Origin of the sequence: Brumimicrobium sp., assembly GCF_048268645.1 — a bacterium.
Lineage (GTDB): Bacteria > Bacteroidota > Bacteroidia > Flavobacteriales_D > Crocinitomicaceae > Brumimicrobium > Brumimicrobium ulvae.
In genome coordinates, this window is the sequence record NZ_JBLWVE010000001.1 from 57,672 (window position 1) to 173,014 (window position 115,343).

The following is a 115,343-nucleotide window of genomic DNA, read 5'->3' on the forward strand; positions in this document are numbered from 1 at the left end:
CCGCAATACGCATTGGTTTAGTAATTTACTTAGGAAAGACAGAAAAGTTAATGTAATTGGTTTGTCAGCTTTGTATTTATTGAATAACTTTAAGGAAAAATAAACAATGGCACTTGTAACAATAATGACTTCCGACAACGGGATTGACGTACACATAATGAAAGGGAGGTTAGAGACTGATGGTATTGATTGTTTTGTTTTTGATGAAAATATTATGACTTTAAATCCACTTTTCAACATCGCCGTTGGGGGAGTCAAATTAAAAGTCAACGAAGAAGATGCTGATAAAGCTAGGGCAATCATAAAAGAATTAGAATTACAACCTCTAGTAGATCACAATGAAAATGTTATTCAATGTCCAAAATGTAACTCAACAAATCTTTATACCAACTTTAAGTCTATGAAAGGCTTTTTCGGGTTTATGTCAGCAATTATTTCGTTATTGCTCGCTGTTTTCCCCTTACATTTCAAATCCGTGTATAAGTGTAAGGAATGTGACTTTGAATTTAAAGTTGAAAAGAAATAATCTTTTAATATTGCAATTATGAATTGGATATCAACATTTTTTGATGCCATTACGGGAGGTCACGGCGCATCAATCTTATATGTTTTTGGAATAGGATTAACGGTTATTGGCGGTATTCTTATTAAGCATGTTGAAGAATGGCCTCAATTAATCGGCGCAGTATGTTTATGTCTATCTGGTGTTTTTATTCTTTATTTTAAAATTCGAAAAGACATCAAAGAGTTTAGAGAAATGAATTAGAAAACAACCATAAATGATGGTTCTTCTTCTCCACATTTTATATGGTTATTCAAGTCTATATTTCAGCGTTAACCTTTTCTAATCGCCATAATATGGAGCAATCATGATGTAAACGATAACTCCTGTCACAGCGACATATAACCAAATAGGAAATGAAAATCGTGTCCATTTTTTATGTTTTAAATAATCTCCTTGCCAAGCAAAGAAATAGGTAAATAAAACCAATGGCACTACACCCACGCTAAGAATTATATGCGAAATCAAAATGGTGTAATACAGGGTTGTGCTTTCCCCACCGTATGGGGTACTGTCTGAGGATATGTGATACAGAACATACAAGACCAAGAACAATAAAGAACAAAGCAAAGCCGTTTTCATTAGGTTTTGATGAAGGGTAATTTTCTTGTATTTGACCGCAATTAATGCACTTACCAACAACACCGCTGTTATTCCATTAATAGTTGCATAAATTGGTGGTAGAAAAGAAAAATCTAGACCTTCTACTTTAATTTCGAAAAGCAGTGCTACGGCAAGCGGGATAACAATAGATAAAGCTACAATTATTTTTTTAAATGACTTTATCTGAGCAGGAGTTTTGACTTTACTTTGCATTGAGTAACAATTTAGCATCTTTAATTAATTGTTTACGACTATCAGGATCAAGTCCATCGTAAATACCACGAATATGTTGATTTTCATCAATTAAGACGAAGTTAGAACTGTGTGCAAATCCACCGGGAGCTTGCTCATCTGCATTGGCAAACAATTGGAAGCCATCAATACCCAGGGCATGAGTTTCAGCTTCATCACCAGCCAAGAAATACCAATTATCAGCGGTAATTTCATGTCGTTCTCTGTATAATCGAAGACGTGATGGTGTATCTCTATCCGGGTCGATGGAAAATGAGAGGAATGCTAAGTCCTTTTGGTATGCGCTCAAAGAATCTGATACACCACGCATTGCTTTTGTCATAGGAGGACAAATTGTAGGACAGTAAGAAAAGAAGAAATCTGCAATCCAAATTTTATTCTCAATGCTTTTAGAATTCAGCAATACTGAATCATGTGTTAAATACTCCCATTGCGGAACAGTATGGTAAACAGTATCTCCTACTTCGTATTCCTCAGTAGCTTGATAGACAACATCATGGTGACCATAAAATGGTAAATCAACTTGTTTTTGCTTCTCTTTATCAGAAGTACAAGAAGATTGAAAAACAAATAAGGATAAAATGAGAAAGAAGAATAGAGATTTACTGTTCTTCTTTTGTTGCGTTTTCTGATCTTTTCTCTCTTGCATATTGCTTATCTAAAAGTGAAACATGTTGTTTAAAATCACGGATCAAACCTTCTTGGTTTCCTCTTCTAACAAGTCTCAATTGATTTTGTTTATCGACAATAAGCATCGTTTCCAGATAAGATTTACCTGCATAAGTATCTTCTGCAGTTGTGGAATAAAGGTTTACCCCATTATTCTCAATATCATAGATTTGCCTTGGATCGCCAGTGGCTAAATTCCAAATAGTAGAATCGTATCCCTCAATCATATCATTCATGGTGAAAAGGATTTCATCTAGGTTTTCAACAGGATTTCCATCTTTATCTGTAACAATAGAAATGATTTCAACGTGACCATAACGTTTTTGACTCTTTCTATAATCTTGATAGATTTGAAGATTAAATTTAAAAATATCAATAGCGCAATGCTGCGGGCAAGAAGTTTGAAGGGTTGTAAACAAAGTAATCTTTCCTTCTTGCGTTTTGTTATTGATTACTTTACCATCTGCTCCAACAAATTCGTAGGCTGGCATTTCAGCATAAACGGGAAGTTCTTGAAAGTTATGTTCACACTTTCCCATTGAAATCATAATCAAGAAGGCTGCTGGTCCAAAAACCACAAAAATCACCAGAAGGGGCTTCCAAAAGCCCCCTTTTTTCTTTTTCTTTTCCAAACCAGTTGAAGTTACTAGTGCATTCTTGGATATAACGCTGCACCTTCGGCCAGACCTATAAAAATAAGATAAGTCATAAAAATCAAGTATGGAAGAAGAACGATCCACTTCAATGCTTTTTTCTCATCTCCAAGGTGCATAAACGTCATCACGATGTATGCTGCTTTTACAATTGTTAGTAGAATGAACAATACCTTTACAGTAAGCCACATGCTACTTCCTTGCTTCACCATCGCACCGAAGAATACTTCTACTAAGGTTACAATAGAAAGAATCAATGTAACTTTCCAAATCTTTTTTCTAATCTTTTTCCCTTCCTCTTCTGAGTGATGGTTATCTAAAGAATATTCTATAATGTCGTCTCTTTGTTCCATGTTATATTAAATATACAAATGAATATCTAGTGCTAATTTCTTATTTATATCAAGTAGAAGAATGTAAATACAAACACCCATACTAAATCGACAAAGTGCCAGTATAAACCAACTTTCTCGACCATTTCGTAGTGACCTCTTTTTTCATATGTACCTTTCAATACGTTGATGAAAACAATGATCATTAAAATAATTCCGATAGATACGTGGAATCCGTGGAAACCAGTTACGAAGAAAAAGAAGTGTCCATAAGTTTGTGGGCCATATTCATTCTCATGAAGATTCGCACCATAAACAACGTTTCCTTTAGAAAGAGCTTCATAGTATAAGTCTACAGAACCATCTGCTTCGTGAATTCTTGTACTTTCATCAGCTGCAGAAGAAACAGCGTATTCTTTTCCAGGTACCTTTACAATCAATTGAAGGTTCTTATCTGCTTCTTTATTTACTTTAGCAACAGTTCCATCATGAAGCGTAATCATCATTGCTCCTGCAGTTCCTGACAGCTTTCTTTTTGCCGCTGCATGTTGAAATGCGTGCATTAAATCTCCGTCTTCAGCTGTAATGTTGTCGTTAGTAATTTTAGTCCCAACACCTTCATAATGTGAACCAGGACGAACGATTTCAAAATCGTGAATTTTTCCAAACTCCCCTTTTGCTGTCGCTACAGAACCATCGCTTAATTCTACACGTCCGAAATTCGTTCCATGAATAAAGTGTGACCATTCCCAAGCTTGAGAACCGACAAACACAAGTCCTCCTACAATTGTAGCCAACAACCATTTCGTAACTCCTTTTCTGTCCATTCTGTGCCCTGCTTCAACACCAAGAACAATAGTCACCGAACTAATAATCAAAATAAACGTCATCAATGCAACGTATGCAAGTGGATAGCTACCTGTTAAAAACGGTAAGGCATCAAATGTTTCCTCACCAATTGGCCAAGCTCCCCCATAGGAGTACCTTGTTAAACCAAAGGCTACCAAGAATCCACCGAATGTCAAAGCATCCGATACAAGGAAAAACCACATCATTAACTTACCGTAACTTACGCTAAAAGGTGAGGTTTTACCACCCCAATCCACTTTATTAGCTTTCATCTCTTTAGAAGCGTGTCCTGCCATTTTGAATTTGTTTTGTGCGAATTTAATGAATAAAAAGTAAAAATAGTAATAAATATAACCATAATACACCTAAAAAGTGCCAAAATATCGATCCAGCACCTAAAGATATCGCCATCTTGTAAGCGTTCTCCTCTGAGTATGAGCGAACTGACATATAAATCAACATAATCAATCCTACCACAACATGAAGAAGGTGAAGTATTGTAATGACATAAAAATAAGCTGTACTCATGTCGGTATTTCCTCTCAAAAGCTTGTTTTGAAGATTTGCACTTAAGGGTTGACCTTTATACATTAGGGTACGTTCATGATAATCCAATTCATTTCCATTGTAAAACAACCTAAAATCTTTCCCCATTTCTCCTTGCATAAAGAAATCTGCGCGATCGTCTTCAATGTTTTGTACCAATTGTCGCAACCTTTGAAAGTCTAATTCTTCTATCCGTTCTCCATTGGGACGAATAAACTCCCCATCCATAAAGTTTAAAGGTTCACTTTTATACAATAAAGTAAATTCACCATAGCTGATGTTCTTACCTTTTAAATCCTCAAGAAGCGGAACATTAAATTGAGCTGCGAATGATTTGAACGCTTCCTTATCTTCCCCCTCTAGCTTCTCTCCTTTAAAGTAGTATTGATTATTTTCAACCGTTAGGTACTCCCCTCCTTTTTTAATTTCATAGTAATCACCATACCGACCATCATCAACGATAATATGAGTTACCCAATGCGCTCCACTTTTAACAAGTGCCTTATATCCTAAAAATTGAAAAGTACCAAAACCTATTCCTAAGAATAAAGTTGCAACAATTAGCATTCGTGCCTTTTTTAATTGATTTGATTTAGCTGCTTTATGGGCTAAAAACAAAACCAGACTACTCAGAACAATAATCGCTGTACTGATAAAAAACTCTTTAGGAATATCCACCTTTACCCAAAAACTGTCTCCCATAGAAACAATGTATGCCGAGGTGAATCCAGCAAACATCATTGTAATACTCAAAATCACAACCCAAACGAGGTTTCTCTTCACTTTCGTTTGAACCTCTACTGGATATGAATCGTCAAAATTTTTCTTCATGACTTATAATTTTAATAACTGTTCTCTCTATTATGTTGTAAAAAAGAAGTATTTATCAATGACATAGACAAACTGTATCAAAGGTAAATAAATGAAAGAAGCGAACATTAATTTTCTAGCATCTTTGTCGTCTAGGGTCAGGTAGAGTCGATACGCATATAAAAAGAATATCAATCCCAATACTGAAGCAAACATTACGCTAAAAGCACCTACAAAATTAAGCACCCAAGGAAATAAAGTAAAAGGAATCAACAACAAGGCAGACAATGCGATTCTAAATGCAGAGGTTTTTGATTTTCCGGAACCTGAAGGCAACAAATAAAACCCAGCTTTTTGGTAATCATCATGGGCAACCCATGCAATGGCCCAAAAGTGTGGGAGTTGCCAAACGAACTGTACAAAAAACAAAGCGCCCGGCATGGCCGAAAACTCATCAACTACTGCAATGGCTCCTAACATTGGAGGTATAGCGCCTGGGAATGCACCAACAATAACGGCCCAAGGTGTAACCTGCTTTAATGGGGTGTAAATAAATGCGTAAGAAACATAGGCAATCAAACCTAAGATCATTGCATTCAGGTTTAATTGATACAACATCCACGATCCAAGCCCCAAAGACAAAACAACGACACTATAGGCTTCCGCCAAGCTCATCGAACCACGAGGTAGCGGACGTTTTTCAGTACGCGACATCATTTTATCTAGTTTACGCTCCCATATTTGATTGCTTCCATTACTGGCGGCAGTCACAAGAAATCCACCTATCATTAGATAAAAAGCTTCAAGCCATGTTCCTCCACCTGCAAATAAAAAACCAGATAAGGCAGAAATAATCACAGAAAATGATAATCTAAACTTCGTAAATAAAGCGTAATCTTTAACTTTTGAATTTCCCCCCATGACCTATTGCTCAGGTTTTAATTTGTTTTTATTCGTGCGACAAAATTAGTGATTATTTTAGCTATTCTTAACAAGAAATGAAATCATTATTCATTCTTATTGCATTTTAAAGGAGTTTTAGGTCTTTTATACTGATACAAACAGCTGTGATTTACCACTATTTCAAGTCAATGCAACACAAAAACCTTGGTAATGGGTCTATTTTTATTTGAATTTCATTTCAGCGATTTAAGCTATAATTCATAAGAACTATCTTATTCTGTAGGGCAACACTTGCTTTTTACAATAAGACAAACCGATTGCTGATTCAATATATTTCCAAAACTGACAAATCTCAAGGACTTAAAATTAGAGAAACCTTACAGATTGATTATTTTTGCCCGAAATAAAACTGGGCTATGTATAAATATTGGGATAAAAAATCAGACGAAGAAATTAGAGACATCGTTTTTCAGGCTTTAGATCAAAACGTAAATTACGACGAACAAAACGTTTTAGGCCTTCCAGCTTCCTATTTGGATAGAAATGTTTTTAATCAAGATGCTAGCTTTTTAAAAGATGCTCCATTTTTATCTACGCTGATCAAAAACCCAAATCATATCGGATGTCATAGTTTAGGAAGTTCTGAATCTTACTTTAAAGGTACACAAGAGATAGAGCGTGATTTAATAAAAATTTGCGCCCACGATGTTTTGAATGGATCAACCAATGAAGCGTTTGACGGTTACGTTGCTTCTGGAGGTACTGAAGCCAACTTGCAAGCCATTTGGATTTACCGCAACTACTTTAAACAAGAAAAAGGGTTGAAAAATGAGGAGATTTGCATTTTGACTTCTTCAGATAACCACTACTCTATGGACAAAGCGGGAAATGTTTTCAGCATGCCGGTTCAAAAAGTTGAAGTCACAGAAAACGGTCGTTTTATCACTGAAGAAAGTGTGCAAGCTGCAGTTGACATTCAAAAATCGAAAGGCGTAAAAGCATTTGTTGTTGTTGCCAATATGATGACCACTATGTTTGGTTCGGTTGATGAACCTGAATATTATTCAACTGTCCTTGAGCGTGAAGAACTTGATTATTTCATACATGTAGACGGTGCATACGGTGGGTTTTATTTTCCTTTTTCACAAAAAGAACACCATTTGGACTTCAGGAATCCGAAAATTTCTTCTGTTACCTTAGATGCTCACAAAATGGCACAAGCACCTTATGGTACAGGAATATTTGTTGTAAGAAAAAACCTGATGCACTACACCAACACCAAAGAGGCAAGTTATGTTGAAGGTGAAGACTATACTTTGATAGGAAGTCGTTCTGGAGCCAATGCTATTGCCGTTTGGATGATTTTATCAAAATACGGCCCATTTGGATGGATGGAAAAAATATTCATTCTACAAAAACGAACTGCATGGATGTGTGAAAAGTTAGACGAACTCAAAATTAAATACTACCGTCACCCTTCATCCAATATTATCACCATTAAAAATGAGTTTATTTCTGATGAAATTTCTCAAAAGTATGGATTGGTTCCCGACAACCACAAAGATCCTAAATGGAATAAAATTGTAATCATGGATCATGTTACCATTGAAAGATTAAGTGAATTAATCGCAGATCTGAAGTAATAATGGGTGGTGAAAGATAAACCTTAATTATCTTCAGCATTCTTCATTAAAACTCTTCTCCAAAAAACATAGGCTGTTCCACTTATAAAATAACAGAGAATATCCCATGGGTCGTAAACGTATTGTGGACTTTGTTGAGGCAGGAAAAACTCAAAAAAGACTGAGAACATAATTACACTGAGGAAAACCATTGCGATCGGCAATTCTAACTTTGGTGAGTTCTTCATTTTCCGAATGATCCACAACGCGAAAGTATTGACCAGAAAAATACTGAGTAAGTCGGCCAAGTAACTGGTAATAAACACAGGTAAAACAACATCGGTTTGTTTTAACCCATAATACACCGCATAACATGTGGCCAAAACGAGAAAAAGCGGGTGCGAAATGGTCTTCATTATCCAGCTGCCATCGAAGCAATATACATTATAATCATCACGATTCCAGCGTACAACATCCAGATCCCCATCAACACGTAATAGATTAGCCTCAAAAAAGGATTTTTAGATGTCCTCAAGTATTCCAGGGCTCTTTTCAGCTTTGAAGGTGGCTTTGGTGGATGCAATCGATCATGCTCTTTTTGCTTGATTTCATCCTTAACTTCCTGACTAATAATATAACCGCAATGCTCACAAACTTTAATGTCGCTTGACCACTTTTTACATTGAAAACAAAGTGCTTTTTTCATAACTTCCTACATATTCGGATACGCTATTTACGCATTCGATGATCCACCCCTCCTTACAGAACAGTCAAGGCATTAGAATGTTTGGCATTATTTCTTTTTGAATGCGCTTATGGCATTGATCGTAAAGTCAGACAAAACCAATTGACCACTCATTGCAGCACGATCTTGTAATAAAGTATCCCAATTTTCAGTTCCTTCCCAGAAAATTCCTTTCAATAGACGCATCGCTTCAGGATTTGAGGAAGCCAATTTATTGGCTAAAGTTTCAACTGCAGCATCCATTTCCTCGATGTTCTCGAAAATCTCTGCATACAATCCTTTTTCCTTTGCCCATTCAGCGCTTTGCCATTCTGTTGCATTGATGGCCAACTGACTCATAGCAGAGGTACCTACTTTTCTTTCCACTGCAGGTCCAACAACAAAAGGTCCAATCCCAACAGCCAGTTCCGATAATTTTACCGCTGAGAACTTAGTTGCATAGCAATAATCTACTGCTGAAGCAAGTCCAACTCCACCTCCAACAGTCTTACCTTGAACACGTCCAATAATTAACTTTGGACATTTTCGGCAGGCATTGATCACATTAGCAAAGCCCATAAAAAACTGTTTTCCAACTTCAAGGTCTTTTATCGAAATCAATTCATCGAAACTTGCACCAGCACAGAACGCACGGTCACCTTCAGATTTCAACACCATTACTTTTGCCTCATCGTTTTGACCCAACTCAGTAATAGTATCTGCTAACTTTTTCAATACACGACCAGGTAAAGAATTACTCAATGGGTGATTAAAAATCACGGTTGCAATTCCTTTCTCATTGATTGAATACTTAACATCTCCTTGATTAATCGCGTCTGCTGTGCTCATTATTTTCTGTTTAAAATTGACTCCCAAAATTAAAGATTTGTCCTTACAATTGACAATTATTGAGCGTTAATTATTATTTCTTGCATAATTGTCTTAAATTGAGTGCAGCTTAATTCAATTGCCTACGCATATGATTCCAAAAATTGCTTCTACACTAAAACTGTATACCGATGGTATATACTCCTTGCTTTACCCTTGTTATTGCATCATTTGTAACAAAGAACTCAACGTTCAAAATGAACATTTTTGCTTCTCATGTGAACACGATCTACACTATACCTTTTTTGAAAAGTATGAAGATTACACCTTAGCTGATGAAATCTTTTGGGGACGACTAAACATTGAAAATGTATATTCTTTGCTTTACTTTGAAGACCAAAATTCGACCAAGGAGATTTTACATACCATTAAGTACAGAGAAGGGAAAGACCTCGGCCGACAAATGGGAAGGATGATGGGGCAGCGTTTGAAAGATCACCCGAAGTATAAGGACATCGACGCACTGGTTCCCATTCCGGTTCATTCAAAAAAAGAGTTTTCACGTGGATACAACCAAAGCTTATTGATTGCTGAAGGAATGAGCGAAATTTTAGAAATTCCAATTCTTGATGCACTCTACAGAACAACGCATGACGAATCACAAACAAGAAAAAGTAAAGAGGAACGCTATGAAAACGTGAAAGGAAAATTTGCCCTGAAAAAAGAAGGACTCAAAAGTCACCGACATGTGCTTATTGTAGATGATGTTTTGACCACAGGCTCTACCCTAGAGTTTGCAAGTCGGGCGGTAATGTCCCGTGGAGAAGTAAAGGTGAGTTTGGCTACAGTTGCAGTGGCGAGATAGGAATGATTATAAAGTTTTGGATATACGCTGGTCTTTTTAAATTTGAATGAACATGTAGATAATAAGGGTAAGACCCAATTTTTTTTAACTTTTATGAATATTAAACTCACACCATTTTTAACAACATTTATTTACCTTTTAGCTGCTTTTTCAACATCAAGCGTATTTGGACAAATAATTTACACACCTACTTTTATAAATCCATGTACAGGTGAGAATGCAAAAAATGTAAATTGGTACCTCTCCGATTCAACAAGGGTCTATGTTAGCGAAGACCTAGAATCTAATTATGTTGTATTGCCTAATTCAGGAACCTATAAACTTCACATAGATTTTGATGACCAAGACAGAAAAATTGAAATAAAGGATGAAAAACATAAGCAAGATACCATTGTCTTAAAAAGACTTACACTCATACACATTATAAGTAATCCACCAACAAGTAGATATTTAGATTGTAACAAACTTGCCAACGGCAGTGTTATAGATTATTATGATAATGGTAACAAAAGAATTCAAGGTCTTTTTAGTGAGGGAAAACCAGTAGACACAGTGTTTGAATTTTATAGAAATGAGCACATTTATAAATTGACAATATCAACAGGCCAACACTGGAAGGAGGTTAGTTATTTCAATGATGGACAAATAAAATCTATTTACGATACTAAAGCAAGACAACAAAAAACTTATGATCAGATGGGTGTCTTAAAAAAGCAAGTAAGATGGTCCAGAAGAAAGGGAGCCAAAACAAAGGAGTATTATAAAAATGGAGGTATACACATTGTAAGCACAAGTAAGAAACAGAAAAGATATAATTCAGGTGGTCAGTTAGTGGAGAAAATTAGACGAAAAAAGATCTCCATACTTGATATGTTCATGAATAGAAAAACCTCTATAGGACAGCAAAGAACGTATAAGTATATTTGGAAAACTTTTGGAAAACACAGAAAAATTAAAAGTAAGTTTACATTTTGCCAAGTTGGGTTTTTAACTCAAAACTTCCCTGATAGTTTGAAGTTAAAGTCAATTGAAAACCAATTAAAAGGATGTTGGAATACAAAGTATTATCAATTTAAGTATAATCCCACAAACAATCTAGGAGGCGAATACAAAAGTAGAATAAAATCATCCGCACCGATTTTCAACCTTGTATTACAAGAGCACGAAGTCTACCTCAAATGGTTAGAGCTCACAGGTGGTCATCATCTTCAAAGAATTATCTGGATTAAAGACAAAAAATTAAAGGTTGAAAATGCCAATGGGTCAAAAAGCATCTATCGTAGAAATGAAGAATGCAAGTAAGCAATTCAAGAAATAAAAAACCAATTAGAAAACATTGCAGATTACCTTTTAAAATAATTATCTTTATCTCACACTATAACAAACCTCACTTATGAAACTTAACGCGATTCTTTTGTTGTTTATTTTTATCCTTGGAATTCAAAAAAGCACGTACGCAGAAACTTGGAATGAACCTTGGCAAAAAGACATTCTTAAAAATGCAGATTTTTTTGTTTTGGCAAATGTGATTAGCAATGAGGAGGATGTCGGCACTACAATCGAAATTCTCAAACACTTTGGCAATCAATCGCTCAGTGGAGAAGTTTTAATCAATGGGTTTTCCCTACTCGACATTAGAAGTTCATCAGGTCATGGTGTTCATTTGAACTTCGAAAAAGGGCAAACACTCTATTTCCTTTTGACGAAAGGGGAAGATGGAAATTACACTCTACCAACGCCAAGCTCAGGTTTTGCAGGTGTTGATGAAGAAAAAAATGTTTATGCCACCTACAGACACAGCTATCATCAAGCTTTGGTCCCTCAAGAAGTCTATGAAAAAACATACTCGGAAATTTGGAACTATTATAAAACCTCTAATTACGATCAGGTGTTCGTTATGGATTTTATTCATGAAAATCTTGCCCAACCTCCTGCAGGATTTGAACCTGAAGATTTAAACACATTTTTCATGCAGCATGTTGCCCTCGAAATGGCTTTTTTACTAGACATCAGTATAGACCTTCAACAACTGAAAGCTTTTGTGGAATATGACAACTTTCACGCTAATATTTCTGCATTGCAACTGTTAGGGAATTCAAAGGATGAAGATGTTAAGGAATACCTTTTTAATTATATTAAAAACGAAAAGAATGAGAACTTCCAAAAAGTAATTGCCATTTGGTCTTTGCGAAAAATCGGTGATCAAAAGTACATCAATAAACTAAAGGCTATAAAGAACAAACTCTCGGAAGACCAAACAGGCTTTGGTGGAAACATCATGGATCCGCGTGTTGGAACCTACTTCCCTAGTCCCAAAAGAGCTGTTGAAAACCTGAAGTAAGACTTCTCTTTTTTATTAGCAAAGCATTAATTACAAAAAACAACGATGAAAGCAATAACTACACTCCTATTACTCCTCTTTTGTCTAACAACATTCGCACAAGAAAAAAAGTTTGATTTTGGATTCAGTGTTTTTCCTAATTTATTACAAGGAGCAAATAGCTGTAGTAGTTACATAAAGCTTTAGTAAAAAAGAAAAAACAAGCGCTTTAAAAAAGACGCTTGTTTTAAATGTTAAATTAGAAACTTCTATTTTAGTTATCCACCAATATTAATCAACCTTATAGATTAATGCTCTCTTAGTGTTTCCTAAAGAATTTTTAAATCCTTCAAAATCGATTCCAATGAATTTATCACCCACGGTGCAAATAACATCAATTTGATCTGTTTTACTACGCTTAACTCCCGTAATATATGACAAGTATATCTCTGCAAAAGACAAATCCTCTTCAAACGTAATCTCCTCACCTTCGGAAGAATTAAGAACGATATTTGACTTTGATTTTTTTGAGATAATAATAAACTTCCCACTTTCAGTTACATGAAAAGCGTGGCCTCTAGATTTACCATTCTCACTAGCAAAAGAAAATTCATTTGTGGGTGAAATAACATTATCTCCACTTAGGTCCATGTTAAATGTTAAAAACCCTTCTTTTTCGATATCTCTTTTTGTTCCTTCTTTAATATTTTTAAAGTAAGCATACATTTTTAAGCCCTCATCAGTATAAACAAAATTAGTAAATGCCCCTAATGTTGAATAAATGTAAGTGCCTTGTCCCTTGTGCACTATTCTATTATAAGATGTAAATACACGTTCGGATGCTTTGTAATCAATATCTACACTGCCTTTAGAGTTAATTGTATAGCCTGCGAAGCTAATGGTATTCTTAACTTCCTTTACATTGACAAAGTTTTCCAAGTCTAATGTTTTAACAGTAATATTTAATCCCATTTCATCATGTCTTAGTTGGATTAAAGAAAAATCTTTTTCTCCCAGTACAAACTTTACTTTTGAAATACCATCTTTCTCCCATAATTCATAACTATAGTCAGAATCAAAGTTAATTGCATTATAAGTCACGTTAAAGTCATGGTCAATTTTTAGCACATGATGTTTTTTATGATCAGTTGTACCAACAAAAATTATCCCTCCCTTATATGCTCCAAGATAACACTGTTCTAATTTTTTAACGTCCTTCGCTAAGCTTTTAAATTCACCTGTATATTTAATACTTTTCTCTTTAACATTTCCTGATTTATCAACCTGATGAATGTTGAGTAATTCAGTTTTTGAGGTTTTCTCTAATAATGCTGTTTTGGTAAAAGGCATATTTACTAAATAAGCATATTCAGATTCGTTATGTACAACACTTGAATTATTAAAGTTAAACCCAGTTATTTTGGTGTTCCATTTCATATCTCCATTTTCAGTGAAATACTGAAATTGACGAGATTTTAATACAACAGCATAGGCTTGAGTTTGAACTACTCCAAGGTAGCCATCTCCCCAAGGAACAAGATCTTCAAAAGAGCCTCCACTAGACCTCAATTCTACTTGAGCGTTGATGGTTATTGTAAACAGCAGTGCAAAGGCAGTTAGTAATGATTTAAATTTCATAAGTTTTTTTAAAAAATATTCGACAAATATACCAAAATAAGGGCGTAAATGATATTTAAACACAATTTATTGATAAAACGATGCGTAAATTGCTATTAGTCAAACCTCAACAATTTAAACAACAAGCAGTACCCCAAATCAATCATCTTTGCTGTTTTACTAATTTAGACTATATTAGTCTCTATAAAGATGTTTTATACAAATCCAAGATACACTCGACCATGAAAAAAACAACTACTTTCATCCTACTCCTCTTTTGTCTAACAACATTCGCACAAGAAAAAAAGTTTGATTTTGGATTCAGTGTTTTTCCTAATTTTTCACTCGGAGTAATTTCGAATAATGGAGGGTTTTCTCCAGGAGAAGAAGCATATAAAAAAATGGAAACTTGGAAACCTTCGATCAGCGGAAATATTTTTGTTTCCTACAACCTGAATGAGAAGTCAATTCTTGGAATAGGTCTAGGATATCAAAACAATGGCGAAAGGACTCATAAAATGGACCTGGTTTTTGGTAATTATCCTTATACAATCCCAGATCCATCACTGCCTACTCATGGAAAATTTGTATACAACCACCACAATATTGAAATCCCCATATTTTATCAGCGAATGATAGGAAATAGGTTTTATGCCATTGCTGGAACAAGCATCATTCTGAACATATCAAATACCGTGACCAGTCATAAATACTTCGCCAATGGTTCAGAATCTATTTCTACATCGGAAGATGAATCAACCAATTTTAGACGCTTCAATTTTACAGGAAATATTGGTTTTGGATTGAATTACCTCAATAAAGAAAAGGTCAAATTATTCGTTCACCCCTACCTTCAATTAGGCGTTTTAGGCATTTCAAAATCTGCAGTTTTCAATCGCAATATTTTGTCTTTTGGAATTTCGACTGGAATAAAGTTTTAACCATTAAAAGCACTCTATTCATAAGAAGGTCGCTTAAAACGCTTAAATAAATACACCACGATTAAAAATTGAGCATATCCATACACGGCATCTTCAATGGGAATGGTGAGCATTCGTAGATTAAAAAAATGATCGGGATTATAATTAACAATCGGAGAATCTATTCCTGTACCAGTAAGGACTCCGTTGACCATAAAGAATCCAGGAAGTAAAATAATAAATACAAAGGATGCTTTACCTATCCAGTCTACTTTTGCGATATAATAAAGGTAAATTACTGTCCCAGCTACAACTAACCCTGTAACAAATGGATAGATTTTATCATGGAAAATGATGGCTACCCCTACTCCAACAAGAACAGTAATCCATGTTAAATACTTACTGAATACATTGGTCCAGTCTAAATTAAAGAACTTATCCAGACAGTAATAAGTGAAGACACAAGCAAAAGGAATACAGAAAAAGAAGAGCATTTCCTCTAAAGGCAATCCGAGTAAAACGATTCCCGTTGTGTAGTTTGTATCAAACCACCACACCCCCATTTTAGTAAACCACACATCCCATGCGATAAAAGGAACAGCGGCGACAAAGGCAGCTTTTAGGTAGGCTCCAAAATGTTGATGAAACAAAACCCTACGATCAAAAGATGCGATAAAACAAATGATAATTGTAAAAAAATTGATGAGCAAATAAGTATAAGGCTGCATATTTATTTTTTATTAAAATACATTTTGAAATATTTCACTGGCACCCATAAAAAACCAAAACATTCTCCTTCATGCTTTCCCAAATGCTTATGGTGCTGCTTGTGCGCTCTTCGAATGGCCAACAAATATGGATTTTTGGTGTTTTTTAGAAAAGAAAAACGCTGATGAATAAAGATATCATGAACGAAAAAATAAGCCATTCCATATAAAGCAATACCCAATCCAATGTAGAAAATGTAATTAAAGCCTTGTGTACTTCCATAGTACATCACAGCGATAACTGGCAGCGCAAAAATCAAAAAGAAATAATCATTTTTCTCAAACGGACCTTCTGTACTGTGGTCATGATGATCTGCATGTAGACTCCATAAAAAGCCATGCATAACGTACTTATGAATGAGCCACGTAGCACCTTCCATTGCAAAAAACACTGTGATTACAATCAATATATTCATTTCATATTGTTTTTTGAATTAAACAAATCGTCGGTCACTTTATTGCGGAAAGCAAAAATATTCTCCAGCTTCTTCCTTACAAACATACTATGGGCTATTTTACCTAAAATACCAAAAGGCAATTCATAATCGATGGTGTCTTTCATCAAAACACCTTCTTCATTCGGGATAAATTCATGGTAGTGATTCCAATATTTGTATGGCCCTTTCTCTTGAAAATCTGTAAAGCTTTTTAAATCCTCAACTTGTGTAATCCGTGTTTTCCATTTCATCGGAATACGCAACACAGGAGAAACTGTATAATTAATCTCCATCCCTTCATACATTGGTACTCCTTTCACGTCTGACTTCACAATAAAGTTCATGTCTTTTGGCGTAATTCGAGCCAAATTTTCAGGTGCAGAGAAAAACGCCCATGCTGTGGATAAATCACACTTTAATTGTTGACTTCTTTGTAATTGATACCTCATCTTATTCGTTTAATAGTGCATTGACCATCTTCAACAATTCGGTTGAATGAATGGTGTTTTTGTATTTTTTAATAAATCTTTCATCTTCTTCTATTGCGGAAGAATAGCCCAAAAATGAAGGGGCATTTTTCTGAACAGACAATCTTACAAACCTTAATTCTAAAGAATTGGGATCGCTTTTGATGGCCTTTTCGATGTTTCGTTTTCCTTCATTAAAAGTGTTGAGCTTGGAAACAGGATTGAAAACATGATTGGCCCAGACCGTTTGGAATCCGCCAAGATAGCCCAACAAAACAGTGCTGTTCTTATTCTTTTTTAATTCAATAATCATGGCATCACAAACCAACTCATTAGCGGCTGCTGAACTATAATTTTTGCGAACAGTTTCAACTTCTATGCTTTTGTCCTCACTTAATAGTCCAAAAAATATTGACAAAATAATAAGTGTTGCTTTCATTATAAAAGTGTTGTTTTGTATTGAACATAACTGCTCAACATCATCGTCATTTTCTTTGCATTTGGAATCCGTACACGTTCAGTAACGATTTTCTCAGCTGAGGTTTTTTGAATTTTCTTAAACAATGACCAATAGTATTTATACGCCAAATAAACCCCAAATCTTGCCGATACAGGAAGTTTTCTAATGCCAATTAAAGCCTCTTTAAACTCTTGCTCAATATCCTTTTCAATTTCACACTTCACACGGTTACAGAACATTTCCATTTCTATCCCCGGAAAATAAGTTCGTCCTAAAATCTGATAATCATCCTTTAAGTCCCTTAAGAAATTGACTTTTTGGAATGCAGAGCCTAATTTTTTCGCATAGGGTTTTAATTCCTCAAACTCTTTTTTATCTCCATTGGTGAAAACCTGTAAACACATTAAGCCCACCACTTCAGCCGACCCATAAATATATTCGTTGTACAATTCTGAATTATAATCCACCTGCTGAAGGTCCATTTCCATGCTGTGCAGAAATTGATCTATCAAAACCTTGTCAATACTATATTTGTGTACCGTTTCTTGAAAAGATTGCAGCAAAGGATTCAACGCTATTTTTTCTTCTAAAGCTAACGCTGTTTCCTTTTTAAAGCGATTCAATAGTTTTGCTTTGTCGAAACCGTGAAAGCTATCTACTATTTCATCGGCCAATCTTACATAACCGTATATCGCATAAATTGCTGGTCGAATTGAGGGTTTAAGGGCCAATATTCCCAAAGAAAAGCTGGTGCTATACTTTTTAGTGGTGCGTTTACTCACCTCATAGGATAATTCATCAAATAGTCTTTTCATAGTGCTTTAGTTTAAGGTTATTTACTTCAAGCGCCACAATCTTTCCAGAGATAATAGAAGGAGGAACACCCGGACCAGGAACAGTTAATTGCCCTGAATAGAATAAGTTTTTGATTTTCTTATTGTTAATTTTCGGTTTTAATACTGCGGTTTGAGACAAGGTGTTTGCTAAACCGTAAGCATTACCACCATAAGCGTTATAGTCATTTTTAAAATCACTAACACAGTAACTTTTTTTGTAGACAATTTTATCGATTAAGTTTTTGCTTCCAGTGATTTTTTCAATCCTTGAAATCATTTCAAGCAGGTATTTTTCGCGCGTACTTTCATCGTCACTAATTCCTGTTGCCAATGGCATCAACAAGAACAAGTTTTCTCCATTTTCAGGAGCAACATTGGGGTCAGTTTGGGAAGGACAACAGACGTAGAACAAAGGCTTATCGGGCCACTTTTTCTCACCATAAATACTTTCAATATGGTCATCTAAATCATTCTCAAAAAAGAGCGTGTGGTGTTTTAAGTTCGGGATACGCTCATTCACTCCCAGATAGAAAATCAGACTTGAAGGAGCAAAAGTGCGGTCTTCCCAGTACTTTTCTGTATAATTCCTGTAGGCTTTTGGCAAAAGTGTTTCCGTGTGATGATAATCTGAAGAAGCAATGACAGCATCAAACTCATGTAATTTACCATCAATTAATAAGGAAGTTATTTTCCTCTTTTCAGCATTGATTTTTTCTACATTCTGATTAAAATGAAATGTTGCCCCTTGCTGTTCCGCTACTTTTTTCATGGCCAATACCAATTGATAAAAACCTCCCATAGGATACCATGTTCCTAGTCCATAACCACCATAATTCATTAAACTATAAAGCGCTGGAATGTCTTTCGGGGAGGCGCCTAAAAAGATGACTGGAAATTCCATCAAGGCCCTTAACTTAGGATGCGAAAAGTATTTTCCAACATAGCTCCTGAAATTAGTGAGCAGGTCCAACTTTAAAGCACTGCTTGCAATTTTAGGGGAAACAAATTCCCACCAACTATAGCAAGGTTTATTGACAAATTGCTGCATCCCCACTTCATATTTGAATTGGGCAGATTTCATAAAAGCATCTAGCCGCTTTCCTGCTCCTGGTTCTAATCCTTCAAATAATTCTTTAAGCTCTTCATAGGATTCTGGAACAGCAACTGACCCGTCTTCAAAGATCATATCAAACTGTGGATTCAAGGAGACCAAATCGAAGAAATCAGTGGCGTGACCACCAAAATCCTGAAAAAATTGATCGATAATGTCTGGCATCCAATACCAACTTGGACCCATATCAAAGGTATACCCATTATCAGTAGTGAATTGCCTAGCGCGACCTCCAGGCTGATTGTGTTTTTCATATACATGAACCTCATTTCCTTCTTTAGCAGCATATGCCGCGGCAGAAATCCCTGAAAAACCAGCGCCTATAATTGCAATTTTCTTTTTCATCCTTTAATTCATATTTATTCCTTTGACCTTCTCGAGTAACTCTGATGGATCGATGTTCTTATTGTAAATCGGCAAGTGAAAATCATTGAGTTTATTCAATAAACGTATTAGCTCCAGTTTTTCAAAGTGCGTTAAATCTCCTGTTACAATTTCCGTTGCCTTACGAATTTTATCCATTTGCTGGTCTAATGCAGTCAGCCCTTTCTTATTGATGTTGATGATTTTACTGCGCTTATCCTCTTTCGAATCTTTCTGGTCTACCCAACCTTGTTTTATCAATCGATTGATGATTTGCATTCCTGCAGGCTTCTCTTGAACATTCTTTTTAATTAAATCCATTTTAGTCATCGCTCCAAAGGCCTTTAAATTGATGAGATAGATGAAGTCTTCTTGGGTAGAAAACTCAGAGTCATAAATGGCCGACTTCGAATAAGTTCTAGCATATCGGTTCATGTGAACAATCAAAGTGTTGATCACACTTTCAGGACTACGTCCTTTATCTTTTCCTTCCCAATCTGGTTCTTCTTGGGCAAATCCTCCTTGAAATGATTTTACCATCCATTTTTTGAATCCTTCAACGTTGTCTTCAAAGTTTTTATTCCCTTTGTTTTCTTCTTCAAAGTCTTCAACTAAATCAAGTACATTTTTGATTAAATCGTAATTCATAATTTTAACACCTTTCTATTTAGTATACAAATGTACTACTTTAGATTAAAAAGGTATAATTTTCTATCATTTATTTTACTTTAGAAAGAAAATTAGTCTATTTTTGTACTGTATTTTTGAAATGAATTATGAAAACAGCATTTATTCTACTAATATCAGTTTTAACATCCGCTCTTCTTTTCGGTCAAAATAAAGGTGTGATTACTGGAACTGTAAAAGACAAGAATTTGCAAGATCTTCTAATAGGTGTTGTGATTACGCTTCAAAATGAAAAGGATACCCTAAAGACTCGGACCGATATTGATGGGAAATTTAAAATCGAAGCTCCGGTAGGAAAATACAATTTAGAAACTTACTATCTAGGATACGAAGTTTACAATAAATACAATATCAATCTGGGTTCGGGTAATGCCATTGTAGTAGAAATCGAATTAGAAGATCAATCAGAAGAGTTTGGTGAAGTCACAATTAACGCTTCAAAACTGGTAAAAGCAACCGACATGACCACTCCCTTATCTACCCAAAAGCTTACCGCAGAAGAAATTAAAGTAAATCCTGGAGGTAACTTTGATGTTTCTAAGGTGATTCAAGTATTACCTGGAGTTGCAGGAGGAACGTCACCCAATAGAAACGACATCATTGTAAGGGGTGGTGGACCCAGCGAAAACGTTTATTATTTAGATGGCATAGAAATTCCCGTTTTGAATCACTTTCAAACACAAGGTGCGAGTGGAGGTGCAACAGGAATTTTAAATGTATCTTTTATTCGAGATGTGCAATTGACCTCTTCGGCTTTTGATAGTCGATACGACAATGCTTTGGCTTCAACGATTGTAATTAAACAAAGGAATGGAAATCCTGACCAACTGAGTGGAAACTTTAGACTTTCAGGAAGTGAGGCAGCAGCAACTTTAGAAGGCCCATTGGGTAAAAAAACCACCTTTATGGCTTCTGCGAGAAGGTCCTATTTGCAGTTTTTGTTTAAATTGATTGATTTACCCATTCGGCCAGACTATTGGGACTTTCAATACAAGATTAACCACAAAATAGATTCAAAAACAGAACTCAACTTTATAGGAATTGGCGCTATTGACAATTTCAAACTGGCTGTGCCAAAGGACGCTGATGCAACTACGGAGTACATCAACCGTTCGAATCCTCTAATTAAACAATGGAATTATACAGTAGGTACATCATTAAAAAGACTGATAAAAAAGGGGTATTTCACAGTTGCTTTAAGCAGAAACATGTTCTTTAACGGAGCCGATCGTTATGCTAACAATGCCCTTATGGAAGGTCCAAAATTATTGAGTTTAAAAAGTCACGAAATAGAAAACAAGCTGCGTCTCAATGTCAACAAGTTTATGAATGGATGGAAAGTAAGTTATGGAATCAGTGCTCAATATGTAAAATATGATTTAGATTTATTCAATACCATTCAAGATGAATTAACAGATTCAACAGGAGCGACAATCTCTCCTGCGATTAACTTTTCTACTGCATCAAATATTGATTTCTTTAAATTTGGAGCTTATGGTCATGTGAGCAAATACTTTTTAAAAGATCAACTTTTACTTTCTGGTGGTTTACGTTCAGACATGAATACCTACACAAAAAATGGGCTCAACCCACTTGAAACCATCTCACCGCGTTTGTCTACCGCATATTCATTTAATGACAAATGGAATATCTCAGCATCTGTAGGTTCTTATCATAAGCTGCCTGTTTACACCGTACTAGGATATAAAGACATGACGGGAGAATTAGCGAATAAGAATTTAAAATACATCAATTCTATTCACTACACAGTGGGGAGTCAATTTATTCCTAAAAAAGACCTTCGATTTACCCTAGAAGCATTCTATAAAGATTACAGGAACTATCCTGTCTCCTTGACAGACAGTATTTCTCTGGCCAATGTAGGGACAGGATTTTCAACCGTTGGAAATGACACTTATGCATCAACGGGAAAAGGACGGGTTTATGGAGTAGAGGCATATGTACAACAAAAATTAATAAATCGTTTGTTCTACATCATAAGCGCCACAGTTTATAAGTCCGAATTTTCAGGAGCAGATGGAATTTTTAGACCTTCCACTTGGGACTATGGATTTGTTTTCTCGACTACCATGGGCTATAAATTCAAAAAGAACTGGGATTTAGGTGTAAAATATCGCATTTCTGGTGGTCAACCCTACACTCCTTTCGACCTATCTGCTTCAAGACAAAATTACTTAACAAGTGGAGTCGGTACGCTTGATTACACCCAATTAAATGAGGAGCGATTACCCGTTTATCAACAATTTGACATTCGTGTGGACAAAAAATTCAACTTCAAAAACGTAAGTCTTACCTTGTTTGTTGATATCCAGAACTTGTTTATGTTTAAAACACCAAGGGTACCCAATTATACCTTTGAGCGAAATGCAGACAACACTGGATTTAAAACCACAGATGGCAACCCGATAAAGTCTGATGGTAGCAATGGAATTCCCGTAATTCTAACTGACCCTTCAGCAACGGTAGTTCCATCGATTGGGTTTATTTTTGAGTTTTAGCGTCTTGTGAAGGATTAATATCAATTTCAAATCATAATTATTTTAACTATTCGATAATTACTAATCATAGAATATAGTTCATTCAGCATATTTGACTATTTTTATTCTATCATTACTCACTTATTGGAAAAGCATGAATGAAAATCAAGCCCAATTAAATCAGCTTATTCATAAGTTGGAAATACTTCAAAAGAGACAGGATGCTTTTTCGAAAGAAATAATCGACCTAAGCAATGAAATCAACAGATTAAAATCGAAAAGTCTTGAGGATCGTTCAGAAAAAGAACTCGCCAAGTCAGAGGTAACTCCAGAGCCGTTTGCTGAAAGTAAAAAAGAGCTGTCTTATAATGAGGATCAAAAGGTACAACAGTCAGCAACCAAATCTTCGCAGAAAACTGAAGCTCAAAAAGCTACACCAAGAATTAAAAAAGACATTGAAAAATTTATCGGAGAGAACCTCATCAATAAAATTGGTATTGCGATACTCATAATTGGAGTTGGTATAGGTGCTAAATACTCTATTGAACATGATTTAATCAGCCCATTAACAAGAATTATCTTAGGTTATTTTACTGGAATTGGCTTGTTGTTATTTGGAATAAAACTGAAGAAAAACCTTGAAAGTTTCAGTGCTGTCTTAGTGAGTGGAGCAATTGCAATTATGTATTTCATTACCTATGCAGCCTATGGTTTTTACGATTTGTTTCCACAGATGATGACCTTCGCCCTGATGGTGTTTTTTACAATATTCTCGGTCATTACCGCAATTCATTACAACCGACAAATTATTGCACATATTGGTCTTGTAGGCGCTTATGCCGTTCCATTCTTACTGAGTGAAGGCTCTGGAAAGATAGAGATGTTGTTCAGCTATATGCTCATCATTAACATTGGCATTCTGATTATTGCTTTTAAGAAATATTGGAAAGCGCTTTACTATTCTTCATTTGCTTTAACCTGGTTGATTTTAATCACATGGTATTTAACAGCCTATCAAAGCCATCAGCACTTCGGAATGACCATCGCTTTTCTACTGGCTTTCTTTGTGCTTTTTTACCTCATGTTTTTAGTTTACAAATTAAGAAAAAGTGAAAGATTTGCCTTTTCTGACATTTTCTTACTGGTTTTTAACTCCTTTATTTTTTATGGAGTTGGTTTTAATCTGTTAAGCAAACACCCAGGAGGAAGTGAATTATTGGGTGTGTTCACTTTATGCAATGCAGTGCTTCATTTTATCATCAGTGTTATTATTTACAAGAAAAAACAAGCCGATAAAAATTTCTTTTATCTCGTTTCGGGACTCGTTTTAATATTCTTGACCATCGCTGTTCCTATTCAATTGGACGGAAATTGGGTGACCATGCTTTGGGCAGGAGAAGCAGCGTTGCTCTTTTGGATCGGAAGAACTAAAAATGTTCAGGTATACGAAGTTCTGGCTTACCCACTCATGCTATTGGCATTTTTCAGTATCAACCATGATTGGTCCACAGTATATAGGGTTTATTCGGTCGAAAATTTCAAACCATCGATTACCCCTCTATTCAATATCAACTTCCTCACCTCTGTGTTAGTTATTCTGTCTTTTGGCTTTATGACTTACTTGAACCGTAACAAACGATTTCCTTCAGCACTAAATCAACACACTGGATTACTTAACATTGTTGCCATTCTGATACCCTCCCTTTTTGTTTTTACGCTTTATCAAGCCTTAAGAATGGAGATTGCTTGTTATTGGGACCAAAGATATGCAGCCTCAATGATTAACATTAAAGATGAGAACGCACAAATCATAGACTATTTTAGTAATTATGACTTAAAGCAGTTTAAAAGCATCTGGACTATTAATTACACCTTGCTCTTTACCTCATTACTTTCTTTTTTGAACCACAAGAAAATAAAGAGTAAACTTTTAGGAACAGCAAATACAATCTTCATTGTTTTAACAATAATCGTTTTTCTAAGTAGTGGGCTTTATGATTTGAGCAGATTAAGAAACACATTTACTTCACAGCATCTTGCAGAATATTATTCTATTAATGCATTCTATATCGGAATTAGATATGTTTCTTTTGCTTTTGTAGCTTTTGCACTCTTTGCCTGTTACACATACGTAAGACAAGAGCCGAAACAAAAATATCTACGAACTGCTTTTGAATTCTTACTGCATACAACTACTATATGGATTGCCAGCAGTGAATTGATCAATTGGATGGACCTTGCTCAAACAAACAATAAATTTGGGCTAAGTATTCTTTGGGGAACGTATTCATTATTCTTAATTGTTCTTGGGATTTGGAAGAAGAAAAAGCACCTGCGTATAGGCGCCATTATTCTCTTAGGTATCACCCTCGTTAAACTATTCCTGTATGACATTTCACATCTGAATACCATCGCAAAAACCACAGTTTTTGTCTCTTTGGGTGTGCTTTTACTTGTTATTTCCTATTTATACAATAAATACAAACACATAATTTCGGATGAAAATGATCAATAAAATATTTATACTTTTCTTATTATCAAGTTCATTCATCTATGGACAAATGGAAGAGTATACTTACAAACGTGAGTTGGTTTCCCCTTCTGACCAATGGCATGAGCTTAGTCTTCCACAAGAAGTATTTGGCAAGACAACTCCTAATTTAAAGGACATACGGATATATGGCATTACAGCGAGCAATGACACCATTGAAGCACCCTATTTATTAAGGGTCAGTAGCGATAAAGTAGTCCAACAAGAAGTTGAATTTAAAACGCTGAATACAGTTCAAAACAACAATGGCTATTACTTTACTTTTGAACTCCCAAGTGTAGCATCAATCAATCAAATAAAACTGGACTTCATACAACAAAATTTCGATTGGAAAGTCAAATTAGAAGGAAGTCAAGATCAAAATGAATGGTTTACGGTTCTCAAAGATTACCGAATTATGTCCATTCGAAATGCGTTTACCGATTTTCAATTTACACAACTCAGTTTTCCAAGTTCAAAATTTCGTTATTACCGATTACATATTCGCAGTAAAGTAAGGCCAGCATTGTCTAATGCAAGCATTGCACAACACGAAAAAATAGCGGGTGAATTAATACATCATACCATTAAAAAACTTGAAATCAAAGAGAACAAACAGAACAAACAAACAGAAATCGATGTTGAAATGACAACACCTGTTAGGGCCAGTCGAATTAAAATTGATGTCCAAGAGGCTATTGACTACCATCGTCCAGTGACTATCAAATATCTAATCGATAGTACAAAAACCGAAAAAGGTTGGATTTATAATTACGGTGTCTTAAGCTCTGGGACTTTGAACTCGTTAACTGAAAATGAACTTTCGTTTAAGAGCACTACCCTAAAGCAATTAAAAATCATCGTTCACAATCACGATAATCAAGCACTTAAAATTGATTCTATACAGGTCAGCGGCTATTCCCATAAATTAGTCGCTCGGTTTACCACTCCAGCACGATACTTTTTATGCTACGGAAATCAAAAAGCAAAAGCTCCAACCTATGATATTCAACAATTTGCTGATCAAATTCCTTCCGTTATTTCATCCCTAAAAATAGGCCAGGAAATCAATATTAAAAAAGATCAATCTTCGATTATTGAACCACTTTTCAAAAACAAAGCTTGGCTATGGATAACAATGGGAGTTATCATCTTATTATTGGGTGGATTCTCATTAAAAATGATTCAGAAAAAATAAAGCAAACCATAAATAGTCATTCAAAAATAAGTATTTTAAAATAAAAATGTAAATTCAGCACACAATATACCTCACTCAAAATGAATAGGTTGATACGGAAATCCCTACTTGTCGGATCATTATTTTTATTGTTCTCAAATTCACTTGGACAAGGTGATAGCTTACGCGGTTTACAAGCCGAAACGCTTTTACATCCTGCTGATGGTTTCACAGCTTATACTTTAAAAAAGAATGAATTCGTTTATAATCAATCTCCTTTTACATTGCCTTTTCCAAGTTGGGCATGGTGGGGGATCACAGATCGTATTACCGCTGAATATCTTCTTTTCTGCCTATTTTCCCTTATTTTTATTGGCAATGGACTTTTCAAAAGAAAAATAAAAAGTGATTAGCTAAACTTTTAGGAATGAGTAAAAAGTTAGAACTACTTCTCGACGAATACAGTGAAAGTCACCGCAATTCGACCAATAAGTTGATTCATTGGATATGTGTCCCCTTAATATTTTGGGCGATTGTAGCTTTGTTATACTCAATCCCAAATGAGGTTTTAATTGATCTATTTGGTGATTATTTCTTTTCAAACTGGGCGGTTCTAATCATGATTCCCGTTTTTTTCTATTACCTTTCTTTGTCTGTTCCAGTCTCAATTGGAATGTTGCTTTTCATTTCAACTTGTTTATACATCTCTGAATTACTACTTCATTGTTCTTGCTTCCCTTTGTGGGGAATTGCACTAATCGTATTCGTACTCGCCTGGATAGGTCAGTTTTATGGACATAAAATCGAAGGAAAAAAACCTTCATTTTTAAAAGATATTCAGTTTTTACTCATCGGTCCAGCTTGGTTGATGCACTTTATTTATAAAAGAATTGGAGTTAATTTTTAACAATTCTGTTTTTTTGAAGGTGTGGCTTTAAGTATTATAAAAAAACCGCATTTCAAGGGATAGTTTTATATACTGTAATTACTTAAAAAAAGAAAAGGAGTAAATCCAAAAATTTAATATTGTACTGATAAATTTATAAGTTTAGTAAATAGCGAAACTGGAGATTGGCACGCGGATAACACGGATCTACGAACACAGATTTTTACAGATTTTTTATGAACCACAAAGTCCGCCAAGATTTCGCAGAGGGTGCAGAGGGTGCAGAGAGCAAAATATCTATTCAAGGAAGCACATAATTCGTAATTAACTTCGTTGAGGGCTAAAGCCGTTCGTAATTACTATATTAATAGCTGTATTGGCACGCGGATGACGCAGATCTAAGAACGCGGATTTTTACGGATTTTATATGAACCGCAAAGTCCGCCAAGATTTCGCAGAGGGTGCAGAGGGTGCAGAGAGCAAAATATCTATTCAAGGAAGCACATAATTCGTAATTCTCTTATTCGTAATTCGTAATTCGTAATTACTATATTAATAGCTGTATTGGCACGCGGATAACACGGATCTATTAACGCGGATTTTTACGGATTTTTTTGAACCGCAGAGTCCGCCAAGATTTCGCAGAGGGTGCAGAGGGTGCAGAGAGCAAAATATCTATTCAAGGAAGCGCATAATTCGTAATTCTCTTATTCGTAATTCGTAATTACTATATTAATAGCTGTATTGGCACGCGGATAACACGGATCTATTAACGCGGATTTTTACGGATTTTTTTGAACCGCAGAGTCCGCCAAGATTTCGCAGAGGGTGCAGAGGGTGCAGAGAGCAAAATATCTATTCAAGGAAGCGCATAATTCGTAATTCTCTTATTCGTAATTCGTAATTCCTACCGCTTTCAGCATCATGTTATGCAAAAAAGTATTCTTGATCAACGGTGGTAACAATTCACTTCCTGGTCCAAAAGCAGCGCATTCTACAAAATCGGCGGAATGGTGCATATCGCCAAAACCGACGTTCGTGTATTTCTTCTGGATTTGAGCGTATTTCTCGAAGGGTTGTTTGTAGTAATCTTTTATTTGCTCTTCGTCCAATCCTTTAATATGGTCAATAATAGTTCCTGCTTCATCAGAAGTCATTGCGTAACCTTGAGCATTTTCAACCATATCAATTAATTGAGCAGAGGAAAGGTTTGGTGTTAATTGGTCCATCACCCATGTATTACTTTGCTTCATTGCTCTAAAACGAGCGAAATTCTCATCGGCCTTTCGTCCTGCAAATAAACCTGGATTGGCGTTCCCGTGGTCTGTGGTCACAATCACGAGAGTGTTTTTGTCCTCTATTGCAAAATCTAAAGCTACACGTAATGCTTGGTCAAAAGCAATTTGGTCATTGATTAATCCTGGAGCATCATTAGCATGTGCTGCCCAATCCACTTTTCCTCCTTCTACTTGAAGTACGAATCCTTCAGGGTGATTTTTCATTTTTTCAATGGCGGCGGCAGTCATTTCAACAATGTTTGGAATGGTATTCTGTAAACCTTCATCACTCATGTGGTCAATCGTATACGGCAAAGGATCATCATCAAAAACACCTAAAAGCGGTTTGTCTGAAGTCAGTATATTTTTCAATGCTGATTTAGTTTTCACGACATCATAACCGGCATTAACAAACTGACTATAAACATCTTTATTGTCCTCTCGTTTATCGACTGAGAAGTATTGATCTCCACCTCCCATCATCACATCAAACTTCAGTTCTGCATATTGTTCTGCTATTTCAGGTTGATTCCTTCGGCTTTCATTGTTCACACAAAAAGATGCTGGCGTAGCGTGTGTAATCGGAACAGTGGTTACACATCCCACTTTCTTTCCTTCTTTTTTGAACTTCTGCAAGATGGGTGTATACTGTTCTCCGTTTGCCCCAACGTTTAATGTTCCATTGGGCACGCGAACTCCTCCGCCCCACGCTGAACCTCCCGCTGCTGAATCTGTCACCAGTGAACTCGCAGAAGCTGTGTCCATCATCGCCCTTTTAAAACGCCCATTTTTGTAGTTTTCTACCCACGTTGTGTGTTTTCCCATCGCCGATTGCGTGTACATATCCGCAAGGGTCAAGGTACCGACACTCATTCCATCAGAAACCATAAAAATGATATTTTTGGCTTCGTTTTTTAACTCAGAAAGTGCTAATGTTGTGTTCTCGTCTGCTGAAAACAGCAAAGGTGAAATTGCGAATCCAGCAGCGGTTAAGGAGGTATTACGGAAAAAGTCGCGACGTTTCATAATTTGGGAGTTTGGAGGTAAAGTTAGGATTTTTGATGGGTTTTAGAAATGGGAATGTTTAAAATCATTAATCTAATTATTTCTTTTTCTGATAAAACAAAGCACGTATAAAACCAAAAACCCCAACTCGCCTATGCGTTTCTCTGTTCTCTGATTTATCTTCTGAATAAAGACATATCAAGCATGTTTTATAATCAACTTCTAAATCTATGCTTGCTACTGAATAGGTTACTGTTTCTATTTCTTTTGAGTTGTAAAATTTTTGAGATCCACATTGTGGACATCTCTCTTCTGTATTGGCTAAAATATCAACTCTGTAATGATCAAAATCTTCTTTTTGTATCCCTCTTTTAATTAATTCTGAATCAATTTTAACTTTTGACGATTTCATAAATTGTTCATAGCGGTAGTTGTAAAAGCTTACTAATTCAGCATCCGTCAATTCATCTAAGAAGGATTGGAGTTTACTCATGGAATTATTTGTTGTACTTTTCTTAATTACTGTTTTTCATTTTTAGTGTAATCTCCCCAATATTATAGGCATAGACTGAAGCGGGAAGATATGTAAGTTTCAATCCTTTTACTTCTTTAATCCCAATTTGATCAATCGAGGTCACAACAGCAGATTCAAGTCTGTTTGTTTCACAAAACTTAATTAAACTTTTCAATTCTTGAGGTTTATCAAAATATCGGTTACTCCATTTTACCTCTACTCCCCAAACTGGTTTATAGTTTTTGTCATCCACTAAAACCAAATCCACTTCCCCATCTTGTCTTCCGTCCTTCCATCTGGCATATGTTAAATCCAGTTGTTCCCTATGCATCCATTGCGAAAGAATTGCTGTTTCTACCATATTTCCCATTTCTTGGTCTGTTTCACTGATTGGGGAAAATAAGGCTGTACGAAGTGATGGATTGGTCAGATATACTTTGAAACTTGTTATTCTTTTTAACCTTTTAGCGTTGACCCCAACTTTATTTAAAACCTTAATTAAGAATGCTGCTTCTAAATATTCTAAATATCTTTTTAGCGTATCTTTTAGAATCCCACTTTCTCTTGACATTGTTTCATAGGAAAATTCATTTCCAGTATTATAAGCGATATAGGTAAAAAATCTATTTAACTCTTGAACATCTTTGATTCCATAGAGGCTAGGCAAATCCCTAAGTAGCACCTTGTCGACAATATCGTTTTTAACATATCTCCCCATATCATTTTGAATTCTTTCAGAGAATACAACCTCAGGATATCCCCCAAAATTTAAATAATGTAAGAATTCTTTATTTAATTCCTTAACATCATGAGCTAGACAATAGGGTAAGTTCTTGTCTCCATATTGAATATCACCTTGAAAAATTAAATGATCCAAATTTTTTAAATGAATATATTCTTGAAATGTTAGCGGAGGCAACAAGAAATCAGTAAATCGGCCAGCACCACTTTCCGTACTGTGCCATTTTAAGGCTGCAGCAGCAGAACCAGAAACAATAAACTTGGTTTCAGGATAAGAGTCTACCAATACTTTTAGATGTCTTTCCCAATCTTTTAAATACTGTACTTCATCAAAGAAAACATAACAGCCATTTAGATTTTCAAGGTTTAAGGACGCTTTACAAAGATTTAATATGTCTTCTAGACTTAAATTAACATAAATAGGATTATCAATTCCAATAAAGAATAGTTTGTGAGGGTTTGTTTCTCGTTTCAGTAAATTTTCAATGCAATGAAATAACATTACTGTTTTACCCACTCTTCTTGGCCCCATTAACACTACAGCTCTGTTAATATTCCTTTCAATCACAAACGGAAAAAAGAGATCAAAGTATAATCTCTTGGACATAGAGCTATAGGTGTTCGGAATCTCTTTGGTCACCCACCATGGATTTTCATACCGAAGACGCTCAATAATTTTTTCTATCGGAATAAGGTTTGTCATTGCTCTATTTTGTCCTAATATAACAATTATATACTAAATAAGCAGTTTTAAGATGATCTATTTAACAATAAATCGGGTTTTTAAGTTGCTGATCGATGATATAAACTGTTAAATGGACAAACACAGCTCCCATTTAATGAGGAACAATGAACTTGATGTTGAACGTTTGTTTCTTAGTTTAACCATGTGAGTTTTGCTATTAGTACCATTAATAATGAGCCAATCATAATTATCCAAATTCTCGAATAATCACTTTCGAGACTTATTGACTTCCTAATCAATACTATAGCTTCATCATCACTTGAATCCTCAATTGCTTGTACATCTACAAAATTGTTAATGAAAGCTCTTGCCTTTTTAGTGGCTCCAAAACTTAAAAACATATTTAAGAACAAATGTGAACCTGATTTAACAAGCTTAATTGAAAGCCCGTTTTCAAAAAAGCTCAAATTTCGACGAATATTTGGGTGTCTATTCTTGATTAGGGTATTCAGTTTTGACTTATTTCTAAATGCTATTATTCGATTTACAACAAGCCCTATCCAGCAAGTTAGAAATATCGAAATAAATAATAAAGCTCCTATCATTTTATTACTTTGGTTTACTCACTGAAACACAAAATTAGCTAAACACATAGCCAACCTCTACATTCAATCAAATATAGCATTTTTTCTTTACCTTCTTTATGACACATCTAAACTTCCCTTTCACTTCCACCGATCTAATTCCAAGGTAAATCGTACTTTCGCGTTAGGGATAAGAGCGGCATCCTCTGACGTTTTTTGTCAGAGATATAGCGGATAGCCCGACGCAGACATTCATTGTAGTTTACGGAAATGAATCGTCTGGGGAACGCCCAAAGAAAATCAATTCATCATTCCATTTATTGGTTTGAACTTCTTCCTCAACCATAAAGAAACTTTTACCAAAGCGATCAATACTGGCACTTCAACCAAAGGTCCAATTACTCCAGCGAAGGCTTGTCCGGAGTTCAATCCGAAAACAGCAATAGAAACTGCGATGGCCAATTCGAAATTATTCCCTGCCGCGGTAAACGCAACGGAAGCGGTTTTGTCGTAGGAAGTTCCCATGGCTTTGGTAAAGAAAAAGCTGATGAAGAACATTAGGGTAAAGTAAAGAATCAATGGGATGGCGATAATCACAACATCCATTGGGATTTCTACAATGAGTTCTCCTTTAAGTGAAAACATGATGACTATTGTGAACAATAAAGCAATCAATGTGAGTGGAGATATCGCAGGAATAAACTTTTCTGTGAACCACTTTTCGCCTTTTTTCTTGATGAGTAGTTGTCGACTCAAAATTCCCATCAAAAACGGAATTCCCAAATAAATAGCCACACTTTCGGCAATTGTAGCAATCGAAATATCAATGATTGCCCCTTCGAATCCGAAATAAGGAGGTAAAATTGTAATGAAAATCCACGCATAAAAACTATACGCGAAAACCTGGAAGATACTGTTCAGCGCCACCAGTCCAGCACCGTACTCGCTACTTCCTTCTGCTAAATCATTCCAAACCATGACCATTGCAATACATCGGGCCAACCCAATTAAAATCAATCCGACCATGTATTCTGGATAGTCATGTAAGAATATAATGGCCAAAGTGAACATTAAAATTGGTCCAATCACCCAATTCAACAAAAGGGAAATGGATAGAATTTTTGTGTTGCGAAAAACTTTGGGTAAGAGTTTATAATTCACTTTGGCAAGCGGAGGATACATCATTAAAATTAATCCAATTGCGATAGGGATATTCGTTGAACCACTGCTTAAAGAATTTACAAAATCAGGAAAAGTTGGAACGAAATAACCAATTCCAACACCAATTGCCATGGCAACAAAAATCCAAAGGGTTAGATTTCTATTGAGAAAACTCATATTTTTCATAACTAATTTTTGATTTTTATTTGTGCGAAAACGTAACTCATTTCTGTTGCTATTTTTATACTTGTTTGGTTGTATTCTTCCAATTTTTGAGGAGAATGATCAAAAGCTTTTGGATCTAAATAGTGAATTGGAACTCGCTTTTCTGCTCCTAAAACTACAGGGCAATCGCCATCTGCTTCGGAACACGTCATGATTGCACAAAAATCTTTTTTTGGATTTGATGCATCATCCCATCTTTTGGAATACGCAACAATTGAAGCCTGATTTTCCGCATATTTTATGGCGTAGTTTGGGTTATTCAAGTCTGCTAAATAGTCAATCTCAAACCCAGATGCTTTCAAAACATCAACTACCGCAGGATAAACGGCTGTGGCCTCTGTTCCACCAGAATAGCAAAACACTTTTGGAACATCATAATAATGCGCCATGGTTTGCGCCCAAATTTGCGCCAAATGACTTCGTCTGGAATTGTGCGTGCAGATAAAGTTGAGGTTTATTACTTCGTTTTTATCTTGCTTCGTTTGAATGAAGTCAATAAGTGGTTGAAGAATTTGTTTTCTTTCATCGTTTACGGTGGTAACATCTAATTGTGTTACGAAATTTGATATTTTTTCTAATAGTTTCATTTTAATTGCCATAAAACTTTAATTCATTTGATTTCAAATTATGATGTTATCCTCCCTCTGTATCTCTCCGTCAGCTGACGGAAGAAGTGCTCCGAACAATAATTTGCCAAAAACTTCAACACTATACTGCTTTAATTTGCTTAATTTTTTGAGATAATGGATCGCCAATTGATCTTGCCTGTATGCTCCCAACTCTTGATTAATACTGACCTAGCAACATCCTCCACCTGGCGTACATCCATTGGCATCACCTAAATCTGCCATCTTAACCTTTGGTTTCTCTTCTGGAATTCCACATTTATCTGGTGCTAAACAATCTGTCTGTTTTGTTGCTAACAAGAAGTTTTTTCCGTCAAATTCTAATGCGAATTTCTCAATGGTTTGACCTTGGTATTCCACTTCGATTTCTTGGTCCTTTAATTCCAACACCTTTTCTGACAATTCGATAATGCTTAATAATTTCTCTGGGTGCAATCTGTGATCGTAATCATTGGCGTTCCACAATTGGAAATTAATGACTTCTTCGTTTCTTACGGTTCCACCGCAATCAATAAAATTTTTGGTGATTTTCCCTACTTCGGTAACGTGAAAGTGATTAGGAACTAATTCTCCATTGGGTAATTGAAACGCAATCGTGTCCAAGTTTGTTAACGCTGTTTTTACTTCTGATAATTTCATGTTTTATATTTTTTTAAATGTTTTGTTTACTATGCTGCTGCCGGATGTCGTTAGTTTTTTAGCAAGACCACGAGCTACAAGCTCTCGGTAGCTTGCGCTCTCGAAATGTCTTTCAATTTTAACAACAATCTGTTTTAATTAAGTCTTGATCAAAAAACTCCACCAACAAATCCTTCATTTTTGTCCAGTTCTCGTTATTAATACAATAACAAACGCTAGTTCCTTCCACAGTACCTTGGATTAATCCTGTTTTCTTTAATTCTTTTAAATGCTGAGAAATAGTAGATTGTGCCAATCCAATTTCATCTACGATATCACCACAAACACAAGATTTTGTTTCAAATAAATACTGTAAGATTTTCACTCTTGCTGGATGTCCGAGCGCTTTTGTGAATAAAGCAATCTGATTTTGCTCTTCGGTAAATCTATTTTCTGGGGTTGTTTTTAACTTTGCTTTCATATCAATCGTAAAATTACGATTAATGATTTAATTGGCAAGTTTTTTTATAAAAAATTGATTACTCGGCTTATGTTGCTAGTGAAAGTCCTCCCCCTTCACCCTCTGTCAGCAAACGGAGAAGTGCTAAATACCAACACCTTACTTTTTAATGAGGATTTTTTTGGCTTTAAATCTGGTTAAAAAAATAATTAAAACAAAAAAGGTGGATTCATCCGAAGACAAACCCACCTTTTCTAAAATTATATCTGTTAAACTATTGCTTCACAAACTGAACGTTAGCAATCAATTTCACTTTATCACTTACAACGATACTTCCTGCTTCGGTAACAGCGCTCCAAGTTAGATTGAAGTCTTTTCTGTTGATTGTTGTTTCCATATCGAAACCTGCTTTGGTTTGACCGTATGGATCTACAGCTACTCCGTTGAAGTCAACATCCAAAGTTACTTCTTTAGTTACATCTCTAATCGTTAAATTTCCAGTCATTTTATCTCCATCAAAAGAAGTTGATTCGAAAGTTAATTTTGGAAATTGCTCTGCGTTAAAAAAGTCATCTGACTTTAGGTGCGCATCTCTGTCCTTGTTGTTTGTGTTGATTGAGTCAATCTCTGCCTCAAATTTGAATGATGCATCTTTGAAAGTATCGTCAGCTGCCTCTACGCTGGCATCAAATTTCCCAAAACCACCTGTTACAGTAGAAATCATCATGTGTTTTACTTTAAAATTAATTTCTGAGTGCGTTGAATCAATGTTCCATTTTGCTTTTTCTGTTGTTCCCATTTTTTTATGTTTTTATGAATTATGTTTTTATTTTGATACAAAGGTAGGGACAACATAAAGTCTGTGCATTGATGTATGTTAAGAAAGGGGAATTGTTGAACAGAAAACTTAGTTTGTTTCTGAATTTCAAAATCTTAGGATAAAACCTAAAGGGAATTTACACGTGTTTATCTGACGATTTTCTTTTCAAAGTGTTGTGTCATAGACTGCCTTATTTGCATGATAAATTTCATATTGCTCTGTTGGGTATGGGCGCCATCCTTTCGGATATAGTCGCCAATTATATCCATAATAAGGTGATAGCCCCATTGATTTGCAATTCATAAATAACAGAAAAGGATCATTTAAATTTTTACCAAAATAACTATTGTATGGACTAACAATCTCATTGCAACCTGTCTCATTAACAAAATAACGGTCAATTGCCCTGGTCAAAGTAATCGGTTCAATATTCCCTTTTTCCAATTCATCCATTAAGAAGTAGTAATTCTCAATAATCCAATCACGACCTAAATGCAAAACTATTCTGGAAACGGATTGATCCCAAGACCCATTCACACCAGCTGGAAAACCATGCTTTTTAGCATATTCAATTAGTGCAATTCCATTTTTAACATCTTGCGCTCTCATAAGCTTATAGTGATATTCAACCATAGTATCATTCTCAAGTGAGGAATAAAATGGTTCAATGGAGTCAGAAATCATTTTTCTAAATCTTTGATCATGATAAGTTAAAGAATCTATGAAATCAGTATGTTTCCATTTTGAAACAGCTTCTTTTGAGTTCTTTTCCATGATTTCTACAATTCCATTTCGAGTTTCTAAAGTCATATCTTCGAAATAGGTAGTATCGGTCGAAAAATAATCTGGATAAAATGAATTTTTTAGTTCTTTTATTGATTTTTTAGTCTCACCTATCTCCCATAATGCCCTACAATAATTGTATTGGTGATCAGGTTTTCGAATGTCAACAATTTTAAATGCTTCTTCAAACAAATCAACCGATTTAGGATAATTCATTTCGTAAAAATTGTATTCAGCCTCATTTACGAAATTGTAATAATCAATATAATTACCCTTTTCTGTCTGCGAGAAAACTTGTGTTTGTGCAAAAACAATTAAAATAAATAAGAGGTGAAGAGGTTTAATCATTTTCATATGCTTTTGATTTTGTTTCCTATTTCTACTCAAATTTAACAAAATTATCAAATCACAACTAAGCCCCAAAACCCAAATAATTAACCCCAATCCATTCTCAAAAAGTCACTAATATGTACATGCTTTACGCCCTGAACAGACTCTTCCCAGAAATCATCCATAGATGCAAGGTACTTAGGATATTGGTCTTAAAATCATGAAGTCAATTGTTTATATCTATAAAAAGTATAAAAATCTGACTAAAAAATACACAACCATAGAAAGCATTAAATATTTCAAGTTTTTTGATCACAACCCTAAAAGCCTTATGAAACATCTTATATTTATTCCTATAAACCATAATCTATTAGTCATTTTAAAAAAGGAATCAACTTTAATTTTCAATTATTCATGCTTTCATCTAACTACTTCGATATCATATTTTTTCATTCTTCTCCTTCTCCCTCAAATCTCTCCTTAAATTATAACTCGACCTCGAAATCATGAATACTCCAGCGAAAATCATCAGCATAAAGAGAATCTTTTCTAGACTTATCGCTCCAATGAAGTTTTCTGTCCAACCAATATAAGCAAACAAGAAAGTAAAGAACATTACCAAAACAGGTTGTGTATAAATGTAGCTCCCACTCACATTTGGTGTGACGTGTTTTAATGCGAAAGTGTTCAATAAATAGGTGAAAAACGTAGCTCCAATGATGATATACGCAGTTTTAAGCCAAATTTCTGCTGGAAAAGCGCTAAAATCTGCCACCGCAACATCTGTCCAAACTGGTGGATACATCATGATGAATATAAAACCGAAAATGAAATTATAGGTAATCACCGTCAATGGTTTGTACTTACTCATCAGCGGTTTCACTAACACCAAATACAACCCAAAGGACAGCGCATTGATGAAGATATATAAATCTCCAACTGGCGAATCAAACTCAGGTTCTTGACCAACTGTCGTTAATGCGATTGCCCCTACAGCACCGATTAAAACTCCAAATGCCTTAAGTTTAGTAATCTTTTCTTTGAGAATAAAATAAGACAGAATAACAACTAAAATCGGTGTTGAAGTCATGATAATTCCAACATTCATAGGAGAAGTCAACGCCAATCCATTAAAGAAAAACAATTGATTCAGGCACACTCCAAAAAGACCAGTAATGGCCAGGCGAGGTAAGTCTTTCTGGTCTACTTTTTCACGAATAAAACCGAAAAATATAATGAGAAAAAGTACAGTTGTGACACCACCACGCAGTAAGATAAATCCGTTTGGACCTAAATAGTCTGGGGTTACTCCTTTAGCTAATAAGTGATTTGCACCGTATATTGCATTAAGCGTAAACAGTGCGAGATGCGCTAGAATTACTTTATTCATTTGAAATTAACTCCCGTGATACGCTTTTTTGGCTGCTTCCAAAGTTTTCTTGGCATTTCCTACGAAAACCTCATCTTCTAAAATGATAAACGGTCTTTTCAAGAAAGTATATTCTTCTAACATATATCTTTTATAATCTTCTTCTGAAAGTTTCATTTCATTGAGTCCCATCGAACGATATTTCATTGCTCTTTTCGAAAACATAGCTTCGTATGAACCCACTTTTTCCTTGATGAAATCCAATGTTTTTTCATCGATATTCTCCTTCTTGATGTCTTGTAATTCAACGTCATCGCCGATTTCTAACTCCTTAAGAATACGTTGATTGGTGTTGCACGAAGAAAGATGATATATTTTTTTCATAATGAATTTACTTTTAAAAATGCAAATATAGTGAAAAGTGATAGAGATTTGTAACTGTAAAAAATCCTCTCCCTCGGACACTTCAGTCAGCTGACTGAGGATACAAACAAATAATCTTTTAGTGAATGAACTTATCCAGCTTTATTCCATTTTTCCAGCAAAAAAAGCTGAATTCGTAGCACTTCCCCCTTTGGAGGGGGATAAAGGGGGAGGATTGATTTAAATAACTAAGAAACAGCTACTTTGTTTTTCAAATAACTCATCGATTTTTCCACCATCTGCTTCGATCCCGCATAATACCCACATCTTTGGTGTAATTCTGTAGGAACGATATCTAATATTCTATGGTGTCCATCTGTTGACAAACCTCCAGCTTGTTCAGCGATAAATGCCAACGGATTACATTCATACAACAACCTTAAACGACCTTCTGGCCAATTGTTTGTCGTTGGGTAAACATAAATTCCTCCTTTTAATAAATTACGGTGGAAATCGGCAACTAAAGAACCAATATATCTTCCAGAATAAGGTCTACCTGTTGATGGGTCTTCTTCACGACAGTACTGAACGTAATCTTTTAATCCTGGATCACAACGGTCAAGGTTTCCTTCATTGATAGAATAGATTCTACCTGTTTCCGGAGACTTGATATTTGGATGTGATAAACAGAATTCTCCGATGGAAGGGTCTAATGTAAATCCATTGACTCCGTTTCCTGTGGTATAAACTAACATTGTTGAAGAACCAAACAACACATATCCTGCAGCGACTTGGTCAGCCCCTTTTTGTAGGAAATCTTCTAAAACTGCTGGAGTTCCAGGCTCTGAAACTCTTCTGTAAATAGAGAATATTGTTCCAATTGAAACGTTTACGTCGATATTTGAAGAACCATCTAGAGGATCAAACAACACTACATACTTTCCATTTTTTGAGGTTTCATCTTCAAAAGCTACGAAGTCATCGTTTTCTTCTGAGGCAATTCCACACACTTCACCACCTGTTCTGAACGCTCTTATAAAAGCTTCATCGGCAATGACGTCAAGTTTTTGTTGTTCTTCTCCTTGCACATTCGTTTCTCCCTTAGCTCCTAAGATGTCAACTAATCCTGCTCTATTCACATCACGATTCACAATTTTAGACGCAACTGCAATATCATTTAACAAGTTGGTCAACTCACCTGTTGCATAAGCAAAATCCTTTTGGCGGTCTAAAATGAAATCGTTAAGTGTGGTAATTTTCGACATAATACTCTATTTATTTTGCAAATATCGTGATTTGTAATGACATCTCCTCAATGAAACGTAAAAAGGGTCACGAAATGATGCCTAAAATGTATAAATTTCGGTTATTTTTGAGACATGGAAATTCTTGATAAATTCAAACATACTTTCGAACCACAGCTTTTAGAAGAATTTAAAAGTATTGCGAAAGAGGTCTCTGTTAAAGAGGGAGACGTCATTCTGGACTACGGTCAAATTGTAAGGAGCATGCCTATTATCGCTTCTGGAACTGTAAAAGTTTCACGCATGGACGACCAAGGAAGAGAAATTTTACTCTATTATGTGAATGCTAAGGAGAGTTGCGCCATGACCTTTACCTGTTGTATGGAGCAATTCCCGAGTGAAATCAAGGCCGTCGCTGAAGATGATGTAGTCATGCTCACTGTTCCTATCACAGTTATGGATGAATGGTTGATGAAATACTCAACATGGAAAAGTTTTGTAATGGGGACAATTCGTGATCGTTTTAATGAGATGTTGAACACGATAGATCAAATTGCTTTTCAGAAACTGGATGAACGCCTCAAATATTACTTGCAACAAAAAGCAAAACATACGGGTTCTAAACTTTTGAACCTTTCCCATGAAGAGATTGCTAGAGATTTAGCGACTTCTCGTGTAGTTATTTCAAGACTTTTAAAGAAACTGGAAAATGATGAGCTCTTGTTGTTGTATAGAAATCAAATTAAGTTGCTGAATGCTTTTGAAGTAGAAGTTAAATAATTGTCAACCCTATTTAGGGAAGTACATAATTCATAATTATTTTATGATCACAGTAGAAAACGTATCAAAGTATTTTAATCGGCAAACTATACTGCACGACGTCTCTTTCGCCCTAAATGAAGGTGAAATATTGGGTTTGCTTGGGCCAAATGGCGCAGGAAAAACGACTTTAATGCGCATCATCAATCAAATCATATCGGCAGACAAAGGCCATGTTACATTTGATGGAAACTTGATTCAGGAAAAGCATCTATTGGAAATAGGTTATCTGCCTGAGGAACGTGGTCTTTATCAATCCATGACAGTTGAAAAGCAGATTGCTTATTTGGGTAGGCTTCGCGGAATGTCTTCCGTTGATGTAAAACACCAATTAAATTATTGGTTAGACAAATTTGATATTCAGGCATGGAGAAAATTGAGAATTGAAGAACTGTCGAAAGGAATGGCTCAAAAAATACAATTTATTTGCACTGTTCTTCATGCGCCTAAAGTCTTAATTCTCGATGAACCCTTTAGTGGTTTTGACCCCCTTAATATCGAATTGATTCGCCAAGAATTACTCGAATTCAAGAAAAAAGGCCATTCGATTATTATCTCTACCCACAATATGAATAGTGTTGAGGAAATATGTGATCGTGCTGTCTTAATTAATAATGGTCAAAAACTACTTGAAGGTAGCATTCAAGAAATACGCGAGCAAAATAAAGAAGGCTTATATAAAATTTCATTTACTGGAAATATGATTGCTTTTGCGAATGCACTTTGGGCTGGATATGAAATTATAGATAAGGAAGTGCACAGTGATGATACATTTACCGTATATTTAAAGATGCGTAAAGGAAATGAAATCAACGATTTACTCAATGCGGTAATTGACCAAGTTAAAATCACCGGCATAGAAACCGTGTTACCGAGTATGGAAAAGGTATTCGTTAAAACCATTAACGCTCAAAAAGAAATCAGTAGTGAATAAAGTATTTTTAATAGCGAAAAGAGAAATTATGGAACGATTTGGGAATCGTTCTTTTAAATGGTTGATGATTTTAGGTCCTCTTCTCATTTTAGGTTTGGTCTATTTGTTTTTATCCTCCACTACTTCTACCAAAAAAAATTGGAAAGTTTTAATCATGGATAAAAATGAAATCTTTGATGGGAAACTTACCGCTAGCCGTCCACAAAATCTTTCTTTTGATTTCATCAATGCCTTTGTTGAATATGATGATTTTGCCAAGGACGAAAAGTATAAAGACTATGACCTAGCTGTTCAAATCAATGAAAAAATTGTCAGCAACAAACATGTTATTATTTCCTACAAAGAATACCCCCCAGAAAACATTCAACGTCATTTAGTCTACTACGTAGAAAGGCGTTTGGAGGAGATCATGGTAGAACAGTTTACAGATTTATCGGTAAGTAAATTTCGTGACATCAAACAATCATTACAATTCAACTTAAAAGATGCCAACGACCCTAGAAACGAAAAGTCAACTACTGCGAGCTGGGTAGGATTTGGGTTTGGAATCTTAATCATCTTGTTTGTCTTCATGTTTGGAATGACGATTTTAAGAAGTGTAGCCAGAGAAAAATCCAATAGAATTGTAGAGGTTTTACTTTCTAGTGTTAAAGCCCGACAATTGTTAACTGGAAAAGTACTCGGAATTGGATTCTCTGCCTTAATTCAGTTTACAGCTTGGGTGGTGATTATAGGTTTTGGTTTGTATGTGTTTAGATTAACACTCTTCCCCGATATGTTTAGCGCGGGATTTGTAGCTGATGAAATGGCGAAAGAAGGTGCTCAAAACCCATTGTCTAACCAAAGTCCTTTCGTAGAATTAATATACAGTCAAATTCACTACACCAACATGTTAATATTCTTTACTCTTTTCTTTCTGGGCGGGTATTTATTTTACGGTTCATTCTTCGCTATGATTGGTGCTTCGATGGGTTCTGAGTCAGACGGACAACAATTTGTCATTCCGATTACCCTTTTACTTTTCCTTGCTGTTCTTTCTGGGTATTACACTGTTTATTATCCTGGAACAACACTCAGTGAATGGATAGGCTTTATCCCTTTTACCTCCCCTATGGTAATGATGGTAGAACTTTCGAATGGTTTTGAAGATGGAAGCGCTTGGAAATTGTTTTTGTCTTTGGCCATCTTGTTTATTTCTGCTTTTTTCATGATGAGAATTGCAGGAAGAATATATAAAAATGGAATTTTGCGATTTAACCACCGCTTGAAACTAAATATGTTGTTGAAGTGGACTAAAAAATAAAATGATGAAAGGCGCTGTAATCGATCTTGGCACAAACACCTTTGGACTGATAGTCTTTAGAGAAACAGCGTCCAAAAAAATAGAGGTTTTAATCAGAGATAAAGCATTTGTTAACCTAGGTGAAGGCGGAATAAACTCCAACATCATTACCGAAAAGGCAATGAAAAGGGCTTATTTTGCCATGGAACATTTTTTAGACACTTGTCGTTCCTTTGGTGTTTATCCTGAGCAGATTCGGGCTTTCGGAACTTCTGCACTTCGTGATGCGAGCAATGCAAAAGAGTTTATTGATAAAATTTGTACCCTTCATGATTTGGAGGTTATTCTAATTGATGGGAAAGGAGAAGCAGAACTTATTTATCAAGGAGTTCGCAGCATTCATCATTTTGGTGCAGATCGGTCTTGTATCATGGACATTGGTGGTGGGAGTACAGAGTTTATAGTTACAAAATCAAACACTGTCCTTGAAGAATCCAGTTTCAACATTGGGATTTCGCGTATTACACAGCTCTTTGATTTGTCTGATCCATTAAACTCGGAGGACATCAACCGCATTAAATTGTTTCTTGAATACCAAACCAAAGATTATTTTAAAACCTTATCTGCAGAACACCTTATTGGGGCTGCAGGTTCCTTCGAAACTTATTATTTATTGCTGAACAAAAGTTCTAGCTACGACATTCAAAAAACACACCTGCTGCCGTTAGAGGAATTACACAAAGTTTTAGATTTTTTAATCTACTCAAGCCATGAGGAGCGCATGAATAATTATTGGATTGTTGACTACAGAAAAGATATGATTAATGTAGCTGCTTATAAAACCAAATGGGTGCTTAATCAAATTGGGGCCAAAGCATGTTATTTCTCTCCTGCTGGAATAAAAGAAGGGGTGATTTCTACATGTTTCTAGAAATAATTTATTGTTATTACGAGCAATAGATTCTATCTCCTAATTCAGTAACAATGAGGCAACCGAATTAACAGAGACTCAAAGGTGTCTATTTCTTTTTTAATCCCAAGAAATTGGCTTTTCTATTAAGTGTTTACCTAATTTCTGCACCTACTTCCATTTCCTCACCCGGTGCAATAAAATTCAAGTTCCCTTTTGCATCTTCGGCCATCAGAATCATTCCATTTGAAGTTACACCACGTAATTTTCTTGGAGGTAAATTCATCAAGACAGAAACCTTCTTCCCTATAATTTCATCGACATCAAACTGTTCAGCAATTCCCGAAACGATTGTTCTTTGGTCTAATCCAGTATCCACTAACAATTCCAATAGTTTATCTGCCTTTTTGATTTTTTTCGCGGAAAGAATTTTTCCAACACGGATATCCATTTTTAAGAAGTCATCAAAAACAACGTCTTCTTTTTGTGGTGCAGCAACCACCTCTATTTCTTCTTCAACTTCAACTTTGTTTTCTGCTTTTGAAGCCATTAATATCGCTTTTTCTTTTTCAACAAACTCTTCATCTATCTTTTGGAAGAGAATAGTCGGTTTGTTGGTCATTGTTCCTGTTGGAAGCAACTCAATCGAACCTGTTTGAGACCAGTCAAACTCACTCATATTCAAGAAGCTTCTCATCTTCTTGGCAGTTGCTGGAATGAAAGGATCGAAGAGTATAGCTAAGTTAGCTGTAATCTGCAAGGCTATGTGTAAAATCGTTTCTACACGCTTTGGATCCGTTTTAACCACCTTCCAAGGTTCTGTTTCTGCCAAATAACGGTTACCGATTCGGGCCAAGCCCATCACCTCACTTTGTGCTTCTCTAATCTTATAATTGTAAAGCAACTCCTCCACTTTTGATGGAATTTCTTTTAGTGCATTGATGACCTTTTGATCTTCTGCGGCTAACTCTCCTAATGCAGGAACTACTCCTTCATAATACTTATTGTTTAACACCAAAGCACGGTTCACAAAGTTTCCGAGCACATCTGCCAATTCATTGTTCACACGAGATTGGAAGTCTAACCAAGTAAATTCACTGTCTTTACTTTCTGGAGCAATGGAAGTCAAAGTATATTTTAATTCATCTACTTTGTCGGGATGTCTTTCTAAATATTCATGTAACCAAACCGCCCAGTTCCTAGAAGTTGAGAACTTATCTCCTTCTAAATTCAAGAATTCTGATGCAGGAACGTTATCTGGTAAAATAAATTCACCATGTTCCTTTAATAGGATAGGGAAAATCACCGCATGAAAAACAATATTGTCTTTTCCAATAAAATGAATCAATTTGCGATCACCTGTCCAGTAGTCTTTCCAATCTTTACCCGCAGATTTGGCCCAATCTTTAGTTGCAGAAATATATCCAATCGGTGCATCCAACCAAACATAAAGCACTTTCCCATCAGCCCCTTCAACAGGAACAGGAATTCCCCAATCTAAGTCACGGGTCATTGCACGGGGGTGTAGACCACCATCAATCCAAGACAAACATTGACCAATCACTTGATTTCTCCACTTTTTAGGGTCGTGTTGTTTTACACCATTTAATTCTCCGTTTTTAATCCACGCTCTTAACCAATCCTCATGGCGTTCCATAGGTAAAAACCAATGAGAAGTCTCTTTTAAAACAGGAGCATTCCCACTTAAAGTAGACTTTGGGTTAATTAAATCTGTTGGGCTTAATGCACTACCACATTTTTCACATTGATCTCCGTAAGCTTCAGCATAACCACATTTTGGACACTCTCCAGTAATGTAGCGATCAGCCAAGAACTGATTGTTCTCTTCATCGTAGTATTGCTCTGTTTTTTGCTGTGTAAAAGCACCGTTCTTATCCAGTTGCTTAAAGAAATCTTGAGCTGTCGTTTTGTGGGTTTCAGCGGTAGTTCGATGAAAAATATCAAATTGAATATCGAAATCTTTAAAAGCATTGGCTAAAATTCCGTGATACTTATCTACAATTTCCTGTGGAGATATTCCTTCTTTCTTCGCCCGTAAAGTAATTGCAGCACCGTGTTCATCACTTCCACAAATGAAGGCTACATCATGCTTTTTATGTCTTAAAAAACGAACAAAAATATCTGCAGGTAAGTAAACTCCTGCTACATGTCCAAGATGTAAAGGTCCATTTGCGTATGGTAATGCTGCGGTAACTGTATATTGCTTTTTTTCCATCGAATTCATTTTTCTAACTCACAAAGATAAAAATCAATTATGAATTATGAATGTTTAATTTTGAATTGAAAAAAGCAAGACATTATACAAAAAGGGTTCCCCATCATTATGCCGAGAACCCCATATTATTCATTCAAAATTCATCATTCATAATTACCCAACCCATAATTCTTCCCTTTGTCAATTGCAGGAACTCCTTTAATTAACCATTCTGGAGCTGGCTTTCCTTGAAGATAGTGGTCAAAGAACTGACGCATTCGAATACTTAAATCTACACGGTTGGCATTAATCATTAAGTTATGCTCATCTCCGTTATAGTTAAGCATCCAAACCGGTTTGTTTAAGCGTTTCATTGCAGTAAACATTTCTATTCCTTGATACCATGGAACTGCACCATCATTATCATTATGCATAATAAGTAAAGGTGTATTAATATTAGGCACACCAAACAGAGGAGAGTTCTCCACATAGAGTTCTGGTGCTTCCCAAATGGTTTTACCAATACGACTTTGCGTGCGTTCATATTGGAAAGCTCTGTTCAAACCACTTCCCCATCGTATTCCTCCATAGGCAGAGAACATATTACTAACCGGGGCGCCTGCCATAGCAGCTGCATAGCGGTCTGTCATTGTAATTAACTGCGCCGTTTGGTATCCACCCCAAGATTGACCTTGTAATCCCATTCGTGTACTGTCAATATTTGGATACAATTCAAGGATTTTATCTGTTCCACTCATGATGCTGTTATAGGCTCCTCTTGCTGGATACCCGGGTTCGTATCGAATATCTGGAAAGAAAACAAGATAACCTGCTGAAGCATATTCTGTGGCAAAAATGATAGATGCTGTTGGTTTAGGAATGTAATGATAGTTTTTTCGATCACTATAAAGTTCATAGAAATAAACCATCAAAGGATAAGATTTGGTTGAGTCATAATTGTCTGGCTTATACAATAAACCTTTTAATTCTTTTCCATCGTATGAGGTCCACTCTACTTGTTCAACAGTTGGCCAGACATATTCTGCTTGTTGTGGATTTGTTTCTGAAATCTTTTTTGGGGATTCAAATTTCATATTTGTCACATGCAACTCTGGATAATCCTTCACATTCATTTGTCGAAAGATAAGTACGTCTCCACTTCTAGCCTTTTTAAATCCATATAGTTTATGGTCTGTGTTGTACCACTGAATTAAATGTGGATTTAAGCGCACATCATTAAAGGTATAAACTGATTCGTCCTGAGTATCTTGATCCACACCAATGATTAATGTATTTGCTAAATCTATATAAACACTATCATGCTCTAATATATTTAATCTAAACACCTTATTTTCCTCCTTACCCCTGCCTAATGAAATAGACCTCAACTGCTTTGAAACAAAATTATACTGCCAAATATCATATTCTGAATACAAGATTATTTCATCTTCACTTGTATAGCCCGCTATACCTTCTGGATTAGCTTCGAAAGGCATACCATTTACGTCACTTCTCCAGTTGATGGAGTCTTTTACAAGACAAGTCATGCACTCTTCAAAATCCGTTTCAACATCATACCTATAGTACTGGTTTTCTTTACTATTAAAATAAACAAAATATTTTCCATTAGGCGTTAGCCTCATGCCATAGTTCACCTTTTCTTTAATTAATTTCTTCGATCCACTCTTCAAGTCAACACGATAATAATCGTTTGGCCATGGATAACTCCAATTATTGGCATGTGCATAGCGTTCATTTGAAGTTGCTAAGGCGTAATCAGAATTACCTTTATTTATTGTTCTTACCTTTAAAGTATCCTCCCCCAACTGTACCAACTTGTTTTCTTCAAGAAGAATCACAGTTAGTTGACTTGCTTTCTGATCACGTTTCAACTCCTTTAATTGTTGCGGTTGAAGACGTTTGTTTTTATAATGCCAAATGTCGAGTTTTGCTTTCTCACTATCTAATAAGGTATCTTTTTCGGCTTTAACTGGGATGTCATGCAGTCCTAAAAACAGTTTTTTATCATCCAATGAGAACCACAATCTTGAATGTTTACTTGGCGTAAGATTTTCTGGTAAGTCAGCACGATCTTCTCCAACAAGAACTTTTGGATACGACTCATTGACACTCCATAAGTACAAATCATACAGCCGTGTTTCTTTGGCCGTATCTAAGGAGGCCATAAAGGCAAAACTCTGACCTTTTTCACTAAAAGTAGTTGGTCCTATTTCAAAAAAGACAGAGTCATAGGTGATTTTATTTCCATTAGAAATATCATATAAATGTATTTGATATTCATCTTGCTTGTCTTTTTTTTGATGTGTACTAAAAAAGAGCTGTGTACCTTGGGTATTAAAACCATATTTCACCACATTTTCGAAAGATTGAATTTCATTCTTCAATGTATTGAGCACAAATAAAGTATTTCCATCGGAACTTAGCTTAACTTCTTTTTTCTTTTTGAAAAGCCTCCATCTTTTCTTTTTCTTTTCTTCCACAAGAGAGTCTTTCAACACCCGATAAGCCACATGGTTCCCATCTTTACCGATTTTATAATCTATTGCGTTTGGTACTTTTACCAGACTATCAGTTTCTAACCAAAGAATCCCAAGCGTATCTTTTACCCATTTATCTTTTTTTACTTTTTCCAACTCCAAAGTTCTAAGCGTATCATAACCGGGATGAATTTTGAATACAATTAAGTCTTCATTATGACAAAAGCTTGCTTTATTTCCTCTTGGAATTACACGCTCTTTTTCGGTCTTTGAATTATAAATATACAAAGCTCCATCTCCACGATGCGGGGCAATTTGATAGCTGATGTATTTTCCATTACTAGAAACACTGGTGTGACTAAGCGATGACCAAGAATTATAAACCGTATGGTCAACAATCTTTTCCTGTCCCAAGAGTTGGAAACTAAAAATGAAGAAAGCAATACAAGTTTTAAGTGTGTAATAACGATACATTATATTTTGTTTATGTTAAAAATCATTAAGATTAAAGTAATTCCAGCGAAATCTATGTATATTAGGCTGCAATTAACATAATCGGACAATGTTAATAATACATTTTTTTATTATATTTGTTCAAAATTAAAAGATAAAATTATGAAAAAGATTTACGTAATGGCAGCTTTTCTAGGGGCAGGTTCGCTTGCTTTTGGTCAACTGCAACAGGCGCCTCAACAAATCAGTAAAAACACTGAGAAGGCGACCACTAACAATTACACTACTAAGGCTCCAGGAGCTGTGTTGTGGTCAGACGACTTTGCTGATCCGAGTAACTGGGTAATTGCTGGTGATGGTAATCAAGGAACATGGGTAATTGGTGTTGAGGCTGACTTGCCAAACCCACAATATTACTCTACAATTACATCAGCATCAGCAGCTAACGGCTTTGCATTTTTCGAAGGAGTACAATACTTGTTAACTCCTCCTGTAGAAATGCAAAATGCTTGGATTGAGATGGCAACTGCTGTTGATTTATCTGCAGAGAACGTTGTTACTTTTAAATTCGATCAATCATACCGTGCATTTAACTCTGACTTCACTTATGTTGAAGTAAGTTTAGATGGTGGTACTACATGGGAACAAACAACAGATATTAATCCAAACACTGCTACAAACAGTTCAACAACTGAAACAGTAGTTTACAGAAACTTTAATGTAAACAACTCAAACAATGTTAAATTTAGATTCCGTTGGAATACAACTGATGATAGTGATGACTATGGTGCAGGTTATGCATGGCAAGTAGATGACGTAGCTATTTCTTCATTATCTGATTTTGATCTTTCGACTGATACTCACGTATATGGTTCTGAAAATGCAGGAACTGTAATTCCTTACTTCCAAATTCCTTTGGCACAAACTGCACCGATTAAAGCAATCACAACAGTAACGAACCAAGGATCTGCTGATCAAACTAACGTTGTGTTTACAGCTAACGAAACTGTTAATAACACTTACACAGGTACTTCTTCACCAAAATCAATTGTTGCAGGTGCTAGTGATTCATTAGTTGCTACAACTGACTTCACTCCAAATGCAGTTGGAAATTACTCTATCAGTTATACTTTGAGTGCTGATGATGCTGATGATGTTCCAGCAAACAACATATACTCGACTTACGCTTTCACTGTAACAGACAACTTATACGCTAGGGATACTTCTACAGTAGCAGAAGCTGGAACGTACTACGGTTGGTTAACAGGAGCTAATGCTTCACCAGAAGAGCCAATTGAGCCAGGGAACATTTACGATATCTTTAACACAACTGATGTTACAGGTATTGACTTCCAAATTGGAGATTTAGCACCAGAAGGAGCAGAAGTGTTTGGACAAATTTATGACGCTAACCTTGATCCAGTAGCTGGTGGAGAGACTCAGTCTTACATCATTCAGTCTGGTGACGAAGGTAAATATGTTACTTTAGTGTACGAAACACCTTTAACATTAGCTCCAGGTGAGTACGTTGTTACTGTACAGTGTTTTGATACTCAGTTCTCAGTTGCTTCAGCTGGTTCTAGTGCACCTCAAACTTCATTTGTATACTACCCTAATGAGACAACTTGGTACTATACTACATCTACACCAGTAGTAAGAATGAACTTTGACCCAACATTAAGTGTTGAAAACAATGAATTAGCAAACCTTAATGTTTCTCAAAACTTCCCTAACCCATTCGCAAACGAAACTACAGTATTGTTCAACTTGAAAGAAACTGCTAATGTTTCTTACACAGTTGTTGACTTAACTGGTAAAGTAGTTGCTAATGTAAACGAAGGAACAACTATGGCTGGTGAGCATGAAATCACTATCGATGGTTCTTCTTTTGCAAACGGAGTTTATTACTTAAACATTGTTGCTGGAGATTCAAAAGTTACACGTAAAATGATCGTGAACAAATAATCATCAACAGAATATTATAGAGAAAGAGGGACCCCAATTGGGTCCCTCTTTTTTTTAACTTATTTTAAAGATTTTGACAAAACAATTAGATGAACCATGCGTTATTATAATGTTAGGTTTCATAAGTAGTAGTGTTAGTGTAAGAGAGAGGACGCCCGTTCTCTCTCTTACTGTTTTAAAGAACTTTGGTTGAATATAAATTTGTAGGGGTTAAAGGGAGTTTCGTTTGAACGACATTCAATTTGGAGTGTATTTCTATTCCTCCATAGTAATTAGACTCTGATTCTACAAATTTCAAATAATAGTGGATCACCTAAAAAAGATGTTTAGAGAAAGCCTAAATACAATTAATGCCAAGAAGACAAAGAATCAAAACAAAATTGATGTTTTATAAATACCTAAAGAAGTAACTGTTTTTAATCTCCTCCACATAAAATCATATAGCGACACCACAATTAAATAGAACTCATAATGTTTTAACATTTATTTAGTGAAACTACACAACAATAAAAGATTAAGTTGGTTAGTATTACTAGTTAGGTTTCATAAGTAGTAGTGTTAATGTAAGAGAGAAAGCGCCCGTTTTCTCTCTTACTGTTTTAAATGAACCTATATATCAGGCTCAACTTATTTTAACATTTATTTGCTTAAACCACACAACAAAAATAGAATTGAGTAGTTAATAACAAAGTAGTAGTTAGGTTTCATAAGTAGTAGTGTTAATGCAAGAGAGAAAGCGCCCGTTTTCTCTCTTGCTGTTTTTAAAAAGACAGCATTTTAACTTAAAATACTTTTAACAATCTTTTAACGAAGTATACGCAACAAAAATTATATTCAGGGGTTATATTAGCAGTAGTAGTTAGGTTTCATAAGTAGTAGTGTTAGTTGATTAGAGGAGGAAACGCCCGTTTTCTCCTCTAATTGTTTTAAAACCAAACTTTAAATCATCAGCAAAGATGACTCAACTCACTGTGAATAAAATGTTATTGGAAAATAAACTTATGATAAGATCAGTCTTCTTTTTTGGATCCCGGAAGCATAATCCAAACCGCTACAAGTAAAGCACCAACGAGCAATAAATATTTTGCGTTAGGAACCCCAAGAACGTTTAAGGAAAAACCATAGATTATTGACAAAATACTTGTCAGCAATAACAAAGAAGAACTGTTTATGGTTTTTGAGTTAACAGCGTTGAGCAAATGCAGAACAACACCCGTTCCACCAAGGAATAACGACAATACAGGGAATATTGGATTTTCGCTAATTTCAAAAGCGTCAAACATCATAAAAAAGAAAGGTAAGAGCATTCCCAGTAAAGCCCCAACGATAAAATATGTACCCCATTTTGCCATAGAGCAAAAATACTACTTAATTTGAAAAATTAGATAAATACATTGAGACAGAATAAACCATTATGGACTGAAAGTGCCATAGGTTTAGATTAGAATAAAATTCTCTAAGTAAAAGAAATAGACGTTAGATATTAGACTTTTTGTCTAACATCTAACGTCTAATATCTGATAAGGTATTTGGAAGCTAAAGCGAAATGCACTAATCCCGAGGCCTATCGGGAGCATAGTTTTAAACCTTTCTAAAAAAATTGAAACCTCTTATCTTAATAAAAATAACCACAAAGTGATTTATTTATTTAAAATTAAGTAACTTAGCTATAGCATTAACACATACTACATGAAACTCTTTTATCAAATCGTAGGTTTTACCTTAAGTCTTTTCATTTCTAACCTCCTTTATTCGCAATGTGATACCAACAGATACGTATCTCCAATATTTAATTCAATTACACAACATACGAATGTTAAATATGGAGTTGCTGAAAGGTGGAACATTCCTTATAATGATGAAGATCTTTATATGAATATATTCACTCCTGACGCTGATACATTAGTCAAACGTCCATTGATGATTTGGGTTCACCCAGGTGGATTCTTAAATGGCAACAAAGAGCTACAAGACATGATGGCATTATGTGATAGCTTTGCCCGTAGAGGGTATGTTACTGCGACCATTGATTATAGAAAAGGATTTAATCCTTTGTCTAACACAAGTGCTGAACGAGCAGTTTATCGCGGAACTCAAGATTTAAGGACCGCCATAAGATTCCTGAAGGAGAAGCACAACATTTACGGTATCGACACCAACTATACTTTTATAGGGGGTTCTAGTGCAGGAGCATTTGCGGTAATTCACACCATTTATATGGATCAAAATGAAGCGCCTAGCTCAATCCAAAGTGGTATGGGATATCCTGCATTAGGCTGTTTAGATTGTACAGGAAACAATTATTCCCACGCAATGAATATTACTGGTTTTGTTAACTTGTGGGGCGCTATTGGTGATTCAACATGGATAAATGCAGACGAAACGACTCCTGGCTTACTTGTTCACGGAAAAGCTGATGGAACCGTACCCTTTGGTGTTGGACATCCTTTTGCTGTTCCTACGACTCCGATTACACATGGCTCTCGAAGTATATCAAACCAATTAACGTCTTATAACATCCCTCATACCACCTACTTTGTTGATGGACAAGGCCATGAATTTCACGGTACAAGCAATGGAGATTGGGATTCTCCCCCTACTCCTTATTGGGACACCATCTACAATTTAATAGAAAATCATTATTCTTCTATTCTTAGAAAAAGTACTTATGCCATCCAAGGAAATGAAAATGTGTGTAAAAATGATACCCTGACCTATAGAATTACTGGACCAACCAATTACAAATTCTGTTGGGAGGTGAATAACGGCGACATCATTCATGCTGAAGGAGATTCAGTACAAATTGTTTTTACACAATCAGGACAAGCGACGATAAAAGCTAAACAGTTTAGCGAAATAGCAAGATACAATGGTGAATCTTCTTTTATTGTTGACGTTAACCCCAATCCCACAGTTAACTTTATGAGTACAGCTAATGGCATGGCGGTTACTTTTTCACCCTTACCAACTGGATTTGTAAATTACAACTGGCAATTTGGAGATGGAAATGCATCTAGCGCAATGAGTCCTACTCACATTTATAGCAACACAGGAAATTATACTGTTGCCCTTAGCGTAACAGATCAAAACGGATGTAAAGCACAGCAAGTTAAAACAATGGACTTTACTAGTTTAAGTGTACTCTCAAACGAAGTTAATGGTCTGAAGATTTATCCAAATCCAACCAGTGATGTATTGATTGTTACAGGAGAAGTAGAGTTAAAAAAACTATATATCTATTCTAACCTAGGACAATTGGTACAGAAACATGAACTTCAAGGGAAACAACAAAATTGCGATGTTAGCCAACTTACAGAAGGACATTATATTTTGAAAATTGTAGACATCAACGGAAATGTCAACGCTTCTAAAATTTCGATAAAACGATAAAAAGCGTCTTACTTTTAATATGAATACCATGAGGATTTTATTTCTTAACATACTCTTCTGTTTTACCTTAAGCGGACTATTTGGACAAATAATACCAAATGGAACAATTGACAGTATAGATGAGCTTGCTAAAAAGGATACTATTCTCGTACCTATGTCTGACGGGACACTACTTTCTACAACTATTTCCGTTCCCGTTTTTAGAGATTCTATCATCACTGAGGTTGAGTTTGATGGTACATTTTACCCCATTCAAATTGTTCCTAAGAATACGCAATATATCCTATACGACACTGTAAATATAACCTCAGAAAGTTTTCAATTGCCCATTATTTTTACACGTACTCCCTACGACAAAAACGGTGATGATTTAGGCGGTAAAATATTTCCTTTTCTTGGTTATTCTTTTGCTATACAAGACATGAGGGGAAGATATGATAGTGAAGGGGTTTACTTTCCAATGTATTCAGATGCTTGGCCTAAGGAACCTTATCACCCATCTATTTCAATTCCTATGGATATTACAGCTAACACTGCTGCGAATCATGCATTAAAACATCATGACGGTAGTCAAGCCGTAAACTATCTAGCGAATCATGCCTACAGAATTGCAGATGTAGATTTAGATGGCGTAATGGATACAATTCTTTACAGTAATGGTAAGATTGGAATGTTTGGAGCTTCTGCATTAGGGAATTCTCAATACCAAGCCCTTTCCGACATGCCTTTTACTGAAGCCAATCCGTTAAAATGCATCATGCCGATTGTAGCGACAAACGAACATTACAACACCACTTTATTTCATAACGGAGTGTACAGAAACTCATTAACCACTGGGTGGATAACGGGACAAATTACAGACAACGTCCACGATTCATTAAACGGTGTAGATGGAAGTATTTACAATAATATTCATAGTCCTTCAGATTATGGCTATACAAATAACTTGGACTTGGCCAACGACCTTATTGATTGGTTTGTTTCCAACGATTTAGGGACATCACCTTCCGGTGCGCATCCAACATCTATACTTCGTAAAGACTTAGATGCTTCTTCAGCACCTATCAATGATTTAGGGTATTCTGATGCGAATGGAAATAATTCCAGGTATAAAAACCTCAATCGACCAGCTTACCATTTAACCGGTTGGTGGGATATATTTATTAATGGTCAAATCGAAACCTTCAATAAAACGCGCAAGGAAAATCCAGGAATGATGCAAAAACTTGTCATCGGACCATGGACGCATCAAACAATTGGAACAAAAGAAGTTGGAGATATGATTTATCCCGATAATGTCTATGATGTTATGAATGTTGATCTGAATATTGATCCCAATACGGTTCTAACAGACCCAGATGTTGTGAATAATTTGTATAAATCAGAACTATTAAATTGGTATAGACTTCACCTGGGTGGAGAACCTTTCTTCATTATTCCAGAGTCTAATGAATGGCAAGCTTTAGGCACAAACCAGGTTAGGGTTCCAGCTAAAAATTATATCGTCCCCTATTACCAATTTTTGAATTATTTGGCTGGAGAATCTTCATTGGATGGTGTTCCTGTTGAACTAGACAATGGCAACACAATTATTCCATTTAATCTTGATCTTCCTGCGATGGACGTTCCACTCATTAATTTATCGGCTCCGCTAACAGCACCTGACATGAGTCATTTTGATCATATCAAAGACATCAGACTGTATGTTTCTGGACCTACAAATGACCCTGTAAACCTTAATGTTGGAAACTATTGGTTGGGAACAGATTCTTTGCCTTTCAAAAAAGGGATTACAGAGGACTACTATTACCTTCATCAAGATTTAAGTGCAGATGGCATTGCTCCAACTACACAAGAAGGAACCCTAAGTTATATCGCAGATCCTAACAATCCAGTGATTACCATTGGAGGAAACAATATGATTCCAAGGACTCCAGATGGACTAAAAAAATCACAAGGATCTATGGACTTAGCCAATCCCGATTATGAATCTGCTACCTTATACAGAAATGATGTTTTAATCTTCACTACTGCTCCATTGAATGATACAATGACCTATGTTGGCTTTCCAAAAGCCGGTATTTATGCAAAAGGACATACTACCAACCATGCGACTTCGAAAACAGATTTTGATATTATGGTTCGTATTCTAGATGTTTATCCTGACGGCAGAGAAATGTTAATCACAGAAGGAGTGGTAAATGCGAAGTCGAGGGAATATGCGAAAGCCATTGCCCAAAGCGACACAAATGAAACGATTTTACTCACCAACATCGACAATGATACCTACTATCATTTTGAATTTAATTTGCTTCCTTTAGGCCACACATTTGGTAAAGATCATCAAATCAAATTTTTATTGAGCAGTTCTAATTACCCAAAATACCAGAGCAATCCACATTTACCGAATGAAGATGGTGAATTTTTCAGATGGAGTCCTGGTGACACCAACACCTATAATTATCAAGGTCAAAATCTAACGCCTCAAAATGCAGAAATCACTTATAATTTCAATGCTGATTACCCAAGCTACATCATGTTGCCGAAACTAGACACTTCTTATTATGTAGGAACAAAAAAAGAAAATCAGCAAACATCAAAGATGAATTTATATCCTAATCCAGCTAAAGAAGAAGTAAATGTAGTTTGGAATACGCCTATAAAAGATAAAATTCAAATTTATGATTTAACAGGAACATTAATTCGTTCTATTCCTGTTGTGGAAGACCAATTAAAACAAAAGATAAATGTACAAGACTTACGAAAAGGTATTTATTTGGTAAACATACCCGCTTTAAACTTAACACAAAAACTAGTTCTTAATTAAATTTCAATATTATGAAAAAACTAATTGCATTCATCATCAGCTTGTTGCTTACGATGAGTATCTCTGCACAAAATCAAACAACAACCACCAAAACCACAAAGGGAACTAATCAAGAAAATATTTATCCTCCGAAATACAGGCTAATCCCCACAGATATTCGATGGAATTATATAAAGCTAAACACTAGAAATGGTTTAATGTGGCACGTAAAAATCGATATTGAAGAAGATACTCGTTTTGAAAATTACTTAAGCACCTTAACACTTATAGAAGAAAACAAGGAGGTGAATGGAAGGTTTAAGCTTTACACAACCGATAATATCTACACTTTTATTTTACTTGATCAAATCGATGGAAGAATGTGGCAAGTAAGCTGGTTTGAAGAAACTGGCAGTATAAATCTTGTTCTAATTAAGTAATCGAGTAATTAAGATTTGAATTGCTGAAATCAATAAAACCCCTTAGCAAAAAGTTAATTGTATAGAGGAGTTTTGTTATTGTGTGCCAAAAAACAATTTCCCCTTCTTCTTTTTTGTCTACAGATTAGTCCTTACATTTGTACAGTTCTTTTAATGAATGCAATAATACTTATAAAGAAAGGTGGAGGGACAGGCCCTACGAAACCTTGGCAACCTTTTAATTAATTCGTTAATTAATTCCGGTGCCAATTCCTTTTTCGCTTTTGGTGAAAATAGATAAGTAGAAAACAAGGCTAAGCCGTCATTTCTCCAAACTTCTTTTTTAGTAATTATCATGAATTCAACTCCTCAACTGCTTGTTGAAGGAAGTAATTTGCATTGATAAAGAAAAATTAAAAATACGAAGATGAAAAAACAAGATATCCGTGAAATCGTTAAAACAAGAACCTTAATCCTTGACGGAGCAATGGGAACCATGATTCAGCAATATCCTTTAGAAGAAATCGATTTCAGAAAAGGTTGGTTTGAAGATCATAAAAAACCACTAAAAGGAAACAATGATTTACTGTCATTAACTCGTCCAGAAATCATCAAAGAAATTCATGCAAAATACTTTGAAGCAGGAGCGGATATTTGTGAAACCAATACCTTTTCAGGTACAACAATTGCACAAGCAGATTATGATTTAGAAAGTGCCGTTTATGACATCAACTATCATTCTGCAAAAATCGCGAAAGAAGTTGCAGATGAATTTACTGCAAAAGAACCAGATAAACCAAGATACGTTGCAGGAGCAATTGGCCCCACCAATAGAACAGCATCAATATCACCAGACGTAAACGACCCCGCTTTTAGGGCCATTACCTTCGATGAATTGGTTGAAGCATACAGCCTTCAAGTAAAAGCCTTAATTGAAGGTGGGGTTGATATTTTATTGGTGGAAACCATTTTCGACACTTTAAATGCCAAAGCAGCACTGTACGCCATAGACATCGTTCAAGAAGAAATGAAAACAGAGTTACCAATTATGATTTCAGGAACTATTACTGATGCATCAGGGAGAACATTAACAGGACAAACCACAGAAGCTTTCTTGATTTCTATTTCGCATCTTCCGGTATTTAGCGTAGGACTGAATTGTGCCTTAGGGGCAAAAGAATTAAGGCAATATTTAAAAATAATGGACGATAAAGCTCCGTTTTATGTTTCCGCTCACCCTAATGCTGGATTGCCCAATTCATTTGGAGAATATGATGAAACCCCCGAAATTATGGGAGAACAAATCGAAACTTTCCTCAAAGAAGGCTTAGTGAATATTATAGGAGGATGTTGTGGAACAACTCCAGACCACATCAAAGTTATTGCAGATTTGGCGAAAAAATATGAGGTGAGAAAACTGAATGAAAAGGTTTAGGAATTAATAATCCTCCCCCTTTATCCCCCTCCAAAGGGGGAAATAAAAAACATCTTTAGAATAAAGATATAACATGAAAACAATGAATAAAAAAAATATACTTCCTCCATTAAAACTATCAGGCCTTGAACCATTAATCATCACACCAGAATCCAACTTTATCAATGTTGGTGAACGAACGAATGTCACAGGTTCTAAAAAATTCTTGCGTTTAATCAAAGAAGATAAGTATGAGGAAGCGTTAGAAGTTGCTTTAGACCAAGTTCAAGGTGGAGCACAAATCATTGATGTAAACATGGATGAAGGGATGATTGATGGGAAAGCAGCCATGATTAAGTTTTTAAATTTAATCGCTTCGGAACCTGACATTGCACGCGTGCCCATCATGGTAGACTCTTCGAAATGGGAAATCATTGAAGCAGGCTTAAAATGTGTTCAAGGAAAAGGCGTTGTGAATTCAATTTCATTAAAAGACGGGGAAGAATTATTTATCGAAAGAGCCAAAATAGTCAGAAGACTTGGTGCAGCAGTAATTGTTATGGCTTTTGATGAAGAAGGTCAAGCCGATAACTATGAACGCAGAATTGAAATTTGTAAACGCTCATATGACATTCTTGTTGATGTGGTAAAATTCCCTCCACAAGACATTATTTTTGACCCTAACATCTTCCCCGTTGCTACTGGAATGGAAGAGCATAGAAATAATGCCTTGGACTTTTTTAATGCCACGGAATGGATTCGGAAAAACTTACCTGGAGCAAGTGTTTCTGGTGGTGTTTCCAACGTTTCTTTCTCCTTTAGAGGAAACAATGCTGTTCGTGAAGCTATGCACTCGGCATTTTTATATCATGCCATTAAAAGGGGAATGAACATGGGAATTGTAAACCCTTCTTTATTGGGGGTTTATGATGACATCGACAAAGAACTACTTGAAAAAGTTGAAGATGTCCTTTTAAACAGACGAGATGATGCCACGGAAAGGCTGTTAGAGTTTGCTGAAAATTTCACCGGAGAAAAAAAAGAAAGAGTAGTTGATTTAGCTTGGAGAGATCAACCCGTAGAGGAAAGGTTAGCACACGCCCTAGTTAAAGGAATTACAGAGTATATAGATGAAGACACCGAAGAATGTAGGCACAATTACAAACGTCCAATTGAAGTCATTGAAGGTCCTTTAATGGATGGAATGAACATCGTTGGTGATTTATTTGGAAGTGGAAAAATGTTTTTACCGCAGGTAGTAAAGTCTGCTAGGGTGATGAAAAAAGCTGTTGCTTATCTTCTGCCTTTTATTGAAGCCGATAAACAAGAAGACGACAAACCGAACGGTAAAATTGTAATGGCCACCGTAAAAGGTGATGTTCATGATATTGGTAAAAATATCGTAGGGGTTGTTTTAGGATGTAACAACTATGAGGTAATTGACCTTGGAGTAATGGTTCCGGCCGAAAAAATTATTCAAACTGCAATCGAACACAACGCTGATGCTATTGGATTAAGTGGACTCATTACGCCCTCTTTAGATGAAATGGTGACGGTAGCCAAAGAAATGGAGCGTGCAGATATTGATATTCCTCTATTGATCGGTGGAGCAACAACCTCTCGTGTGCATACTGCAGTAAAAATTGAACAATTCTATACAAAGAATCAAACCGTACATATACTCGATGCTTCTCGTTCTGTTACTGCTGTCGAAAGTTTATTGGGGAATAAACGAGATGATTTTGTAGCCAACATTAAAGAAGAATATAAAAAATTACGTGAACATCATGAAAATACAAGTGCACGTAAAACATATATTCCATTGGCAGAAGCACGTGCCAACAAGTTTCCCATCGATTGGAATCAAAGTGATATTAAAGTTCCTAATCAACTAGGAGTTTACAGTTTTGAAGATTACAGTTTAGAAGAGATCTTGGAGTATACCGATTGGACGCCTTTCTTTCAGACATGGGAATTGGCGGGAAGGTATCCAGCGATTTTGGAAGATGAAATTGTTGGAGAATCGGCAACTAAACTATTCGAAGAGGCGCAAGTGTTATTGAAAAAAATCATCGATGAAAAATGGCTTACTGCCAAAGGAGTGTATGGATTATTCCCTGCAAATTCAATCAATGATGACGATATCGAAATCTACAAAGACGAATCGAGAACTGAAGTTCTCAATGTTCAACGCTCTATGCGTTCTCAATTGAAGAAATCTAAAAAAGCACATAACATCGCTTTGGCTGATTTTATAGCACCCAAGGAAAGTGGAATCAAAGACTATATTGGCGGATTTGTAGTCACAGCGGGAATTGGGATCGATGAGCACATCCAACGTTTTAGAGACGACCATGATGATTACAATGCTATAATGTTGCAAGCACTCGCCGACCGGTTAGCAGAATCATTTGCTGAATTATTGCACGCACGCGTAAGAAAAGAATTTTGGGGGTATTCACCAGATGAAGATTTAGACAATGAAGCACTAATCAGAGAGAAATACAAAGGAATTCGTCCGGCACCAGGTTATCCAGCTTGTCCTGACCATACAGAAAAACCAGGTTTGTTTAAGATTTTAGATGCAACAAAACACACCACGGTAGAACTTACAGAGCACATGGCAATGTATCCAACTGCGGCAGTTGCAGGTTGGTACTTTGGTCATCCTGAAGCGAAATATTTTGGTGTTGGAAAAGTAGCGAAAGATCAAATTGAAAGTTTGGCAGAACGCAAAGGAATGAGTGTTGAGGAAATGGAAAGATGGTTGGGCTCTAACCTGAGTTATTAGTTAAGTTGGATGATTACAGTAATTCGCCTATTTTCTTAAAGAAAGTAAAGCTTTGCACATTAGGATATGCAGTTTTGTTAGCCATTTCTGTACATTCTTTTGTGCATCAATACAATTCTGGGAAAAGCTGTGTATAGTTTTATACAGATGTTTTAAACATAATAGCAATCCCAGATTGTCATCACTAACTTTTTTCGTAACTTCCTTTTTACTATGTTCTCCGACAAAACCAGAAAATACCGATTAGCAGATTCGCGCGAAGCTTTTATGAAGGACTTCCCTGACAGTAATGAGATCACAAAAAACTTTCATTTTGGAGAGGTGCTCTTTGTCAAAAAAGAAGAGGAAATCTATGCTTTTATCAACGATTGTCCGCACCAAGGTCAGAAAATGCAAGGCTGTTCTATTGAAAATGGAAAAGTAATTTGCCCTATTCACAGGTATAAATTTGACATCAAAACAGGTCGAGGACATGGATTGTATCTTGATTTTTACCCATTGGAAGAAACAAAAGAAGGTTTTTTCCTTTTGCGTACTTATTTCAGCTGGTTTGGAGAATAAAACTTAACTAAACAGCTCTTTTAAAACCTCTTCAATACGTGTACAACCCACAATTTCAATTTTAAAGTTTTCCTGCTTGATTCCTTTGTTGTCTTTAGAGATAATGATTTTATCAAAGCCCAACTTCTCCGCTTCAGAAATACGTTGGTCTACTCTATTTACAGGACGAATTTCACCAGACAAGCCAACTTCCGCAGACAAACAGATGTTTTTCTCAATTGCCAAATCTGCATTCGAAGATAAAATCGAAGCTACAACTGCTAAATCAATAGCGGGGTCGTTTACTTTAATACCTCCAGCAATATTTAAAAAGACATCCTTGGCGCCTAGTTTAAACCCACATCGTTTTTCCATTACTGCCAGGAGCATGTTTAAACGACGTAAATCAAATCCTGTTGCACTTCGTTGTGGTGTGCCATAAGCAGCTGTACTCACCAGCGCTTGCACTTCTATCAACATAGGACGAAGACCTTCGAGCGTTGCTGCAATTGCACTTCCAGAAAGTTTATCTTGATTGTTAGAAATTAGAATTTCAGACGGATTTTCCACTTGACGAAGGCCAGTACCCAACATTTCGTAAATTCCTAATTCATTGGTTGAACCAAATCTATTTTTGATGCTTCTCAACAATCGGTAAACGTGATTTCTATCCCCTTCAAATTGCAACACTGTATCGACCATGTGTTCTAAAACCTTTGGACCCGCTAAAGAACCTTCTTTTGTAATATGTCCAATTAAGAAAACAGGAGTTTCTGTCTGTTTTGCGAATCGTAAGAGCTGTGCAGTACTTTCACGAATTTGAGAGATACTCCCTGGCGAACTGTCAATGTTTTCTGTGTGAATGGTTTGAATAGAGTCGATAACCAATAAAGTAGGTTGTAAATCCTCAGCATGTTTAAACACACTTTCCAGTTGGGTTTCAGTAAGTAAATAGCAGTTTTCATTCAGTTCTCCAATTCGACTTGCACGCATTTTAATTTGCTGTTCACTTTCTTCACCAGAAACATATAGAATTTTTTGATTTTTTTCTTGCATGGCCATTTGCAGCATCAAAGTCGATTTTCCAATTCCTGGTTCACCTCCAAATAGCGTCAACGATCCAGGAACTAATCCTCCCCCCAACACACGGTTCAGTTCCAAATCTACCATTTGAATGCGTTGCTGTGGAATGTCTTTAATTTGATGAATTGCTTGTGGTTTAGCCGTTCTTTTTGAACTTTTAGCGAATGCTGTTACTTCATTTTTTCCTTTGCTAATGACCTCCTCAACAAAGGTGTTCCATTCATTACACGAAGGACAACGCCCTAACCATTTTGCAGATTCGTGACCACAATTTTGACAAAAATGAGCTGTTTTTAACTTCGCCATATTCTAAATTCTTGTATAAATGAAACTTACTAATTAACGTTTAAGATAAACGATATTATCAATAAATAAAATTACACTTTTCTAATGAAATGGACGTCTAAAAGTGAAAAATCGTCTGCATTAAAACGCTTCTTGTGCTTTCTACTATTTCTTAAAGCCAAATTCATCAATATACGCCATATGCCTTATTTCTAAATAAAAAATTGATTATACTTTTGTAAAAGACAAACAGGTCAGCACTAGACATGAAGAGAATATTAAAAATAAACACTGGATTAACTCTAATATTTGTGTGTTCGCAGTTGATTTCATGGAGCCAAATATCATTTGGATATCGCAGTCACTTTGGAGGAATGAAATCTTATAAAGAAATAATGCAATACTACAATGAAAATAGACCTTGGCTAGATAAAGAAATTTCAAGTTCAGCTTATATGCATGGATATGAAATCGGGTTTGGTGGTTCTTTTAATAAGGCTGGCTATACCCTCGGTAGGTTTTATGGTCAATTTGGTAAATCTCGTGCTAAAGGGACTGATTTGAATGGAGACTTCACTCGAATTGTAAGAACAAGAATTTTTGGAATTGAACCTTTTGATATCTGGTGGACACCTTTATCTGTTAAGCATATAAATATAGGTTTTGGCGTCATGCCTTTGGGACTTCAGCTTTTTAAGATTGATACTTATTTAAAAGAAGATGGCTTTGAACGATTGCCAATACTTGATGTTCCACTGTATGCCTTCAAAGAGTCTTATATGTATGTTAACCTTCACCTCGACTTCACCTTTGTAAAAGAGGAACTGTACAATATACACCTTCAGTTTTTTTACACCATAGGTCCACCACAAAAACATAATCTTTATCGAACAAATCAAGAGTTAAATCCAGTCACACATGCAACTTTCCATAGAAGAACACTCATGAAGGTGAACAATTTTGGGATGAAGCTCATTTTTAGTTTTTAAATATGAAATCACTAGTATTAAGCATAACAATTGGAGCGGTTTTAATGTCATCCTACATTAATGCTCAGATGGATTTAATATTTACCCCAGGCTACGGTGTAGCATTTACAAAATCGAATATTCATGCCATTCAAGACAGTTATAGCAGTTATATATTACTAACTGAGAATGATGCTCCTGAAGGTATAACAGTGAATGCGGACCCAAACTTTGACAGGAAACACATCAGCGATTTCCTTTCTTTTCAATTGGCACTATCAGGTAATTGGGTTTACTTCGGTATATCTTATATGCCCAACAAATTTGTACAAGAAAGAAGTGTAATGTACTCAAATGGTTATGGTAGAACCTTCAGATGGGAAGACAAAAGAAATGAAGTCTTGTTTGATTTTGGTTTTGGGTCGAAATATATTGATGTGTTTGGAACTTTTGGCGTTAATTTTAATAAATACAGAATGACATCTTACCAAGTTTATCCAGATGGAAGCAAAAGCTTAAGTAATGATTTTTACTTTAACGGAGTGTTTAAAACTGAAGATACAGGATTAGCGTATGGCTTCGGTATTAAAATCAAGCCCATTAACTTTTTGGCCATCGATGTAAGATACCTTTATGCAAATCACAAAATGTTTGGAGAATACCGTACAAGTGACATTACGGAAGGAGGTATGGTATTAACTGACTTCTCCTTTGCTAGGTCTCCAGTTATGTCTGAATTTCCACAAGATTTCAACGCACCATATTCCCATAAAAATTCAATCGCACCAATGTTCAACAAGCATTATTTAACAATTTCACTCATCTTTCACTATAGAACAAATGACTAAAAACCTCTTATACATACTATCCATAGGCCTCTTTGCGCTAATTTCTTGTGAGAAAGATGACGCCTCACTGGGTGATTATGAATTATTTAAACGATTACAATCTGGAAGTGGGTCGTGGAAAGTAGAGCAAGTAGAAGTCTGGGAAAATACAGAAGAAAATCCTAATATTTTGACTTCTCATCCTACAAATGACTTCTTTCATTTTTTCATTCACACACAACTTATTGCAGATATAGAAGTCGATCTTGAGTTTGGATCTTTCTACACTAACGGCATGTTTTCATGGAAGTCTAAAGTGGAGTCAGAAACAGAAAGGGTTTCTTTTGTTACTGGCTTGGTGGGAGAAGGAGATGTATGGACGGTGGAGCTTAACAAAAAGAACAAACAAATATGGAGTCATGTTAATGGAAGCGTTTCTACGAGAATAACCCTCAAAAAGTGTAATTGTGAATTCCCTAAACCTTATGGAGAAATGACGGGTTAAAAAAAAGGGTCACCAAAAATTGATAACCCTTCTTTTTCTTGATTTAGGACCTAATCATTCTTGAAAGAATAACTAAGTATTTCGGGTTTAATTTTTACACCTTCTAATATTTCGAAAGTCAGAACTAGTTTTTCATCTGGACGAACAACCGACTTGCCTTTCTCTTTTGGGAGAATCATATCTTCCGAAAGCAAATAATGTGTTGGAGAATTTGGCGTAATGATTTCCCCGTTTTTTTCGATCACCTTATTCACTACCACCCCTGATATTGTGCTATCTGAAGTGTTGTGTATTTCATAAACTAAATAGGGCAATTTATCTTGCCCCTCATAAAAGGAGGTGTCCACTTCATATGCTCTAATGTTTAAAGTTTCAGTAAACTTTTTTGCTTTTTTCCTCTCCTCAGCTCTTTCTTTGAAATAGCTTAGTTCTTCGCTTCGCATTTCATAAACTGAAAGAGGGTCGCGAGCTCCAAACACCGAATCCTTAATTTTTAAATATACAGATTGTAAATCTTCCTTATGGTTTTTGTAATACTCGACAAGATCGATTCTGAGTTGTTCTTCTTCATTTGGTGTTAATTTTTTTGCACCTTTTTGAAATGAAGCGTTAATGTCTTGCTCCTTTGCAACAAAATGATTGTAGACTTCTGCGTTTTCACAATCAATAACTACATTTCCAATACTACAGTCATTATCTGGATACGATCCGCATGAGGCCAGAACTAAAGTTGCTAAACAAGTTCCTAGAAGTTTTAACGTTGTTTTCATAAATATCAGTTTTTTCATTAAATGTTAGCATCAAAGGTATATTTAATCATTTAAATATAGAATACGCAAAATGCCGTATGTTGCGTTCTTGAAAAAAATAAGCAACTAATAATGAATATGTTCAGGTCAAGATGAAGTCTATTCGTAATTTTTTTTACTTTTGATTCTCCAAACAATATAAAGGCCTGTGTTTAATCATCTTACTCTATTATTTCTCATACTACTTGGAGGGATAGCGCAAGCTCAGACCAACTTTTTCCATCAATTTAATCAAAGCTTACCTCAATTAAATGTAGAGCAGCAAATAGACACTATTATAGCTATTCCTTTTGAGGTTATGAATAGTCAAGGAGTTAAGACCATTGAAAAGTATGAATACGCACTTCAGTTGTCGAATGAGCTTAAAGATGATTATCGTATTGGCTGTATTTATGAAAAAATGGGATTAGCCTACTACTATTTAGGTGATTACGATGTTTCTGTTCTCTCTATGAACAAAGCAATCGAAGCCTTCGAAAAAGTTAATAACCAAGTGCGAATTGGCTCTACTTATGCTTCGATTGGCCATCAAATGAAGCGAAGAAACCTATCCAAAGCATTCGAATATATGCATAAAGGAATTGATATTCTGGAAACCACTGATGATAAAATAGCATTGTCAGCAGCGTATAATAATATAGGAGTACTATATCAGATGAAGGAAGATGTTGATAGTGCACTCTACTATTTTTATTTAGGATATGATATAGTTAAGGCTGAAAATGACAGTCTTGGAATACCTTATAGCTTAAATAATATTGGACAGGCATTGGTAGATCAAAATAAATACGACCAAGCTTTTAGTAAATATGAAGAGGCTTTTGAAATTCGGAAAATAAGAAATGACCAAAATGGACTCGCTGAAAACTATGGATATTTAGGAGATCTATATTTTAAGAAAAGAGAGTTTGATAAAGCAATTAAAAATTATTTACAATCATTAAAAATAAGTGAAGAGATTAATTACCCTTATTTATGTCAAACCAACAGTGATCAATTGGCAAAAACTTATGAAGAAATTGGAGATTATCAGCAAGCTTTGGTCTACAGAAAAAAGAACCAAAAATATAAAGATGAAATTCTAAACGAAACCAGTAATAAAACAATAGCACACTTAGAAGTTCAGTTTGATACGGAGCGAAAAGAAAAAGAACTAGCAATAAAAAGTGCAAATGTACTTCAGGAAAAGTCAAAAGTACGCCAACGTACATTTATTTTAATTGGACTTTCTATAAGCTTATTTCTACTTTTACTAATAGGTATATTAATCTATAGACAACTCAAACTTAAACAGAAACACCTTCAAAATGAAAACCAACTCAAAGACATTATTACAGAAGAGGAAACAAAGAATAAAATCTATTCGGAAAGAATGAGAATTTCAAGGGACTTGCATGACAATATTGGTTCTCAATTGACTTTCTTAATTTCATCAATGGACAATATGAAGTATGTGTCAGATGAAGAAAAATTGAAGTTTAAACTAAGCGACCTTACCTCTTTTACAAGGGGTACAATCTCACAACTGCGTGACACCATCTGGGCCATGAACAAAACTTCCTTGTCTATTGAAGATTTGCAAGTACGGATTGAAGAATTCTTAGAGTTGGCTCAAAACAGTACGGAAGGAATTAAATTTACTTTTGTTAAAGACATAAAAAGTATAGACTATGAATTTACTCCAAATCAAGGGGTAAACCTTTTTCGAATATTGCAAGAGTCAATTAATAATGCGGTTAAATATGCTGCTGCTTCTCATATTGAAATTCAAATGTATGATAATAAAAATGAGATCATATTTAGGGTCAAAGATAATGGTAAAGGATTCACTAAAGAGGACAACGGCCAAGGGTTTGGAATTCGGAATATGAAAGCAAGAGCATTGGAAATAGATGCTGATTACGATTTGAAAACTGAACTTAATAAAGGAACAGAAATTACTGTTTCATTTCAAAAAAATACGCAAAGTGCCGTATAAAACTTTCTATTTACTCTAAGTAATTTTACATAAAAAAGATCATGATAAGAATTGCAGTTGCAGAAGACAATTTATTCTTAGCGAAAGCCATAAAAGAAAAATTAGAACTATTTGAGGATTTAAAGTTAAAGTTCATTGCCGAAAACGGTGCAGAATTAATTGAAATGCTCGAAAAAGACTTGAATGTCGATGTTATTTTAATGGATATTCAAATGCCAGTTATGGATGGAATTAAAGCAACAGAGATTATTCATGCAAAACATCCACAAATAAAGATAGTTATGCTAACTGTTTTTAACGATGAGGAAAGTGTCTATAATGCTATCTCTGCAGGGGCAAATGGCTATTTACTAAAAGATACCGAACCTGAAATACTTTTTGCTGGATTAAAAGAAGTACTAAATGGTGGTGCTACAATGAACCCATCAATTGCTCTAAAGACACTTAACCTTTTAAGGAATCCTAAAAAAGAAAAAATAGAAGTAGAAACTAAGAAAGAAGAAAGCTTAACCAAGAGAGAGCTTGAAATCTTAGAGCAAGTTTCTCGTGGTTTAAACTACAAGCAAACTGCAGCTAACTTAATGATTAGTCCTTCTACGGTTAGAAAACACATTGAAAACGTTTATAAAAAACTGAACGTCCACAATAAAGTGGAAGCAATTCAAAAAGGAATTAAAAACAATCTAATTTAAGTTTTTATAACCCTATATATGACGATTTTAGTTAATAATAAGTGATAGAACGTGTCGTTGTTGTACCATAAACTGGACTGTAAAATTGAACCCAATTTTCATGAATATCATATTCAATATCTTCACGTTGCATAACTCCCATTTGCTTGTAGTTGTCTAAGACACCATCTTTATATACGTAGACTGTTCTAGAAGAGTTATCGCCAACTATAACCTCAGTAATTTCAAGTTTATCCCCTTCTTCAAAATAATTATAGGCACGCGTTAATGTGTCTTCACCATAAATTCTGGAATGACGTTTTAAACGATTCTGATCATCGTATTTGTATAATACTTCCATCTGGTTTGGACCTTCAACCTCAAAAACTGAGATTAAATTTCCATTATCGTCATAACTATAAGTTGAATTATATTGTGATTCGGCTATAGCCATAGTAGCGATCTGACCTGTCTCATTGTATTTATATTGAAAGGTATATTCATTCGTAATAACTTCAATTCCAGTTTTTGAATAAGTAAATGTTTGCCCATCATCACCTGACTCTTTAGTGATTAAACCTTGCGCATCAAACTCCATATTGTCGACTGTTTTTACTGGGCCTTTCAAACCACAGTGAGCAGTAGTGTACTTTAATGGAACTGGATTCATAGGTGCTGCAGGATTCCAAGTTGATTGAGCATGTACATTTACAGTTAATATAATAAATGAGAGCATTAAGATCCAAGAATAGTTTTTCATTTGAGTTTTCATAAGTTATTTATTTTAAGAAGTTAATTATATGTGTTTTAAAACATTGCCAAAAACCATGCTGAAAGAAAAGAAAACAACAAGGTTAAACCTGCTAAAATTAAGGTCACCGTAATAATCCTCCTAGATGACTTTAAGCGATAAAGCCTCCATGTTAATACAAGCTGTAAAACATAAAAAGGCAAGCATAAAACAAGCGTAAAGTAATACATCCACATGAGTCCTGTTATCAAAGTAAAGGGTGCAAGTAGAAATATTGAAATTTGATATAAGTTATGTTTGGATGCTTTAGACTTAAGCTGATTTCCAATTAGGAAAATTGTAAAACCAATAAAAAGAGCTAAAATCCAGGTATAAACGGACATTTCAAGTGCTTCTTCTAAATTCTTATTTGAGGTGTCTATCATCAGAGTTATGCCTTTTTTAATCAGTTTTGTAATTGCACAATTAGTATTAAAACAAATCAAAAGTACAGAGTTATTTCATGTTTTACAATACGTCTTTTGACGTATTTTGCTTATATTAAAACACTTACCTCTCCTTTAAAAAAACAGCTAACTTCTCTATGGCTCTTCCTCTATGACTGCGTTCATTTTTCTCCTCTTTGGTCATTTCTGCGAAAGTCTTTCCGTAATTTTCAGGTTCAAAAATCGGGTCATAACCAAAGCCTTCCTGCCCACTTTTCTCCATTCGAATATCGCCTACAACCTTTCCTTCGAATAAATATTCCCTTCCTTCAAAAATCAATGCTATTACAGTTCTAAACTGTGCTTTACGATCACTAATATTTTCTAATTTTTTCAGCACCAAATCCATATTTTTCTCACTGTCCTTTTCTGGACCAGCATACCTTGCACTGTAAACTCCAGGTTCGCCATTCAAGGCATTAATTTCTAAACCTGTATCATCTGCAAAACAATCCACATTGTATTTATCATAGATGTACCTTGCTTTTTGTAGGGCATTTCCGGCTAAATCTGGTTGATCTTCCGGAATATCATCTTCACAACCAATATCTGACAAGGTTTTTACCACAATATGATTGGGTAGCAGTCCTTGAATTTCATAGGCTTTGTTTTTATTTTGGGTGGCGAAAACGATTTCGTGTTTTTTGGATGTCATTCTGTGCAATTTTTACGAAGATAATAGGCTTCAATTTCTTTTCGAATAAATTGATGAACAATTATATTGATTCAATAAAGTTTCTTAGTGCCTCATTAAAAGCTTTTGGTTGTTCTGCAGGCAGTGCATGTCCAGCTTTTGGTATAATTTCTAATTGAGCGTCCAATTGTTTTTGCAATTCTACTGCGTCATTGATCAAGAAAATATCATCATCTTCTCCCCACAAAATTAAAACAGGGACAGTAATATTTAACTCTTCAAATTGATTGCGATTTTTCGGAAGTTCTTCTAACATTTTTCGCTGCTCATCGGGATTCTTAGAAAGGTATATTCCAATAATTTGCTCTCTAATTCCAGAGGTCAGCGGTGGGGCTTTACGAAATGAAAACTCCATCATTCTTTTGACTTCCTCACTATTTGTAGGCAAGAATGCATCAGCAATTTCCTCTACTCCTACTTTTTCACAGAAGGCCTGCAATTCTTCATCAGAAAAATGTACACCTGGTGAATCTACTATCGTCAATGAGGCAAGTTTTTCTTGATGTGTTTGCGCGTATCCTAGACTAATGAATCCACCATAAGAAATTCCAACCAAATGAACGTTTTTAAGTGCGAGATGGTCGATAAGTTGATGAATGGCATCTACTTGTGTTTTGAGTTGTGGAGTTGATGAACTTTTGCTATCTCCAAACCAAAGTATATCTGGAATGATTACGCGATGATCTTTAGAAAAGTCTTTGGCTTGGTCCCTCCATGAAATCTTACCATCCCCTCCAAAACCATGAACGAATAACAAAACAGGAGCATCCTCCCGTTTGTTATCGTAATAAAATAATTCATGATCTCCTAGTTGAACCTTTTGATCTACAAAGTCATTACGTTGATAAGATTTATGTAAATACTGGTCAAACTTTTGAACGATATTTCTACAACTTGATAGCATGAATAATATTGCCAAGGCGCTATAAACAAACACTTTGTTTTTCATGGCTTTTAGCGCTTACCTCCCAAAGCTTTTCATTTCTTCCATGGTCTTCAAAACGAATCCCTCCGGAACTTCGAGACTAAAAACCTCATCTTCCTTTTTGATTTTACCTTTGAATTCAAAAGCAACAATTTTCATGTCCATTTTACCATACTTAGCTGTCATTTCCAGAGGTAAACCAGGAATTTCTTCATTCAGGTATTCGCCTTCTCTGTGTGCTGGAGCAATTTCTTCAGTATACCAAACAGTTGACTCATTTCCGTCAGCTCCGATGATGATGGCCTTCTTACACGTGTATCCCATCACCTCTTTGGTTTCCCCTTCGATCAATTCTACTTCTTGTTTTTCGAGTGCCATACGACGTTCATCATCCATATCGTCTTCTGTCACTTTCATTGCAATTTTCCCCATCATTCCATCCAGCAATACCAATACGGTATCTTGCTCTTTCACAGAAATAGTCATGGTTGTCATCATTTCTCCCATGTGGAAGTTTGTTCTGGTTTTATTACCAGAGAAAAAGATTTCTAAAAGACTGTTCTCCATCTGGTCAACATATGCAGAAACACTTGGATCATCAGACGAAACAAAAACGTCATACATTACTTTTCCTTTGGTTGCTTGCGAAAAAGCAAGCATTGAGAACATCACCAATGTCCCTGTTAAAAATGCTTTAATACTCATATTGTGTAAATTAAAAAAACGAATGATTACTCATTCGTTTTGGATTTATATTATTGACCTGACATTCCTTGAATTTCTTCAAAGGATTTTTCAGTATACCCTTCTGGAATTTCCAAATCAAACATTCCTTTTGTTTCTTTTACTTTCTCTTTAAATTCAGTTGCCGTAAAAGTCATGGTCATTTGAGGTTGCTCAACAGAAAACTCAAGTGCAAGACCTGGTACATTATCTTTGACATACTTTCCTAAAGAACCCGCTTTCACATCGAAATCTTCAGTATACCAGTAAATCAATTCCATGTCTTCTTCAGTGTAAATAACTGCTTTTTTACAAGTATGACCTAAAATTTCTTTAGTTTCATCGATCAATTCAATTTCATACTCAAAGTCTTCATTTTCTTCTGTTTCCTCTTTATCTTCAAAAGTTGCCCCTTGTTTTCCAAGCATTCCATCCATTAATAAAACCCCTTTTTTAGCATCTGAATCTAAAATTGTTGTGGTGGTCATCAATCCTCCCATACTCATTTCAGTACGTGATTTGTTGTCTTTAGTGAACACCTGTAATGTAGAACCTTGCATCATTCCCAATTGAGATTGAATTTGAGGATCGTCTGATTGCATAGAAATTTCATATTTCAAGGTTAATTCTTGTGAAAACAAAAATCCAACTGTAAAAATAAATGTTGTTAAAAGTGTAATAATTTTCATGGTTTCTTAAATTTTTAGTACTCAAAAGTACGATTTTAATGTGAGTTCTCTATAATAAATTATGTTAATTGAACACAGGAGAGGATAAAAAGTAAAACATGAGGTTGAGTGAGATAAAAATGAAATTTGTTCTTGACAAAGCCTAAAACACAAATAGCATACCTAAAGAAATAGATATGCTATTCATTACAAAATCATTATTATTTATACGGACTTGTATTACTCAAAGAAATAACGATACACATCATTCCCATTGGCATAGAGGAATATGGAAATCAAGAGGACAAATCCAATCAGCTGTGCGTATTCCAGTACTTTTTGTGGAGCTTCCTTACCGGTCACCATTTCATACAATAGGAAAACAATGTGTCCACCATCCAATGCTGGAATAGGAAGAATATTCATTATTGCTAAGACCAAAGAAATAAATGCTGTATTGGCCCAGAATACCTGCCAGTCCCATACAGGTGGAAAAAGTCCTCCGATAGCACCAAAACCACCAACACTTTGCGCACCTTTGGATGTAAAAATCAAAGGGAGTTGTGCTGCATAGTCATGCATGGTCCAACCTGCTTTTGTAATACCTTTTGAAATTGATTCTGCAAAAGTATATGAGGTCTGAGTAGGTTTAAGCCAATCAGGTGTTTTTAAGAGGAAGCCTATAGATTTTTTAGCGTCTGTTAAAAGCTCTAGCTCTTTATACTCACCATTTCTATAGAGCCCAACAACTGCCATAGCAGAGTCACCTTCTTGTTTTGCCAATTCAGCTTGAAGGTCATGATAAAATGGTGTTGCAACCCCGTTGATTGAAACAATGCTATCGCCCTTAGTCAAACCTTTTTTATAAGCATCTCTATCTTGCATCACAGAATCAACAACCGTTGGCATTCTTGTAGAAAACGCCATTACAGCGTCGTTTTCCCACATCCAATCATTGATGTTTTGATCCAGTTCGACGGTCAACTTTTCTCCGGAAGGTTTTTGCACCTCCAAGGTTCTGTATCCGCGCAAGAAAATTTGAAGATTTACCAACCTTGCATTTTCAACTTTTTCACCATCAACTGCTGTGATTATATCACCATCTTCAATTCCTAAATCTAGTTCAGCAAAGTTTTTATTGACTGCTATTCCATATTTGAGGGTGTCATTACTGATCACACTTTCTCCCCACGCAGCAACAACCATGATATAAATAAAGAATCCAACGATTACGTTGACCACAACACCGGCAACCATAACAATCAAACGTTGCCATGCTGGTTTAGACCTAAATTCATCTTCTTTGGGAGCTTGAGCCATCTGGTCTTTGTCCATCGATTCATCGATCATTCCAGCGATTTTAACATATCCGCCTAATGGAAGCCAACCAATACCCCATTCTGTATCACCAATTTTCTTTTTCAACAAGGAAAACCATGGATCAAAGAAAAGGTAAAATTTCTCAACCCTAATCTTAAATGCACGGGCGGCAAGATAATGTCCAAACTCATGCACCGTAACAAGAATCGCTAATGAAAGTAAAAGTTGCGCGGCTTTAATCCAAAAATCCATAATTTTCTTAAAATTTTAAACTACAAAGATGAGAATAAATGCGTCAAGTTGAGAGATAAAAACCCGATTTACGTCTTAAATATTCTAAATATTTGACTTTTGATGTAAATTACTCTAGCTTCTTAAGCTTTATTCTTCTTCGAACCCTGAAAAGTACACCTTGTTTTCATCTACATTATTACGTAATAGGTTCATAAATTCTTCTTGCCTTTCTGGCGGAATGTCGCTTAAAGCAAAATCTAAAACCAGGTCGTTATTGTATTCAAAAAAGAGTTGTCCTTTTGAAATTGAGATGCGTTTCAAGCCTTTAAAGTAGATGGCCTTAACTTCTCGGTCAACAGCAACTATTGCTTTCCGTGTCATTCCGATTCGGTACTTTTTACTTACCAAACCACGAATTGTGTTGATGATGGAATCAAGGATAAAAATGACAAAAATCAAACTGATATAGATGGCGTCTTTTGAAAAGATAAAGAAAACCAAACCTATAAGAAAGAATCCAATGATTTCAATTCCATTATTGAGGATCACCCTTTCTTTTCGCTCGTCACTAATTACTGTATTGAACTGAAAACGATCGAGTTGATTTACGATTTTAATTCCGGACCATTTTCTTGAAGAACGCATAGCACCAATCACAAAAATGAGTCCTCCAGAGAGTCCAAACACCAAGTTTTTATACTCGAATTGATCGCCATGGATTTTCATCCCAAAAATACCAAAGACTTCATTCAATCCAACTGCAAAAGCAAAAGGCAATGTCAGTAGGGAAATGATAAAAATCCAGGTATTGTATATTTTATTCATTTGGAATCATTTTAAGCTTCGCTTTAAGTGCAATCAACTTATCTTGCTCTGCTTTGATGTTATTTTCAACTTGATCTTTAAGGGCATTTGCTCCTTTTGAATTGGCGAAAAAACCAAGGTTGTTCTCAAACTGGATAATTTCCTGTTTGATGGAATTGATTTCGTTACGTATGGCTTGTTTTTCTTTTTCAAACAATTCGGCAGCATTACTACTTCCTTTGATGGTATTGATACGCGCTTCAAACATTACTTTCTCCTTCTCTTCACCTTTCATATCGAGCGCTTCATAATGCTTATCAAGTGCTGTTTTGTAGGCTTTAAATACTTCGTCCTTTTGTTTTGAAGGAACAAATCCTACTTTTGAGAAACGATCGGCAAACTCATGCAAAGCGGCAATGGCTTCTTTTTTATCCGAAGGAAGATCATACGCTTTAATTTCTTCAATCAATGCTTGTTTTGCTTTTAAGTTATCTTCAAAAGCTTTGTCTTTTTCATCAAAATGAGCTTGTTTAGCATCAAAGAAAAAATCACATGCTGCGCGGAATTCTTTCCATAAAGATTGTTCATGTTTTTGTCCTGCACTTCCTGCTCTTTTCCATTCTTTTTGCAGGTCAATAATTGATTTTGTTGCTGGACCCCAATCTGTATTTTCTTTGAGTTTGTGTGCTTTTTCAATTAAGCGCTTCTTTACCTCAGCAATCTTATCAAACTCCTGCTGAATATCTTTAAAAAATTCACTTTTTAAGGAGAAAAACTGATCACACAAACCTCGGAATATTTTCCAAACGGCATCGTTTTCCTTTTTAGGGCCAAAACCAATTGTTTTCCATTCTTTTTGAAGAGCCAAAACTTCCTTTGTTTGATTCCCCCATGTTTTAACATCTTCGCGTTCTTTAGAAAGCAAGTCCTCCATTTTTTCAATAAGGGCTTTCTTTTTAACGATGTTTTCCTGCATTTTTTCACGACGTTCATCATAAAAAGCACGGATTCGGTCATAAATAACGTTTACAGTTGACCAGTATTCATTTTTCATTTCTTCCCAAAGCTCTTGCTTTGTTGGTCCGATATCTTCCCATTCATTTTGAAGTTGTTTGATTGACGCCTCTACTTCTTTAATATTCTCTACTTTGCTCAGCGTTTTTAACTGATCTATCAGTGCTTTCTTCGCCTCGTAGTTTTTCTTGAAATCATAATCTTTGATTTCCTTATAAATGTTCATGTTGTAGAAGAACTCCTCGAGTAAACGGCTGTATTCTTGCTGAATATCGTTGCGCTTATCTCTTGGAATATCGCCAATCTTCTTCCACTTTTCATTGATTTCTTTATGGGCAGAAAAAGCTGCTCCAATATTTTCTTCTTCAGAAATAATGGTTTTTAATTGGTTGATTAAAGCCCGTTTCTTTTTAAGGTTTTCTTCTTCCTCATCACGTTTAGCTTCAATCAAAGCTTTTCTTTTTTCTTTGTATGGAGAAAAAACTTCGTAGAATTCCTCTTTTAATGGGGTAATCCAATCTTCTTGAGTAAATTCTTCGTTCTTATCTTTGGCCTCAAGTTCAGCAATCTGAAACTGACGAGTTGCTTCAATTAGGTAATCTTCAAATTGCGTTCGCAATTCATTTACTTCTCTACCTACAGCAAGAACATCGTCTTTTTCTGTAAGCTCCTTTAAGGCATCAATAAATTCTCTTTTCTCCATTATAACAAATATTATACAGACTGAACCATATCGAAATTGGTCAATTGAACAAATTCATGAATACGGTCTTCAATTTCACTCTTCGTTAAGTTTTCTAGTCTTTCGGTTCCAAACTTCTCCACACAGAAAGATGCCATTGCAGATCCAGCAATAATTCCTCTTTTCATATTTTCAAAAGAAATGTCATCAGTTGATGCTAAATACCCCATAAATCCACCAGCGAAGGTGTCTCCAGCTCCTGTTGGGTCAAAAACATCTTCTAGTGGCAAAGCAGGAGCAAAGAATGCATTTGATCCGTGGAACAATAATGCACCATGTTCACCCTTCTTAATGATTAAGTATTTTGGCCCCATCTCACGAATTTTCTTCGCTGCTTTTACAAGAGAATACTCTCCAGAAAGTTGACGGGCCTCCTCATCATTTATGATTAAAATATCAATTTCTTTTAAGGTTTTTGTCAAGTCCTCCATTGCAATATCCATCCAAAAATTCATGGTATCCATTGCAACCAATTTTGGACGATTTTTTAAACGCTTAATTACTTTCAGCTGAACATCAGGACTTAGATTTCCTAACATCAGGTAGTCACAGTTTTGGTATGACTCTGGAATAATTGGGTCGAAATGTTCCAGTACGTTTAGCTCAGTAATCAAGGTGTCTCTTGAGTTCATGTCGATGTTATACTTTCCAGACCAAAAGAATGACTTTTCACCCTTTTTGATTTGAAGACCTTCAAGGTTAACCCCTCTGTTACTCAACTTATCGATCATTTCTTGCGGAAAGTCTTCTCCAACAACCGCTACGATATTCTGTTCTTTCACAAAATAAGAAGAAGATAAAGCGATATATGTTCCTGCTCCTCCAATTATTTTATCTGTTTTTCCAAAAGGTGTTTCAATAGCATCAAATGCGACACTTCCAACTGTAACTAAGCTCATAATTTATTATTTTGATGCAAATATATTGTTAAATATAGAGATAAGGCATCTTAAAGGAAGCTTTCCTTATAAATTTATACACAAAGTTAGAAGATGCCAGTCACTTATAGCTTATCCCAGACTTCTTGCGCTATTTTTTTGGCAATAGCTATATTTTCATCAAAAGACAACTCTGTATCAATGACCACCTTAAAAGCAAAGGTGCCATAACGTACATCAAGAGAACGGTCCAAATGGTCAAAGTAGGCTTGATCAGCAATTCCATCAATTTTTGTGAATTTTAAGCCGCCAGCTATTCCACCTACCAATTCTTTTCCGGCCTTTTGAGAACTTTCAGTAAACCCCTCTTCTTTGAGTTTTTTGTCAATTTCCTTATTCAATGTTGCCATATCTTCTTTCGAAGGAACAGTATGGGCCTGAGTGAAACGATCTAAAGCTTGTTGTAAATCTTTGTACTGCTTAAAGTTTCCAACTTTTACGGTTCCAAATGGTGATTCAAGTTTTGTGATATCAGACATTTTAGGTTGTGGACCTTTATTTTTTTGAATTTTATGCATCATGTGTTCCATCATGACGTCCTGATGAATCTTACTCAATTCATCATAATCTGATTTTTTCCATTTGAATCCACATTTAGCATATGCACTTTCAGGTTCTAAATAATCTTCATCTAGTTCTAAACTTGCTTCATCTACATCTAAATGGGCCATGATCATACTTCGGGTAATGTAATCGCAGGGATTTAGCGGCAAGGTTATTTTTTTCGAGAAACTAGATTTTACAGTGTTTCCCAATTTGTCTACTGCTGTGTTTTCTTTTGCATCACAAGAAATCAATAGCAATGACGTTAGAATAATGATAATAATTGAATGTTTCATTTTTGTATAGTTTTAGTCAATATCAAAAATAGTCTATTATTTAAAACACAAACCAAGGGTTTACCCTGATAAAAACTTAAAAACTAGTTTTTGGTCGACCAAAAGAGACTTAATCACAAGTCTTGTACTTTTTTAAAACATCTATCGTTAATAAGTATAGGTGATGAACTTGTAAGAAGTCAAAATTGACCTTATTATTGTAATATGAATTGGAGGAAAGTATTAACGGTCTTGAAATGGACAACAGGGATTGTTGTTGGAATCATGCTGTTGATTAGTGCTCTACTTTTGGTCTTTAAAGATGATATTAAAGCTTATGCCTTAGATGAGGCCAACAAATACCTTAACAAACGCGTTCATATTGGCTATATTGATGTTGGAATATGGAAAAGTTTCCCCGACTTGACCCTTTCTTTTGACGATGTATTGGTTCACAGTAAATTCGATACTTTGCAAACCCAAGACACTGCAATTTATGCCAGAAAAATTGATCTTCGCTTCAATCTCATCGATTTCTTTTCAGAAAAATATGATGTTCATCGAATTGACATAAAACATGCGAAATTAAATCTAGAAATATTAGAGAATGGAGCTGTGAATTATGATTTTCTTAAGCCTAGCGAAAACGAAACCACAACACCGTTTGAGTTTAATTTAAAAAACATCAATCTGATCGAGACGGACTTTTCTTACTTTAATGAATCTACACAGCAGCACTACGCAGGGTTTTTTGATGATTTACAGCTGCACGGTTCTTTTACAGAAAAGCAATTTGTTCTTGATGCAAAAACCAATTTCAATGTAGAAACTATTCGTTCTAAGTCATTTACTTTAATTGAAAACCAAAGGGCTAGATGTGATATTTCAATTCAAATGGATCAAATCAACAATGTTTTTGAAATAAAATCTGCTGATTTAAGCATCAACAAGCTCCCATTTTTAGTAAAAGGAAAAGTAAGTAATGACAGTTTAGACTTCTATATTGGGGCGAAAAACTTAAACCTTGCCGATGTTGCCACAAATTTTACGCTTCAAGAACTTGATGTAGTGGATGAAATTAACGGTAAAGGTCTTGTGAATTTTGAATTGTTGATCAAAGGCTCGAATGAAAAGACAAGCGCGCCCTCAATCGAGGCGAGTTTTGATGTCATTAATGGAAGTCTAGCAGATCAAGGCTTTTCTTTAAAAAACATCAATGTAAAAGGAAGCTACACCAATGGAGTAATTGGAGGAAAAGAAAAACTTTCTTTATCTTCTGTTCGGTTCAACACCTTAAACGAGGATTTTGTTGGTCAATTGGTCGTTACCGATTTTGATCGACCACGATTAACGGGGAAAGCTGACGGAACTTTAGATTTAAAAGCCATTCACCGTTTATTCGGACCATTTGAAATGCAACACCTCTCTGGGAATATAGAAATGAAAGGAAATTTTGATGTTCGTCTCAACCATCCGAAAACCAATCAAAAAGACATAACTATATATGACCTTCGCGCTTCTTTGGTACTGAACAATATCACTAGTCAATTCAATAATGACGATCGAAAGTTTAGGGTGAAAAACGGAAACATCACTATTCGAAATCAATTTGCAGGTATAACCGACTTATCCCTCGCATTAAACAACTCTTCACTGGTATTAGACGGAGAGTTCAACCATTTGGCGGATTTCTTCAAGGGAGCTGGAAATTTAACTGTCGATGCACAAATCAGCAGTCAAGAACTCTATTTGGATGATTTATCAAAAACAAATGCTGAAGTCAAGAAGACTAAGACATGGCTACTTCCAGACAACATCAACGGGAGTTTAGTTTTGGCCTTAAATAAAGTTGTGTACAGTGATCACCAATACACAGGTATTAATGGAAAAATGAGGTTTGGTAAACATGAACTTACCTTCCCCGTAATTGAAGGAACCAGCGCTGAGACCAAAGTTAAAGGGAGATTAAAAATAACTGAAGAGAGACCTATGTATTTAGTTGTTGAGACGATTTTAAGTTCTGATGCTGTAGTATTTAAACCTTTATTTAAAGAATGGAACAACTTTGATCAATCAGTAATTACTTCAGATAATATACAAGGAAAAGCTTCCATTTATTTAGATTTTAAGGGTCCATTTGATTTATACGAAGAAAAGATCTTGAAAGAAAAGTTTGACGTTCGTGCTAAATTAAGAATTACCGATGGGGCTTTAGTGAATGTGCAGACCTTTAAGGAAATCACGAGTAGCCTAAAAGGTTCTGGGGCACAACTATTGATTTCCAAATCCAGAATTGCAGACTTCGAAAGTAAATTACTGAATTTAAAATTTGATTCCTTCGAGAATGAGTTTACCATCAAAGAAGGGGTGATCACAGTTCCTAAAATGACGATACGTTCGAATGCATTAGATGTAAATTTAGAAGGAACACATTCTTTTGAAAATGAAATAGACTATTCTTTTGATTTTAGATTTAGGGAGATCAAAGGAACACGAAATTCTGAATTTGGCGATGTTGTGGATGATGGTACAGGGTTTAGGGTCTTCTTAAAAATGTTTGGCACCATAGACAATCCGAGCTTCGCTTGGGATAAAGAAGCAAAAAAAGCCGTGAAAGAGGAACAGCGTGAACAAGCAAAAGACGACCTCAAAAGCGCATTAAAAACAGGGTTTGGAATCAACAAAAAAGACACGACCATTACCGAATTGAAAACAGATGCTCCAAAGGAAGAGAAAATCATCATGGACTTTGGAAAAGGCAACGATGAAGATGATTTAGATCCAGCACAAAAGAAAAAGAAGAAAAATGCTTTACAACGTAAAATAGACCAATGGAAAAAGGAAAATGAAGAAGAAAAACCTAAATCAGAATTTGAAGTAGATTAATCTGTCTTCAGTTGTTTTTCATTTCCTAAATCGTCCTTTTGTTCCTACAAATGTCCTTTGCGAGAAACCATTTATTTGTCTTCTTCTATAGTTGCTGCTTTATTCAACACTGCTTTTTGTTCAGGGACAGTCACTTCCTTAACCTTCGAAGTTGAAGTTAATTTTGGCTCTTCAACTGTTGATGTTGTTGATTTTTCAGAAACACTTGACGAATGAGTTAGCATAGGTTCTTTTGATGGAGCTGTTTTGCTTTCTTGACCATAAGCAAAGTAAGACGCCAAACCAAATACTGTGAAGATTAATATTTTTTTCATAATAAGTAATTTTATAGTCTTATTGTAAAACAGATAAAGTAAGGTGTTCACTTTCTGGGAAGCTGGAGTTATACACACCTGCACCGGCAGTTCCATGAATTCCACTCGACATCCCTTGAACACTCAAAGTATAGGTGTTTCCAACAGTTAGTCCTGTTAACAATTGAGTATAGGTACAACTCCACAATGTGGTTGTTCCAGTACTGCTGTCATAGTTTTGAATATTAGTAGTTGTACCACCAACCAAAGCACCATTGTTTAACACTCTAAATCCAACAAAAGCCATTGAATTGGTATACCCTCTACCAGAACCAGACAAGATAACGAATGCTGTAGATTTTGTCGCGGTAAACGTAACTGTTCCCATTCCCGGTACTGCTGTATAGGTAGAAGAAGTTACTTGTATGTCGCCTGTTAAACTTGTACTGTGCACATCTGCTGTTGGACCTACTGGACCTTGAGGACCTGCCGGCCCAGGTGTACCTGCTGGACCTGCGGGACCAGTTGCTCCGGCTGGGCCCTGCGGACCTGCTGGGCCTGGATCACCTTGTGGACCTTGGGTTCCCGCTGGACCTTGTGGACCTGGTGCACCCGTTGGACCAGTTGCTCCTGCTGGACCCTGTGGACCTGCTGGACCAGGATCACCTTGTGGGCCTTGAGGACCTGCTGGACCTGGAGTTCCTGTACCTCCAGCGCATAAACTCTCCCAATTGGTAGAAGTTTTATAATAATAGAAACACTCATTGTCAACATCATAAACCAAAAGCCCTTCTGCTGGAGATGCAATTCCAACTCTTTGAGCAGTAGTTAATCTTGGCACCAACATTCCTTTATCGTTAGCACTCACATCTAAAACGGCAGTCGCTTCAGGTGTGGTTGTTCCTATTCCAACATTGTCTTGTGCGTTGAGTAAGCTAAAACTCCCTATAAATAGGGAAACGACTAAAATATTTAATTTTTTCATTGTTATTGATTTTCTGGTTTTATTATTTCTTTATCAAGGTTATGTGTCCATGTTCCTGAATCTCTTTGTCTTTATACTTTGCTTTGATGATGTAAAAATACACTCCATCTGTACATTCGTTCTGGTTAAGATCATGTCCTGTCCATGGCTCATTCACATCATCTGATTCGAAAATAGGATTTCCCCAACGGTTTAGAATTTGAATATGATATTCTGTCAAACCATTTGAAACAACATAAAATTCATCATTTACATTGTCCCCATTTGGCGTTAATACATTTGGAATATCAAGTCTATAAGAGGAATTAATCAACACATATTCATCGTTGTCAATAGGAAAACTCCAATTACTCTTTAAAGAATATTTATAGTTTGAGAAACTGTTTATACCATCACTTTCAATGTCTTTCCATTCAATTTCTGAGGTACTCCAATGCGCTATACTTTCCCATTCACTGTCTTTATTCGGATCGAAGAACAGCAATAAATTAGCATTTGAATTGGCTGTCAAACTTCTTACAGAATGATAAAACTTTGAATTCGCCTCGCTTATGCTTTCTTCTTTTTGAGTCAATGGGAATCCTTGACTATCTGGCGAAAAATTATTCATCCTTGCTGCATAAGTTTGATGTTGGTTTCCTCCGCTTTCAACAATTATAGGCCTAAATCTTCGTGTACCATCACTTGAACCAACTGGAAATAAATAAGATCCTGATAGGTTCATTTCCCTAATCATGAATCCATTGGGAAGACTACTTACAAACCCTTCATTATTATAGGTGTTATCAAACGACACTGAAGAAACACTAGGGTTTTGTATGTGTAAAATACGAGTATTGGTATTGAATTCTCTATTGTTTAAATTTAATTCACCAGAAACAGCTATTGCTGCATCCACATTAACCAAGGTCTTTCTTCGGTTTACTCCTGTTCCATTTCCTGAAAGAGTTAATCGGTTAAAAGTCGTGTTCGTTCCATTATTTGAAGTAATCAACTGTTCAGTATTTCCAAACAATTCTACTTCACTATTGTCTGCATTAAATGTTGCGTCATTAATCCAATCTTGCTCAATATTGTATACTCCACTTCCCGAAACAGTAGTGTTGGAGTTCAATATAAAGTTACCTGATTCTACTAAAGCAGAATTCTTGGTAACACTGATGTTTCCATTATTTGTTAAAACAGATGAATTGGATAATAACATCCCTCCATTAAGATGCAATACGCCACCATTATTTACATTAATTGTTCCTCCATCTGAAGTTATAATCTGAGAAGAAACAAAATAAGAGGACATACCAAATAGGCACAGTACAAATAGTTGTAGTTTCATGTAGTATCGTGTTAATGTAGTGTAAAACAGATACGATATTATGGAATAATAATATAATTACCTAAACTTTTAAAACTTTTTCAAGCGGTGAAAAACATGGCTACAGCGTAAACTATTGATTATGTGTTTGTTATATAAATACTGAATGTTAAAGATTTTCCATGTGAACATAAAAACGATCTACATCCACTTTTACTTTCTTTAAGCTCCTGACTTTCTTTAATTTCTGCCAATTTTGATTAGGGTAAATACGTTGCGTTTTTTCTTTTACTATAAGATCTATCGGCATTTCAAAGTCTGTTACAGATGAAGCCCAACGGTAATAAATATTCCCCTTTTCCTTCTTCATTTGTAAAGTTGGTAATGCTGCATAATAAAGATATTCCTCAAAAACAGGAGTCAGAGAAACATCAGTTCCATTTTCAAAAAAGGCGATTACCTCTTCGGTGTTGGTGATTTTATGCTTGAAAGTCTCACTAAACGATTTCAATAAACTCCACCATTTTTCGTCATCATTAATAATGCTCCGTACCGTATTCAATAAATTTGCTCCTTTATAATACATATCTACCGACCCTTCTTTATTCACACCATAATCTCCAATTATAGGCTCTTTATTCGAAATCATGGTACTTCTTAATCCTTTTAAATACTTCAGGGCATCTTCTTTACCCCAACGACACTCAATGTAAACCGCTTCAGCATACGAGGTAAAAGCTTCGTGAATCCACATGTCTGCAATATCATCAGCCGAAATACTGTTCCCAAACCACTCATGTGCCGTTTCATGAATAATGATAAAATCAAATTTTAACCCGATTCCAGAAAGTGAAACATCTGTTCCGTCGTATCCTAATTGATAATTATTTCCGTACGCAATAGCGCTTTGGTGTTCCATACCCAAGAATGGTGCTTCTACAAGCTTGTATGAGTCTTCCTCAAAAGGATATGCGCCAAAATGTTCGTAAAAACACCGCATCATTGGTTGAACTTCAGTAAATTGTTTTTTGGCTTTTTCGAGATGGTAAGACAAAACATAGAAGTCAAGATCTAAATCTTGAAAAGTATCTGAAAAGCGAACATAATCACCAATATTTAGTGTAATGTTATAATTGTTGATGGGTTGACTCACTTTCCAACTCCACTTTGTAAAACCATTAGATAGTTCTTTAAGGCCCATTAACCTACCATTAGAAACACCAACTAAACCGTTGGGAACCTCAAGGTGAATCTCAGCCTCTTCTGGTTTATCACTTTGATGATCTTTATTGGGAAACCATAAACTAGCTCCTGTTCCTTGCACCGCTACTCCAATAAAATCCTTCCCGTTTTTATCCTTTGAAAACACAAAGCCTCCATCCCAAGGCGGATTTTTAGCAACTATCGGATTTCCAGAATAATAAAACTGTAGACTATCGATAACATTCGCATCTAAAGCGTTTTTAAACGATATAAACACGGCATTAAATTCTCGTTTATACTTTAAATGACGTCCTTGATAAACGATGGAATCAACCTTCATGTTGGAGAATAAATCCAACTGCATCACAGCCATATTTTCAATTGTATGGAAAGTAATTGTATTGCTTCCGGCAATGAATTTTTCCTTTGGGCTAATCTTAATATCGAGGGTGTATTTTAAGACGTCAAAATTTGTTCTTTCAGGACGCAACGCTCCCCTTAAAGTATCGGCTCTGGTGTAACTTCTTTCATCCTGTAAAAGTTGAGCAAAGACCATGGATGAGTAAAAAAAGAACACAATAAAAACGAGTTTATTCAACATCATCAGCACTTTTTGATTAAAATGAGCAAGCCTGATTTTAATCAAATCAGGCTTGCAATGTATATGTTTTATTTTAGATTAAATTAAGCCTTTAACCTCTTCAATTGCAGCTTTTAATCCATCTGGATTTTTTCCTCCCGCAGTTGCAAAGAAAGGCTGTCCTCCACCTCCACCTTGGATGTGCTTAGCTGCTGAACGTACAATGTTCCCTGCATGAAAATCTTTTGATTTTACCAGTTCCTCATCAATGATCACGCTCAAAGTACACTTACCATCACTTTCTCCACCAACAACAGCAAAGAGATTAGTCACTTCACCTTTCAGTTGGAACAAAATATCCTTAATGGCTCCACCATCAAGGGGTACAATAGCATCTAAAAAGTTGATTCCGTCTTTTGCAACGATACTTTTCTTGAGCTCTGTCTTGATATTCTTAGCGCGTTCCTTTTCTATTCTTTCCAGTTCTTTCTGCATTTGATTGTTACTATCAATGAGGTCTTGAACAGATTGAACGATATTTTTGGTGTTTTTAAACAGTGCATTCACATTGTCTAAAATCGATAACTTTTCATTCATATACTTCTCTGCAGTCACATTTGAAATGGCTTCAATTCTTCGAATTCCAGAAGCGACAGAACCTTCAGATGTAATCTTAAACCATCCAATATTTCCCGTATTGGGCACATGCGTTCCACCACATAACTCAATTGAATCTCCAAATTTTATTACACGTACAGTATCTCCGTATTTTTCACCAAAAAGCATCATCGCACCTAGTTCTTGTGCTTCTTTGATAGGTGTATTTCTCAATTCAGTTAGGGGTGAATTTTCACGGATTAAGTTGTTTACGATACCCTCAATTTTTTCTAGTTCTTCATCTGTAACTTTAGAGAAGTGAGAAAAATCAAAACGCAAATAATCAGGATGAACTAAAGATCCTTTTTGCACCACATGATCGCCTAAAACACTGCGCAAAGCGTGGTGTAAAAGATGGGTTGCACTGTGATTTGCAGCAGAAAGTCCTCTTTTTTCGGCATCAACAACCGCTTTAAAAGTTGCCGTTGGATCCTTTGGTAATTCCTTAACCAAATGAATAATCAGATTGTTTTCTTTTTTTGTATCAAAGATTGAAATCTTTTCTCCATTGGCTTCGATATATCCTTTGTCACCAACTTGTCCACCTCCTTCCGGATAAAACGGTGTAAAGTTAAAAACCAACTGGTAGAAAGTTTTTTTCTTTTGCTCCACCTTACGGTAACGCGTAATTTTAACTTCAGCTTCTAAATGATCGTAACCAACAAATTCTTCTTTATCATCTTTCAAAAGCTCTGACCAATCATCGGTCTTCATAGATGTTGCTGAACGAGATCGGTCTTTTTGAACCTGCAATGCCTTTTCAAATCCTTTTTGGTCTAGGGTAAGTCCAGCTTCTCTTGCCATTAACTCAGTTAAGTCAAATGGAAAACCAAAAGTATCATACAATTCGAATACTTGATCTCCAGGGATTTCTTTCACGTTTTGTTTATTCAAATCTTGAATAATAACCTCTATTCTTTTAATACCGTGATCTAGCGTTTTAAAGAAGCTTAATTCTTCTTCACGGATTACATTTTCGATGAGCGTTTTATTGTCCACTAGTTCTGGGAATGCATCTCCCATAATTTTAACCAAAGTTTTACTCAATGGAGCCAAGAACGGTTCGTCCATTTTTAGTGTTTGGTAACCATAACGAACAGCTCTTCTTAATATTCTACGGATTACATATCCAGCTCCAGTATTTGAAGGAAGCTGACCATCAGAAATGGAGAAAGCTATGGCACGAACATGATCTGCAATTACACGAAGCGCAATATCAGTTGTTTCACTTTTTCCATATTCGAATCCAGATTGTTTTACTATTTGTCCAATCAATGTCTGGAACAAATCGATGTCATAATTGGATTGTTTTCCTTGAAGCACCATAGCAAGACGTTCAAGTCCCATTCCAGTATCGATATGCGTTGCTGGTAATTTTTCTAAACTTCCATCTGCTTTCCGATTGAATTGAATGAAAACTAAGTTCCATACCTCGATAACTTGAGGATGATCTTTATTCACCAAAGATTTACCGCTAACTTTTTTCTTTTCTTCATCAGAACGAATATCCACATGGATTTCTGAACATGGTCCACAAGGACCCATTTCACCCATTTCCCAGAAGTTATCTTTTTTATCAGCTTCGATAATTCGGTCTTCATCGATCCATTTCTTCCAAAAGTTATAAGACTCAGTATCCCTTGGAACACCATCTTTCTTGTCACCTTCAAAAATCGTTACATAGAGATTGTCCTTATCAATTCCATAAACACCTGTTAAAAGTTCCCAGGCCCATTCAATTGCTTCTTCTTTGAAGTAATCACCAAAAGACCAGTTCCCTAGCATTTCAAACATAGTGTGGTGGTATGTATCAACACCTACCTCATCAAGGTCGTTATGTTTTCCAGAAACGCGTAAACACTTTTGGGTATCTGTAACACGTTTATTTTTAGCAATGGCGTTCCCCAAAAAGTACTCTTTAAAAGGTACCATCCCGGCGTTCGTAAACATCAAGGTTGGATCATCTTTAATTACCATAGGCGCAGAAGGCACAATAGTATGTTCTTTTTCTTCAAAAAAAGAAAGGAATTGATTTCTAATTTCTTCAATTTTCATGGGTTCCCTATTATAAAGTATATAACTTGCTTCTCTGTTAATCAAAGTTAACGATTTTGCAAAGTTAGATTATTTACATAATTTTGCGATGTTTTATACGATAAATAATGACAAAGACGAAGTTTCGGTACAATCCAAAAACGCTTTCTTACGAAAAAGTTAAACGCTCTATGGGCGAACGCATTTTACGTGGGGTAATATTTATTGCACCGACCATCGTATTGAGTTTAGTTTTTGCTTTCTTTATCGCTTATCGAATAGACTCTCCAAAGGAGGTGGCGCTTAAAAAAGAGCTCGCAGAATTAAAGACAGAATACGCTTTAGTTCAAGAACGAATGGGGGTTGTTAACCAAGTTGCTGAAGTTATAAAGCAACGTGATGAAGAACTATATAGAACAGCGCTTGGAGCAAAAGAATTCCCAGAGGAATTAAGATTAATGGGTGTTGGAGGTAGTGATGCATATAGTTCATACAAGAACAAATCAAACGGTGAATTACTCATTCAAACTTTTTCCAAACTTGATGAATTAGAGAGAAAATTACATGCACAGAGTCTTTCATTTAAGGAGTTAACGAACTTAGCAAAAGAGCATCAAGTCAGACTTGCCTCATTACCAGCAATTCAACCTGTCAACAACAAAGAATTAAAACGCATGGCTTCTGGTTATGGCTGGAGAATAGACCCAGTTTATGGGACAAGAAAAATGCACTGGGGATTAGATTTTTCCGCCGAAGTAGGTACAGATGTATACGCCACTGGAGGCGGGGTAGTTGAAGTAACACGGGTAAACAGTTGGGGATACGGTAAAGAAATTGTTATTGACCATGGGTTTGGATACAAAACCAGATACGCCCACTTAAGTGCATTTAAGGTAAAAGCAGGGGACACTGTGAAACGAGGAGACCTCATTGGGTTAGTTGGAAATTCTGGTAAATCTACTGGACCGCACTTACATTATGAAGTTGAAAAGGACGGACAGAAAGTGAGTCCAATTAACTATTTCCATTCTGACCTTACACCGGAGCAGTATGAACAAATTGTGGAAATTTCCAAAAATGCATTAAAGTCTATGGACTAGTTGAATATAACTTTTCCGTTACACCCTCTTTATTGTTGCTTTATTTTCACTAATTTAGCCCTAATGAACTTAAGTTATGATTAAAGCTTCAGAATTAACAAAGCTCTATTATTCAATAGGGGAAGTCGCAAAAATGTTTGATGTTAACACATCACTCATTCGTTTTTGGGAAAAGGAATTTTCTTCTATAAAGCCGAAAAAGAATAAAAAAGGCAATCGTTTGTTTACTCCTGATAACATTCTAGAACTACAGAAGATTTATCAATTGGTTAAAATTGATGGCCATACTTTGGAAGGTGCAAAAAAGGCTTTAAAAAACGGAGATATTGAACTCAAAGAAGCCCCTCCAACTTTCGATCAGGAAGCATTAATAGAAAGTCTCGAATCAATTAAAAGAAAGTTAATTGCCTTAAAGGATTAAGTCAACTATTGAATAAACTATGGCTGGCTTGATTTTGACGAAAAACTCTTGTTCAACAATTTCTTGATTTTCTTTCTAAACAATAAGGTTACAATTGCCAATAATATGTACGGCGAGGCCATAATGTATAAAATTGCTGAGTTCATATTGTTCCCATTGTTGTTATCCAAGATTTTGTCGTCGATTGAATTACCGCTTTGTTCTGCGAGTAATTTACACTGTGAACATTGTGCTTCTACATCTCCGGTAAAGAAAAAAATAAAAGCAACTAATAAAATAATATAAGGAAGCCACTTTTTCATGCTCCAAAGATAAACAATAAGCCTGTTATTCAGTAAAATTTAACTTGATTTTAATCAGAAATGAGTTAAACACAAAAACCACCTTGAGAAAGGCTGATTTCTTCGATAATTTCTACCGCTTTCTTTTTGCGAGATTCGAAACTGCCTTTTAATATGGTAAAATCCACCTTACGCTTTTGCAATTCTTCAAGATATAAATCAAACAGTTCTTCTCTTTCATTTGGACTCTCCCTTAAAGGATCTTCCTCCCATGGAATTCCTTCTGGACTGCACAAAAAATAATGAGTAAAGCGTTGACTACCCATCAATGATTTTACTTTAGGGCTATACTTTTGGTATTTAAACATAGACCAAATATAGAGGACAGTTGCTTCAGTATCGTAAATTTTAATTCCTCTCTTCTCTTGAGAAATGCGAAGTTTATCTTGTTCTACTCCAATTTGTTCAATATCATCAAAATCATATTTTCCGTCGCGTTGAAGAAGGTATGCTCTTGCATGTTCTGGAAACCACTGGGCATCGAAATGATTTGCTACAGCTTGCGATAAACTTGTTTTTCCTGAACTTTCAGGTCCTGTAAATACTATTTTCAATTGTACTGTGCTTTATACATTTTATACCATGAATTAAAAGCAAAAATAGCAATTATGGTATAGACTAAATAGTGGAAGCCTGTAAGGTCCATTCCACGTGAACTGTAAAGGAAAATTAAAGCCGTATCGATTACAATCCAATAGATCCAATTTTCCAAAACACGTTGTGTTACCATATAAGTAGCAACAAGACTGAAAACAGTTGAAAATGCATCGAGATATGGATTTTGTTGATCTGTATAAGTCACCATTAAGTATCCCAGTAAATATGTAACTAAAGCACTTACCCCAATGTTTAAAACATGATACTTTAATGGCCATCTAATTATTTTTTGATCTTTGTTCGTGGTTTTATTCCATGAAATCCAACCATAAATAGCCATTACGAAATAAAAAACTTGTAATCCTGATTCGATATAGAGCCCAACGGTATAACACAAGTAAGTATACACTGCAGTGTTAGCCATAGCAAAATACCATCCCCACCTGTTCTTATAAGCGATAAAAATCAAGTAGCATGTTCCTAATAAAACACCTGCCCATTCTATAGGAGAGGTGTTGATTAGACCTTCTATAACGTTATGTATTATTTCCACAGTGGCGAAAATAAGTAATTTAAAATGTATTCCTATTTCTGGAAATAGAAAAGCAGACACTCAACCCCTATGACCCTGAAGAATAAAAAGTTATTGGTTTTTTTGATGATCTCTTATATTTACTTATTTTGTAGTTGATTTAAAAAATAACTAAAACGCTAAAACTATGAAAAAACTAATTTTTCCTTGCTTATTATTTAGCCTACTTATGGGGTGTAACAAAGAAGACTCTGTTGATGTTAATCAGGATAAAATCTATACTGATTATGAAATGTTTTACAATGCAAATTCCGATAAAACAGTAGTGATTGCTCGTTTTCGGTTTGGTGATGCCACTGGAACTGTTTTAGAATTGAGTGATGGAGCTCATGTTCTATACAACACCGACACTTTAACGTATAATAATTTATATGCAGGACATGCAAAAGAGTATGCTGGAGAAGTGACTGCAGGAACCTTTAAATATGTTGATGTGAATGGTGATGTTTACAACAATACAGTTTCAAGTACAACAAACATCGATTTCGAACCTCATTTTGATACAATAGTAAAATCTCAAGCCAATACATTAACTTGGGTAGGAAGTCCATTAGGAGCTAACGAATACGTAAGTGTCTTTATCGGATCATGGACATGGGGACAAGATGCGCTTGCTGTTCAAAATCAAGTTGGATCAACCAATATTATTCTGGGCGTTAATCAATTAAGTAACTTAGCTGTAGGTGGTTCCACTGTTTATATGGATCGTGTTGAAGCACATGATGTTACAGAAGGAACAAGTAAAGGCGGAAGAATTAGAAGTCGATACAGGCCTGCAAATCAATCCGTACAAATAGTACCGTAACAACAACACATTAATTCTAAAATAAAAAGTCCTTGGTCATGCTCCAAGGACTTTTTATTTTATGTATTTGCCTATAAAAGAATACTCCTAAGGTTTCTTCTTTTTTGGGATTGTATAAAGTTTACCTTCAACTGTAGCCCGCTGTCCATTTTTATTGTGAATTACACCGGAAAAAGTTGCCGTAATCTTATCTTCTTCAATTGAGGTGAATGTTATTTTACTTTCGCCTTCTTCCCCAGACTCTTTTCCTGTATGGAGAATACATCATCGTTATCAAAAGTAATTTTCGCGTCGCTTTTTTCTTTCAACCATTGAATCATTGGATAAATATGTAATGGTACAATTACATGATTATTAATAAATAATAAACGGCAGCCCTAAAGAATAGTACTGCCGTTAAAGTCTAAATGCAACAAGCTCTTATTGAACAATAATTTTTCTTGTTAAATATCCATAGTCAGTGGTCAATTGAATAAAGTAAGTTCCTTTTGCAGCAGTTGATACATCAATTTTAATTGTAGCCTTATCAACATATGTTTGCTCTAATGAAACCACTTTTCCTTCAAGAGAAATAATTTGAATGTTTTGAATTGAAATGTTTTCATTTACACGCACTTCAATATAATCTGACGCTGGGTTTGGCGAAACAGTCAACTGATTCATTTCGTTTTCTACAACAGCAACGCAGCCGTCAACTGTTATTGTAATACTTGCAGTGTTTTCACATCCGTTTCCATCAGTGTAAGCATAAGTGAGCGTATGTGTTCCAATTCCTGCTGTTGCAGGATCAAACTCATTATTACTCACTCCTGTACCTGAGAATATTCCTCCAGCAGGAGATCCTGTTAAGGCAATAGGGTCATGATTTGTACAAGCTGTTTGATTATTCCCGGCCGACACAGATGGCAGTGGATTTACGTTAATGACTACTTGGTCGGTTGCAGTACACCCGTTTAAATCTGCTGTTGCAGTATAAGTTGTACTCGTTGTAACAGTAAACGGAGTTCCATCAACAATTCCATTGTCCCAAGTTACTGTACTTCCAGTTGAAGAAGTAGCCGTTAGCGTTACCTCTGAATTTTCACAGACCGTTTGGTCAACACCCGCATTTACCGTTGGAATATTGGTTACCGTAACCGTTATTTGATCTGTATTTTCACATGCATTCAATCCAGTCCCTGTAACAGTATAAGTTGTTGTAATTGTTGGAGACACATTATGCGCTGCTCCAGCTCCTAAGCCATTATCCCAATTATATGTATTCGCTCCATTTGCGGTTAAAGTAATTTGATCTCCATTACAAATGGATACATCTTGACCAGCATCAACCACTGGTAATGAATTAACAGTAATCGTAATTTGATCTGAATTTTCACAGTTGTTAGCATCTGTTCCGGTCACAGTATAAGTTTCAGTTATCGTTGCTGAAAACGACTGAGTTGCACCATTTCCTAATCCGTTATCCCAAACATAAGAAACCGCTCCTGTTGCAGTCATGTTCACCGTTTCATTTTCACATACTGTTTGATCAGCACCAGCATCAACGATAGGTAAAGAATTTACGTTAATGGTTTGACTGGCTGAATTTGTACATCCATTCCCATCTGTACCTGTAACTGTATAAGTTGTTGTTGTAGATGGACTAACGGAATGAGTCGTTCCATTGTTTAAACCATTATTCCAAGTATAATTCGTTGCATTTCCTGTTGCTTGTAAGTCTGTTGATTCATTCATACAAATTGTTGGCACTGTCGCAGAAAGTGAAACGGTTGGTGCTGTATAAACAGTTATGTTTTGAACCGTAGAAGATTGACAAGCTCCAGTAGGTGTAGTGTATTCAATGGCATAAGTTGTTCCCAAAGTTGGATTAAGAACTTCCCCAGTTGATGTATTTATTGTTGCACCATCGGTTGGCGCAGTATAGAAAGCGTATGTCCCACCTGGAGTAGCAATATTACTTGGCAACACCGTGAGTCCATTTCCTAAACAAATATTATCATAAGAAAAAGAAGGGTCATCATTACTTTGAACACTTACCGTTGCTGTTGAAGTACTTGGACAAGATCCATTCGTAGTGTATTCAACAGTATAATTAGCTCCATTCACACCGTTTGAAATTTCACCAGTGGTAGGATTAATGGTTGCTCCATCAGCTGGTACAGGGTTGAAACTAAAAGTTCCACCTGGTGTTATAATATTGCTAGGCCCATTTGTGGTTGAAAGTTCACAAAAATTATTGAAAGTGAAACTTGCATCATCGTAAGGGTTTACTGTTACAGTAACAAATGAAGTGTTCTCACATCCATTTGCTCCTGTACCTGTTACTTGATAGGTTGTTGTTCCTGAAGGACTAACAGTATGTGATGCGCCAGCACCTAATCCGTTATCCCATGCATATGCGGTTCCTCCACTTGCAGAAATGGTCGCATTATCTCCTAAACAAATGGCCACATCACTTCCAGCAGAAATAACCGGTAATGCATTTACGTTTACAGTTACTTGGTCTGACGCAGTACATCCATTGGCATCTGTTCCAGTCACTGCATAAGTTGTTTGAGCAGATGGTGTAACTGAATGAGAAGCACCTGCTCCAAGTCCATTATCCCAAGCATATGTACTTCCTCCAGTAGCTGAAACTACAGTACTTTCTCCTTCACAAATCGTTACATCGCTACTTGCCGATATTGTTGGCAAAGCATGAACATCAACAGTGACTTGATCTGTATTTTCACAACCATTTGCATCTGTACCAGTCACCACATAAGTTGTTTGAGCAGATGGAGTAACCGAATGTGTTGCACCAGCACCCAATCCGTTATCCCAGCTATAACTTACCGCTCCAGTAGCTGTAATGTTGGTGTTTTCACCTGCACAAATATCAATATCAGCACCTGCACTAACTGTTGGAAGCGCATTCACCGTAACTGTTACTTGTTTAGTATCAGTACAGCCGTTAGCGTCTGTTAATGTAGCATCGTAAATTGTAGTCATTGAAGGAGAAACGCTTAAACTTGTTCCTGTTCCAATAGAAGTTCCACTTTCAAACCATTCTATAGTTCCGTTTCCTGAAGCTGAAACATTTACTGATTCTCCGGCACAAATTACCGAACCTGGATTCACATTAATAATTTCTTGTGGAGTTGATGGAACGTTAATGCTCATGGAGTATGAACAACCCAAACCTGATGACCTCACCACAACCGTGTGATTACCAGAAGACAGCCCTGTAAAAGTCGGATTAGACTGTGGAGTACTTCCATTAATGGAGTAGGAATATGCTCCAGAACCACCTGTAGGATTTGTTACCGTAATAGACCCATTATTGTTTCCACATGTAGTATTTACAACTGAATGAGATGCAGTAATGGGTTCTAGAACATCAACATAAAACGCTTTTACATCTGAAGTACAACCTCCATGGGCATACAATGCAAGAATTTGACTGGTATCTGCCACTGTTGGAGTTATGGTGGGAGTAGCTCCTTCTTCTTCTACATAAATTGTTGTGACATCATAATCCCATAAGATGTATTCATAATAGTCTGAATTTATTGAATTATTCCCATCAGGTAAAAAGTCAGCTCCACCCAAACATACAGTTCCAGTATTTATAGTGTAATCAGCAGTTGGCGCAGGGGCGTTAGAAGTAAGTACTCGTAAACTCCAGGCACTTACAAAAGGGTCTCCTGATACGGTATATGTATCCACAACTTCTCCCCATACCCCATTATTTTTAAACTGGGTAAAGTTTACACCACCTGGTTTAAAGGTTCCTGAAATCGCGAACGAATCTTGAGGTGAAGTATAAGCCAATTCATAACCAACAAAGAAGTCGCCATTAACTGTTGCAGGGCTTGTAAACTCAACCTTATAATAAACATTTTTGGTGAACTCAGACATTGGCACAAGCTCAGTTGCTAACTCAGCACCAGGCTCTCCTGCGTTATTGTCATACACCTTAAAGGTCACAGCTCCCCCAGCATCATTAACTGTCCATGGAGCAAAGTATAACGCCCTCACTTCAGTTGATGCAGAAACAAAGTAAGGTTCTGCCCAAGCGTCTACTGTAGAATTATCAGATAACCTATCATGACCAAGCGCTGTTCCCCCTGAGCCAGAAAAATTATAAAATTGATCTCCATTGACGTAATTGTACAATGTATCACAAGATGCAGATTGACCATACGCATTGCTTAATGCAAAAAATGAAATGCATACAATCATGAGTTGTTTGAGTAGATTAGTTCTCATCATTAATAGTGTTTAAAATTATTTTTGGTCTATTCTTTTCTTGTCTGATTTACTTGATTTTTTTTAACAAGAAAAAAGATCAAACCCGAACAAAAAAATGTTCGCCGCAAATATATGGGTATTTGTCTGTCAAAAAAAGGGTTTTCATCGAAAATATTAAGATTGAGTGAAATATTCACAGTCTAACAATTTGAAAGAGTTGGCAACAAAGGATAGGTTTTATCATATTTTTTGGCCAGTTCTTGGCCTAATTAGCTGAAAAGTGATGCGTAAAAACAAATACCACAAATCCTACACCTGATAAAAGTCAAATTAATGGGACAGTTTTGAAAAGTAATTTAGTCGGCCTCGATAAAATCTACTTTATACAATTGCAATCCTGATGCAGGTGCATTATACATTAACTTTATTCTATTTTCTCCATTCAAAGTCGCCATAAACTCGTCCCAGGATTTCTCGTGTCTTCCAATTTCTATTAACATCCCCATCATGAGTCGAATTTGATTGCGTTTAAAACCAATTCCTTTCACTTTCATGAGGTAACTTTTTTCAGGAAAGAACGAGGCGGTTAATTCTGTGTTTTCAATGATTTCACAAGACAAAACTTCACCTCTGGTTTGGGTCGTTGGCGTAGGCCGAAAAGTATAAGAATAAAAGTCTCTTTCTCCCACAAAATGGGTTGCCGCTTTTTGCATTAATTCAATATCTAGATCAGATAAAATATTGCACATAAAAGCAGCACAGTAGGGATGGAATTTTTCTCCGTAAGCAAAATAATAATGGTATTCTTTTACTTTTGGTGACTGAATAATATTGAATTGTGCATTGGTGGGTTTAATGGATAAAGCTTTAATATCTGCTGGAAGATTCTTATTAAACTCTTCTAAAAAACAGACTAAGTCATCTATTTTTTTATCTGTAAACACTTCAATATAGGTATGGTTGACCGAAACTTTAGCGTCTGTTCTACCAGAAGCAAGTACTTTACTTGCTGTTTCAGGAAGCACCCAATTTAATGTCTTGAGTACCATTTCTTGTACCGTGATAACGTTGGGTTGTTTTTGCCAACCATGATAACGAAATCCGAGGTATTGAATTTCAACAATATAATAGAATCGTGTTTTCATTTCCGGCGATGAAGATAAATAAAAATGGCAGCTCTATGGATAGAGCTGCCATTAAAATCAAATTGTAACTACTATTTACTGAACAACGATCTTTCTTGTCAAGAAGCCGTATTCAGTTGACAATTGAATAAGGTAAGTTCCTTTTGCAACTGAAGACACATCAATTTTAATTGTTGCGTGATCAACCACATTCTGTTCTACCGAAACCACTTTACCATCAAGTGACATTACTTGAATGTTTTGAATTGAATTGTTTTCATTTACACGAACTTCAATATAGTCAGATGAAGGGTTTGGTGAAACAGTTAATTGATTCATTACGTTTTCTTCAACCGAAACACATCCATCAACAGTAACAGTTAGGGTTGCTGTATTTTCACATCCGTTCCCATCAGCATAAGTATAAGTCACTGTATGTGTTCCTACACCTGCTGTAGCTGGGTCAAACTCATTGTTGCTTACTCCATTTCCTGAGAAAGTTCCACCAGCAGGAGTTCCCGCTAAAGCAATTGCACTATGGTTTGTACAAGCTGTTTGATCAGCACCTGCATCAACGGTTGGTAATGGATTAACCGTAACTACCACCTCATCAGTAGCAGTACATCCATTATTATCAACTGATACAGTATAAGTTGTAGTTGTAGTTGGTGTGAAAGGTGTTCCATCAGTCACACCGTTATCCCAAGTTACAGTACCACCTGTACTTGCAGCAGTCAAAGTCACATCAGCACCTTCACAAACTGCTTGGTCAGCACCAGCATTAACAGTTGGATTAGCTGTAACAACAACTGAGACTTGATCTGTATTTTCACAACCATTTACTCCTGTACCAGTCACTGTATAAATCAATGTACCAACACCAGGTGTGAAAGGTGTTCCTTGTGTAATTCCATTATCCCATGCATAAGTATCAGCACCTGTTGCTGTTAATGTAACATCTGTTCCTTCACAAACCGCTTGATCAGCACCAGCATCAACTGTTGGAGTTTCTTTTACAGTAATTGAAAAGGTTTCAGATGATGCAGCGCAAGATCCTGAAGCTGCGATTGTATTGGTCACCACATAAACGCCAGGAGTACTTGAAGCTAAATCAACACTACCTGTTCCAGATGCAATCGTTAATCCAGTTGTAGAAGTAAATGTTCCACCACTTGCCCCTGTTGGGAAAGTAGGCATGACAGCTCCTTCATTTTGGCAGAATTCAGTCGCCGAATAAGAGAAAGATGCATCAGGACTATTTGTAATCGTAATTGATTGCACCTCAGAATTACCGCAAGTTCCAGAAATAGTATATGTTACATCATAAGTACCAGCAGTACTTGCACTCATATCAATTTCACCATTTGTAGCTGAAATTACTAAACCTGCACCTGAAGCAGAGAATGTTCCTCCGGCAGTTGTTACAGTTGGAGTTTCGTTTGAACCTCCTAAACAAATTGTATTTGAACTATAAGCAAAAGATGCATCAGCAAGTGGGGTAACAGTCACTGTAATTTGATCAGTATCAGTACATCCATTTGCGTCAGTAAGCACTACATCATAAGTTGTAGTTGCAGTAGGAGAAACACTCATTGTTGCCCCTGTTCCTATTGATGTCGCTCCCTCAAACCATTCGATTGTTCCGTTTCCTGAAGCTGTTAAATTAGCGCTAGAGCCAGCACAAATAGTTTGACCACCACCTACAGAAAGTATTTCACCAGGTGTATCAGTAATGGTAATAGTTTCAGCATAGCTACATCCATCCCCGTTTGAAGTTATTGTAACATCATATGTTCCTGCAGCTAAGTTTGAGAAGTTTGGTGTTGGACTCGTATTGGTACCACCGTCAACCGAATACAAATAGGTTCCAGAACCTCCGCTTGTATTCGTAATGGCAATTCCACCATTTGAGTTTCCACATAAAGCATCAGTTTTCGTCACTGTTGCAGTAATGTCTGGGTTAACAATAACATCTGCATAAGCCCCTCTGGTCAAACAAGCTCCATCAGTCCATAAATAGATTCTTTGTGTAGTTGGAGTAGCTGTAGTTGGTGATAATGAAGTATTAATTCCTGTACTACTTGCGAGAATTTGAGTAACAGGATTATCTGTAAGCCACCATCTGTATCCATCAATTGTTCCAGTAGATAATGATCCATCAAGGTTTGTAAATGCTCCACTTAAACAAGCTTCAGTATTGCCAGCTGAAAAATCAGGAACAGGGATAGTCCCTGTTGAAAGCAGTACATCAAAAGCGAAAGCACTATTAATAGGGTTTCCTCCAGAAGAGTAAACATCGCTCAGTGCCATCCATTGATCATTAAACATGGAACCTATAGGGCCCGATAAATGAAACATGGTGAAATTCGTAGCAGGCTGAGTTGTTGCCAATGCAAAAGAATCCACTGGACTTACAAAAGACAACTCATAACCAACAAAAAAGCTTCCTGTTACACTTACAGGAGTGTCAAACTCAATTGTACTCCAAACCATTTCTGCATTTAAATCATCATAGTCTACTACTTGTGAACCTATTACTGTTCCAGGTTCTCCAGCGTTATCATTATAAACTTGAACCGTTAAAGAAGCTGTCCCACTATTGTTTTGAATTTTCCAAGGAAGCATTCTTACAGCCCGTATTTGGGAGCTTGAAGTTCCAATATTATAGGGTTCAGCCCAAACATCAGTGTTGTAGTTATCCGTCCCGTCGTTTACTTGATCCTGTCCTAAAATCAATCCATTTGAGCTTGACCACAATGTATAGGTGTTATTTGCGGGAACTGTGTAGTTTCTTAAGGTATCACAACTTTGGGCTTGCGCAAAGGAGGATACGAATAATCCAGCGGCCATAATGGCTGCTGAAAAAATATTTCTTTTTTTCATAATAATAGTGTTTAATAAAGGAATTGACTTTGATTTTACTCTTCGTCCTTGCGTTTCGGTTCAACAGCTTTTAGATTTTCCTGCTTGATTTTCACAGCTTTAAGCTCTGATTTTTTTTCAAGACTTTGTGCTTTAGACGCAGGTTTAACAACTGCCTTTTCAGCTTTTTGAACCTCTACTTTTTGAATTTGAGGAGCTTGTTCTGATTTAGAACCCTCTTGTGCGAAAGATGGAGCCGCTATAAACAAAGCGAATACTCCAAGTAGTGAAAGTGTTTTTTTCATAGTGATAAATTTTAGAGCAAATATAGAATAAATTCGATGAACGCCAAAAAATCACTCATTAATTAAATTCTCCACAGATTAACCTCACTAAAAATCATCTTCGTTTAGGGTGTAATCATCAATCCCTCCATACACGTCATCGTTATTGTTATCATTGAACTCATCTTCAGAAGTGTTGGAAGAAATGTTTTTACTTGATCTTAAAATATTTGTTTTGGCAATGTTTAATCGAATCTCTGTTTTTATAGATCCATCCTCTTGTTGATAGGCTTTTGCATAAGGTGTTCCTAACAGTTCAACCAAGGCTCCGCTTTTCAGAAAGTCTAAAATACGCATATTTGACCCTTCCTTTTTCCAAATTGTACAGTTTACCCAAGTGGTTTTCGTGCGTGATTCACCCGTTTTTTTGTCTCTCCAGTTTTTGTTGTGTGCTACAGGAAAATTAATAGCGATAACTCCCCTATCCATTTTTCTCACCGTTGCATCTTTACCTAAATTACCTATGAGTCGTGTTTCAAATACTGTTGCCATTATAGTTTGTGTTTTCTTAAGTGTAATAAATATGTCATAAAATTGTGCTCTAAATATAATCAAACAAAAAAACTAGCACAAGTTGTGTAGTGCTCGACTGTGATTACTGTTCTTTTGTTTCCTTTAATTCTGAAGCATTCATCAGGCTATACAAACCTAAAAACAATGAAATGTAAGTCACTCCTTGTTGGGTTTCAATGGTATCTTCTGATAAAAATGAGGCAATTGCAATAAGAGCGAATCCAATTCCAATTAGTTTATTTAATTTTATGTTTTGCCATAAAAACCATAGCCAAAACCCTGTGAATATTAAAAATCCAAATACTCCAAAGGAAATCCAAAAAGTCATGAATTGATTATGAGCTCGGTTCCAATTTTCCTTATCAAGTTGTGTTGTAGAGTTTTCATAAGCATAATCAAAAGCAGCTTGTACATCACCTGTTCCTACTCCGAAAGCCCAGTTATTTTTAAGAATAGAAGCGCCAGCTTTCCAGTGCTCTATTCTCTGTAATAAAGAGTTTCCATCTGGATCTCCTCCGGCAAGATACTGCAGAATTTCATTTTTTATTTTTGCTTGTCTTCGTTGAATTGGGCTGTAATCATTTAGAATTGTAGGCACTCCTTTTTCTACATTTTGGATATCGTGATCTGTCATTAGTAACATGCCATCACGATCTTTTTTTAAACCTTTGGAAGCCATGTAGCGAATTAGAATTGACTCTAAAGAATATTTTTCATTAAAGGTGGTGTCAAAATCAACATCAGACCGTTTGGCCCATGATTCTCTAAGCTCATCTCCAGCGATATATGATATAACGTGGTGACCATTCTCAAACCAAGCTGCTGTGGTATCATGGTAGTAGAGATGACCATAAACTGTTCTTTCTGGCAAGTCACCAAAGTCATATTTTATGGTGGATTCTTGAACATAATTGTAGGTTTGTTTTCCAACAACAATACAAAAAAGTAAAAACAAAATACCAGCAATCCTTCTTACTGAAGTGCGTTTCACTTTTTGAAGAAAGTACAGGAAGAAACCGAGCAATAAAAAGGCCATGGCAATATAACCGCTAAACACCTGACTAATTAGGGTATAGTAAAAGAACCAAACAGATAAAAGCAAATAGACAAACCATAGTCGCCTGTTTTTTATCCAAAAATAAACTGCAATTAAAACTCCTGTAACAACAAGCAAAGAATAACGAATATGCGACCCAAACAAAGATAAATCTCGATAATCTTCGATAGTTTGGTTCGTGCTATTCCAAAAATTAATAATTGAAGTAATCAGCAAGGAAGCCAAGAAACCATAGAGAATAATATCAATATACTTCTTTTGAATGGGAAATGCAATCAAAGCCGTAGGAATAACAAACAATGGTAATTTGGTGTTCATATCCCGAAAAGCATAAGCTAAATCTTCTGTATAAGTCAGCCCCAAAACATGTAGCACAAAGGTTGAAAGGATAAACCAGAAAATCGGATTGGTTTTCCATCTTTTCCAATAGTTTGAAAAATCAGCTTTCAAAAGGAGGTTGGAGGCTAACCAAATTGTACCTATGGACATCAGGACTTTGTTCATTGGAACCCCAAAGGCCAGAATAAACAATCCTAAAGCTTGAAGATAATCATGGATTTTAAAACCAAACAGTCGGTCTAACATGCGCCATTTACGGTTTTAAAATAGACTTATAAACTTTCTCATTGTTGAGTACTTCTATTGCTTTTTTCAATGGTAAATCCTCTTGAAACCCGTTAACCACTCGACCTTCTTGATAGTAATAGCGCGAAACAATTTCATTAGAAAGCAAGGTCTTTATTTGCGCTTCAAACAAATCTAGATCTTCTTCTTTCGATGCACTTAACACCTTAAGAAGCGCTTCGTATTCTCCATTTATTTTGGCATCATACCCTTCTTTCTCTGCAGTTTCAAGCACACTTTCTAAATGCTCTTGAGTAGCTGTTTTATATTCAAAATCTTGGTTTAGTACATATTCTTTAAAGTCTTTGTACACTTGGGATGAAACTTTAAAATCTTTTGCCGGAGCAATTTCAGGATTTTTCTGGGCGAATTCAGTTGCAAAATCGAAAATTATATTCTCTCCCATTAAAACAGCTGTAAATCTTGCGAATCGTTCTGGCTCTATGATGATATCTGGCTCTATCCCTCGTCCATCAATTACTTCTCTACCGTTTTTCGTATGGAATATCTTAATCAAAGAATCAGGAACCTCATCAACCTTCCCTTCATTTTTGTGATAATAATCTAGTTTTTGCACACACCTCCCTGATGGAGTATAGTATTTTGCAATTGTTAATTTCATTTTAGCTCCATACTTCAAATCTATTGTCCTTTGCACCAAACCTTTTCCAAAAGTAGTACTTCCAATAATTACCCCTCGATCTAAATCTTGCAAAGAACCAGAAACAATTTCTGAAGCGGAAGCAGACATTCCATCAACTAACACTACGATAGGAATTTCCAAATCAATGGGCCTATTTCTTGTCTTATAAGTTCGATTTTCATCAATGATTCTTCCTTTTGTTTTTACAATTTCTTCGTTTTGTTCAACAAAAAAGTTAACAATATCAATCGACTCAATCAACAATCCTCCGCCGTTTCCACGTAAATCAAGAATTATTTTCTCCATTCCTTGATCGCTGAGCTTACCGTAAGCTTCTTTAACACTTCGTGAAGCGGTTTGCGTAAACGAACTTAATTTAATGTAACCCACTTTTCCAGCTTCATCGACCATTCCATAATACGGAACATCCGGAACTTTAATTTCATCACGTTCGACTTCAACTGTACTTACACCCTGATTCGGACGTTCATATTCCAAGGTAAAAGTTGAACCTTTTGCTCCTTTTAAAGCATCTGAAACAACTTCGGTATCTAGTCCTTTCATACTTCTTCCATCAATAGAAAGAATAATGTCTCCAGCTTTTAAACCTGCTTTTGCCGCGGGCATATCTTCGTAAGGTTCAGCAATAATTACATAGTCGTCTGTTTTTCGAATCATGGCGCCTATTCCACCATATTGGCCGGTTGTCATTAAGCGATAATCTTCAATATTAGACTCATGGTAATAGACTGTGTAAGGATCTAATTCTTGCAACATGGCATCAATAGCGGCTTTTGATATTTCACCCGTCTTTGGATTATCTACATAGTACTTTTCCAGATTCATGTAGATTAAATCAAAGAGCTCAAGATTCTTAATCACCTCAAAGCCATTGGTCTGAGCGTTAATTTTCGGGTTTACTCCCAAAAGAATAAAAAAGACAATTAGATAAATATAGCGCATATAATTATTTGTTTAAACATCAAATGTAATGAAAAAAGAAAGGCTTTATCAATCCTTCTTTTCGACTAAACGAAGAAAAAGTACTTCTATTTTATTTAAAATACGTTGATAAGTTTCTTCTTCACTGGCAGTGTATATCAAAAAGAGTGCTAATTGTTGGTCTTCTGATTCAATTGCATCTTCAAGAATGTATTTTTTCTTACGCACCGCTTCACGAATCAACCTTTTTATTCGATTTCTATCCACAGCTTTTTTGAATTTTCGTTTGGGAACAGAAATAACCACTTGAAATTTTGCATCCGTTTTTAAATCAGCTTTAAGGTAGCGCAATAAAAAAGGGTAGGCTTTTTCTTGCTTTCCTTTTTCAAAAATAGAGGCCATTACTGTTTTACTACAGAGCTTGTATTTCTTACCGAAACGTTCATCCATAGTGTAAAAGTAATAGAAAATAATACGTGGTGATACACCAAAACGTGATTAAAGCGCTTTATCAATAACAGATTTCAAATCTGCACGAGAATGAATACCTGCTGAACGCCAATTAATTTCTCCATTTTTAAACAATAAAAAGGTTGGAACTCCACGCACTTTATATTTTTGTGCAGCAGCCTGATTCTTATCTACATTGATTTTAAGTACACGCAATTTTTCACCGTAGTGGCTTTTGATTTCATCAATAATGGGATTCATGGTCTGACAAGGTCCACACCAATCCGCATAAAAGTCTACCAAAACAGGAGTATCTCCTTTAATAATCTCTTTAAAGCTGCTCATTTTCTTTTAATATTTCTTGGTGATTCTTAATCGCGTCAGGATCATAACCTGTAAACAGGTTAATCCATACAAGCCTTCCTAAACGATAGTTCAAAGGGGCAAAAACAACTAAAATTGTTAAAATATTTATGATGTATACCCAATAAGGAGTTGGCGGATAAATTAAATAAGTCAATACAAAAGCAGCTACAGAAAAAGCTACAGTTGTTGCATAAGATGCATACATTGCACCATAGAAAAATCCGGTCTCCAATTCGTATTTATGTCCACATGCACTACAGGTATCGTACATCTTATCGAATTTCTTCGGATGAAAAATAGTTTTGTACTTGAATACCTTTCCTTCATGACACTTTGGACACTTATTGGTCAAAACACTTTTAACTCTACTTTCATTCCATTTCATACTGCAAAGATAGTAAGAAAAGCGATTTAAATAAAGTGACTTATATCAGAAAACAATGGTCTCAAATTACTATTGCAGCAATTTTCTGAGTAAAATGTACTCTTCCTTGTCTATTCTAAAAATATCATCGAACTTTGCACCTCAAATTATGGAGAACAAGAAAAACATACGTGCTTTAACAAAAGCAGATTTAAAGAAGTCATTTACTGAAATGGGAGAGAAAGCTTTCCGCGCCAATCAGGTTTATGAATGGTTGTGGCAGAAAAACGCTGCTTCATTTGAAGAGATGACCAATTTAAGTGTAAAGTTGCGCGAACAATTAAACGAACAGTTTTTCATTGATCACATCACTTTAGATGAGCAACAAATTTCTAAAGACCGCACAATAAAATGTGCTTTCAATGTAGGTGTTGGAAAAGTGGTTGAGGGTGTTTTAATTCCAACCAAAACAAGAATGACGGCTTGTATTTCTTCACAAGTAGGCTGTAGTTTAGCTTGTAAGTTTTGTGCTACAGGAAAACTAAAATTGCTCAAAAACCTATCCGCAGGAGAAATTGTTGACCAAGTTGTACACTTAAAAAATTTATCAGAAGGAAAGTACAACCAGAATTTGAGTAATATTGTTTACATGGGGATGGGTGAACCGCTTTTGAACTATAAGAACATGATGGAGAGCATCGACAAAATCACTTCTAATGAAGGCTTAGGAATGTCTCCAAAAAGAATTACTGTTTCTACTGCAGGAATAGCAAAAATGATTAAGAAACTAGGTGATGATGAAGTCAAGTTTAACCTTGCTCTTTCTTTACATGCTGCAAACGATAAAAAGCGTGACCATATCATGGCCATTAACGAGACCAACAACCTTGAAGCTCTTGCTGATGCGCTCCGTTATTTTTATGGTAAAACGGGAACCCGTGTTACTTATGAATATATAATTTTCAAAGACTTTAACGACGAATTAGAGGATGCGCAAGAGCTGGCTGAGTTCTGTAAAATCATCCCTTGTAAAGTCAACATCATTGAATACAATACAATTGACGACGGTGAGTTTCAACAAGCTGATCCAAAAAAAGTAGATCGTTTTGCGGCTTACTTAGAAGAAAAAAACATCATTGTTAATGTAAGAAGAAGTCGCGGAAAAGACATTGACGCTGCTTGTGGTCAATTAGCAAATAAGAATGAAGTGGTGACGGAGAGAATGATGAAGTAAGAATAATTGTTAATGGTTAACGCGATAATTATAATCATCTAGGTTTATGAGTTTAGAATCTCTTATTTAAGAGAGTGAAGAGACTTTCCACAACCTTATTGCATTTATTATTAATTCGTTTCGTTGAAACTTTAAGCAACCATTAGCAAATGATATTTAACCATTATTCTTCGAGGTTTTCAATATAGCCGTGATAATTTTTATAATTTCTACTGCATCACTATGGATACTTTGAAACTGATCTTCTAATAGGTAATCTGTTTCTCTAAGCAATTCTAGCCAATAAATTGATTCATTAATTTCTTTCTGAGCGATTGATAATTTATGAATAAAGTCTTTTTTGGTTTGTGCGTGTTCAGCTTCTCGTGTCATTGCTCCAACACTTGTTCCGCTTCTTAAAAGTTGTTTACTTAATACATATTCTCGTTCTTCTTTGGCTAAGTGTTTATAAAGTTTTACAATTCGAATGGCAAATAAAAAACTCTTGTCTTTGAGGATATTAGACTTCATATATAATTTTTAATGTTAGCTTTAAATGGTTAACGCGATAATTACAATTATTTAGGTTTATAAACTTGATCTCGGTTATTTAAGGTAGTGAAATTTAGAACATTTCAAAAATTAATTTCCTTTTATTTTAAATTCATTAAAAGATAATTAACCATAAAGCCTAAAGTCCAGCGCAAACCCCGTTAACAATTAACCATTGACAATTAACCATTAATAATTAATTCTTATCTTTGCAACTCAAAAAACTTACAAAATCGAGCGTAAGCTCATAAAATAAAATACAGGTATGGCACCCATTAAATCAAACATCATTTACACGCTAACAGATGAAGCTCCAATGTTGGCTACACATTCTTTATTACCGGTTATTCGAGCATTTGGAAGTCAAGCAGGAATTGAAATTGAAACCAGAAACATTTCTCTTGCTGGTAGAATTTTAGCACAATTCCCTGAATTACTCAACGAAGAGCAACAAGTCGCTGATGATTTAGCAGAACTTGGTGCGTTAGTAAAAAAGCCAGAGGCTAACATTATTAAGTTGCCCAACATTTCTGCATCTGAAACGCAAATTAAAAAAGCAATCAGTGAATTACAATCTCAAGGTTATCCTTTACCAGATTATCCTGAGGAACCAAAAAATGATGCTGAAAAGGTAATTAAAGCCAAGTATGATGTAGCAAAAGGAAGTGCTGTTAACCCAGTTTTACGTGAAGGTAACTCAGACAGACGTGCACCTAGAGCGGTAAAAGAATTCGCTAAGCAAAATCCTCACAGAATGGGAGCGTGGAGTTCAGATTCTAAAACTCATGTTGCTACAATGGCAGAAGGTGACTTCATGTCAAACGAAAAATCTGTTACTATAGCAGAAGCAACAAAGGTGCGTATCGAATTAGAGGCGGATGGAAACAAAACTGTACTTAAAGACAATTTAGGCTTACTTCAAGGAGAAGTTATTGACGCTACAGTAATGAGTAAAAAAGCGTTGGTTTCATTCTTAGATGAACAAGTAAAAGATGCCAAAGCAAAAGGTGTTTTGTTCTCATTACACATGAAAGCCACAATGATGAAGGTTTCTGATCCAATCATTTTTGGACACGCAGTTCGCTCTTACTTCAAACCTGTTTTTGAAAAACATGCAGCTACATTTGATCAACTAGGTGTAGATGTTTCTAACGGTTTAGGAGACTTGTTAAGCCGTATTGAAACTTTACCAGCAGATGAAAAAGCAGCAATTCAAAAAGATTTGGATGCAGCTATGGAAAATGGTCCTGACATCGCAATGGTAAATTCTGATAAAGGAATTACAAACTTACACGTTCCAAGTGATGTAATTATTGATGCTTCAATGCCTGCAATGATTCGTACTTCTGGTCAAATGTGGAATAAAGAAGGAAAGCAGCAAGATACAAAAGCAGTTATTCCTGACAGTTCTTACGCAAAGGTGTTCCAAGCAACTATTGATTTCTGTAAAGAGCATGGTGCTTTTGATCCCTCTAAAATGGGAAGTGTTTCAAACATTGGTTTGATGGCACAAAAAGCTGAAGAATATGGTTCTCACGATAAAACTTTTGAAATCCCAGCAAATGGTACTGTACGTGTAATCGATACAAACAACAACATTTTGATTGAGCACACAGTAGAAGAAGGAGATATCTGGAGAATGTGCCAAGCGAAAGACGAACCGATTAAGGATTGGGTGAAATTAGCTATCAATCGTGCAAAAGCAAGTGGCCTTCCAGCTGTGTTTTGGTTGGATGAAAACCGTGCACATGACCGTGAGTTAATCAAAAAGGTAAATACTTACTTAAAAGATCACGACACTTCAGGATTAGACATTCAGATTATGGCGCCATTTGAGGCAACATTGTTCTCTTTGAAGCGTGTTAAAGAAGGAAAAGATACAATCTCAGTTACTGGAAACGTATTGCGTGATTACCTAACGGACTTATTCCCAATTCTTGAGTTAGGAACAAGTGCTAAAATGCTATCTATCGTTCCATTAATGAATGGAGGGGGACTCTTCGAAACAGGAGCGGGAGGATCTGCACCAAAACATGTTGAGCAGTTGGTTGAAGAAAACCACTTACGTTGGGATTCTTTAGGTGAATTCTTAGCATTAGCAGTTTCTTTAGAGCATTATGCTGAAGTAACAAGCAATCCAAAAGCAAAAGTACTAGCAGATGCTTTAGACAATGCAACGGTAACTTTATTGATGTCTGGAAAATCTCCTTCGCGTAAAGTAAATGAACTAGACAACAGAGGAAGTCACTTTTACTTGGCAATGTACTGGGCACAAGAATTAGCAAAACAAACAGCAGATGCTGACTTAAAAGCGAAATTCGAAGCTATTGCAGCGAAGTTGACTGAAAACGAACATACAATCGTTAAAGAATTGAATGAAGTTCAAGGCAAACCAGCTCCAATTGGAGGTTATTACAATGCTCCAGAAGAGAACATTAATAAAGTAATGCGTCCGAGTAAGACTTTTAATGAAGTGTTGAAATTTTAGTAGGCACGCCCTACTAGGGCAAACCTATTAAAATTCAAAACAATATATTAAACACCCCGTAGATTGATTTCTGCGGGGTGTTTCTCTTTATAGAAATACCAAGACAGTGTGGAGTATTAGCAATCAGGCCTCTTGAAGTAAATTAAGATTTTATGAGCGTAACTTTTTCGTGTTGCTTCCAATCATATTAAACATGGCGAGGATCAGTTTATGAATGTTTTTTTGGCACCTATTCCGTCTACAGCTACTAGTTTGTTTATGCTTTTACGCAAACAATTTCTTTTTAATAGGCTTCTAAGGTCGCCTTTAAAAAGCTTTGTTTACAAATTAAAATCATTTCACAAAGCTATCCGCTTTCGCCGGGGTGATAACGATTCCGCTCCGAATACAAGTATTAAAACAAGGAAAGTGTAACTCCCATCGATATAGGAGTGAGGTCTGCACTACCTTCTCCAGTAAAGAGAGGCGAGAAATAATACGCCCCAAAAATGGCCCAATTACGAATTCCAATTCTCACAGTTGCACCGTAACGTAAGGGATTTGAATCAGGGAAATTATAGTGCTTTGTTGCATAATTTTTTCCTTCAATTCGATACACTTCTTTGGTGAAGGCATTTAAACGGTAACCTATTTTACCACCGATCATAAACTTGAAATGTTGATGTCCTTTCGTACGAAACCTAAACTCTAAAGGCACCTCGATATAGTTAGCGCCAAACTTTGATTTAGCAGGTTCAAATCCTATTGGATAATCTGCAATAGTTGTTGCATTATTTACCAAATCTCGCGTAAACTGCAGGTTAGACCTGTTGCTAAAATGACTAAACCCTATTCCCCACCCAAAACTCACTGTATTGGCTTGAGTAAGCACCACATCAAACATTAAAGAAGTGTTGAAGCCTATAGATTGCCATGGACTTGAAAAGTAATCCCTGTCGCCATAGAAATCATTGTAAACAATGTCCACCATCAAACGATCGTATTTACGTAGTTTTCCTTCATCATATTGCGTTAGTCCACTATAAAACCAAGCAACACCTGGGCGAAAACGTGAATACAAACCTTCATCTTCAGCCTCATATTGTCCGAATAAGACCACCGAATACAAGGTAGCAATCAACACTAAAATTAAGTTTTTCATTCTTTGCTTCTTTTTTCTCTTATGTATTGTTCAAAACTCCAGGCAGTAGCAATTGCATCTTCAATCGTTTTTTTGGACTTCCAATTTAGTTTCTGATTGACCTTATCCGTATTGGCAAAAATTTCTTTGATATCTCCCTCTCTTCGCGGACCAATTGTATAAGGAAGTTGTTTTCCAGTAATATTTTCAAAAGCTTTTATCATTTCTAAAACACTGGTTCCCTTCCCTGTCCCAACGTTGTAAACTACAGGATTATCTTTACTGTCGTCGAGGCTTTCAAGTGCTGCAACGTGAGCTTCTGCCAAATCAACAACATGAATATAATCACGAATACATGTTCCATCTGGAGTATCATAATCATCTCCAAATACAGTTAATTCTTTTCTAATTCCAGCTGCAGTTTGTGTAATAAAAGGCAATAAATTATTGGGTTTCCCATCTGGCTCCTCTCCTATTAACCCGCTTTCGTGGGCACCAACAGGATTAAAGTAGCGCAACAATGTAGCTTTAACAGAAGGACAGCTAGGAATAAACTGTTCTATCATTTCTTCACAGACCTTTTTAGTATAACCGTAGGGTGAGTTATACGAAACTGGACTCTCTTCATTCACAGGGATAATTTCAGGATCTCCATAAACTGTGCAACTAGAAGAAAATACAAACTTCTCAATATTATACTCTTGAGTCAGCTCTAAAATACTGATTAAACTCCCAAAGTTATTGTCAAAGTACTTCAATGGTTTTTCAACGGACTCACCTACCGCTTTATCGGCAGCAAAATGAATAACTCCAAAGGCAGGGAACTGTTCTAGAACACCTCTTAACCTAGGCTGGTCTTGACAAGCAATATTAAAATAAATAATTTCTTGTTTGGTGATTGTTTGTAAACGTTGAATTACGTCTTTATTCGAGTTTCTAAAATCATCTATAATAACAGGCGTAAATCCTTTTTCTATTAGTGCAACAACAGTGTGTGAACCAATATATCCAGCTCCGCCTGTAACTAAAATATACTTCTTATCAGTTTCCATATCCCAAAAATAGGGATTTGAATTGAATTTTAGACTCTCTTATTAAGCAACTTCATCCAACTCAACGATGTGTACTTGATTGTCAAAAGCAGTTTTAAACCCAACTTCATAAATCATAGTATAACGTTCACCAGAAGGTGCATTAAATAAATGCGTATGATATCTAGGGTTGAAGCCATGTGCTTCTAAAATATTTAAAGGAATTGCAGAACTACGATAAACTTTAAATAGGTCTTTTAAAATAGTTCTGTTTTTATTCAACACTTTATTAATGTTAAAAACGGCATGATTTGCATTTCTATACTCTTCATTATGGTATTGGTTTTTACAAGATACAGTACAGAATTTTTTGTTTCTACGACCTTCAAATTCTTCCTTACAGTTAGGGCATGTTTTCAGTTTCATAATATATAGACTTAGTGTTTCTCTATCAAATACGTTACATTTGGAAAAAGGTTACCAAAAAAACGATTATAAACGTTATGAAAGCGTCCAAGTTCGATTTCAAAAAGCACCAGAACTACCATAAAAGCTGGAAGATGCTGCTTAGATTCATCATTTATGGGACAGTTATATTCTTGTTGCTTTATTTTACATTTTTCAAAGAAAAAGCGCCATCTGAGAACTCAAATGACGCTGATATTGAAGTTTTTGAAGTCGAAATTACTCCACCACAATCGGAATAAGTCCTCGTAATCCCATATCAACAACTGTATCTCCATCTAAGGGTTCAAAAATGTTGTTGTCCGCTGCATCAGTCCATTCGAAACTTTTATTTACACTAAACGAAAGGTCGATAATAATGTCTTCTGTTTCGTTTCCTGTAACGGTAAAAGGGGTTTGAAATTGACCTGTAACCAAACAACTTCCTGGAGGAATGGGTGAAGAAGCATGAAGCGGATTAGGAACTGTTGTTCCTGGTGCTTGACCTTCAATCACAGTTGCAGGATAAACCGTTCCTATAGCTGGTGTTTCCCAAGCCCAATAGCCTTGAGATTTATTCGCATTTACAGCAACTGTTTTTGTCTTTACCGTATGCGAAGAAATGTAGGTGTTGAATCCAACAAAAGAGGCAATTGTACCTGTTAAATCATATCCGTTAGCCCTAAAATCAACATCGTAATTTTGATAAGTAATCGAAACGCGGGCGTAATTATAATCTCCAGGTGTAATTTGGCTCAATGGTTTTGAGTAAATAACCTCCCCGTTTCCAACTTTTTTCAATTGGTCAAAATCAACAGCTGTACTTCCTCCTGCTGTAGTTTCAATCCCATGATAAACCACATCCCCTTCACCAATTTGAGTAAATGCATTTGGAGCAAGTTCAATATAGTGAGCAGAAATACTTTTAAAATTAGGGGTTTGAGCACCATGTCCAGAGGGTACTGTTGCAGGCTGTCCAAAAGCATCAACACGTTCCTGGTTGGCGTCCATTTTCATACGGAAAATTAATTTTGGTCCAGTGTCTTCTGTTGGTTCTGGTTCGGGATGATCTTTATTACAAGCAAAGGCTCCTCCAATGATGAGGGCGAAAATAAAATGTTTATAGTTCATAGTAAATGTTTTAGCGTTTATGTTTAAACGTTATAAAAATACAATTATTTTTGAGCAAGTGAGGAAATGTCTAAATTGAACTAAAACGGACGCAATGATACAACCATTTGATGACGAATATTTTATGCGTAAAGCACTTGAGGAAGCACAAAAAGCATATGCATTAGACGAAGTGCCCATTGGTGCGGTAATCGTGGCTAACAACACCATAATTGCCAAAGGACATAATCTTACAGAACAGTTAAATGATGTAACGGCT

General features: G+C 35.8%; 106 protein-coding genes and 1 riboswitch (2 of these 107 cut by a window edge). Of the genes, 37 read left to right on the forward strand and 69 right to left on the reverse strand.

The genetic code is table 11. From position 1 onward, the window contains the following. The 3 genes in view from ACN0U3_RS00230 to ACN0U3_RS00240 are tightly spaced (at most 50 nt apart) and all read left to right on the forward strand, a layout consistent with a single transcriptional unit that may run on beyond the window. On the forward strand, positions 1 to 56 hold the 3' portion of the coding sequence (locus ACN0U3_RS00230) for a hypothetical protein (protein WP_417264683.1). The gene continues 532 nt to the left of window position 1, outside the view; the window shows 56 of its 588 coding nt (coding positions 533-588); its start codon lies beyond the left edge, outside the window; the stop codon is at positions 54 to 56. Positions 57 to 106: 50 nt separating this feature from the next. Continuing rightward, positions 107 to 526, forward strand: coding sequence for a DUF2007 domain-containing protein (locus ACN0U3_RS00235; protein WP_417264684.1), 420 nt, complete (start codon positions 107 to 109; stop codon positions 524 to 526). Positions 527 to 544: 18 nt separating this feature from the next. Next, positions 545 to 766 carry a hypothetical protein gene (locus ACN0U3_RS00240; RefSeq protein WP_299207042.1) on the forward strand — a complete coding sequence of 74 codons (222 nt, stop codon included), beginning with the start codon at positions 545 to 547 and terminating at the stop codon, positions 764 to 766. A gap of 78 nt (positions 767 to 844) precedes the next feature. Here the strand turns inward: ACN0U3_RS00240 and ACN0U3_RS00245 are convergent, their stop codons facing one another. The 7 genes from ACN0U3_RS00245 to cyoE are packed head-to-tail and all read right to left on the reverse strand — an operon-like array spanning position 845 to position 6,197. After that, entirely contained in the window at positions 845 to 1,378 is a 534-nt protein-coding gene (locus ACN0U3_RS00245) for a DUF420 domain-containing protein (protein WP_417264685.1), read from the reverse strand. Further along, positions 1,368 to 2,066, reverse strand: coding sequence for an SCO family protein (locus ACN0U3_RS00250; protein WP_417264686.1), 699 nt, complete (start codon positions 2,064 to 2,066; stop codon positions 1,368 to 1,370). The genes ACN0U3_RS00245 and ACN0U3_RS00250 overlap by 11 nt, the downstream gene beginning before the upstream one ends. Further along, the gene (locus ACN0U3_RS00255) at positions 2,020 to 2,718 is read right to left on the reverse strand and encodes an SCO family protein (RefSeq protein WP_417264687.1); all 699 of its coding nucleotides are present in this window, start codon (positions 2,716 to 2,718) and stop codon (positions 2,020 to 2,022) included. Before ACN0U3_RS00255 ends, ACN0U3_RS00250 begins: the two co-directional genes overlap by 47 nt. Positions 2,719 to 2,732: 14 nt before the next feature. Further along, the gene (locus tag ACN0U3_RS00260; RefSeq protein WP_417264688.1) at positions 2,733 to 3,092 is read right to left on the reverse strand and encodes a cytochrome C oxidase subunit IV family protein; all 360 of its coding nucleotides are present in this window, start codon (positions 3,090 to 3,092) and stop codon (positions 2,733 to 2,735) included. Between the two features lie 44 nt (positions 3,093 to 3,136). Then, the gene (locus ACN0U3_RS00265) at positions 3,137 to 4,216 is read right to left on the reverse strand and encodes a cytochrome c oxidase subunit 3 (RefSeq protein WP_417264689.1); all 1,080 of its coding nucleotides are present in this window, start codon (positions 4,214 to 4,216) and stop codon (positions 3,137 to 3,139) included. Between the two features lie 22 nt (positions 4,217 to 4,238). After that, entirely contained in the window at positions 4,239 to 5,297 is a 1,059-nt protein-coding gene (locus tag ACN0U3_RS00270) for a cytochrome c oxidase subunit 3 (RefSeq protein WP_417264690.1), read from the reverse strand. A gap of 30 nt (positions 5,298 to 5,327) precedes the next feature. Beyond that, positions 5,328 to 6,197, reverse strand: coding sequence for a heme o synthase (gene cyoE, locus ACN0U3_RS00275; protein WP_417264691.1), 870 nt, complete (start codon positions 6,195 to 6,197; stop codon positions 5,328 to 5,330). 398 nt (positions 6,198 to 6,595) lie between these two features. Here cyoE and ACN0U3_RS00280 point away from each other — a divergent pair, with 398 nt between their 5' ends. Further along, positions 6,596 to 7,822 carry a pyridoxal phosphate-dependent decarboxylase family protein gene (locus tag ACN0U3_RS00280; protein WP_417264692.1) on the forward strand — a complete coding sequence of 409 codons (1,227 nt, stop codon included), beginning with the start codon at positions 6,596 to 6,598 and terminating at the stop codon, positions 7,820 to 7,822. 23 nt (positions 7,823 to 7,845) lie between these two features. On the opposite strand, the gene ACN0U3_RS00285 is transcribed toward ACN0U3_RS00280, so the two are convergent. From ACN0U3_RS00285 to ACN0U3_RS00295, 3 genes are all read right to left on the reverse strand, one after another. Further along, the gene (locus ACN0U3_RS00285) at positions 7,846 to 8,217 is read right to left on the reverse strand and encodes a hypothetical protein (RefSeq protein WP_417264693.1); all 372 of its coding nucleotides are present in this window, start codon (positions 8,215 to 8,217) and stop codon (positions 7,846 to 7,848) included. Further along, on the reverse strand, positions 8,217 to 8,507 hold the full coding sequence (locus ACN0U3_RS00290) for a hypothetical protein (RefSeq protein ID WP_417264694.1): 291 nt from the start codon (positions 8,505 to 8,507) through the stop codon (positions 8,217 to 8,219). The genes ACN0U3_RS00285 and ACN0U3_RS00290 overlap by 1 nt, the downstream gene beginning before the upstream one ends. An 87-nt stretch (positions 8,508 to 8,594) precedes the next feature. Next, positions 8,595 to 9,374 carry an enoyl-CoA hydratase/isomerase family protein gene (locus ACN0U3_RS00295; protein WP_417264695.1) on the reverse strand — a complete coding sequence of 260 codons (780 nt, stop codon included), beginning with the start codon at positions 9,372 to 9,374 and terminating at the stop codon, positions 8,595 to 8,597. Between the two features lie 130 nt (positions 9,375 to 9,504). On the opposite strand from ACN0U3_RS00295, the gene ACN0U3_RS00300 reads away from it, so the two are divergent. From ACN0U3_RS00300 to ACN0U3_RS00310, 3 genes are all read left to right on the forward strand, one after another. Next, complete coding sequence (locus tag ACN0U3_RS00300) at positions 9,505 to 10,218, forward strand: ComF family protein (RefSeq protein ID WP_417264696.1); 714 nt, start codon at positions 9,505 to 9,507, stop codon at positions 10,216 to 10,218. Between the two features lie 93 nt (positions 10,219 to 10,311). After that, the gene (locus ACN0U3_RS00305; RefSeq protein ID WP_417264697.1) at positions 10,312 to 11,520 is read left to right on the forward strand and encodes a hypothetical protein; all 1,209 of its coding nucleotides are present in this window, start codon (positions 10,312 to 10,314) and stop codon (positions 11,518 to 11,520) included. Positions 11,521 to 11,611: 91 nt separating this feature from the next. Next, complete coding sequence (locus tag ACN0U3_RS00310) at positions 11,612 to 12,559, forward strand: HEAT repeat domain-containing protein (protein WP_417264698.1); 948 nt, start codon at positions 11,612 to 11,614, stop codon at positions 12,557 to 12,559. A 270-nt stretch (positions 12,560 to 12,829) separates the two neighbouring features. Here the strand turns inward: ACN0U3_RS00310 and ACN0U3_RS00315 are convergent, their stop codons facing one another. Next, positions 12,830 to 14,176 carry a hypothetical protein gene (locus ACN0U3_RS00315; RefSeq protein ID WP_417264699.1) on the reverse strand — a complete coding sequence of 449 codons (1,347 nt, stop codon included), beginning with the start codon at positions 14,174 to 14,176 and terminating at the stop codon, positions 12,830 to 12,832. A gap of 221 nt (positions 14,177 to 14,397) precedes the next feature. On the opposite strand from ACN0U3_RS00315, the gene ACN0U3_RS00320 reads away from it, so the two are divergent. Continuing rightward, positions 14,398 to 15,096 (forward strand): hypothetical protein, encoded by a 699-nt coding sequence (locus ACN0U3_RS00320; protein ID WP_417264700.1) that lies wholly within the window; start codon positions 14,398 to 14,400, stop codon positions 15,094 to 15,096. Positions 15,097 to 15,110: 14 nt separating this feature from the next. On the opposite strand, the gene ACN0U3_RS00325 is transcribed toward ACN0U3_RS00320, so the two are convergent. The 7 genes from ACN0U3_RS00325 to ACN0U3_RS00355 are packed head-to-tail and all read right to left on the reverse strand — an operon-like array spanning position 15,111 to position 20,164. Beyond that, a complete protein-coding gene (locus ACN0U3_RS00325; RefSeq protein WP_417264701.1) occupies positions 15,111 to 15,803 on the reverse strand; it encodes a lycopene cyclase domain-containing protein in 693 nt (230 codons plus the stop codon). Positions 15,804 to 15,805: 2 nt separating this feature from the next. After that, entirely contained in the window at positions 15,806 to 16,258 is a 453-nt protein-coding gene (locus ACN0U3_RS00330; protein ID WP_417264702.1) for a beta-carotene hydroxylase, read from the reverse strand. Further along, positions 16,255 to 16,728 (reverse strand): SRPBCC family protein, encoded by a 474-nt coding sequence (locus tag ACN0U3_RS00335; RefSeq protein WP_299207009.1) that lies wholly within the window; start codon positions 16,726 to 16,728, stop codon positions 16,255 to 16,257. Before ACN0U3_RS00335 ends, ACN0U3_RS00330 begins: the two co-directional genes overlap by 4 nt. A 1-nt stretch (position 16,729) precedes the next feature. Continuing rightward, a complete protein-coding gene (locus ACN0U3_RS00340) occupies positions 16,730 to 17,185 on the reverse strand; it encodes a hypothetical protein (RefSeq protein ID WP_417264703.1) in 456 nt (151 codons plus the stop codon). Then, positions 17,185 to 18,021, reverse strand: a complete 837-nt coding sequence (locus tag ACN0U3_RS00345) for a phytoene/squalene synthase family protein (RefSeq protein ID WP_417264704.1) — start codon at positions 18,019 to 18,021, stop codon at positions 17,185 to 17,187. The genes ACN0U3_RS00340 and ACN0U3_RS00345 overlap by 1 nt, the downstream gene beginning before the upstream one ends. Then, the gene (locus ACN0U3_RS00350) at positions 18,005 to 19,498 is read right to left on the reverse strand and encodes a phytoene desaturase family protein (RefSeq protein ID WP_417264705.1); all 1,494 of its coding nucleotides are present in this window, start codon (positions 19,496 to 19,498) and stop codon (positions 18,005 to 18,007) included. The genes ACN0U3_RS00345 and ACN0U3_RS00350 overlap by 17 nt, the downstream gene beginning before the upstream one ends. 3 nt (positions 19,499 to 19,501) lie before the next feature. Continuing rightward, entirely contained in the window at positions 19,502 to 20,164 is a 663-nt protein-coding gene (locus ACN0U3_RS00355; RefSeq protein WP_417264706.1) for a MarR family winged helix-turn-helix transcriptional regulator, read from the reverse strand. A 128-nt stretch (positions 20,165 to 20,292) separates the two neighbouring features. On the opposite strand from ACN0U3_RS00355, the gene ACN0U3_RS00360 reads away from it, so the two are divergent. From ACN0U3_RS00360 to ACN0U3_RS00380, 5 genes are all read left to right on the forward strand, one after another. Further along, positions 20,293 to 22,722 (forward strand): TonB-dependent receptor, encoded by a 2,430-nt coding sequence (locus tag ACN0U3_RS00360; RefSeq protein WP_417264707.1) that lies wholly within the window; start codon positions 20,293 to 20,295, stop codon positions 22,720 to 22,722. A 133-nt stretch (positions 22,723 to 22,855) separates the two neighbouring features. Next, positions 22,856 to 25,216 (forward strand): DUF2339 domain-containing protein, encoded by a 2,361-nt coding sequence (locus tag ACN0U3_RS00365; protein WP_299206997.1) that lies wholly within the window; start codon positions 22,856 to 22,858, stop codon positions 25,214 to 25,216. Then, positions 25,200 to 26,429, forward strand: a complete 1,230-nt coding sequence (locus tag ACN0U3_RS00370; RefSeq protein WP_417264708.1) for a DUF3999 family protein — start codon at positions 25,200 to 25,202, stop codon at positions 26,427 to 26,429. Before ACN0U3_RS00365 ends, ACN0U3_RS00370 begins: the two co-directional genes overlap by 17 nt. 80 nt (positions 26,430 to 26,509) lie before the next feature. Continuing rightward, positions 26,510 to 26,821, forward strand: a complete 312-nt coding sequence (locus ACN0U3_RS00375) for a hypothetical protein (protein ID WP_417264709.1) — start codon at positions 26,510 to 26,512, stop codon at positions 26,819 to 26,821. A gap of 14 nt (positions 26,822 to 26,835) precedes the next feature. Beyond that, the gene (locus tag ACN0U3_RS00380; protein ID WP_299206991.1) at positions 26,836 to 27,315 is read left to right on the forward strand and encodes a DUF962 domain-containing protein; all 480 of its coding nucleotides are present in this window, start codon (positions 26,836 to 26,838) and stop codon (positions 27,313 to 27,315) included. An 866-nt stretch (positions 27,316 to 28,181) separates the two neighbouring features. On the opposite strand, the gene ACN0U3_RS00385 is transcribed toward ACN0U3_RS00380, so the two are convergent. The 13 genes from ACN0U3_RS00385 to fbp all read right to left on the reverse strand — a co-directional run bounded on the left by ACN0U3_RS00385 (position 28,182) and on the right by fbp (position 40,120). Further along, complete coding sequence (locus ACN0U3_RS00385; protein ID WP_417264710.1) at positions 28,182 to 29,597, reverse strand: alkaline phosphatase; 1,416 nt, start codon at positions 29,595 to 29,597, stop codon at positions 28,182 to 28,184. A gap of 76 nt (positions 29,598 to 29,673) precedes the next feature. Further along, on the reverse strand, positions 29,674 to 30,069 hold the full coding sequence (locus tag ACN0U3_RS00390) for a hypothetical protein (protein ID WP_417264711.1): 396 nt from the start codon (positions 30,067 to 30,069) through the stop codon (positions 29,674 to 29,676). A 22-nt stretch (positions 30,070 to 30,091) separates the two neighbouring features. Next, positions 30,092 to 31,534 carry an ATP-binding protein gene (locus tag ACN0U3_RS00395; protein WP_417264712.1) on the reverse strand — a complete coding sequence of 481 codons (1,443 nt, stop codon included), beginning with the start codon at positions 31,532 to 31,534 and terminating at the stop codon, positions 30,092 to 30,094. A 173-nt stretch (positions 31,535 to 31,707) separates the two neighbouring features. After that, a complete protein-coding gene (locus tag ACN0U3_RS00400) occupies positions 31,708 to 32,121 on the reverse strand; it encodes a hypothetical protein (RefSeq protein WP_417264713.1) in 414 nt (137 codons plus the stop codon). A 279-nt stretch (positions 32,122 to 32,400) separates the two neighbouring features. After that, positions 32,401 to 33,447, reverse strand: coding sequence for an ACR3 family arsenite efflux transporter (gene arsB, locus ACN0U3_RS00405; protein WP_417264714.1), 1,047 nt, complete (start codon positions 33,445 to 33,447; stop codon positions 32,401 to 32,403). 2 nt (positions 33,448 to 33,449) lie between these two features. Continuing rightward, positions 33,450 to 34,073 (reverse strand): low molecular weight phosphatase family protein, encoded by a 624-nt coding sequence (locus tag ACN0U3_RS00410; RefSeq protein ID WP_417264715.1) that lies wholly within the window; start codon positions 34,071 to 34,073, stop codon positions 33,450 to 33,452. A gap of 210 nt (positions 34,074 to 34,283) precedes the next feature. Beyond that, positions 34,284 to 34,751 (reverse strand): DUF6428 family protein, encoded by a 468-nt coding sequence (locus ACN0U3_RS00415; protein ID WP_299206977.1) that lies wholly within the window; start codon positions 34,749 to 34,751, stop codon positions 34,284 to 34,286. Between the two features lie 118 nt (positions 34,752 to 34,869). Further along, entirely contained in the window at positions 34,870 to 35,211 is a 342-nt protein-coding gene (locus tag ACN0U3_RS00420; protein ID WP_417264716.1) for an ArsR/SmtB family transcription factor, read from the reverse strand. A gap of 253 nt (positions 35,212 to 35,464) precedes the next feature. Further along, positions 35,465 to 35,989, reverse strand: a complete 525-nt coding sequence (locus tag ACN0U3_RS00425) for a YceI family protein (RefSeq protein ID WP_417264717.1) — start codon at positions 35,987 to 35,989, stop codon at positions 35,465 to 35,467. 186 nt (positions 35,990 to 36,175) lie between these two features. Then, a complete protein-coding gene (locus ACN0U3_RS00430) occupies positions 36,176 to 37,147 on the reverse strand; it encodes a hypothetical protein (protein ID WP_417264718.1) in 972 nt (323 codons plus the stop codon). 415 nt (positions 37,148 to 37,562) lie between these two features. After that, the gene (locus tag ACN0U3_RS00435; protein WP_299206969.1) at positions 37,563 to 38,513 is read right to left on the reverse strand and encodes a DMT family transporter; all 951 of its coding nucleotides are present in this window, start codon (positions 38,511 to 38,513) and stop codon (positions 37,563 to 37,565) included. Between the two features lie 6 nt (positions 38,514 to 38,519). Beyond that, entirely contained in the window at positions 38,520 to 38,876 is a 357-nt protein-coding gene (locus ACN0U3_RS00440) for an arsenate reductase family protein (RefSeq protein WP_417264719.1), read from the reverse strand. A gap of 227 nt (positions 38,877 to 39,103) precedes the next feature. Next, positions 39,104 to 40,120 carry a class 1 fructose-bisphosphatase gene (gene fbp / locus ACN0U3_RS00445; protein ID WP_299206965.1) on the reverse strand — a complete coding sequence of 339 codons (1,017 nt, stop codon included), beginning with the start codon at positions 40,118 to 40,120 and terminating at the stop codon, positions 39,104 to 39,106. A 114-nt stretch (positions 40,121 to 40,234) separates the two neighbouring features. Here fbp and ACN0U3_RS00450 point away from each other — a divergent pair, with 114 nt between their 5' ends. From ACN0U3_RS00450 to ACN0U3_RS00465, 4 genes are read left to right on the forward strand one after another with little or no spacing between them, the layout of a single operon-like run. Beyond that, positions 40,235 to 40,879 (forward strand): Crp/Fnr family transcriptional regulator, encoded by a 645-nt coding sequence (locus ACN0U3_RS00450; RefSeq protein WP_417264720.1) that lies wholly within the window; start codon positions 40,235 to 40,237, stop codon positions 40,877 to 40,879. Between the two features lie 43 nt (positions 40,880 to 40,922). After that, positions 40,923 to 41,852: an ABC transporter ATP-binding protein gene (locus ACN0U3_RS00455; RefSeq protein ID WP_417264721.1), complete on the forward strand. Its 930-nt coding sequence runs from the start codon at positions 40,923 to 40,925 to the stop codon at positions 41,850 to 41,852. After that, the gene (locus ACN0U3_RS00460; protein ID WP_417264722.1) at positions 41,845 to 43,155 is read left to right on the forward strand and encodes an ABC transporter permease; all 1,311 of its coding nucleotides are present in this window, start codon (positions 41,845 to 41,847) and stop codon (positions 43,153 to 43,155) included. Before ACN0U3_RS00455 ends, ACN0U3_RS00460 begins: the two co-directional genes overlap by 8 nt. A gap of 4 nt (positions 43,156 to 43,159) precedes the next feature. Further along, positions 43,160 to 44,065 carry a hypothetical protein gene (locus ACN0U3_RS00465; RefSeq protein ID WP_417264723.1) on the forward strand — a complete coding sequence of 302 codons (906 nt, stop codon included), beginning with the start codon at positions 43,160 to 43,162 and terminating at the stop codon, positions 44,063 to 44,065. Positions 44,066 to 44,198: 133 nt separating this feature from the next. Here the strand turns inward: ACN0U3_RS00465 and metG are convergent, their stop codons facing one another. Next, positions 44,199 to 46,280: a methionine--tRNA ligase gene (metG, locus tag ACN0U3_RS00470; protein ID WP_417264724.1), complete on the reverse strand. Its 2,082-nt coding sequence runs from the start codon at positions 46,278 to 46,280 to the stop codon at positions 44,199 to 44,201. 143 nt (positions 46,281 to 46,423) lie between these two features. Continuing rightward, positions 46,424 to 49,231, reverse strand: coding sequence for an alpha/beta hydrolase family protein (locus tag ACN0U3_RS00475; RefSeq protein WP_417264725.1), 2,808 nt, complete (start codon positions 49,229 to 49,231; stop codon positions 46,424 to 46,426). Positions 49,232 to 49,372: 141 nt separating this feature from the next. On the opposite strand from ACN0U3_RS00475, the gene ACN0U3_RS00480 reads away from it, so the two are divergent. Next, complete coding sequence (locus ACN0U3_RS00480; RefSeq protein WP_417264726.1) at positions 49,373 to 51,175, forward strand: T9SS type A sorting domain-containing protein; 1,803 nt, start codon at positions 49,373 to 49,375, stop codon at positions 51,173 to 51,175. 1,010 nt (positions 51,176 to 52,185) lie between these two features. On the opposite strand, the gene ACN0U3_RS00485 is transcribed toward ACN0U3_RS00480, so the two are convergent. After that, positions 52,186 to 52,527 carry a hypothetical protein gene (locus ACN0U3_RS00485; protein WP_299206949.1) on the reverse strand — a complete coding sequence of 114 codons (342 nt, stop codon included), beginning with the start codon at positions 52,525 to 52,527 and terminating at the stop codon, positions 52,186 to 52,188. Positions 52,528 to 52,864: 337 nt separating this feature from the next. On the opposite strand from ACN0U3_RS00485, the gene ACN0U3_RS00490 reads away from it, so the two are divergent. The 6 genes from ACN0U3_RS00490 to ACN0U3_RS00515 all read left to right on the forward strand — a co-directional run bounded on the left by ACN0U3_RS00490 (position 52,865) and on the right by ACN0U3_RS00515 (position 62,556). After that, positions 52,865 to 54,565 (forward strand): PKD domain-containing protein, encoded by a 1,701-nt coding sequence (locus tag ACN0U3_RS00490; protein WP_417264727.1) that lies wholly within the window; start codon positions 52,865 to 52,867, stop codon positions 54,563 to 54,565. A 28-nt stretch (positions 54,566 to 54,593) separates the two neighbouring features. After that, the gene (locus tag ACN0U3_RS00495) at positions 54,594 to 57,392 is read left to right on the forward strand and encodes a CocE/NonD family hydrolase (RefSeq protein WP_417264728.1); all 2,799 of its coding nucleotides are present in this window, start codon (positions 54,594 to 54,596) and stop codon (positions 57,390 to 57,392) included. Positions 57,393 to 57,403: 11 nt separating this feature from the next. Then, complete coding sequence (locus tag ACN0U3_RS00500) at positions 57,404 to 57,811, forward strand: hypothetical protein (protein ID WP_299206943.1); 408 nt, start codon at positions 57,404 to 57,406, stop codon at positions 57,809 to 57,811. A gap of 166 nt (positions 57,812 to 57,977) precedes the next feature. Continuing rightward, positions 57,978 to 58,094, forward strand: a riboswitch (SAM riboswitch). Between the two features lie 123 nt (positions 58,095 to 58,217). Further along, complete coding sequence (locus tag ACN0U3_RS00505) at positions 58,218 to 59,225, forward strand: homocysteine S-methyltransferase family protein (protein WP_299206941.1); 1,008 nt, start codon at positions 58,218 to 58,220, stop codon at positions 59,223 to 59,225. Between the two features lie 82 nt (positions 59,226 to 59,307). After that, positions 59,308 to 61,995, forward strand: a complete 2,688-nt coding sequence (gene metH / locus ACN0U3_RS00510) for a methionine synthase (protein WP_417264729.1) — start codon at positions 59,308 to 59,310, stop codon at positions 61,993 to 61,995. A 213-nt stretch (positions 61,996 to 62,208) separates the two neighbouring features. Continuing rightward, entirely contained in the window at positions 62,209 to 62,556 is a 348-nt protein-coding gene (locus ACN0U3_RS00515; RefSeq protein WP_417264730.1) for a Rieske (2Fe-2S) protein, read from the forward strand. A gap of 3 nt (positions 62,557 to 62,559) precedes the next feature. Here ACN0U3_RS00515 and radA read toward each other — a convergent pair whose 3' ends face one another. Next, a complete protein-coding gene (gene radA / locus ACN0U3_RS00520; protein ID WP_299206935.1) occupies positions 62,560 to 63,924 on the reverse strand; it encodes a DNA repair protein RadA in 1,365 nt (454 codons plus the stop codon). Positions 63,925 to 64,169: 245 nt separating this feature from the next. Between radA and ACN0U3_RS00525 the strand changes: the two genes are divergently transcribed. The 3 genes from ACN0U3_RS00525 to ACN0U3_RS00535 are packed head-to-tail and all read left to right on the forward strand — an operon-like array spanning position 64,170 to position 66,203. Continuing rightward, on the forward strand, positions 64,170 to 64,892 hold the full coding sequence (locus ACN0U3_RS00525) for a hypothetical protein (protein WP_417264731.1): 723 nt from the start codon (positions 64,170 to 64,172) through the stop codon (positions 64,890 to 64,892). A 2-nt stretch (positions 64,893 to 64,894) separates the two neighbouring features. Continuing rightward, positions 64,895 to 65,719: a hypothetical protein gene (locus tag ACN0U3_RS00530; protein ID WP_417264732.1), complete on the forward strand. Its 825-nt coding sequence runs from the start codon at positions 64,895 to 64,897 to the stop codon at positions 65,717 to 65,719. Further along, positions 65,712 to 66,203, forward strand: coding sequence for a hypothetical protein (locus ACN0U3_RS00535; RefSeq protein ID WP_417264733.1), 492 nt, complete (start codon positions 65,712 to 65,714; stop codon positions 66,201 to 66,203). Before ACN0U3_RS00530 ends, ACN0U3_RS00535 begins: the two co-directional genes overlap by 8 nt. A 50-nt stretch (positions 66,204 to 66,253) precedes the next feature. Here ACN0U3_RS00535 and ACN0U3_RS00540 read toward each other — a convergent pair whose 3' ends face one another. Further along, positions 66,254 to 66,973, reverse strand: coding sequence for a hypothetical protein (locus ACN0U3_RS00540; RefSeq protein WP_417264734.1), 720 nt, complete (start codon positions 66,971 to 66,973; stop codon positions 66,254 to 66,256). Positions 66,974 to 67,160: 187 nt separating this feature from the next. Here ACN0U3_RS00540 and ACN0U3_RS00545 point away from each other — a divergent pair, with 187 nt between their 5' ends. Both ACN0U3_RS00545 and ACN0U3_RS00550 read left to right on the forward strand, forming a co-directional pair. Beyond that, entirely contained in the window at positions 67,161 to 68,990 is a 1,830-nt protein-coding gene (locus ACN0U3_RS00545; protein ID WP_417264735.1) for a tetratricopeptide repeat-containing sensor histidine kinase, read from the forward strand. Between the two features lie 41 nt (positions 68,991 to 69,031). Then, positions 69,032 to 69,682 (forward strand): response regulator, encoded by a 651-nt coding sequence (locus ACN0U3_RS00550; RefSeq protein ID WP_417264736.1) that lies wholly within the window; start codon positions 69,032 to 69,034, stop codon positions 69,680 to 69,682. A gap of 31 nt (positions 69,683 to 69,713) precedes the next feature. Here ACN0U3_RS00550 and ACN0U3_RS00555 read toward each other — a convergent pair whose 3' ends face one another. From ACN0U3_RS00555 to ACN0U3_RS00600, 10 genes are all read right to left on the reverse strand, one after another. Beyond that, positions 69,714 to 70,433 carry a hypothetical protein gene (locus tag ACN0U3_RS00555; protein ID WP_417264737.1) on the reverse strand — a complete coding sequence of 240 codons (720 nt, stop codon included), beginning with the start codon at positions 70,431 to 70,433 and terminating at the stop codon, positions 69,714 to 69,716. Between the two features lie 528 nt (positions 70,434 to 70,961). Then, entirely contained in the window at positions 70,962 to 71,552 is a 591-nt protein-coding gene (locus ACN0U3_RS00560) for a non-canonical purine NTP diphosphatase (RefSeq protein WP_417264738.1), read from the reverse strand. A gap of 61 nt (positions 71,553 to 71,613) precedes the next feature. Beyond that, positions 71,614 to 72,540: an alpha/beta fold hydrolase gene (locus tag ACN0U3_RS00565; protein WP_417264739.1), complete on the reverse strand. Its 927-nt coding sequence runs from the start codon at positions 72,538 to 72,540 to the stop codon at positions 71,614 to 71,616. 12 nt (positions 72,541 to 72,552) lie between these two features. Then, entirely contained in the window at positions 72,553 to 73,221 is a 669-nt protein-coding gene (locus ACN0U3_RS00570; protein ID WP_417264740.1) for a hypothetical protein, read from the reverse strand. A 50-nt stretch (positions 73,222 to 73,271) separates the two neighbouring features. Then, positions 73,272 to 73,928 (reverse strand): hypothetical protein, encoded by a 657-nt coding sequence (locus ACN0U3_RS00575; RefSeq protein ID WP_299203113.1) that lies wholly within the window; start codon positions 73,926 to 73,928, stop codon positions 73,272 to 73,274. Positions 73,929 to 74,147: 219 nt separating this feature from the next. Beyond that, entirely contained in the window at positions 74,148 to 75,479 is a 1,332-nt protein-coding gene (gene rseP / locus ACN0U3_RS00580) for an RIP metalloprotease RseP (RefSeq protein ID WP_299203098.1), read from the reverse strand. Positions 75,480 to 75,608: 129 nt separating this feature from the next. After that, positions 75,609 to 76,286, reverse strand: coding sequence for a hypothetical protein (locus tag ACN0U3_RS00585; RefSeq protein ID WP_299203095.1), 678 nt, complete (start codon positions 76,284 to 76,286; stop codon positions 75,609 to 75,611). Further along, entirely contained in the window at positions 76,279 to 77,982 is a 1,704-nt protein-coding gene (locus ACN0U3_RS00590; protein WP_417264741.1) for a DUF349 domain-containing protein, read from the reverse strand. Before ACN0U3_RS00590 ends, ACN0U3_RS00585 begins: the two co-directional genes overlap by 8 nt. Positions 77,983 to 77,993: 11 nt before the next feature. Then, positions 77,994 to 78,923, reverse strand: a complete 930-nt coding sequence (locus tag ACN0U3_RS00595) for a PfkB family carbohydrate kinase (RefSeq protein WP_299203150.1) — start codon at positions 78,921 to 78,923, stop codon at positions 77,994 to 77,996. A 101-nt stretch (positions 78,924 to 79,024) separates the two neighbouring features. Continuing rightward, complete coding sequence (locus tag ACN0U3_RS00600) at positions 79,025 to 79,798, reverse strand: hypothetical protein (protein ID WP_417264742.1); 774 nt, start codon at positions 79,796 to 79,798, stop codon at positions 79,025 to 79,027. A 204-nt stretch (positions 79,799 to 80,002) separates the two neighbouring features. On the opposite strand from ACN0U3_RS00600, the gene ACN0U3_RS00605 reads away from it, so the two are divergent. Then, positions 80,003 to 82,663 (forward strand): AsmA-like C-terminal region-containing protein, encoded by a 2,661-nt coding sequence (locus tag ACN0U3_RS00605; RefSeq protein WP_417264743.1) that lies wholly within the window; start codon positions 80,003 to 80,005, stop codon positions 82,661 to 82,663. Between the two features lie 71 nt (positions 82,664 to 82,734). Here the strand turns inward: ACN0U3_RS00605 and ACN0U3_RS00610 are convergent, their stop codons facing one another. The 5 genes from ACN0U3_RS00610 to alaS all read right to left on the reverse strand — a co-directional run bounded on the left by ACN0U3_RS00610 (position 82,735) and on the right by alaS (position 89,748). Then, the gene (locus tag ACN0U3_RS00610) at positions 82,735 to 82,977 is read right to left on the reverse strand and encodes a hypothetical protein (protein ID WP_417264744.1); all 243 of its coding nucleotides are present in this window, start codon (positions 82,975 to 82,977) and stop codon (positions 82,735 to 82,737) included. 19 nt (positions 82,978 to 82,996) lie between these two features. Then, the gene (locus ACN0U3_RS00615; RefSeq protein WP_299203082.1) at positions 82,997 to 83,941 is read right to left on the reverse strand and encodes a hypothetical protein; all 945 of its coding nucleotides are present in this window, start codon (positions 83,939 to 83,941) and stop codon (positions 82,997 to 82,999) included. A 22-nt stretch (positions 83,942 to 83,963) separates the two neighbouring features. Continuing rightward, positions 83,964 to 85,274: a gliding motility-associated C-terminal domain-containing protein gene (locus ACN0U3_RS00620; protein WP_417264745.1), complete on the reverse strand. Its 1,311-nt coding sequence runs from the start codon at positions 85,272 to 85,274 to the stop codon at positions 83,964 to 83,966. Positions 85,275 to 85,422: 148 nt separating this feature from the next. Beyond that, complete coding sequence (locus tag ACN0U3_RS00625; RefSeq protein WP_417264746.1) at positions 85,423 to 87,057, reverse strand: M1 family metallopeptidase; 1,635 nt, start codon at positions 87,055 to 87,057, stop codon at positions 85,423 to 85,425. A 78-nt stretch (positions 87,058 to 87,135) separates the two neighbouring features. Further along, positions 87,136 to 89,748: an alanine--tRNA ligase gene (alaS, locus tag ACN0U3_RS00630; RefSeq protein WP_417264747.1), complete on the reverse strand. Its 2,613-nt coding sequence runs from the start codon at positions 89,746 to 89,748 to the stop codon at positions 87,136 to 87,138. 107 nt (positions 89,749 to 89,855) lie between these two features. Here alaS and ACN0U3_RS00635 point away from each other — a divergent pair, with 107 nt between their 5' ends. Both ACN0U3_RS00635 and ACN0U3_RS00640 read left to right on the forward strand, forming a co-directional pair. Then, a complete protein-coding gene (locus ACN0U3_RS00635; protein WP_299203070.1) occupies positions 89,856 to 90,827 on the forward strand; it encodes a M23 family metallopeptidase in 972 nt (323 codons plus the stop codon). Between the two features lie 76 nt (positions 90,828 to 90,903). Next, positions 90,904 to 91,248, forward strand: coding sequence for a MerR family transcriptional regulator (locus tag ACN0U3_RS00640; RefSeq protein ID WP_417264748.1), 345 nt, complete (start codon positions 90,904 to 90,906; stop codon positions 91,246 to 91,248). 17 nt (positions 91,249 to 91,265) lie between these two features. On the opposite strand, the gene ACN0U3_RS00645 is transcribed toward ACN0U3_RS00640, so the two are convergent. The 3 genes from ACN0U3_RS00645 to pnuC all read right to left on the reverse strand — a co-directional run bounded on the left by ACN0U3_RS00645 (position 91,266) and on the right by pnuC (position 92,739). Further along, positions 91,266 to 91,550: a hypothetical protein gene (locus tag ACN0U3_RS00645; protein WP_417264749.1), complete on the reverse strand. Its 285-nt coding sequence runs from the start codon at positions 91,548 to 91,550 to the stop codon at positions 91,266 to 91,268. Between the two features lie 65 nt (positions 91,551 to 91,615). Continuing rightward, on the reverse strand, positions 91,616 to 92,143 hold the full coding sequence (locus ACN0U3_RS00650; protein WP_417264750.1) for an AAA family ATPase: 528 nt from the start codon (positions 92,141 to 92,143) through the stop codon (positions 91,616 to 91,618). Further along, the gene (pnuC, locus tag ACN0U3_RS00655; protein WP_417264751.1) at positions 92,140 to 92,739 is read right to left on the reverse strand and encodes a nicotinamide riboside transporter PnuC; all 600 of its coding nucleotides are present in this window, start codon (positions 92,737 to 92,739) and stop codon (positions 92,140 to 92,142) included. Before pnuC ends, ACN0U3_RS00650 begins: the two co-directional genes overlap by 4 nt. A 166-nt stretch (positions 92,740 to 92,905) precedes the next feature. Here pnuC and ACN0U3_RS00660 point away from each other — a divergent pair, with 166 nt between their 5' ends. Beyond that, positions 92,906 to 93,583 (forward strand): hypothetical protein, encoded by a 678-nt coding sequence (locus tag ACN0U3_RS00660; protein WP_417264752.1) that lies wholly within the window; start codon positions 92,906 to 92,908, stop codon positions 93,581 to 93,583. A 420-nt stretch (positions 93,584 to 94,003) separates the two neighbouring features. Here ACN0U3_RS00660 and ACN0U3_RS00665 read toward each other — a convergent pair whose 3' ends face one another. From ACN0U3_RS00665 to ACN0U3_RS00710, 10 genes are all read right to left on the reverse strand, one after another. Further along, the gene (locus tag ACN0U3_RS00665; protein WP_417264753.1) at positions 94,004 to 97,834 is read right to left on the reverse strand and encodes a T9SS type A sorting domain-containing protein; all 3,831 of its coding nucleotides are present in this window, start codon (positions 97,832 to 97,834) and stop codon (positions 94,004 to 94,006) included. A gap of 338 nt (positions 97,835 to 98,172) precedes the next feature. Beyond that, the gene (locus ACN0U3_RS00670; RefSeq protein WP_299203052.1) at positions 98,173 to 98,961 is read right to left on the reverse strand and encodes a tRNA pseudouridine(38-40) synthase TruA; all 789 of its coding nucleotides are present in this window, start codon (positions 98,959 to 98,961) and stop codon (positions 98,173 to 98,175) included. Positions 98,962 to 99,036: 75 nt separating this feature from the next. After that, a complete protein-coding gene (locus tag ACN0U3_RS00675; protein WP_417264754.1) occupies positions 99,037 to 101,823 on the reverse strand; it encodes a T9SS type A sorting domain-containing protein in 2,787 nt (928 codons plus the stop codon). Positions 101,824 to 101,858: 35 nt separating this feature from the next. After that, positions 101,859 to 102,107: a hypothetical protein gene (locus ACN0U3_RS00680; protein WP_299203046.1), complete on the reverse strand. Its 249-nt coding sequence runs from the start codon at positions 102,105 to 102,107 to the stop codon at positions 101,859 to 101,861. An 87-nt stretch (positions 102,108 to 102,194) separates the two neighbouring features. Then, positions 102,195 to 102,638: a single-stranded DNA-binding protein gene (locus ACN0U3_RS00685; RefSeq protein WP_417264755.1), complete on the reverse strand. Its 444-nt coding sequence runs from the start codon at positions 102,636 to 102,638 to the stop codon at positions 102,195 to 102,197. A gap of 103 nt (positions 102,639 to 102,741) precedes the next feature. Beyond that, entirely contained in the window at positions 102,742 to 104,301 is a 1,560-nt protein-coding gene (locus ACN0U3_RS00690; RefSeq protein ID WP_417264756.1) for an O-antigen ligase family protein, read from the reverse strand. Between the two features lie 7 nt (positions 104,302 to 104,308). After that, complete coding sequence (locus ACN0U3_RS00695; protein ID WP_417264757.1) at positions 104,309 to 105,946, reverse strand: S41 family peptidase; 1,638 nt, start codon at positions 105,944 to 105,946, stop codon at positions 104,309 to 104,311. Between the two features lie 48 nt (positions 105,947 to 105,994). Then, complete coding sequence (rnpA, locus tag ACN0U3_RS00700; protein WP_417264758.1) at positions 105,995 to 106,375, reverse strand: ribonuclease P protein component; 381 nt, start codon at positions 106,373 to 106,375, stop codon at positions 105,995 to 105,997. Positions 106,376 to 106,423: 48 nt separating this feature from the next. Beyond that, entirely contained in the window at positions 106,424 to 106,720 is a 297-nt protein-coding gene (gene trxA, locus ACN0U3_RS00705; RefSeq protein WP_299203031.1) for a thioredoxin, read from the reverse strand. Then, the gene (locus ACN0U3_RS00710; RefSeq protein ID WP_299203028.1) at positions 106,707 to 107,126 is read right to left on the reverse strand and encodes a DUF983 domain-containing protein; all 420 of its coding nucleotides are present in this window, start codon (positions 107,124 to 107,126) and stop codon (positions 106,707 to 106,709) included. Before ACN0U3_RS00710 ends, trxA begins: the two co-directional genes overlap by 14 nt. 148 nt (positions 107,127 to 107,274) lie before the next feature. On the opposite strand from ACN0U3_RS00710, the gene rlmN reads away from it, so the two are divergent. After that, positions 107,275 to 108,339, forward strand: coding sequence for a 23S rRNA (adenine(2503)-C(2))-methyltransferase RlmN (gene rlmN / locus ACN0U3_RS00715; protein WP_417264759.1), 1,065 nt, complete (start codon positions 107,275 to 107,277; stop codon positions 108,337 to 108,339). A 156-nt stretch (positions 108,340 to 108,495) separates the two neighbouring features. Here the strand turns inward: rlmN and ACN0U3_RS00720 are convergent, their stop codons facing one another. After that, positions 108,496 to 108,849 carry a four helix bundle protein gene (locus tag ACN0U3_RS00720; RefSeq protein ID WP_417264760.1) on the reverse strand — a complete coding sequence of 118 codons (354 nt, stop codon included), beginning with the start codon at positions 108,847 to 108,849 and terminating at the stop codon, positions 108,496 to 108,498. Positions 108,850 to 109,135: 286 nt separating this feature from the next. On the opposite strand from ACN0U3_RS00720, the gene ACN0U3_RS00725 reads away from it, so the two are divergent. Next, complete coding sequence (locus tag ACN0U3_RS00725; protein WP_417264761.1) at positions 109,136 to 111,358, forward strand: NADP-dependent isocitrate dehydrogenase; 2,223 nt, start codon at positions 109,136 to 109,138, stop codon at positions 111,356 to 111,358. A 394-nt stretch (positions 111,359 to 111,752) separates the two neighbouring features. Here the strand turns inward: ACN0U3_RS00725 and ACN0U3_RS00730 are convergent, their stop codons facing one another. The 3 genes from ACN0U3_RS00730 to ACN0U3_RS00740 are packed head-to-tail and all read right to left on the reverse strand — an operon-like array spanning position 111,753 to position 113,935. Further along, a complete protein-coding gene (locus ACN0U3_RS00730) occupies positions 111,753 to 112,499 on the reverse strand; it encodes an outer membrane beta-barrel protein (RefSeq protein WP_417264762.1) in 747 nt (248 codons plus the stop codon). After that, positions 112,496 to 113,530, reverse strand: coding sequence for a UDP-glucose 4-epimerase GalE (gene galE, locus ACN0U3_RS00735; RefSeq protein WP_417264763.1), 1,035 nt, complete (start codon positions 113,528 to 113,530; stop codon positions 112,496 to 112,498). The genes ACN0U3_RS00730 and galE overlap by 4 nt, the downstream gene beginning before the upstream one ends. A 42-nt stretch (positions 113,531 to 113,572) precedes the next feature. After that, positions 113,573 to 113,935 (reverse strand): hypothetical protein, encoded by a 363-nt coding sequence (locus ACN0U3_RS00740; protein ID WP_299203012.1) that lies wholly within the window; start codon positions 113,933 to 113,935, stop codon positions 113,573 to 113,575. 77 nt (positions 113,936 to 114,012) lie between these two features. Between ACN0U3_RS00740 and ACN0U3_RS00745 the strand changes: the two genes are divergently transcribed. Further along, the gene (locus ACN0U3_RS00745; RefSeq protein WP_417264764.1) at positions 114,013 to 114,216 is read left to right on the forward strand and encodes a hypothetical protein; all 204 of its coding nucleotides are present in this window, start codon (positions 114,013 to 114,015) and stop codon (positions 114,214 to 114,216) included. Here ACN0U3_RS00745 and ACN0U3_RS00750 read toward each other — a convergent pair. Then, entirely contained in the window at positions 114,194 to 115,084 is an 891-nt protein-coding gene (locus tag ACN0U3_RS00750; protein WP_417264765.1) for a hypothetical protein, read from the reverse strand. The two genes, ACN0U3_RS00745 and ACN0U3_RS00750, sit on opposite strands and share 23 nt — an antisense overlap. A 94-nt stretch (positions 115,085 to 115,178) precedes the next feature. Between ACN0U3_RS00750 and ACN0U3_RS00755 the strand changes: the two genes are divergently transcribed. Further along, positions 115,179 to 115,343 carry the start of a nucleoside deaminase gene (locus tag ACN0U3_RS00755; protein WP_299203003.1) on the forward strand. It continues 276 nt past the right edge of the window, so only the first 165 of its 441 coding nucleotides appear in the window; its start codon is at positions 115,179 to 115,181; the stop codon falls past the right edge of the window.

Coding starts and splice junctions, on each gene's coding strand:
- ACN0U3_RS00235 (WP_417264684.1), top strand. CDS start 107: ATGGCACTTGTAACAATAATGACTTCCGACAACGGGATTGACGTACAC.
- ACN0U3_RS00240 (WP_299207042.1), top strand. CDS start 545: ATGAATTGGATATCAACATTTTTTGATGCCATTACGGGAGGTCACGGC.
- ACN0U3_RS00245 (WP_417264685.1), bottom strand. CDS start 1,378: ATGCAAAGTAAAGTCAAAACTCCTGCTCAGATAAAGTCATTTAAAAAA.
- ACN0U3_RS00250 (WP_417264686.1), bottom strand. CDS start 2,066: ATGCAAGAGAGAAAAGATCAGAAAACGCAACAAAAGAAGAACAGTAAA.
- ACN0U3_RS00260 (WP_417264688.1), bottom strand. CDS start 3,092: ATGGAACAAAGAGACGACATTATAGAATATTCTTTAGATAACCATCAC.
- ACN0U3_RS00265 (WP_417264689.1), bottom strand. CDS start 4,216: ATGGCAGGACACGCTTCTAAAGAGATGAAAGCTAATAAAGTGGATTGG.
- ACN0U3_RS00270 (WP_417264690.1), bottom strand. CDS start 5,297: ATGAAGAAAAATTTTGACGATTCATATCCAGTAGAGGTTCAAACGAAA.
- cyoE (WP_417264691.1), bottom strand. CDS start 6,197: ATGGGGGGAAATTCAAAAGTTAAAGATTACGCTTTATTTACGAAGTTT.
- ACN0U3_RS00280 (WP_417264692.1), top strand. CDS start 6,596: ATGTATAAATATTGGGATAAAAAATCAGACGAAGAAATTAGAGACATC.
- ACN0U3_RS00285 (WP_417264693.1), bottom strand. CDS start 8,217: ATGAAGACCATTTCGCACCCGCTTTTTCTCGTTTTGGCCACATGTTAT.
- ACN0U3_RS00290 (WP_417264694.1), bottom strand. CDS start 8,507: ATGAAAAAAGCACTTTGTTTTCAATGTAAAAAGTGGTCAAGCGACATT.
- ACN0U3_RS00295 (WP_417264695.1), bottom strand. CDS start 9,374: ATGAGCACAGCAGACGCGATTAATCAAGGAGATGTTAAGTATTCAATC.
- ACN0U3_RS00300 (WP_417264696.1), top strand. CDS start 9,505: ATGATTCCAAAAATTGCTTCTACACTAAAACTGTATACCGATGGTATA.
- ACN0U3_RS00305 (WP_417264697.1), top strand. CDS start 10,312: ATGAATATTAAACTCACACCATTTTTAACAACATTTATTTACCTTTTA.
- ACN0U3_RS00310 (WP_417264698.1), top strand. CDS start 11,612: ATGAAACTTAACGCGATTCTTTTGTTGTTTATTTTTATCCTTGGAATT.
- ACN0U3_RS00315 (WP_417264699.1), bottom strand. CDS start 14,176: ATGAAATTTAAATCATTACTAACTGCCTTTGCACTGCTGTTTACAATA.
- ACN0U3_RS00320 (WP_417264700.1), top strand. CDS start 14,398: ATGAAAAAAACAACTACTTTCATCCTACTCCTCTTTTGTCTAACAACA.
- ACN0U3_RS00325 (WP_417264701.1), bottom strand. CDS start 15,803: ATGCAGCCTTATACTTATTTGCTCATCAATTTTTTTACAATTATCATT.
- ACN0U3_RS00330 (WP_417264702.1), bottom strand. CDS start 16,258: ATGAATATATTGATTGTAATCACAGTGTTTTTTGCAATGGAAGGTGCT.
- ACN0U3_RS00335 (WP_299207009.1), bottom strand. CDS start 16,728: ATGAGGTATCAATTACAAAGAAGTCAACAATTAAAGTGTGATTTATCC.
- ACN0U3_RS00340 (WP_417264703.1), bottom strand. CDS start 17,185: ATGAAAGCAACACTTATTATTTTGTCAATATTTTTTGGACTATTAAGT.
- ACN0U3_RS00345 (WP_417264704.1), bottom strand. CDS start 18,021: ATGAAAAGACTATTTGATGAATTATCCTATGAGGTGAGTAAACGCACC.
- ACN0U3_RS00350 (WP_417264705.1), bottom strand. CDS start 19,498: ATGAAAAAGAAAATTGCAATTATAGGCGCTGGTTTTTCAGGGATTTCT.
- ACN0U3_RS00355 (WP_417264706.1), bottom strand. CDS start 20,164: ATGAATTACGATTTAATCAAAAATGTACTTGATTTAGTTGAAGACTTT.
- ACN0U3_RS00360 (WP_417264707.1), top strand. CDS start 20,293: ATGAAAACAGCATTTATTCTACTAATATCAGTTTTAACATCCGCTCTT.
- ACN0U3_RS00365 (WP_299206997.1), top strand. CDS start 22,856: ATGAATGAAAATCAAGCCCAATTAAATCAGCTTATTCATAAGTTGGAA.
- ACN0U3_RS00370 (WP_417264708.1), top strand. CDS start 25,200: ATGAAAATGATCAATAAAATATTTATACTTTTCTTATTATCAAGTTCA.
- ACN0U3_RS00375 (WP_417264709.1), top strand. CDS start 26,510: ATGAATAGGTTGATACGGAAATCCCTACTTGTCGGATCATTATTTTTA.
- ACN0U3_RS00380 (WP_299206991.1), top strand. CDS start 26,836: ATGAGTAAAAAGTTAGAACTACTTCTCGACGAATACAGTGAAAGTCAC.
- ACN0U3_RS00385 (WP_417264710.1), bottom strand. CDS start 29,597: ATGAAACGTCGCGACTTTTTCCGTAATACCTCCTTAACCGCTGCTGGA.
- ACN0U3_RS00390 (WP_417264711.1), bottom strand. CDS start 30,069: ATGAGTAAACTCCAATCCTTCTTAGATGAATTGACGGATGCTGAATTA.
- ACN0U3_RS00395 (WP_417264712.1), bottom strand. CDS start 31,534: ATGACAAACCTTATTCCGATAGAAAAAATTATTGAGCGTCTTCGGTAT.
- ACN0U3_RS00400 (WP_417264713.1), bottom strand. CDS start 32,121: ATGATAGGAGCTTTATTATTTATTTCGATATTTCTAACTTGCTGGATA.
- arsB (WP_417264714.1), bottom strand. CDS start 33,447: ATGAAAAATATGAGTTTTCTCAATAGAAATCTAACCCTTTGGATTTTT.
- ACN0U3_RS00410 (WP_417264715.1), bottom strand. CDS start 34,073: ATGAAACTATTAGAAAAAATATCAAATTTCGTAACACAATTAGATGTT.
- ACN0U3_RS00415 (WP_299206977.1), bottom strand. CDS start 34,751: ATGAAATTATCAGAAGTAAAAACAGCGTTAACAAACTTGGACACGATT.
- ACN0U3_RS00420 (WP_417264716.1), bottom strand. CDS start 35,211: ATGAAAGCAAAGTTAAAAACAACCCCAGAAAATAGATTTACCGAAGAG.
- ACN0U3_RS00425 (WP_417264717.1), bottom strand. CDS start 35,989: ATGGGAACAACAGAAAAAGCAAAATGGAACATTGATTCAACGCACTCA.
- ACN0U3_RS00430 (WP_417264718.1), bottom strand. CDS start 37,147: ATGAAAATGATTAAACCTCTTCACCTCTTATTTATTTTAATTGTTTTT.
- ACN0U3_RS00435 (WP_299206969.1), bottom strand. CDS start 38,513: ATGAATAAAGTAATTCTAGCGCATCTCGCACTGTTTACGCTTAATGCA.
- ACN0U3_RS00440 (WP_417264719.1), bottom strand. CDS start 38,876: ATGAAAAAAATATATCATCTTTCTTCGTGCAACACCAATCAACGTATT.
- fbp (WP_299206965.1), bottom strand. CDS start 40,120: ATGTCGAAAATTACCACACTTAACGATTTCATTTTAGACCGCCAAAAG.
- ACN0U3_RS00450 (WP_417264720.1), top strand. CDS start 40,235: ATGGAAATTCTTGATAAATTCAAACATACTTTCGAACCACAGCTTTTA.
- ACN0U3_RS00455 (WP_417264721.1), top strand. CDS start 40,923: ATGATCACAGTAGAAAACGTATCAAAGTATTTTAATCGGCAAACTATA.
- ACN0U3_RS00465 (WP_417264723.1), top strand. CDS start 43,160: ATGAAAGGCGCTGTAATCGATCTTGGCACAAACACCTTTGGACTGATA.
- metG (WP_417264724.1), bottom strand. CDS start 46,280: ATGGAAAAAAAGCAATATACAGTTACCGCAGCATTACCATACGCAAAT.
- ACN0U3_RS00475 (WP_417264725.1), bottom strand. CDS start 49,231: ATGTATCGTTATTACACACTTAAAACTTGTATTGCTTTCTTCATTTTT.
- ACN0U3_RS00480 (WP_417264726.1), top strand. CDS start 49,373: ATGAAAAAGATTTACGTAATGGCAGCTTTTCTAGGGGCAGGTTCGCTT.
- ACN0U3_RS00485 (WP_299206949.1), bottom strand. CDS start 52,527: ATGGCAAAATGGGGTACATATTTTATCGTTGGGGCTTTACTGGGAATG.
- ACN0U3_RS00490 (WP_417264727.1), top strand. CDS start 52,865: ATGAAACTCTTTTATCAAATCGTAGGTTTTACCTTAAGTCTTTTCATT.
- ACN0U3_RS00495 (WP_417264728.1), top strand. CDS start 54,594: ATGAGGATTTTATTTCTTAACATACTCTTCTGTTTTACCTTAAGCGGA.
- ACN0U3_RS00500 (WP_299206943.1), top strand. CDS start 57,404: ATGAAAAAACTAATTGCATTCATCATCAGCTTGTTGCTTACGATGAGT.
- ACN0U3_RS00505 (WP_299206941.1), top strand. CDS start 58,218: ATGAAAAAACAAGATATCCGTGAAATCGTTAAAACAAGAACCTTAATC.
- metH (WP_417264729.1), top strand. CDS start 59,308: ATGAATAAAAAAAATATACTTCCTCCATTAAAACTATCAGGCCTTGAA.
- ACN0U3_RS00515 (WP_417264730.1), top strand. CDS start 62,209: ATGTTCTCCGACAAAACCAGAAAATACCGATTAGCAGATTCGCGCGAA.
- radA (WP_299206935.1), bottom strand. CDS start 63,924: ATGGCGAAGTTAAAAACAGCTCATTTTTGTCAAAATTGTGGTCACGAA.
- ACN0U3_RS00525 (WP_417264731.1), top strand. CDS start 64,170: ATGAAGAGAATATTAAAAATAAACACTGGATTAACTCTAATATTTGTG.
- ACN0U3_RS00530 (WP_417264732.1), top strand. CDS start 64,895: ATGAAATCACTAGTATTAAGCATAACAATTGGAGCGGTTTTAATGTCA.
- ACN0U3_RS00535 (WP_417264733.1), top strand. CDS start 65,712: ATGACTAAAAACCTCTTATACATACTATCCATAGGCCTCTTTGCGCTA.
- ACN0U3_RS00540 (WP_417264734.1), bottom strand. CDS start 66,973: ATGAAAACAACGTTAAAACTTCTAGGAACTTGTTTAGCAACTTTAGTT.
- ACN0U3_RS00550 (WP_417264736.1), top strand. CDS start 69,032: ATGATAAGAATTGCAGTTGCAGAAGACAATTTATTCTTAGCGAAAGCC.
- ACN0U3_RS00555 (WP_417264737.1), bottom strand. CDS start 70,433: ATGAAAACTCAAATGAAAAACTATTCTTGGATCTTAATGCTCTCATTT.
- ACN0U3_RS00560 (WP_417264738.1), bottom strand. CDS start 71,552: ATGACATCCAAAAAACACGAAATCGTTTTCGCCACCCAAAATAAAAAC.
- ACN0U3_RS00565 (WP_417264739.1), bottom strand. CDS start 72,540: ATGAAAAACAAAGTGTTTGTTTATAGCGCCTTGGCAATATTATTCATG.
- ACN0U3_RS00570 (WP_417264740.1), bottom strand. CDS start 73,221: ATGAGTATTAAAGCATTTTTAACAGGGACATTGGTGATGTTCTCAATG.
- ACN0U3_RS00575 (WP_299203113.1), bottom strand. CDS start 73,928: ATGAAAATTATTACACTTTTAACAACATTTATTTTTACAGTTGGATTT.
- rseP (WP_299203098.1), bottom strand. CDS start 75,479: ATGGATTTTTGGATTAAAGCCGCGCAACTTTTACTTTCATTAGCGATT.
- ACN0U3_RS00585 (WP_299203095.1), bottom strand. CDS start 76,286: ATGAATAAAATATACAATACCTGGATTTTTATCATTTCCCTACTGACA.
- ACN0U3_RS00590 (WP_417264741.1), bottom strand. CDS start 77,982: ATGGAGAAAAGAGAATTTATTGATGCCTTAAAGGAGCTTACAGAAAAA.
- ACN0U3_RS00600 (WP_417264742.1), bottom strand. CDS start 79,798: ATGAAACATTCAATTATTATCATTATTCTAACGTCATTGCTATTGATT.
- ACN0U3_RS00605 (WP_417264743.1), top strand. CDS start 80,003: ATGAATTGGAGGAAAGTATTAACGGTCTTGAAATGGACAACAGGGATT.
- ACN0U3_RS00610 (WP_417264744.1), bottom strand. CDS start 82,977: ATGAAAAAAATATTAATCTTCACAGTATTTGGTTTGGCGTCTTACTTT.
- ACN0U3_RS00615 (WP_299203082.1), bottom strand. CDS start 83,941: ATGAAAAAATTAAATATTTTAGTCGTTTCCCTATTTATAGGGAGTTTT.
- ACN0U3_RS00620 (WP_417264745.1), bottom strand. CDS start 85,274: ATGAAACTACAACTATTTGTACTGTGCCTATTTGGTATGTCCTCTTAT.
- ACN0U3_RS00625 (WP_417264746.1), bottom strand. CDS start 87,057: ATGTTGAATAAACTCGTTTTTATTGTGTTCTTTTTTTACTCATCCATG.
- alaS (WP_417264747.1), bottom strand. CDS start 89,748: ATGAAAATTGAAGAAATTAGAAATCAATTCCTTTCTTTTTTTGAAGAA.
- ACN0U3_RS00635 (WP_299203070.1), top strand. CDS start 89,856: ATGACAAAGACGAAGTTTCGGTACAATCCAAAAACGCTTTCTTACGAA.
- ACN0U3_RS00640 (WP_417264748.1), top strand. CDS start 90,904: ATGATTAAAGCTTCAGAATTAACAAAGCTCTATTATTCAATAGGGGAA.
- ACN0U3_RS00645 (WP_417264749.1), bottom strand. CDS start 91,550: ATGAAAAAGTGGCTTCCTTATATTATTTTATTAGTTGCTTTTATTTTT.
- ACN0U3_RS00660 (WP_417264752.1), top strand. CDS start 92,906: ATGAAAAAACTAATTTTTCCTTGCTTATTATTTAGCCTACTTATGGGG.
- ACN0U3_RS00665 (WP_417264753.1), bottom strand. CDS start 97,834: ATGAGAACTAATCTACTCAAACAACTCATGATTGTATGCATTTCATTT.
- ACN0U3_RS00670 (WP_299203052.1), bottom strand. CDS start 98,961: ATGAAAACACGATTCTATTATATTGTTGAAATTCAATACCTCGGATTT.
- ACN0U3_RS00675 (WP_417264754.1), bottom strand. CDS start 101,823: ATGAAAAAAAGAAATATTTTTTCAGCAGCCATTATGGCCGCTGGATTA.
- ACN0U3_RS00680 (WP_299203046.1), bottom strand. CDS start 102,107: ATGAAAAAAACACTTTCACTACTTGGAGTATTCGCTTTGTTTATAGCG.
- ACN0U3_RS00685 (WP_417264755.1), bottom strand. CDS start 102,638: ATGGCAACAGTATTTGAAACACGACTCATAGGTAATTTAGGTAAAGAT.
- ACN0U3_RS00690 (WP_417264756.1), bottom strand. CDS start 104,301: ATGTTAGACCGACTGTTTGGTTTTAAAATCCATGATTATCTTCAAGCT.
- ACN0U3_RS00695 (WP_417264757.1), bottom strand. CDS start 105,946: ATGCGCTATATTTATCTAATTGTCTTTTTTATTCTTTTGGGAGTAAAC.
- rnpA (WP_417264758.1), bottom strand. CDS start 106,375: ATGGATGAACGTTTCGGTAAGAAATACAAGCTCTGTAGTAAAACAGTA.
- trxA (WP_299203031.1), bottom strand. CDS start 106,720: ATGAGCAGCTTTAAAGAGATTATTAAAGGAGATACTCCTGTTTTGGTA.
- ACN0U3_RS00710 (WP_299203028.1), bottom strand. CDS start 107,126: ATGAAATGGAATGAAAGTAGAGTTAAAAGTGTTTTGACCAATAAGTGT.
- rlmN (WP_417264759.1), top strand. CDS start 107,275: ATGGAGAACAAGAAAAACATACGTGCTTTAACAAAAGCAGATTTAAAG.
- ACN0U3_RS00720 (WP_417264760.1), bottom strand. CDS start 108,849: ATGAAGTCTAATATCCTCAAAGACAAGAGTTTTTTATTTGCCATTCGA.
- ACN0U3_RS00725 (WP_417264761.1), top strand. CDS start 109,136: ATGGCACCCATTAAATCAAACATCATTTACACGCTAACAGATGAAGCT.
- ACN0U3_RS00730 (WP_417264762.1), bottom strand. CDS start 112,499: ATGAAAAACTTAATTTTAGTGTTGATTGCTACCTTGTATTCGGTGGTC.
- galE (WP_417264763.1), bottom strand. CDS start 113,530: ATGGAAACTGATAAGAAGTATATTTTAGTTACAGGCGGAGCTGGATAT.
- ACN0U3_RS00740 (WP_299203012.1), bottom strand. CDS start 113,935: ATGAAACTGAAAACATGCCCTAACTGTAAGGAAGAATTTGAAGGTCGT.
- ACN0U3_RS00745 (WP_417264764.1), top strand. CDS start 114,013: ATGAAAGCGTCCAAGTTCGATTTCAAAAAGCACCAGAACTACCATAAA.
- ACN0U3_RS00750 (WP_417264765.1), bottom strand. CDS start 115,084: ATGAACTATAAACATTTTATTTTCGCCCTCATCATTGGAGGAGCCTTT.